The organism is Elusimicrobiota bacterium, from assembly GCA_016180815.1.
GTDB lineage: Bacteria > Elusimicrobiota > Elusimicrobia > JACQPE01 > JACQPE01 > JACPAN01.
Map to the genome: position 1 here is coordinate 1 of JACPAN010000015.1, position 115343 is coordinate 115343.

99 protein-coding genes, 5 tRNA genes, 1 other RNA gene, 1 pseudogene and 1 riboswitch (1 of these 107 running past the window's edge) are annotated in these 115343 nt (G+C 53.5%); of the genes and pseudogenes, 44 read left to right on the forward strand and 62 right to left on the reverse strand.

From position 1 onward, the window contains the following. The 13 genes from HYT79_07870 to HYT79_07930 form a co-directional block, all read left to right on the forward strand. Nucleotides 1-1896 (forward strand): hypothetical protein (locus tag HYT79_07870; GenBank protein ID MBI2070509.1); only part of this gene is annotated, 1896 nt, incomplete at its 5' end. Further along, nucleotides 1893-3398 carry a LysM peptidoglycan-binding domain-containing protein gene (locus tag HYT79_07875; protein MBI2070510.1) on the forward strand — a complete coding sequence of 502 codons (1506 nt, stop codon included), beginning with the start codon at nucleotides 1893-1895 and terminating at the stop codon, nucleotides 3396-3398. The genes HYT79_07870 and HYT79_07875, both read left to right, overlap by 4 nt. Next, nucleotides 3395-4258, forward strand: coding sequence for a hypothetical protein (locus HYT79_07880; GenBank protein ID MBI2070511.1), 864 nt, complete (start codon nucleotides 3395-3397; stop codon nucleotides 4256-4258). The genes HYT79_07875 and HYT79_07880 overlap by 4 nt, the downstream gene beginning before the upstream one ends. A gap of 16 nt (nucleotides 4259-4274) precedes the next feature. Next, entirely contained in the window at nucleotides 4275-5501 is a 1227-nt protein-coding gene (locus tag HYT79_07885; protein ID MBI2070512.1) for a response regulator, read from the forward strand. A gap of 33 nt (nucleotides 5502-5534) precedes the next feature. Continuing rightward, complete coding sequence (def, locus tag HYT79_07890; GenBank protein ID MBI2070513.1) at nucleotides 5535-6077, forward strand: peptide deformylase; 543 nt, start codon at nucleotides 5535-5537, stop codon at nucleotides 6075-6077. Next, on the forward strand, nucleotides 6074-7003 hold the full coding sequence (locus HYT79_07895; GenBank protein ID MBI2070514.1) for a methionyl-tRNA formyltransferase: 930 nt from the start codon (nucleotides 6074-6076) through the stop codon (nucleotides 7001-7003). Before def ends, HYT79_07895 begins: the two co-directional genes overlap by 4 nt. A 2-nt stretch (nucleotides 7004-7005) precedes the next feature. Then, nucleotides 7006-7911, forward strand: coding sequence for a zinc metalloprotease HtpX (locus HYT79_07900; protein MBI2070515.1), 906 nt, complete (start codon nucleotides 7006-7008; stop codon nucleotides 7909-7911). A 14-nt stretch (nucleotides 7912-7925) separates the two neighbouring features. Next, nucleotides 7926-8915 (forward strand): PASTA domain-containing protein, encoded by a 990-nt coding sequence (locus tag HYT79_07905; protein MBI2070516.1) that lies wholly within the window; start codon nucleotides 7926-7928, stop codon nucleotides 8913-8915. A 17-nt stretch (nucleotides 8916-8932) separates the two neighbouring features. Further along, nucleotides 8933-9646 (forward strand): ribulose-phosphate 3-epimerase, encoded by a 714-nt coding sequence (gene rpe / locus HYT79_07910; GenBank protein ID MBI2070517.1) that lies wholly within the window; start codon nucleotides 8933-8935, stop codon nucleotides 9644-9646. A 58-nt stretch (nucleotides 9647-9704) separates the two neighbouring features. Next, nucleotides 9705-9953, forward strand: coding sequence for a 30S ribosomal protein S16 (gene rpsP / locus HYT79_07915; protein MBI2070518.1), 249 nt, complete (start codon nucleotides 9705-9707; stop codon nucleotides 9951-9953). Between the two features lie 28 nt (nucleotides 9954-9981). After that, nucleotides 9982-10695, forward strand: a complete 714-nt coding sequence (gene trmD, locus HYT79_07920) for a tRNA (guanosine(37)-N1)-methyltransferase TrmD (protein ID MBI2070519.1) — start codon at nucleotides 9982-9984, stop codon at nucleotides 10693-10695. Between the two features lie 6 nt (nucleotides 10696-10701). Further along, on the forward strand, nucleotides 10702-11115 hold the full coding sequence (gene rplS, locus HYT79_07925; GenBank protein MBI2070520.1) for a 50S ribosomal protein L19: 414 nt from the start codon (nucleotides 10702-10704) through the stop codon (nucleotides 11113-11115). A gap of 27 nt (nucleotides 11116-11142) precedes the next feature. Then, on the forward strand, nucleotides 11143-11532 hold the full coding sequence (locus HYT79_07930) for a YraN family protein (protein ID MBI2070521.1): 390 nt from the start codon (nucleotides 11143-11145) through the stop codon (nucleotides 11530-11532). Here the strand turns inward: HYT79_07930 and HYT79_07935 are convergent. Further along, nucleotides 11510-14008 (reverse strand): fused MFS/spermidine synthase, encoded by a 2499-nt coding sequence (locus HYT79_07935; protein MBI2070522.1) that lies wholly within the window; start codon nucleotides 14006-14008, stop codon nucleotides 11510-11512. The genes HYT79_07930 and HYT79_07935 overlap by 23 nt on opposite strands. A gap of 194 nt (nucleotides 14009-14202) precedes the next feature. Here HYT79_07935 and HYT79_07940 point away from each other — a divergent pair, with 194 nt between their 5' ends. Genes HYT79_07940 through HYT79_07975 form a run of 8 tightly spaced genes read left to right on the forward strand, consistent with a single transcriptional unit; the run spans nucleotide 14203 to nucleotide 20421 of the window. Beyond that, nucleotides 14203-14748: an Rrf2 family transcriptional regulator gene (locus HYT79_07940; protein MBI2070523.1), complete on the forward strand. Its 546-nt coding sequence runs from the start codon at nucleotides 14203-14205 to the stop codon at nucleotides 14746-14748. Further along, complete coding sequence (sufC, locus tag HYT79_07945) at nucleotides 14735-15484, forward strand: Fe-S cluster assembly ATPase SufC (GenBank protein MBI2070524.1); 750 nt, start codon at nucleotides 14735-14737, stop codon at nucleotides 15482-15484. Before HYT79_07940 ends, sufC begins: the two co-directional genes overlap by 14 nt. Before the next feature lie 30 nt (nucleotides 15485-15514). Continuing rightward, nucleotides 15515-16930, forward strand: a complete 1416-nt coding sequence (gene sufB, locus HYT79_07950; protein MBI2070525.1) for a Fe-S cluster assembly protein SufB — start codon at nucleotides 15515-15517, stop codon at nucleotides 16928-16930. Further along, nucleotides 16930-18081, forward strand: a complete 1152-nt coding sequence (gene sufD / locus HYT79_07955; protein ID MBI2070526.1) for a Fe-S cluster assembly protein SufD — start codon at nucleotides 16930-16932, stop codon at nucleotides 18079-18081. The genes sufB and sufD overlap by 1 nt, the downstream gene beginning before the upstream one ends. Next, entirely contained in the window at nucleotides 18081-18410 is a 330-nt protein-coding gene (locus tag HYT79_07960) for a Rieske 2Fe-2S domain-containing protein (GenBank protein MBI2070527.1), read from the forward strand. Before sufD ends, HYT79_07960 begins: the two co-directional genes overlap by 1 nt. Nucleotides 18411-18420: 10 nt before the next feature. Further along, a complete protein-coding gene (locus tag HYT79_07965) occupies nucleotides 18421-19632 on the forward strand; it encodes a cysteine desulfurase (protein ID MBI2070528.1) in 1212 nt (403 codons plus the stop codon). Beyond that, nucleotides 19632-20114: an SUF system NifU family Fe-S cluster assembly protein gene (locus HYT79_07970; protein ID MBI2070529.1), complete on the forward strand. Its 483-nt coding sequence runs from the start codon at nucleotides 19632-19634 to the stop codon at nucleotides 20112-20114. Before HYT79_07965 ends, HYT79_07970 begins: the two co-directional genes overlap by 1 nt. Before the next feature lies 1 nt (nucleotide 20115). Next, the gene (locus tag HYT79_07975; GenBank protein ID MBI2070530.1) at nucleotides 20116-20421 is read left to right on the forward strand and encodes a metal-sulfur cluster assembly factor; all 306 of its coding nucleotides are present in this window, start codon (nucleotides 20116-20118) and stop codon (nucleotides 20419-20421) included. A gap of 12 nt (nucleotides 20422-20433) precedes the next feature. Here HYT79_07975 and smpB read toward each other — a convergent pair whose 3' ends face one another. Further along, on the reverse strand, nucleotides 20434-20898 hold the full coding sequence (gene smpB, locus HYT79_07980) for an SsrA-binding protein SmpB (GenBank protein ID MBI2070531.1): 465 nt from the start codon (nucleotides 20896-20898) through the stop codon (nucleotides 20434-20436). Between the two features lie 27 nt (nucleotides 20899-20925). Between smpB and HYT79_07985 the strand changes: the two genes are divergently transcribed. Both HYT79_07985 and HYT79_07990 read left to right on the forward strand, forming a co-directional pair. Continuing rightward, nucleotides 20926-21007 (forward strand) — tRNA-Leu (locus HYT79_07985). 125 nt (nucleotides 21008-21132) lie between these two features. Then, a complete protein-coding gene (locus tag HYT79_07990; protein MBI2070532.1) occupies nucleotides 21133-21909 on the forward strand; it encodes a hypothetical protein in 777 nt (258 codons plus the stop codon). Here HYT79_07990 and purB read toward each other — a convergent pair. From purB to rplU, 5 genes are all read right to left on the reverse strand, one after another. Next, nucleotides 21906-23216 (reverse strand): adenylosuccinate lyase, encoded by a 1311-nt coding sequence (gene purB, locus HYT79_07995; protein MBI2070533.1) that lies wholly within the window; start codon nucleotides 23214-23216, stop codon nucleotides 21906-21908. The genes HYT79_07990 and purB overlap by 4 nt on opposite strands. Nucleotides 23217-23223: 7 nt before the next feature. Then, the gene (locus HYT79_08000; protein MBI2070534.1) at nucleotides 23224-24414 is read right to left on the reverse strand and encodes an MFS transporter; all 1191 of its coding nucleotides are present in this window, start codon (nucleotides 24412-24414) and stop codon (nucleotides 23224-23226) included. A gap of 64 nt (nucleotides 24415-24478) precedes the next feature. Continuing rightward, entirely contained in the window at nucleotides 24479-25516 is a 1038-nt protein-coding gene (gene obgE / locus HYT79_08005; protein MBI2070535.1) for a GTPase ObgE, read from the reverse strand. Between the two features lie 42 nt (nucleotides 25517-25558). Then, nucleotides 25559-25822 (reverse strand): 50S ribosomal protein L27, encoded by a 264-nt coding sequence (gene rpmA / locus HYT79_08010; protein MBI2070536.1) that lies wholly within the window; start codon nucleotides 25820-25822, stop codon nucleotides 25559-25561. Continuing rightward, nucleotides 25815-26135: a 50S ribosomal protein L21 gene (gene rplU / locus HYT79_08015; GenBank protein ID MBI2070537.1), complete on the reverse strand. Its 321-nt coding sequence runs from the start codon at nucleotides 26133-26135 to the stop codon at nucleotides 25815-25817. The genes rpmA and rplU overlap by 8 nt, the downstream gene beginning before the upstream one ends. Nucleotides 26136-26241: 106 nt before the next feature. On the opposite strand from rplU, the gene HYT79_08020 reads away from it, so the two are divergent. The 8 genes from HYT79_08020 to HYT79_08055 all read left to right on the forward strand — a co-directional run bounded on the left by HYT79_08020 (nucleotide 26242) and on the right by HYT79_08055 (nucleotide 34667). Continuing rightward, nucleotides 26242-27180: a hypothetical protein gene (locus tag HYT79_08020; protein MBI2070538.1), complete on the forward strand. Its 939-nt coding sequence runs from the start codon at nucleotides 26242-26244 to the stop codon at nucleotides 27178-27180. Between the two features lie 2 nt (nucleotides 27181-27182). Then, complete coding sequence (yqeK, locus tag HYT79_08025; protein ID MBI2070539.1) at nucleotides 27183-28274, forward strand: bis(5'-nucleosyl)-tetraphosphatase (symmetrical) YqeK; 1092 nt, start codon at nucleotides 27183-27185, stop codon at nucleotides 28272-28274. Between the two features lie 5 nt (nucleotides 28275-28279). Further along, nucleotides 28280-29416 carry a hypothetical protein gene (locus HYT79_08030; protein MBI2070540.1) on the forward strand — a complete coding sequence of 379 codons (1137 nt, stop codon included), beginning with the start codon at nucleotides 28280-28282 and terminating at the stop codon, nucleotides 29414-29416. 17 nt (nucleotides 29417-29433) lie between these two features. After that, nucleotides 29434-30522 carry a type IV pilus twitching motility protein PilT gene (locus HYT79_08035; GenBank protein ID MBI2070541.1) on the forward strand — a complete coding sequence of 363 codons (1089 nt, stop codon included), beginning with the start codon at nucleotides 29434-29436 and terminating at the stop codon, nucleotides 30520-30522. An 11-nt stretch (nucleotides 30523-30533) separates the two neighbouring features. Then, nucleotides 30534-31190 carry a hypothetical protein gene (locus tag HYT79_08040; GenBank protein ID MBI2070542.1) on the forward strand — a complete coding sequence of 219 codons (657 nt, stop codon included), beginning with the start codon at nucleotides 30534-30536 and terminating at the stop codon, nucleotides 31188-31190. Between the two features lie 9 nt (nucleotides 31191-31199). Further along, nucleotides 31200-31616 (forward strand): ribosome silencing factor, encoded by a 417-nt coding sequence (gene rsfS / locus HYT79_08045; GenBank protein MBI2070543.1) that lies wholly within the window; start codon nucleotides 31200-31202, stop codon nucleotides 31614-31616. Nucleotides 31617-31621: 5 nt separating this feature from the next. After that, nucleotides 31622-33271 (forward strand): arginine--tRNA ligase, encoded by a 1650-nt coding sequence (locus HYT79_08050; GenBank protein MBI2070544.1) that lies wholly within the window; start codon nucleotides 31622-31624, stop codon nucleotides 33269-33271. Between the two features lie 130 nt (nucleotides 33272-33401). Then, nucleotides 33402-34667, forward strand: coding sequence for a hypothetical protein (locus tag HYT79_08055; protein MBI2070545.1), 1266 nt, complete (start codon nucleotides 33402-33404; stop codon nucleotides 34665-34667). Between the two features lie 2 nt (nucleotides 34668-34669). Here the strand turns inward: HYT79_08055 and HYT79_08060 are convergent, their stop codons facing one another. The 16 genes from HYT79_08060 to HYT79_08135 all read right to left on the reverse strand — a co-directional run bounded on the left by HYT79_08060 (nucleotide 34670) and on the right by HYT79_08135 (nucleotide 52042). After that, the gene (locus HYT79_08060) at nucleotides 34670-35887 is read right to left on the reverse strand and encodes a hypothetical protein (GenBank protein MBI2070546.1); all 1218 of its coding nucleotides are present in this window, start codon (nucleotides 35885-35887) and stop codon (nucleotides 34670-34672) included. Beyond that, nucleotides 35874-36701 (reverse strand): ABC transporter ATP-binding protein, encoded by an 828-nt coding sequence (locus tag HYT79_08065; protein MBI2070547.1) that lies wholly within the window; start codon nucleotides 36699-36701, stop codon nucleotides 35874-35876. Before HYT79_08065 ends, HYT79_08060 begins: the two co-directional genes overlap by 14 nt. 110 nt (nucleotides 36702-36811) lie before the next feature. Then, the gene (locus HYT79_08070; protein ID MBI2070548.1) at nucleotides 36812-38041 is read right to left on the reverse strand and encodes an ABC transporter permease; all 1230 of its coding nucleotides are present in this window, start codon (nucleotides 38039-38041) and stop codon (nucleotides 36812-36814) included. Beyond that, nucleotides 38042-38908 (reverse strand): outer membrane lipoprotein-sorting protein, encoded by an 867-nt coding sequence (locus tag HYT79_08075; GenBank protein ID MBI2070549.1) that lies wholly within the window; start codon nucleotides 38906-38908, stop codon nucleotides 38042-38044. A gap of 189 nt (nucleotides 38909-39097) precedes the next feature. Next, the gene (meaB, locus tag HYT79_08080; GenBank protein MBI2070550.1) at nucleotides 39098-40051 is read right to left on the reverse strand and encodes a methylmalonyl Co-A mutase-associated GTPase MeaB; all 954 of its coding nucleotides are present in this window, start codon (nucleotides 40049-40051) and stop codon (nucleotides 39098-39100) included. A 4-nt stretch (nucleotides 40052-40055) separates the two neighbouring features. After that, nucleotides 40056-40454: a cobalamin B12-binding domain-containing protein gene (locus HYT79_08085; protein ID MBI2070551.1), complete on the reverse strand. Its 399-nt coding sequence runs from the start codon at nucleotides 40452-40454 to the stop codon at nucleotides 40056-40058. Between the two features lie 92 nt (nucleotides 40455-40546). After that, a complete protein-coding gene (locus tag HYT79_08090) occupies nucleotides 40547-41629 on the reverse strand; it encodes a GAF domain-containing protein (GenBank protein ID MBI2070552.1) in 1083 nt (360 codons plus the stop codon). Further along, entirely contained in the window at nucleotides 41626-43620 is a 1995-nt protein-coding gene (gene tadA / locus HYT79_08095; GenBank protein MBI2070553.1) for a Flp pilus assembly complex ATPase component TadA, read from the reverse strand. The genes HYT79_08090 and tadA overlap by 4 nt, the downstream gene beginning before the upstream one ends. Before the next feature lie 51 nt (nucleotides 43621-43671). Beyond that, complete coding sequence (locus HYT79_08100; GenBank protein MBI2070554.1) at nucleotides 43672-45297, reverse strand: methylmalonyl-CoA mutase; 1626 nt, start codon at nucleotides 45295-45297, stop codon at nucleotides 43672-43674. After that, the gene (locus HYT79_08105; GenBank protein MBI2070555.1) at nucleotides 45281-45625 is read right to left on the reverse strand and encodes a DUF192 domain-containing protein; all 345 of its coding nucleotides are present in this window, start codon (nucleotides 45623-45625) and stop codon (nucleotides 45281-45283) included. Before HYT79_08105 ends, HYT79_08100 begins: the two co-directional genes overlap by 17 nt. A gap of 300 nt (nucleotides 45626-45925) precedes the next feature. Continuing rightward, nucleotides 45926-47551 carry a S8 family serine peptidase gene (locus HYT79_08110; GenBank protein MBI2070556.1) on the reverse strand — a complete coding sequence of 542 codons (1626 nt, stop codon included), beginning with the start codon at nucleotides 47549-47551 and terminating at the stop codon, nucleotides 45926-45928. A gap of 132 nt (nucleotides 47552-47683) precedes the next feature. Further along, a complete protein-coding gene (locus HYT79_08115; protein MBI2070557.1) occupies nucleotides 47684-48655 on the reverse strand; it encodes a hypothetical protein in 972 nt (323 codons plus the stop codon). 116 nt (nucleotides 48656-48771) lie between these two features. Continuing rightward, on the reverse strand, nucleotides 48772-50331 hold the full coding sequence (locus HYT79_08120) for an aldehyde dehydrogenase family protein (GenBank protein MBI2070558.1): 1560 nt from the start codon (nucleotides 50329-50331) through the stop codon (nucleotides 48772-48774). Then, a complete protein-coding gene (locus HYT79_08125; protein MBI2070559.1) occupies nucleotides 50292-51527 on the reverse strand; it encodes a saccharopine dehydrogenase NADP-binding domain-containing protein in 1236 nt (411 codons plus the stop codon). Before HYT79_08125 ends, HYT79_08120 begins: the two co-directional genes overlap by 40 nt. Beyond that, nucleotides 51511-51939: an NADPH-dependent 7-cyano-7-deazaguanine reductase QueF gene (gene queF, locus HYT79_08130; GenBank protein MBI2070560.1), complete on the reverse strand. Its 429-nt coding sequence runs from the start codon at nucleotides 51937-51939 to the stop codon at nucleotides 51511-51513. The genes HYT79_08125 and queF overlap by 17 nt, the downstream gene beginning before the upstream one ends. A gap of 31 nt (nucleotides 51940-51970) precedes the next feature. Further along, a tRNA-Arg gene (locus tag HYT79_08135) sits at nucleotides 51971-52042 on the reverse strand. A gap of 107 nt (nucleotides 52043-52149) precedes the next feature. Here HYT79_08135 and HYT79_08140 point away from each other — a divergent pair. Then, entirely contained in the window at nucleotides 52150-52638 is a 489-nt protein-coding gene (locus tag HYT79_08140) for an HNH endonuclease (GenBank protein MBI2070561.1), read from the forward strand. A 9-nt stretch (nucleotides 52639-52647) separates the two neighbouring features. On the opposite strand, the gene HYT79_08145 is transcribed toward HYT79_08140, so the two are convergent. After that, entirely contained in the window at nucleotides 52648-53769 is a 1122-nt protein-coding gene (locus tag HYT79_08145) for a peptidylprolyl isomerase (protein MBI2070562.1), read from the reverse strand. A 118-nt stretch (nucleotides 53770-53887) separates the two neighbouring features. On the opposite strand from HYT79_08145, the gene HYT79_08150 reads away from it, so the two are divergent. Next, on the forward strand, nucleotides 53888-54724 hold the full coding sequence (locus HYT79_08150) for a hypothetical protein (GenBank protein ID MBI2070563.1): 837 nt from the start codon (nucleotides 53888-53890) through the stop codon (nucleotides 54722-54724). Nucleotides 54725-55123: 399 nt separating this feature from the next. On the opposite strand, the gene HYT79_08155 is transcribed toward HYT79_08150, so the two are convergent. From HYT79_08155 to HYT79_08165, 3 genes are read right to left on the reverse strand one after another with little or no spacing between them, the layout of a single operon-like run. Beyond that, a complete protein-coding gene (locus HYT79_08155) occupies nucleotides 55124-55405 on the reverse strand; it encodes a hypothetical protein (GenBank protein ID MBI2070564.1) in 282 nt (93 codons plus the stop codon). Nucleotides 55406-55413: 8 nt separating this feature from the next. After that, nucleotides 55414-56742 (reverse strand): phosphopyruvate hydratase, encoded by a 1329-nt coding sequence (gene eno / locus HYT79_08160; protein ID MBI2070565.1) that lies wholly within the window; start codon nucleotides 56740-56742, stop codon nucleotides 55414-55416. Between the two features lie 40 nt (nucleotides 56743-56782). After that, nucleotides 56783-59077 (reverse strand): PBP1A family penicillin-binding protein, encoded by a 2295-nt coding sequence (locus HYT79_08165; protein MBI2070566.1) that lies wholly within the window; start codon nucleotides 59075-59077, stop codon nucleotides 56783-56785. Between the two features lie 69 nt (nucleotides 59078-59146). On the opposite strand from HYT79_08165, the gene HYT79_08170 reads away from it, so the two are divergent. Beyond that, nucleotides 59147-61042: an N-acetylmuramoyl-L-alanine amidase gene (locus tag HYT79_08170; protein ID MBI2070567.1), complete on the forward strand. Its 1896-nt coding sequence runs from the start codon at nucleotides 59147-59149 to the stop codon at nucleotides 61040-61042. A 43-nt stretch (nucleotides 61043-61085) separates the two neighbouring features. On the opposite strand, the gene HYT79_08175 is transcribed toward HYT79_08170, so the two are convergent. The 11 genes from HYT79_08175 to lhgO all read right to left on the reverse strand — a co-directional run bounded on the left by HYT79_08175 (nucleotide 61086) and on the right by lhgO (nucleotide 73960). Continuing rightward, nucleotides 61086-61457 (reverse strand): hypothetical protein, encoded by a 372-nt coding sequence (locus tag HYT79_08175; protein ID MBI2070568.1) that lies wholly within the window; start codon nucleotides 61455-61457, stop codon nucleotides 61086-61088. 122 nt (nucleotides 61458-61579) lie between these two features. Beyond that, complete coding sequence (locus HYT79_08180) at nucleotides 61580-62038, reverse strand: hypothetical protein (GenBank protein ID MBI2070569.1); 459 nt, start codon at nucleotides 62036-62038, stop codon at nucleotides 61580-61582. Continuing rightward, entirely contained in the window at nucleotides 62028-63749 is a 1722-nt protein-coding gene (locus HYT79_08185) for an AAA family ATPase (GenBank protein ID MBI2070570.1), read from the reverse strand. Before HYT79_08185 ends, HYT79_08180 begins: the two co-directional genes overlap by 11 nt. Nucleotides 63750-63754: 5 nt before the next feature. Next, complete coding sequence (locus tag HYT79_08190) at nucleotides 63755-64612, reverse strand: NAD(+)/NADH kinase (GenBank protein ID MBI2070571.1); 858 nt, start codon at nucleotides 64610-64612, stop codon at nucleotides 63755-63757. Nucleotides 64613-64627: 15 nt separating this feature from the next. Then, on the reverse strand, nucleotides 64628-66373 hold the full coding sequence (locus HYT79_08195) for a ComEC/Rec2 family competence protein (GenBank protein ID MBI2070572.1): 1746 nt from the start codon (nucleotides 66371-66373) through the stop codon (nucleotides 64628-64630). A gap of 26 nt (nucleotides 66374-66399) precedes the next feature. Then, the gene (locus tag HYT79_08200) at nucleotides 66400-67191 is read right to left on the reverse strand and encodes a hypothetical protein (protein MBI2070573.1); all 792 of its coding nucleotides are present in this window, start codon (nucleotides 67189-67191) and stop codon (nucleotides 66400-66402) included. A 105-nt stretch (nucleotides 67192-67296) separates the two neighbouring features. After that, a complete protein-coding gene (locus tag HYT79_08205) occupies nucleotides 67297-67809 on the reverse strand; it encodes a nucleoside-diphosphate kinase (GenBank protein MBI2070574.1) in 513 nt (170 codons plus the stop codon). A gap of 30 nt (nucleotides 67810-67839) precedes the next feature. Next, nucleotides 67840-69186, reverse strand: a complete 1347-nt coding sequence (locus HYT79_08210; GenBank protein ID MBI2070575.1) for a GGDEF domain-containing protein — start codon at nucleotides 69184-69186, stop codon at nucleotides 67840-67842. A 12-nt stretch (nucleotides 69187-69198) separates the two neighbouring features. Beyond that, entirely contained in the window at nucleotides 69199-70572 is a 1374-nt protein-coding gene (locus HYT79_08215; protein MBI2070576.1) for a sensor domain-containing diguanylate cyclase, read from the reverse strand. A gap of 65 nt (nucleotides 70573-70637) precedes the next feature. Continuing rightward, nucleotides 70638-72719 (reverse strand): LPS-assembly protein LptD, encoded by a 2082-nt coding sequence (locus HYT79_08220; protein MBI2070577.1) that lies wholly within the window; start codon nucleotides 72717-72719, stop codon nucleotides 70638-70640. Then, the gene (lhgO, locus tag HYT79_08225; GenBank protein ID MBI2070578.1) at nucleotides 72716-73960 is read right to left on the reverse strand and encodes an L-2-hydroxyglutarate oxidase; all 1245 of its coding nucleotides are present in this window, start codon (nucleotides 73958-73960) and stop codon (nucleotides 72716-72718) included. The genes HYT79_08220 and lhgO overlap by 4 nt, the downstream gene beginning before the upstream one ends. A 45-nt stretch (nucleotides 73961-74005) precedes the next feature. On the opposite strand from lhgO, the gene HYT79_08230 reads away from it, so the two are divergent. After that, on the forward strand, nucleotides 74006-74812 hold the full coding sequence (locus HYT79_08230; protein ID MBI2070579.1) for a hypothetical protein: 807 nt from the start codon (nucleotides 74006-74008) through the stop codon (nucleotides 74810-74812). An 8-nt stretch (nucleotides 74813-74820) separates the two neighbouring features. Here the strand turns inward: HYT79_08230 and HYT79_08235 are convergent. Further along, nucleotides 74821-74907: transfer RNA gene (locus HYT79_08235), tRNA-Ser, on the reverse strand. A 174-nt stretch (nucleotides 74908-75081) separates the two neighbouring features. Between HYT79_08235 and HYT79_08240 the strand changes: the two genes are divergently transcribed. The 3 genes from HYT79_08240 to HYT79_08250 all read left to right on the forward strand — a co-directional run bounded on the left by HYT79_08240 (nucleotide 75082) and on the right by HYT79_08250 (nucleotide 76791). Next, nucleotides 75082-75171: transfer RNA gene (locus tag HYT79_08240), tRNA-Ser, on the forward strand. Between the two features lie 28 nt (nucleotides 75172-75199). Then, nucleotides 75200-75622 carry a hypothetical protein gene (locus tag HYT79_08245; protein MBI2070580.1) on the forward strand — a complete coding sequence of 141 codons (423 nt, stop codon included), beginning with the start codon at nucleotides 75200-75202 and terminating at the stop codon, nucleotides 75620-75622. Further along, nucleotides 75622-76791, forward strand: a complete 1170-nt coding sequence (locus HYT79_08250; GenBank protein MBI2070581.1) for a hypothetical protein — start codon at nucleotides 75622-75624, stop codon at nucleotides 76789-76791. Before HYT79_08245 ends, HYT79_08250 begins: the two co-directional genes overlap by 1 nt. 2 nt (nucleotides 76792-76793) lie before the next feature. On the opposite strand, the gene ssrA is transcribed toward HYT79_08250, so the two are convergent. The 15 genes and pseudogenes from ssrA to metF all read right to left on the reverse strand — a co-directional run bounded on the left by ssrA (nucleotide 76794) and on the right by metF (nucleotide 100592). Then, nucleotides 76794-77153, reverse strand: a transfer-messenger RNA (tmRNA) gene (gene ssrA, locus HYT79_08255). 66 nt (nucleotides 77154-77219) lie between these two features. After that, nucleotides 77220-77306: transfer RNA gene (locus tag HYT79_08260), tRNA-Tyr, on the reverse strand. 171 nt (nucleotides 77307-77477) lie between these two features. After that, nucleotides 77478-78452: pseudogene (locus HYT79_08265) on the reverse strand (site-specific integrase). 9 nt (nucleotides 78453-78461) lie between these two features. After that, nucleotides 78462-78677, reverse strand: coding sequence for an excisionase family DNA-binding protein (locus HYT79_08270; GenBank protein MBI2070582.1), 216 nt, complete (start codon nucleotides 78675-78677; stop codon nucleotides 78462-78464). 9 nt (nucleotides 78678-78686) lie between these two features. Then, nucleotides 78687-80072 (reverse strand): hypothetical protein, encoded by a 1386-nt coding sequence (locus HYT79_08275; protein ID MBI2070583.1) that lies wholly within the window; start codon nucleotides 80070-80072, stop codon nucleotides 78687-78689. A gap of 450 nt (nucleotides 80073-80522) precedes the next feature. After that, entirely contained in the window at nucleotides 80523-81266 is a 744-nt protein-coding gene (locus HYT79_08280; GenBank protein MBI2070584.1) for a hypothetical protein, read from the reverse strand. 108 nt (nucleotides 81267-81374) lie between these two features. Further along, nucleotides 81375-82094: a helix-turn-helix domain-containing protein gene (locus tag HYT79_08285; GenBank protein MBI2070585.1), complete on the reverse strand. Its 720-nt coding sequence runs from the start codon at nucleotides 82092-82094 to the stop codon at nucleotides 81375-81377. Between the two features lie 166 nt (nucleotides 82095-82260). Next, nucleotides 82261-83571, reverse strand: a complete 1311-nt coding sequence (locus HYT79_08290) for an adenylate/guanylate cyclase domain-containing protein (protein ID MBI2070586.1) — start codon at nucleotides 83569-83571, stop codon at nucleotides 82261-82263. Nucleotides 83572-83717: 146 nt separating this feature from the next. Continuing rightward, nucleotides 83718-84626, reverse strand: a complete 909-nt coding sequence (locus HYT79_08295; GenBank protein ID MBI2070587.1) for a PorV/PorQ family protein — start codon at nucleotides 84624-84626, stop codon at nucleotides 83718-83720. A 73-nt stretch (nucleotides 84627-84699) separates the two neighbouring features. Next, nucleotides 84700-95469, reverse strand: coding sequence for a hypothetical protein (locus HYT79_08300; protein ID MBI2070588.1), 10770 nt, complete (start codon nucleotides 95467-95469; stop codon nucleotides 84700-84702). Nucleotides 95470-96033: 564 nt separating this feature from the next. After that, nucleotides 96034-97050: a hypothetical protein gene (locus HYT79_08305; protein ID MBI2070589.1), complete on the reverse strand. Its 1017-nt coding sequence runs from the start codon at nucleotides 97048-97050 to the stop codon at nucleotides 96034-96036. A 226-nt stretch (nucleotides 97051-97276) separates the two neighbouring features. Beyond that, nucleotides 97277-97365, reverse strand: a riboswitch (cyclic di-GMP riboswitch). Between the two features lie 235 nt (nucleotides 97366-97600). Beyond that, nucleotides 97601-98278, reverse strand: coding sequence for a helix-turn-helix domain-containing protein (locus HYT79_08310; protein MBI2070590.1), 678 nt, complete (start codon nucleotides 98276-98278; stop codon nucleotides 97601-97603). 361 nt (nucleotides 98279-98639) lie between these two features. Then, nucleotides 98640-99047, reverse strand: a complete 408-nt coding sequence (locus HYT79_08315; protein MBI2070591.1) for a hypothetical protein — start codon at nucleotides 99045-99047, stop codon at nucleotides 98640-98642. Beyond that, nucleotides 99044-99715, reverse strand: a complete 672-nt coding sequence (locus tag HYT79_08320; protein MBI2070592.1) for a thermonuclease family protein — start codon at nucleotides 99713-99715, stop codon at nucleotides 99044-99046. Before HYT79_08320 ends, HYT79_08315 begins: the two co-directional genes overlap by 4 nt. After that, nucleotides 99678-100592 carry a methylenetetrahydrofolate reductase [NAD(P)H] gene (metF, locus tag HYT79_08325; GenBank protein ID MBI2070593.1) on the reverse strand — a complete coding sequence of 305 codons (915 nt, stop codon included), beginning with the start codon at nucleotides 100590-100592 and terminating at the stop codon, nucleotides 99678-99680. The genes HYT79_08320 and metF overlap by 38 nt, the downstream gene beginning before the upstream one ends. Nucleotides 100593-100626: 34 nt before the next feature. On the opposite strand from metF, the gene HYT79_08330 reads away from it, so the two are divergent. Continuing rightward, nucleotides 100627-101781, forward strand: coding sequence for a DegT/DnrJ/EryC1/StrS family aminotransferase (locus HYT79_08330; protein ID MBI2070594.1), 1155 nt, complete (start codon nucleotides 100627-100629; stop codon nucleotides 101779-101781). Between the two features lie 25 nt (nucleotides 101782-101806). Here the strand turns inward: HYT79_08330 and gyrA are convergent, their stop codons facing one another. From gyrA to dnaA, 5 genes are all read right to left on the reverse strand, one after another. After that, nucleotides 101807-104326, reverse strand: a complete 2520-nt coding sequence (gyrA, locus tag HYT79_08335; protein ID MBI2070595.1) for a DNA gyrase subunit A — start codon at nucleotides 104324-104326, stop codon at nucleotides 101807-101809. A gap of 2 nt (nucleotides 104327-104328) precedes the next feature. Next, nucleotides 104329-106836, reverse strand: coding sequence for a DNA topoisomerase (ATP-hydrolyzing) subunit B (gyrB, locus tag HYT79_08340; GenBank protein ID MBI2070596.1), 2508 nt, complete (start codon nucleotides 106834-106836; stop codon nucleotides 104329-104331). A 9-nt stretch (nucleotides 106837-106845) separates the two neighbouring features. Then, complete coding sequence (locus HYT79_08345; GenBank protein ID MBI2070597.1) at nucleotides 106846-107106, reverse strand: hypothetical protein; 261 nt, start codon at nucleotides 107104-107106, stop codon at nucleotides 106846-106848. A gap of 33 nt (nucleotides 107107-107139) precedes the next feature. Then, the gene (gene dnaN / locus HYT79_08350) at nucleotides 107140-108285 is read right to left on the reverse strand and encodes a DNA polymerase III subunit beta (protein MBI2070598.1); all 1146 of its coding nucleotides are present in this window, start codon (nucleotides 108283-108285) and stop codon (nucleotides 107140-107142) included. 153 nt (nucleotides 108286-108438) lie between these two features. Next, entirely contained in the window at nucleotides 108439-109827 is a 1389-nt protein-coding gene (gene dnaA / locus HYT79_08355; GenBank protein ID MBI2070599.1) for a chromosomal replication initiator protein DnaA, read from the reverse strand. A 45-nt stretch (nucleotides 109828-109872) separates the two neighbouring features. Here dnaA and HYT79_08360 point away from each other — a divergent pair, with 45 nt between their 5' ends. Continuing rightward, nucleotides 109873-110580, forward strand: coding sequence for a Crp/Fnr family transcriptional regulator (locus HYT79_08360; protein ID MBI2070600.1), 708 nt, complete (start codon nucleotides 109873-109875; stop codon nucleotides 110578-110580). Between the two features lie 4 nt (nucleotides 110581-110584). Here the strand turns inward: HYT79_08360 and HYT79_08365 are convergent, their stop codons facing one another. Beyond that, complete coding sequence (locus tag HYT79_08365; protein ID MBI2070601.1) at nucleotides 110585-112018, reverse strand: FAD-dependent oxidoreductase; 1434 nt, start codon at nucleotides 112016-112018, stop codon at nucleotides 110585-110587. Between the two features lie 70 nt (nucleotides 112019-112088). Between HYT79_08365 and HYT79_08370 the strand changes: the two genes are divergently transcribed. Continuing rightward, complete coding sequence (locus HYT79_08370; protein MBI2070602.1) at nucleotides 112089-112277, forward strand: hypothetical protein; 189 nt, start codon at nucleotides 112089-112091, stop codon at nucleotides 112275-112277. Here HYT79_08370 and HYT79_08375 read toward each other — a convergent pair. After that, nucleotides 112253-112657, reverse strand: coding sequence for a (deoxy)nucleoside triphosphate pyrophosphohydrolase (locus tag HYT79_08375; protein MBI2070603.1), 405 nt, complete (start codon nucleotides 112655-112657; stop codon nucleotides 112253-112255). The genes HYT79_08370 and HYT79_08375 overlap by 25 nt on opposite strands. A 48-nt stretch (nucleotides 112658-112705) precedes the next feature. Between HYT79_08375 and HYT79_08380 the strand changes: the two genes are divergently transcribed. Together HYT79_08380 and HYT79_08385 are read left to right on the forward strand one after the other, a co-directional pair. Beyond that, complete coding sequence (locus tag HYT79_08380; protein MBI2070604.1) at nucleotides 112706-113317, forward strand: 2'-5' RNA ligase family protein; 612 nt, start codon at nucleotides 112706-112708, stop codon at nucleotides 113315-113317. A 57-nt stretch (nucleotides 113318-113374) separates the two neighbouring features. Next, on the forward strand, nucleotides 113375-114067 hold the full coding sequence (locus tag HYT79_08385; protein MBI2070605.1) for a response regulator transcription factor: 693 nt from the start codon (nucleotides 113375-113377) through the stop codon (nucleotides 114065-114067). A gap of 7 nt (nucleotides 114068-114074) precedes the next feature. On the opposite strand, the gene HYT79_08390 is transcribed toward HYT79_08385, so the two are convergent. Next, the gene (locus HYT79_08390) at nucleotides 114075-114218 is read right to left on the reverse strand and encodes a hypothetical protein (protein MBI2070606.1); all 144 of its coding nucleotides are present in this window, start codon (nucleotides 114216-114218) and stop codon (nucleotides 114075-114077) included. Between the two features lie 210 nt (nucleotides 114219-114428). Here HYT79_08390 and HYT79_08395 point away from each other — a divergent pair, with 210 nt between their 5' ends. Then, a protein-coding gene (locus HYT79_08395; GenBank protein MBI2070607.1) for a hypothetical protein crosses the window boundary here: on the forward strand, nucleotides 114429-115343 show its 5' portion. Its footprint extends 285 nt past the window's final position; the window shows 915 of its 1200 coding nt (coding positions 1-915); its start codon is at nucleotides 114429-114431; the stop codon falls past the right edge of the window.

Genomic DNA, 115343 nt, shown 5'->3' on the forward strand with positions numbered 1-115343 from the left:
CTGGGCTCCACCGCCACCTTGGCCAATCCTCCCATCACCGAAGTCTCCACCTTCAGCGCGGTCAACGTCTCCTCGCTCGCCTTCCAATGGCAGGCCAACAGCAATCCAACCGGCACTGTTTATATCGCAGAAATTTCAAACGCTGATACTTTTCCTGCGGCTCTGACGTTTTCTTCCGCCACCCTGCTCACTCAAGCCTCGTTTAGCGGCCTGGTATCCAACACCACCTACTTCGCCCGCGCCAAAGCAAAAAATCATCGTGATATTAAAACGATTTATGCCGCGCTGGGTTCAACCATCACCAAAGCCGGGCCGCCAGGCGCAAGCGCGTTCAGCGATGTCACCCCAACGGCGCTGCGCGCCAATTGGACGGCCAACGATAATCCGTCCGGAAACACGCTCTATATTACGGAGATCGATGATAACGCCGCCTTTGCGTCCATCGACCAAACCAAAACCACCACGGCTCTGCTAGCCGACTTCACCGGCTTGGCGGTCAATGCCACGTATTACAGCCGGGTTAAAGCGCGCAATTTAGACGGCACAGAAACCTCTTACACCGAACTCGGATCAACCTCTACCTTGGCCAATCCCCCGTCCACCGCCGTGACAACCATCCTGAGCGTTTTCAAAACTTCGATGACCGCAGCCTGGGACGCCAACGCCAACCCGCCCTGGACCGTCTACCGGGCTCAAATCAGCACGGATGCCGCGTTCGGAGCAATTTGGGACAGCCAAACAACCCTGTCCCATGCGGTCACGTTTTATAACCTGACCCCGCTTCTTTTCCACCATCTCCGCGTCAAAGCCGTCAACAATCGAAACATCAAAACCGCGTACACGGTGCTGCCCGGGACAAGCACGCTGGAAAATATCGCGCCCAGAGCGCCGGCGGGATTAAACGGTTCGTGGGGCAAACAATTCACATTATCCTGGAGCCCGGTCGTCAACAATGCCGACGGCTCAGCCACCGACGATTTAAGCGACTATTTCATCTATCGATCAACGTCCTCCGGCGGCCCTTTTGATTTTCAAATCCATGTGTCCTCTTGGATCAATTCTTGGACCGATCCCAATTCCATCGCTTATTCGGCCTATTACTATAAGGTCCAAGCCATCGATTTCAATCACAATACCAGCGAGCTTTCCAACGCCCTATTAAGCGCCCAAGACATCAAAACCGAAATCCTGGCCTCAGACGGGGGCATGACGCTTTTGATCCCCTCGCATCTGTTGACCAAAGAGGGCTCCCAACTCGGCGAAGACATCGCGGTCAGTTTGACGCGGCGCAATGATCAGGAAACCGGAAAAGCCCTGACCAGTTATGAGATCGTCGTGACGACTCCGGCCGGGCAAAAAATCGAACACTACCGTTTTGCGGGACCCGTGGAATGCGTTTTTAAAATACCGGTTCAAGGATCGGGTCTTTTTCAAGCCGCGGCCGAGATCAGCCCATCGGACATCAACAATACCGGGGTCTTTTATTTCAACGGCGCGGAGTGGATTCGTTTATCGAGCTCCATCAACGCGCAAGAGAAAACCGCGCAAACCCCGACTCAACGCACTGGCCTCTACGCCCTTCGCAGCACGCTGGGCGCCACGGAATTCACCATCCTTGGTCTTGAGCCCCGAAAAATTTTCACTCCGGCCGGAGCGCCCCCAAATAATCAACTCGCCATCCGTTTTGCCAACCCCAAAGACAGTCAGGTCAGCGAAGCCAGGATTTACAATTTGCGCGGCGCCTTGGTGGCGCAAATGAGCGTTTCCAGCGACGGCACGGCCTATGTTTGGGACGGCCGGGATTCAGAGGGGAATGCGGCCCCCGGCGGCGTTTATCTGTACCAACTCAAAGCCGAAGGAAAAATATTCAACGGCACGGTGGTGCTGGCCCGATGAAAACAAACTGGCGGCCGTCGTTGAAGATTCCGACGATGCTGCTTTTGTTTATGGCGTTTTCAACGCCTGAACTTTACCCCGCGTTCGAAGAAAATTTGCCCGGAGCGCGGCCCTCGGCCATGGGCGGCGCGTTCGCGGCCATTGCAGATGACGCGCACGCTCCGTTCGTCAATCCCGCGGGCTTGGGCTTCATCGAGCATCAAGAATTCGCCAGCGGGTATTCGCGGTTGTACCTGGGGCTTTGGGATTCCTCCAATCTGGGCACGGGCTTTTTAAGCTATACCCGGCCGCTGCACCGGCGCAGGAAACACATGGGCACCATCGGCGCAGGCTGGATGAATTTCAGCCTGGTGCAATTCTACAGCGAGGACACATTCGCCCTGGCTTACGGAAAAGAAATTTGGCCGTGGGGCCTGCCCAAACTCTATGGGGGCGCCACCCTAAAAATGCTGAAAACAACTTTCAAACTCGGCGCCGATCCGACGGCAGGGGCCAATCCTTTTTTCAAAACATACGGGACCCAGGCTTCGGCCCTAGGCTTGGATCTCGGCCTGTTGTACCGGGGCCTGCCCGGTTATTCTTTGGCTTATCGCAGCGCCAACATCAACAGCCCTGATATCGGCTTAAAAGACCCGGACCCGATCGCGCCCATCCATGAATTAGGCTTCGCCCATCACCGGCCCCAAGCCAATATCGCCATTCAACTGTTCCGGCAGTTGAACGAGCAAAGCCTAAAGGCCGGGGCCGAGCGCTGGGTATTTGACGGCCGCATCGCGGGCCGGGCCGGATTCATTTTCGGCAATCGAAGCGTGCGCCAAGTCACCGCGGGATTCGGATTGCGGGCTAAATCCTTCGCCTTGGATTATTCCATCAACCTGCCGCTTTCCGGCATCGAATCCACGAACGGCAGCCATCGGGTGTCCATCAGCGTTCCTTTCGGGGAGCGTCCTAAAAAATCATTGACGGCCCAAGCCGAAGCCTTGACGCCCGAGGAATCCGCTATTTTGACCGAAGAATTGAATAAAGCCAGAACCCAATTGAGGGAAAAGGAGGTCCGCTTGCGCCAGCTGGAATCCGCGCTCGAGCGCTTTGGGTATACATTCGAGGCCGGCATCCATGCGTCCACGGCCAGCGCCGCCTTTGGGGCTTCGGCCGCGGAACTCGAGGCTCTTAAAACCCAGCTCAAGGGCATTCAGGAGCTTTTGGAAACAACGCGCCAGGAAACAAAGGCCGCCAGGGAACGCGAGCGCGCGGCTTTAAAAGCCTTGGAAGAACGCCAAATAAAGGCCGAGGAACAACGGGTTCCGGCGGCTGACCGTATGCATTTGCATACGGTGAAAACCGGGGATACGCTCAAATCTCTGGCCCGCGAATATTACGACGATGAGTCGCAATGGACCAAAATTTACAAAGCCAACGAAGGCCGTTTGCGCCGCGGCGGTGAAACCACACCGGGGCAAATTTTAATCATCCCGGCTTTAAATGAGGAGGCCAACCCATGACCCTATCCGATACGCGCTCTTTAGCACAGCTTCATCAAGAGGTCGCGCAATTGACGCGCGAACGCGCGGCCCTGCTTCAAACCGTTTCCGAACGCGAACGGGAAACAGCCGCCCTCAAAGAACACCTCCGGCGCCTTGAAAAAAATGTAACCGGCGTGAAAAACGAATTGGAGCGCCAGCAATCAGACGGCAATGAATTCATCCATGAACTGGCCTTAAATATCGCGCATCAGGTTCGCAATCCTCTGGGCATTATCCAAGCCTCGGCCGAAGCCTCCTTGCAGAACAAATGGATTTCAAAAAAAGAAACGGCGCGACAGCGGGCTGTTCTGGCTTCAGTGGCTTCATTAGCCAAACGCCTGGAAGAAATCATGGATTTTTGCCGCCCGCTTCATCTCAACCGAGAGAGCTGGCCGGTCAAACGTTTGTTGAAAGAAATGTCTTTGCTCATCACCGGACATTGCCGGGCCCGAGGCATCGAATTAATTGAAAATCTTCCGGATGAAGGGCTTGTCGCTTCGGCCGACCGTAAACACGTCAAAATTGCGCTGCTGAATATTCTCTTTAACGCGATCGAGGCCATGCCCGGCGGCGGGCGCCTGGCCATTGGAGCGGCCCCTCGAAGCAGCGAACTGGCGGCTGTTATTATTCGAGACACGGGCGCCGGCATACGGCCGGAACACCGCCCCATGCTTGGGCACCCTTTTTTCACCACCAAGCCGGGCGGCGTAGGATTGGGCCTGGCCATTGCCAAACGCATTATCCGCGCCCATCAAGGCGAATTGCGCATTGAAAGCATACAAGGGCAAGGAACAGCGGTAGAATTAACGCTGCCGGCAGGCGTCGCGGAAAAAACGTAAGGGCAAGCCCTAAACGATGGCAAAAATTTTAATCATCGATGACGAAGCGGATATGCGCCTGGCCATGCGCCAACTTTTAGAGGAGCTCGGCCACAGCGTGCTTGAGGCGGGGGACGGCTCCTCGGCCCTGGGCGCCTTGGATCAAAACCCGGCTGATTTGGTGCTGCTGGATTTGCGCCTGCCGGGCATGGACGGCGTGGAAATTCTGGAAAAAATCAGGAAGCGCTCCGCGGACTTGCCGGTATTCATCATCACCGGTTACGGGCATGAAGAAGCCTTGCGTCAGGTCATGAGTCTCGGGGCCACGGATTGCTTCACCAAGCCGTTCCATAACCGCGATTTAGCCGCGGCCATCGAGCGCACGTTGTCCGAACGGCAATTAAAAACAAGCCAAAGCCTGTACGAACGGCGCCTGGCCGAAAAACTATCCCCGCCGCCCGAGCGCCCGACAACGGCCCCGCTCCCCCAAGGAACAGGCAAAAAATCATTTCAAAAAAATTTAATCCTTGCGGCGCTTGCCGGATTCATGCTGGCTGTTCTCACCATCGCAGCCCATCGCTTCATCAATCGCGACCCGATGAAATCCTACCCCTTGGCCTCGAAGCATCCTTCGGCCATGGTCTGGAGCAATGATCGGCTTTGGGTGGCCGACTGGCTTGACGAAGAAATTCATCGCTACCGCCTTGAAGGGAAAACCTTGGTCCTCGAAAAAACCTACCCGGTCAAAGGCATTCACCTTTCGGGCCTGGCCATTGCCGGAGAATTCGCATTTACCGCGGATTCCTGGAAAAAAGTGATTTATCAGCACCGAATCGAGCCCTCTTTTGAAATCATGGACATCTTCCCCTCGCCGGGTCCCTCCCCTTCCTGCCTGTATTTCGACGGCGAACGCTTGATCAGTGCGGACAGCCAGGAGCAAAAAATTTACTGGCATCATCAACCGCCCAAAACCATCGAGGCCGCCTTTCATTCACCGGCGGCTGCGCCGGTGGCCATCGGCAAAGACGGCAACAAACTCTTCCTCTTGGATGCGGAAACATCCACCATCATCAAAACCCAAATTTCTCAACGCTTGGACACCCTGGCGACGTTTAAGTTTCCTCTGCTCGATCAACGCAGCCCCGTGGGCGCGGGCGCCTTCGCCAACACATCGCTCTGGATCGGATGGGAAGGCTTGGACACCGTCCTGCGCATACCGAAAAATCAATGGAACGCGCCGACGGCTTGGGCCCATTCTCAATGAAGAATCCCCGACGCAAATACTAAAATACCACCCATGGCTGTTTTGCGCATCACCAAGTACCCTGAAAAGGTTTTAAAGACCAAGTCCAAAAAAGTGGAAGGCTGGTCGGATGAGTTGAGCAAACTGGTCGAAGACATGTTCGAGACCATGTACGCGGTCAGCGGCGTGGGCTTGGCCGCCAATCAAATTGGCATTCCGCTTCGTCTGGCGGTCATCGACGTTCGCCCGGGCGGGCAATCCAGACGCTTGGTCCTTATCAACCCAAAACTGACGGCTTTGGAAGGCAAACAAGAGGAGCCGGAGGGCTGCTTGTCCTTGCCCGGCATTTATAAACGCCTAGGCCGCGCGGCCAAGGCGCGGGTTTTGTGTTATGACCAAAAGGGCATGCCTTGGGAAATCCGGGGGACAGGGCTCTTGGCCCGCGCGCTCCAACATGAAATCGATCATCTCGACGGCAAACTTTTCGTGGACCGGCTCTCCATCATGCAAAAAGTCAACGTCCAGAAAGAAATCAAGCGCTATCAAACGATTTGGGAGCGGCAGGTCACGACCCGCCCGGCTCTCGTCGCGGATTGAAACTACTTTTTTTCGGAACACCCCAAACGGCGGCCCGGCATTTGGCCGCGCTTCATCAAGCCCGCCCCAACGACATTGCCGGCATTATCACGCGGGCCGACAAACCTAAAGGCCGCGGTCTGGAAAAAACGCCGTCTCCCGTCAAATCCCTGGCTCAGGAATTGAATTTGAGGCCGGTTTTTGAGCCTGAACAACTCGATGATCAACACGAAAAAGCGTGGCGAACCATGGCGCCGGATCTAGGCGTTGTCGTGGCTTATGGAAAAATTCTGCCCAAACGCATCCTTGAAATCCCAAAAAAAGGTTTTATCAATGTTCATTTCTCTCTGTTGCCCAAGCTGCGCGGAGCGGCCCCCGCAGAATACGCGATTCTGGAAGGTTTGGACGTAACCGGGGTCACGATTTTCTGGCTTGATGAAGGCATGGACACAGGCCCGATCTTAATCCAACGGGGAACGCCGGTCAAACCTGAAGAAACCGCGCCTGAACTTTTGGAGCGTTTAACGGATATCGGGACCGAACTTTTGCCTGAAGCATTGACGCTGATCGAACAAGGCAGGGCTTTGAAAACTCCTCAAAACGAGTCTTTGGCCACCTATGCGAAGCGTTTAAACAAAAATGACGGCCAACTCAATTGGTCGGAGCCCGCCCACGTCCTCGAACGAAAAATCCGAGCTTTTTCAGCCTGGCCCACTTGCCGGGCCACTATTGAAGGCCGTCCGGTTCAAATTTTAAAAGCCAAGGCCGGCGCTGACCAGCATCCCGGAGAGGGAGGCGCCGGCGAAATCACGCGCATTGAGCGCCCTCTTGGGTTTTTCATAAAATGTGGATCGGGCGAATTAATGATTCACGAGTTGCGGCCCGAAGGCGGCCGCGCCATGTCCGCCTGGGCCTTTCTCCAGGGGATCAAAGGGAGGCAACCTTAAATATGGCATTTAAATACTTTCGAACATTCTTGCTAATGCTGGCCTTAACCGGCCTGATGCTCTTGGTCGGCGAATTAGCGGGCGGACGCGGCGGCCTGATGATGGGTCTGGTTTTTGCCGTGGCCTCCAATCTGATCGCCTACTTTTTCTCGGATAAAATCGTCTTGGCCATGTACGGAGCCAAACCGGCCTCCAAAGAAAAATTCCCCGATCTTCACGATATGGTTGCTGAATTGGCCCAAAAAGCCAATATCCCCGTGCCCAGGGTCTATATCATCCCGGGGCCCATGGCCAATGCGTTTGCCACGGGAAGAAATCCGGCGAATGCGGTCGTGGCCGTGACCGAGGGCATTATGCGCGTGCTTTCCCCGCGCGAACTGCGCGGGGTTTTGGCCCATGAAATTTCCCATGTTCTGCACCGGGATATTTTAATTTCCACCATCGCCGCTATTTTGGCGGGCGTCGTCTACACATTGGCCCGCATCGCGCAATGGGGCATGTATTTCGGCGGCGGACGCAGAAACGATGAGCGCGGGGGACACCCCTTAGCCACTCTGGCTGTGGTCATTTTCGCTCCTCTGGCGGCCATGCTCATTCAAATGGCCGTTTCCCGAAGCCGGGAATATGAAGCGGATCGCGGCGGCGCGGACCTCTGCGATGATCCCCTGGCCCTGGCCGATGCCTTGGTCAAAATCCATCAGGCGGCGCGGGCCGTGCCCTGGCAGCCTAACCCGACTACGGCCCATCTCTTAATCGCCAATCCCTTAAGAGGAGAGAGTTTGATGTCGTTGTTCTCAACCCATCCTCCGGTCAACAAGCGCGTAGAACGTTTAAAAGTGATGGCCGAACGCCTGGGCCTTCAATCCCGCAAAACCGGGGGCCCGGAATTCCCCAAACTGATTTATTGATCGACGCTTGATTCATGGACATTATTAAACGGTTGCTGGGGTGGTGGCTTCTCTTCTTGCTTCAAACCGCCGTTGTCCTTGGCGCAGGTTACGGAGCCCTGGAATACCTGATGCGCTCCATTGTCCATGCCAGAAAAGAAGTCGAGGTTCCGGATTTAAGGAACAGGCCGCTGAATCAGGCCATCACCATCGTCTCGCGCCTGGGCTTAGCCATGGCCAAGGAAGCTGATGAATACGCCCCGGATTTACCGGCGGGCGCGATTTTAAAACAGCACCCCTTGCCCGGCGCCAAAGTCCGCGAAGGGAAAATCATCCGCGTGGCTGTTTCCTTGGGCAGCGAAAAAATAGCGGTTCCTGAATTAATCGGCATGCCGCTGAGAAAAGCGGAAATCGAAATCCGGACGGCCCAACTGGCGCTGGGGGAAACCGCTGAAATTTACTCGCTCAAGCAGCCCAAAAGCTATGTGGTTGATCAGGACCCAAAGCCGCTGGGCTTGGCGGAAAAGGGGGAATTAATCAATCTGACCATCAGCCTCGGCGAACCGCCGGCGGATAAACTGATTGTGCCGGATTTCACGAATAAAGACGCTGAAACGGCCATCGCCTGGGCGAACAATAACGGGCTGGGCTTTCGCGTGCACGAGGAATGGAACGCCGCAGGCGCGGCCGACCGCAATGTTCTCAAACAAAACTTAAAACCCGATGCTGTTTTAGACAAAAACTCAAACCTCACGCGGACCACCCTCGAGCTGACCGTGGCCCGCAACTTGTCGTCGTCTCCGGAGGGCCCGGTCATCGAATTCACGCTGCCGGCCAAGCCCCTGCGCGACCGGGAAGTCGTCTTCAAAATGCTCGGCAAGGGCGGCGAAAAACAAATCTTTCACGGACGCGCCGGGCCGGGTGAAAAAGTCCGCGCGCCGGTCGGCCAAATCGCGGCGAAAGAGCAGGCCCGCATCAGAATTTATCTGGACGGGGTTTTCACCGAAGAACGCACTCTAAAATAAACGGAGGAATCATGCCCATGGCCCTTGAACAAACATCGAAACAGCAAAACCCCAAACGTGAATCCAAAATCATCCTCGCCGCCAGCATTTTGGGCGCCGATCCTCTGAATTTGGAACGCGATTTAAAACGCGCCGAAGACACCAAAGCCGTGGAATGGGTTCAAGTCGACGTTATGGACGGACATTTCACGCCCAATTTGTCCTTCGGGCCCGACGTCGTCGCTCAAATCAAAAAGAAAAGCTCTTTGTTCGTGGACGTTCACTTGATGGTGAGCCGCCCCAAAAACCTTCTCCCCGTGTTCGCGGAAAAAGGCGCGGATTTGATCACCGTGCATTTTGAAGCCGACGATCCGGCCGAGGAATGCCTGCAATTGATACGCAAGCTCGGCAAAAAAACTGGTTTGGCCTTGCGGCCGGATACGCCGGTCGACCGGACCAAGGAATTGCTGCCCCTGATCGATCTTCTACTGGTCATGACCGTTAATCCCGGATTCGCAGGACAAAGCTTTATCGAAGAATGCGTCCCCAAGGTAGCCCAAGCCAGCGCGCTCCTGGGCGGCTCCGGCCCGCGCTGGCTCGAGGTGGACGGCGGCATCAGCGAAACGACCATCCCAAAAGTCGTTCAAGCCGGGGCCAATGTGCTGGTAGTCGGGTCGGCCTTGTACCGGGAAGACCCCAGCCGGACGGTCCCGCGCCTGGTTGAGGCTATTCAAAAAACTCTGGGAAGGTGAATCGAGCCCGCCGTGAAACGCGGTTTCATGATATAATGATTATCCCTAGGAGAAATTAATGGTTGCTATTCGTTTTCAGAGGATCGGTAAACCCAAAGCGGCTCATTTCCGGCTTGTGGCCGTTGAATCGACGCGCGGAACCAACACTCCTCCCCTTGAGGTTTTGGGCTCATACAACCCCAAAGCCAAAGACGGTGAGAAAGTCAAAAACTTCAAAAAAGAGCGTCTGGACACCTGGATTAAAAACGGCGCCCAGCTTTCACCCGCAGCCGGCCGTCTTCTGCGCAAAGAAAAAATCCTCAACTAATCAGCAAACGGCCCGGCGGCCGGTGCTGATGAGTCCAATCATGCGCTTTGAAATCCTTTCTCTTTTTCCGGAAGCTTTCAATTCTTTCCTAAAAACAAGCTTAATCGGCAAAGCCATCCAGAGCGGCCTGATTTCGATCCACGCTCATAATATCCGCGACTTCGCCCAGGGCCCGCACGCTCAGGCGGATGACCGGCCTTATGGCGGCGGTCCGGGCATGGTTTTAATGGCCGAACCCATTTACCAAAGCCTGACCTTCGTGAAAAAAAACTGCCTCGCCAAACTTCAAAAGAAACCGCTCGGCCTCATTCTTTCCCCTCGCGGAACGCGGCTGGGCCCGGAATCGGCCCGACGTTTAGCCGGACAACGAGCCCTTGTTCTGCTGGCCGGCCACTATGAAGGCGTGGATGAGCGGGTCAGGCCTTATTTCGACGGGGAACTTTCTATCGGCGATTTTGTGACCATGGGCGGCGAAGTGCCGGCCATGGCCGTCATCGAGGCTGTTGCCCGATTCGTCCCGGGGGTGATTAAGGAAGCCGAATCCCTGGTCGAAGAATCCTTCTCCATCCATGAGGGCAAAAATCAACTTTTGGAATGGCCGCAGTACACACGCCCTTTGCTGTGGCGAGGCCGCAAAACACCCCGGATTCTCCTAAGCGGACACCATGCTCAAATTAAAGCCTGGCGCAGGGCCAAGGCCCTTTCGCTGACCCATCAACGACGCAAGGATTTGCTAAAATAGCCCGTCATGAGACAGTTTAAAAACGCCAATGTCGGCGATACGATCCGCGTCCAATTCAAAATCATCGAAGAGGGCTCGGAACGCATTCAAACCTTTGAAGGCACGCTGATCAAAGTCCGGGGGTCCGGCGTCAGCCAGACCATGACCGTTCGAAAAATTTCCTTCGGCGTGGGCGTCGAACGCATTTTTCCAACGGCCAGCCCGCGTTTTGCGAGCATGACCGTCGTCCGCCGCGGCAAAGTCCGCCGCTCCAAGCTTTATTACATGCGTCAGCTATCCGGCAAAGCGCATACCGTGGCTTTCCAGGAAGACGATAAAACTCCGAAAGCCTCCAAAGAAGTCGCCGCCGGCGTTAAAACAACACCGGCGGAAACCCCCGCTAAAACGGAAGTTTCCCCCACAGCCACATCCGCTTCGTAAGGGTAACGCCCGCTTCCCAAAATTTTCATGTTTGAACGATTGTTCTCCCGCTCGTCTAAATCCAAAGGCCGGCAAGGAGAACGTTTGGCCGAATCCTACCTGACACAAAAAGCGGGCTTGACGATTTTAAATCGCAATTGGCGCTGCCGGTCCGGAGAATTGGATTTTGTGGCCCAAGCCAAAAACGGCACCGTGGTCTTCATCGAAGTCAAATCCAGAACGAGCGATCAAGAGGGCGCCTGGCAAGCCGTCAACAAAACCAAACAAGCGCGCTTGCAACGCCTGGCTCAGACTTATCTTCACTTTAGGGGCCGCTCCATGGAAACACCTTGCCGATTCGATGCCGTGGCCGTTGACTTGAGCAACGGAAGCGTGGAGCACTTGGAAAACGCTTTTATCGCCGAGAGCGATTTCTAGACCCTGCTTTTTTTCCTGGGGCCAACCGCGTAAAATTCTTGAAACCGTCCGGGTATCGCTGCATTTTCGCCGAAGCTAAATTCCTGTTGATTTTTCTCTGCTCACCGGTCATATAAAGACTCTTCGGCGCTGAAAATTCAAGAATCGGCCGGTCGTCGGTATTTAAATCGACGCGCCCTCCGATATAAGCGCGCAAATCATCGTTGGCCAGCATGAAATCCTCCATCAAAAAAGGATACGGCTGATTGAGCCCCAGGGGGGTTAAACTGGCGACCGCCGCCGGGGTTGCGGCCAGCGCCCGGCTGATACGTTCATAATCGATATCCCAATCGCCGTTGGCGCCCACGATCAAAAAATCCACATCCCGAATATTAAAAAGCTGGGCATTGGGAAAAACATTCAAAAACGTAGCCAGCACCATTTTGAAGTCTTTTTCGCTCATGGAATAGCTGTGGAACCACTGGCAGAAAATGCCCCCCGGCGCCAAGGCCCGCCTCGCCAATCCAAATGCTTCGATGCTGTAGAGATTTGCCACACCCGCGATCCAAGGATTCGACGGTTCCGAGACAATCACGTCGTAACGCTCTTCGGTGGAGGCCAGCCAATGCCGGGCGTCCGTCAAATGAAACCGCATTTTTGGATTGAGCAAAACATTATTGTTTTCTTTGCGAAAATACGGCGCCGCGGCCAACACGGCCGATTCAATCTCAATCTGATCAACGCGCTCCATCGCCGCCCCTTGAACCACCGCGCCGGCGCTGGTGCCGCTGCCGAAACCGATGACCAGCGCTTTCGCGGGATTGGGGTGGAGAAAAAGGGGCAAATAGCCGACCATGAGCTGGGTCTCCATGTCGCGGCGCGACGAAGCGTCGGTTTTGCCGTTGGTCCGCAAATACCGATTGCCCGACGGCTCCTCAAAAACAGCGATCGTCGCGGATATTCCATCCTTATAGAAGAGAAGCCGGTCCTCCTCTAGGGTATCGACAAGTTCGCGAAAGGAAATTTTATGGTCGTAATCTTCGGCATAAACAAACATGCCGGAACTCATGATCGTTTTATTCCATCGCGGCGCCACGGCAAACAACCCCGCCAGCAGCCCCAAGGCGCCGACCGGCGCCCATGTTCCGATCAGACGGCGCCTCGAGTAATGAAACGAAGCCGCCAAAAAAGCAAGGGCGTTGACGCCCAGCCCCAACAATAGCGTGCGCTCAACGCCGATTGAAGGAATCAGCAAAAATCCCGCCAACACGGAACCCAGAATCGATCCAATCGTGTTGGCTGCGTAAAGGCCGCCCAATCGGGACCCCTCGCGCCCGCTGGTCTCCACCACGGCCAAGGCCCAAGGCAAAGACAAACCCATTAAAAATGTGGGCATAATCATGACCAGGGCGCAACAAATGAAATGCCCGCCTTCCAAAAAATAAAAAGATTTGGACAAAATCGGATAAATATGCACGAAAAGATAAGGCAAATAACCCAACACAACGATCGAGGCCAAGGAAAAGCCGGCAATCCCATATTGAACCCAGCCTAAACCGGCTAAATTCACGAAACGCCGCTTGGACATCCACTGGAAAGCCGCGCTGCCCAAAGCCAACCCAAGAAGAAATGTAAACAGCATGATGGTAAAAGCATAGATCGACGACCCTAGAACCAAGGCCAAGGCCCGGGTCCAGCCCACCTCAAAAAGCAAGGCCGCAAAACCGGATAACCCGACAATCACGCAGACCCTGGCATAACCCGGCCGCGGAGCATTTTCCAAAACGTCCTCAGGAGCAGACGCGGAATCGTCCCCCTCCGCAGGCATGCTCTTCTCCATTTGATACGAACGCCAGGCAATGCCTGCAGCCAGCACATTAAGAAAAGCGGCGAAACGAAGCGACCAAGCAATGCCTAAATACGGCGGCAAAACCAAACCGGCTAATAATGTGCCCAAAGCAGCCCCCGCCGTATTGGCCCCGTAAAAAGAGGACATGTTTTCCGAAGCCCGGTGGGCCGTTTTTTTGGCCCAAACCACGACCAGGGGAAGGGTCACGCCCATTAAAAAAGTAGCCGGCAAAAGCAACGCGAACAAAACCACGAACCACCCCAGGCTTTGATACCAGAACATCCATTGCCCGATGCCCAAATAATTAAGCGCGGATTCCACCATGCGGATCATGGGCCCGGATAAAACGCCCAGAAACGCAAGCCCGATCTCGGTGATGGCATAGGCTTGCAGGAGAGACCGCCCGGACAAAAAACTTTTCGGCAAAAACCGCAAACGAAACGGTTGGTCCGCCCAGCGGCCGCCCCAAAAACTGCCCAACGCCAGACCGGCCATAAACGCGGCCAAAACTGTGGATACGGCAAAGGTGGTATGCCCGAAAATCAATGAAAAAAGCCGGACCCATAAAATCTCATACGTCAGCGCCGCCCAGCCGGAAAGGAAAGAGCACGCCAGCAAAAGCTCGCGAATATTCGATTTTTTCCTCATCGGTTCTGTAACTCTAACACACAAAAATGGCCGCCGCCAGAATCAAACACCGAATCCTGCTTTGCTTAAAATGCAATAACTTGATGAAAAAGTAGAGTTTTGATAAGCTGTCATTCAATCCCTCTTTTAGACATCTAACTAATCTTTACAAAATAGTAATGTTATGTTAAAATATCTCTGTAGGGATCATTAATATGAAAATCAGCTCCGCGCAAGAATACGGGTTGCGCTGTATCTTACAAGTCGCCGTGGCCAAGGGGCGCCCCGTGGACATCGGAGCCGTCGCTCAAGCAGAAGGGCTGTCAACGGCTTATGTCGGAAAACTGATGTTTTTACTACGCAAAGCCAAGTTGCTCAAAAGCTTGCGAGGTCCCAAAGGCGGCTACGTCTTATCCGCCGCTCCGAAAGAAATCACCATGTCCTTGGTCATGGCTGCTTTGGCGACCCATCCTAAAAACGATCTGGAGGTCTGCCGTCAATTCCCCGGAGAAAAAAAAGAATGCGTTCATATGAGCGGCGTCTGCAGCATCAGGAGCGTCTGGCATGCCATTTATCAGGAAATCTGGCGAGTTTTAAACAGCGTCACATTGGAAGATCTTTTAAATAAAACATCGATAACCATGAATACCGACGTCATGGCGGCTCTCAAGGCTTCGTCGGCCATGTCGCCGGGAAACGCCCCGGGCGCTGGGGATAATTCTAAACAAGAAGGAAAGGAGTTAAATCATGACCTTGCTTGAAGTTAAGGACTTGTGGGTCAATGTTGACGGAAAAGAAATTTTAAAAGGGTTGAATCTGACCGTTGAGGAAGGACAAATTCATGCGCTGATGGGCCCCAATGGTTCGGGGAAATCAACCCTGGCTTTTGTCGTTGCCGGACACCCTAAATACACGGTGACGCGCGGCCGAATCATTTTCAAAGGCGAAGATTTGCTGAACCTCAAACCAAATGAACGGGCGGCCAAAGGCGTTTTTCTCGCCTTTCAATACCCCGTAGCCGTGCCCGGGGTGACCGTGGCCAATTTTCTGCGCCACTCATTGAAGGCTCTGGGCCGGGAAGCCGAGCTTAAGGATTTTCGCAAAATCGTCAAAACCAGATTGGCCGATTTAAAAATCGAGGAAGCGTTCATGTCCCGGGCCGTCAACGACGGATTCTCGGGCGGTGAAAAAAAACGCCTTGAAGTGCTCCAACTGTCGATCTTGAAGCCCCGCTTGGCCCTACTGGATGAAACCGACTCGGGTTTGGATATCGACGCCTTGAAAGTTGTGGCCGGCGGCATCGAACAATTCGCCCGGGCCCCCGGCGTCGGCATGATTATGATCACCCACTACCAGCGCTTGCTGGATTTTGTGCGGCCGCATTTCGTGCATGTGCTCGTCGACGGCGCGGTGGCGGCCAGCGGCGGACCGGACTTGGTCGAAACGTTGGAGAGGGAAGGCTATGAAAAATTTCAAAAAACGCCGGTGAAGGCCTAGCCGGCGAATAAACAAAAAAGGGTAATGGAAATGGCAAAAAAAGCGAGCATCGATATCGGGAGCGAATACCTGGAAAAATACGGATTTTCCGTTCCCGAAAAGCACACCTTCCAATCAAAAAAAGGACTTTCGAAAACAATCGTTGAAGAGATCTCTCACATTAAAGAAGAGCCGGAGTGGATGAAGAAAATCCGGCTTGAAGCCTTGGATATTTTCTTTAAAAAACCGATGCCTGCTTGGACCGACAGCGAAGCCTTGTCGAGAATTAATTTTGACGATATCTACTACTACCTGCGAAGCTCCGACAAAACGGCGGAATCCTGGGATGACGTGCCCCAAGACGTTAAAAAAACTTTCGACCGCTTAGGCATACCCGAGGCGGAAAAAAAATTCCTGGCCGGCGTCACCAGCCAATTTGACAGCGAAGCGGTGTATCACTCAATTCAAGAAACCCTGACCAAGAAAGGGGTTATTTTCCTTGACATGGACTCGGGCTTAAAACAATACCCCGATATCGTTAAACAATATTTCGGCTCCGTCATCCCTTCAGCCGACAACAAATTTGCGGCTTTAAATACCGCCGTTTGGTCGGGCGGCTCTTTCATCTACGTACCCAGAGGGGTCAAAGTAGATCTGCCCTTGCAGGCGTACTTTAGAATTAACGCTAAAAACGCCGGGCAATTCGAGCGTACGCTTATTATCGCGGATGAGGGTTCCGACATTCACTATATCGAAGGTTGCACGGCGCCCTCTTATACCACCAACTCTCTACACTCGGCTGTTGTGGAGCTGATCGCCTTGCCTGGCTCGACCATCCGCTACACCACGATTCAAAATTGGTCCAAGAATGTTTTTAACTTGGTCACCAAACGCGCTGTCGCTCATGAGGGTGCGACTGTGCGCTGGATTGACGCTAATTTGGGCAGCGGCTTAACGATTAAATTCCCCTGCGTTTACTTGGTCGGCCCCAAAGCCCACGGTGAAATCCTGTCGGTGGCCTTTGCCGGCTCCGGCCAACACCAAGATACGGGCGGAAAAATCTATCACGCAGCGCCCGATACGACATCCACCATCACTTCAAAATCGGTCTCCAAAGACGGCGGCCGCAGTTCTTACCGCGGGCTTTTGAAAGTTCACAAGGGAGCCAAAAACGCCAAGTCAGCGGTGCGCTGCGATGCTCTATTAATGGATCCTGAGAGCCGTTCGGATACTTACCCTACGATGGAAGTCGAAGAACGCTCCGCTTCTATCGCTCACGAAGCCACCGTCGCCAAAATCGGCGAAGAGCAGCTTTTTTACCTGATGAGCCGGGGGCTTGATGAGAAAGCGGCCATGACCATGATCGTTAACGGGTTCATGGAGCCTTTTATTAAAACCTTGCCGCTTGAATACGCGGTTGAAATGAACCGGCTCATCGAACTTGAAATGGAAGGAGCGGTTGGCTGATGCCGCCGGTCATGGCCAATACGATCACGCCCCTAAAAAAAATAAGCGAAGAAGCCGGGGATTTGTTCGCCCGATTGTCATGGCCGGCGCCCAATAACGAACTCTACAAACGAACGGACCTTTCCCTGTTGAGGAATGGGTTTACCCCCGAGGCTAAAAATTGCCTGACCGAGCGTTCCGAACATTTGACCGGTCTTCATGAATTCGCCGAGGACCATCCGGGGCTCATCGAAGAAAAACTGGGCCGGCTGATCCCTGCCGCGCGCGGCAAATTGGAAGCCATGAACATGGCCCAAGCCCAAGACGGGATTGTTTTGCATTTGCCGGAGGGCCGGACGCTCGATACCCCCATTTTCGCGCGCTTCCATTGCTCCGGCAAAACAAACGCGGCTTTTTTCACGAGAAATCTTATTTTGCTTGGCCGCGGGTCCCGGGCGACGTTAATCGAAGACTGGAGCGGTGAATCTTCGACAACGGCGTTGACCGTCGGAGCGACTGAAATTTATCTTGAGGAAGATGCCGAATTAAATTATGTCGTCATTCAAAACTTAGGCGATTCGTTTCACAGCTTCGCTTACGAGGCGGCCCATGTCGCCGCCGGCGCGCGCCTTCATCTTTTTCACCTGGAAACGGGCGGAGCCGCCCGGCGCCTGGATATTGCCGCCGACGCTGCCGGGCCGAACGCCCAAAGCCGCATCACCGGCGCCGTGCTCGGGCACGGCCGCCAAAATTTCGACACCGTCATCATCCAACGCCATCAAGCCCCGCATACGGCCAGCGATATGCTGTGGAAGTCCGCGCTCTGGGGCCGCTCGCGCTCGAGTTTTTACGGGCTCATTAAAATCGAGCAAGGGGCCAACGGCACCGAGGCCTATCAAACGGCTAACAATCTGCTCTTATCTCAAGACGCCCAAGCCATTCCGGATCCGAGGCTCGAAATTTTGGCCGATGATGTCCGGGCCAAACACGCGGCCACGGTCGGCCATTTGGACGAAGAACAAAAGTTTTACCTGATGAGCCGGGGCTTGAACGAACGCGATGCCGAGCATATTTTAACGGCCGGCTTTATGCATGACACCGCCGGACGCCTGCCCGAGAATCAGGCTCGATGGACGGTCGCGGCGCAACTTGAGAAAATGCTGGTACCCTGATGCCCAAAATTAAAATCGCTCAAGCCGCCCAGATTCAGAACGAGCGAACTCATATTTTTACGCTGGCCGACGGCAAACGCGTCGCGCTTCGCCAAATGAATGAAACAATTTACGCCTTTGAGGACCGATGCAGTCATGACGACGGAGAAGTCGCCACCGGGCCGATTAATGAGCAGGCCGTCGTGGAATGCCCGAGGCATGGGGCCCGGTTTGATTTAAAAACAGGCAAAGCCGTGCGCATGCCGGCGATTATGCCGATCGAAGTTTATCCCGTGGAGGTCAAAAACGGTGAAATCTGGATTACAATCCCCGAAAGCGCCGCATCTTAACGGACGCACCATCGACGATATCCGCCGCGATTTCCCTTTAATCACCCAAGGCAAAGTCGTTTATTTAGACAATGCCGCGACCACGCAAAAACCCCGAGCCGTCATCGACGCGTTGGTGGAGTATTACGAAAACTACAATGCCAATGTTCATCGCGGCGTTTATGAAATTTCAGAGAAAGCTACCGATGCCTATGAAGCGGCCCGCAAAAAAATCGCTGATTTTATCGGCGCGAAAGAGACCGCCTCGATTATCTTCACCAGAAACGCCACCGAAGCGGTCAACCTGGCGGCTTATGCCTGGGGCGACGCCAATGTCAACGAAGGCGATGAAATCCTTTTGACGGAAATGGAGCATCATTCCAACATCGTGCCCTGGCAGCTTCTGGCCCAACGAAAAAAAGCCGTGATCCGTTTTGTCCCCTATGCTCCGGAAACCGGCAAGCCAAAATGGGAAGACTTGCCTTCATTGTCCTCGTCCAAAACCCGCCTCATCGCGTTCACCCATGTGTCCAATTCGCTGGGCACTATCAACCCTGTGCCGGAGCTGATCGCTCAAATCAGGCGCCTGGCGCCCGGCGCCAAAATCTTAATCGACGGGGCTCAGGGCGTGCCTCATTTGCCGGTTAATGTTGCGGCCTGGGATTGCGATTTTCTGGTTTTCTCCGCCCACAAAATGCTGGGGCCGACAGGCATCGGCGTCTTTTACGCAAAAAAAGACGTGCTGGAGGGCATGGGGCCGTTCCTGGGCGGCGGGGATATGATCAAGGAAGTACGCTTAGACGGCGCCAAATGGAATGATTTGCCCTGGAAATTCGAGGCCGGCACGCCCAATATCGCGGATGCCATCGCTTTCGGCGCGGCCCTGGATTACCTCAATGCCATCGGCTTGAAAGCCATTCATGAACATGAGGTGGCGTTAACCACCCATGCGTTGCAACGGCTAAGGGCCATTGAGGGCGTCACCTGTTACGGCACAAAAACCGCCCCGGAACGCTGCGGCGTGGTTTCCTTTAATCTTAAAGGCATGCACCCGCATGACACCGGCACGCTCTTGGCCAGGGAGGGTGTGGCCGTGCGCGTCGGGCATCATTGCAATATGCCCTTGATGCGCCGCTTGGGCATTATGGGCACGACACGGGCGAGCTTTTATCTCTACAACACCATCGAGGAAATCGATGCCCTGGCCGCGGCGATCCCCAAAATTCAGAAGGTGTTCATGTAATGGGCGCTTTTGAAGAAGACCTTTACCGCGACGTTATTCTGGATCATTTTAAAAATCCCAGGAATAAAGGCGTCGTCAATTCCCCTGATATCGAATTAACGGGAGCCAACCCTTTTTGCGGGGACGAAATTCAAATAACCGCCAAGCTCGCTGGAGAAAAAATTCAAGATTTGCGCATCAACCCCAATGGCTGCGCCATCTCCCAAGCCTCGGCCTCTATGATGGCCGAAGCGCTGGAGGGTCAATCCATCAACGAAATTAAATCCCGTATTCAGCTGTTCCGCAACAAAATGCTTTCCAATGGGACCGACTCCTGGCCCGAAGCCATGGAAGACATGGAATCATTGGAAGGCGTCAAAAAATACCCGGTGCGCGTCAAATGCGCGGTTTTGGCCTGGAATACCTTAAGCGAAGGCTTAGCCGAGTATGCGATCAAGGGAGCCGGGAACAAAGTGGCGTTGCGCCATGTTGAAGGAGAATAAAATGCCGGCCACAAAAGACATCGCCAAGGCGCTGGAACCAGTCATCGACCCGGAAATCCACTTGAGCATCGTTGATTTGGGCTTGATTTACGGGATCGATGTTGATGGCGGCAAAGTCGACGTTTTCATGACCTTGACCACGCCCATGTGCCCTTACGGGCCCATGCTCCAGGAAGCGACCAAACGCGCCGTGGAAACCGTGCCCGGCGTCACTCAAGCCGAGGTCAAGCTGATTTGGGAACCGGCTTGGGATCCGCATCAAATGTGCACCGAGGATGCAAAAATCAACCTGGGGATTATGTGGTAACTACGCTCTGCCCTATTTAATTTTGTACTTTCCCGCCATTTCCCGATCGATATCTCTACGTTTAATATCATCCCTGCGGTCAATGCCTGTTTTGCCCTTGCACAGAGCCAGGCTCAGCTTAACCCGGCCCTTCTCATTGACGTAGACCTCAAGCGGCACGGCGGTCAATCCTTTGGCTTGAATCTTGCCCATCACCCGCTCGATTTCGACTTTTTTGAGTAGGAGCTTACGCGTGCGCGCGGGTTCGGCCGAGCGCGAAGTGTCATAGGCATACGGCGCGATATGACAATTCAACAGCCAGGCCTCGCCGTTTTTAAGCACGGCGTAACTGTCCACCAACGCCACGTGTCCGCCTTTGGCGGATTTGGTTTCAGCGCCGGTCAAGACAATCCCCGCCTCCAGGGTCTCCAAAATATGGAAACGGTGATAGGCTTTGCGGTTGCTGGCTAAAATCTTCTTTTTTTCTGACTTAGACATCTCTGATAGAATAGCAGATAGAATTTCGGGCGGGTGGCGGAATTGGCAGACGCGTACGGCTCAGGACCGTATGGGGCAACCCGTGGGGGTTCAACTCCCCCCTCGCCCATGTCTTATCTAGCTGCCGCCAAACCGCAAATTGACCCTTGCGCAGCCAATAAATTCCAAATAAACTATCCCAGGTTTGGATAAATCTGGAATTTAAAATTTGAGATTCTAAGAGAGGGGGGTTGCATGTCACTAATAAAAATCGGGGAGTTGTTCAGCCGCAGCATCGCGATCGTTATTTCGCGCATCGTTCCGGTCGGCATTGTGCGGGCCATTCACGTGGCCATTGCCATGGGCGTCAGCGCCTGGGGCACCCGGGGCCTGATGAACGCCTTAAAAGACGCCACGCCGGAAGGCACCGTTGCCAACCCTCAAAACATCCAAGAAATTCTGGGCGCTCTGCCCCAGGAACAAGTGATGGATTTGGTCTTCGCTCCTCAAATGTGGATCGCGGTCGTGGTTAATATCATTATTTTTCTTTGGGCCCAAGGCGCGGCTTACCTGGCCTTATACCCGCATCCTAAAAACCCCGGCGCCGGGGAACCCAGGGCCCTGCCAGGGATTCTTTTAGGCGCGGTCGGGCTGATGTTCCCCTTGATCATCGTCAATATCTGTTATGCGGCCTTGACCATGGTGGGCCTGGCCCTTTTGCTGGTGCCCGGCGTCTGGCTGGCGGTCAAATATTCTTTTGCGCCGCTTCTGTTGGTTACCGAAGGCCAATCCGCGTTCGCTTCGTTCAGCCGCTCCAGCGAACTCGTCAGCGGTTCATGGATGGGGTTATTCGGCCGGCTTCTTGTCTGCGGCGTGGTCGCGATTGTCGGCAATATGCTTTTGAGTTTTATCCCGGTTGTCGGACCCATTGCCGCGCAACTCCTGTTTCCGCCCTTTGTTATGGCGTGGCAAATCGTCCTTTTCGAAAATTTAAAGGAAATGAAAGGGTCCTCCGTGGAAACGGCGGCCTAACTGGGTTTCTTTTTAAAGGCTCGCGCGTACAGGGCGTTCATCTGGCATAAAAAATCTTCCGGCGTCAATCGTTTTAATTTTAAGCCTTTGGGCAGATGCGCGTCATTGACCAACTCTTCGAACAAACTCCCTCCGTTATTCAGCGCGCGCAAGCTGGCCGCCTGAATCAAAGAATAGGCGCTCTTGCGCGGCACGCCCGAAGCGATTAAAACATTCAAATACGCTTGAGAATGGGTCAAATCCCCCAACAGGGCAAGATTCTTTTCGATTTGCCGTTCATTGACCACGAGTCCGCTTAACGTCTCATTCAAACGCTTCATCATAAAAGCGGCCGCATGAAACGCGTCGGGGATCATCACCCGCTCGGCCGAAGAATGGCTGATATCGCGCTCATGCCAAAGAGCCATGTTTTCCAAGGCGGCCGCCGCGTACCCTCTTAAGAGCCGGGCCAAACCGCAAAGATTTTCAGTTAAAATCGGATTTTTTTTATGCGGCATGGAGGAAGAGCCATGCTGGCCTTTGGCGAACGGTTCGGATAATTCGGCGACTTCGGTTCTCTGCCCATGACGAATTTCCACCGCGATTCTCTCGACCCAGCCGCCGACAATCGCAAGCCGGGCCAACACAACCGCATGCCGGTCCCTGGCCACCACTTGGGTCGCGGCAGGCTCGGCGCTCAAGCCCAATTTTGCCAACAGCCGCTCCTCAGTAGCCGGGTCGATCGCACTGGAGGCAAAATTGCCGACGCTTCCGGATAATTTGCCGCAGGCGATTTCCCGATGGGCCGCCTCAAACCGAGCGCAGGTTCGCCGGCCTTCGCTTAGGAACGAGAGAAATTTAAAGCCCAGCGAAGTCACCTCGGCGTGAATGCCGTGCGTTCTGGCGATGACCGGAAGGTTCCGATAGCGCAGAGCGAGCTTCTCGAGCGTCCGTAAATTTCGATCCAGGCCGTCGAGAACGACGTCCGCGGCCTCTTTCATTTGAACGGCCAGGGCCGTGTCCATCAAATCATTTGAGGTGAGCCCAAAGTGCAGGTAATTGGCGACGCCCTGAGCTCCCGGCATTTTGGCAAACACCCAATTGAGAAAGGCCGTAATTTCGTGCCGGGTTCTGGCTTCCTGTTCGCGGATGGCCGCGACATCGATAGATTTTTCGAGACGTTTCAGGCGCGCGATTTCAACGGGTTTGATGGGAAGGGAGCGGGCCAACTCCTCCAACAGCAAAACTTCGATGCGGAGGAACAAACGGAAACGATTCTCATCGCTGAAAATCCGGGTGATTTCAGGATGCTGGTAGCGTTCAATCACGCTAGGATTATTTCAAAATGGCAAGGCGCGCGGGCACCGGCATTCTTAACCCCAAAACTTCCCGGGAAGTAATCAGGCGGCTCAAGAGATGATAACCCAACGCCGCTGCCATAGCTACTGCGGCGGCCACAAACCACGGCAACGAAGAATTCATCCGCCCGACATGATCAAGCAGATAACCGCCGGAAACGCTGGCCGCCAAGGAACCCAAGGTTGCGGTGAATTGAGCCAAACCCACATAAAGACCCTGACGATTGTCGCCCCCGTAATTGCTGGCCATATTAGCGGTCAAAGCGGTTAATGCGGGGGAATGAATAACTTCCCCCATCGTAACGATGGTCACCGCCGCAAAAAAACCGAGCCAAGCCGAGGCGCCGGCGATCAACAGATAGCCCGCCGCATAAATCGCCAGGCCCAAGGCATTCATGGCCGTCAACGCCCAATTTCGAAACAATCGGGTCACCCACAACTGAGTCGCCACCACCAAAACGCCATTCCAGCCGAATAACAGCCCGATCGCGGCTTCCCCCTGCCCTTGGAAACGAGAACAATAAAGGCTGAGCAAGGTAAAAATTTGACTGTAGGCAATGGCCGCCAAAAAATTGACGGCCAGAAAAGACCGCCAAACCGAATTTTTCAGCGAGATCAGCCATACGCTGAAAGGCGGTCGGCTGGGAATATCCGGAGCGTCGCTCTTAACCGGGTCAAACGGCAACCGTTGATCCAACAGACGCGTATTCATCAGCGTCAGAAGGGCTGTCAACAAAAACAACGCTCCATAACCCAGCGCATGAGCCAGCAACCCGCCGATCGCAGGACCCAGGGCCCAGCCTGCATTAACCCCGACGCGCATGAGCGAAAAGGCGCTGTTTCGATCGCTGTAGGAAAAACGCGAAGCAATATAAACATCACAGGCCGGTTGAAAGGCATGCCCCACAAAGGTCACACCAAAAACAATAGCTGCGATCAAAGGCGCCGGGGCATGGGATAGAATACCGGCGCATAAACAAACAGTCGCTCCCGTGCGCCATCTGAGCGACAAAATCATGGTTTTTCTGGCTCCCAAATCATCGGTCAAACGGCCGCCGATCAGCGTGCCCAGGGCATGGGCCACCAAATTGCCGGCCAAGATAAGCCCGATGGTGCCCAAGGCCAACCCCCGCTTTTCAAAATAAATGGGGATGAAAGGAAAAGACAACCCAAAAGCGAACGCTAAGAGAAGCCGGGTCCAAAAAAGACTCCTAAGCTCCGCCGGAAGACTTCTAAACGGCAAGGGCCACCCGGGCTAAAGCATCCAACATTTCGGTCACGCCCTGACCCGTCTGAGTGGAGATAAGAAAAAGCGCGGCTTTCGGCCGGCGACGGCGGATTTCCCGATACGAACGCTGGGCTAAATCGCCTAAATCTGCCTTGGAAACAACCATCAAACGCGGCTTTTTCAACAAACCCTTCTCCCAAGCGCCCATCTCGCGCTCCACGGTTCTGATGTCCTCCATCACCCCTTTTTCCTTGGGCTCAATCAAATGAATAAGGGCGCGTGTGCGCTCAATATGGCGCAAAAATTCGTGGCCCAGGCCGCGGCCTTGATGCGCCCCTTCGATCAACCCAGGAATATCCGCAATCAACAAGCGCCGGTCCCTCCATAAACAAAGCCCCAGTACGGGATGCGTGGTCGTAAACGGATAAGCCGCTATTTTAGGCCGCGCCGCAGTTAAGCGCGCCAAAAGGCTGGATTTCCCGGCATTAGGCAAACCCGCAATGCCCACGTCCGCCAATATTTTTAATTCCAGAAGCAAGGTTTTTTCCTCTCCGGGGAAACCTTTTTCCGCCTCGCGCGGAGCCCGATTGAAATTCGATTTAAAAGCCGTGTTGCCCCGGCCGCCGCGCCCGCCTTTGGCCACCAGCAATCGCTCGCCGGGTTTAAGTAATTCGCCCAACAAAACACCTTTTAGCCGGGCTTCGTCTTGCTCTTGCTGAGACGGGATGATTGACGCAGGAATGGTCAGGTCGTAGACGATGGTTCCTTCCGGCACCGCAACGATCACATCCTTGCCCGATCGGCCATATTGATCTTTGCCCAGACCATGCTCGCCGCGATCGGCTTTAATATGAGGATTAAGGCTTAGCCGGTAAAGAGTGTTGACGTGGCTTGAGGCTTCGAAATAAATATCCCCGCCTTTGCCGCCGTCGCCGCCGTTGGGCCCGCCGCGGGGAACGAACTTTTCCCGGCGAAAGCTGGCGCAACCATCGCCGCCGGCTCCCCCGGAGACAAAAAGTTTTGCGCGATCAAGAAAAATCATATGGCTGGCACAGATGAAAAAAACAGGCCAACAGGAAGAAGCTTAGGCCGAAGCGGCCGGAAGAATGGTGACCACGCGGCGGCCGCCGCGTCCGTAGCCGAAACGAACCACGCCGTCGGCCAAAGCGAACAAGGTATGATCACGGCCCATGCCGACGTTTTGCCCTTGAAAAAATTGAGTGCCGCGTTGACGCACCAGCACGGCGCCTTTTTTGACCACGACGCCGCCCGGCACTTTGACGCCGAGCTTTTGACCGGGTGAATCACGGCCGTTGGCCGGACAACCGGCTGATCTGCTCCTAGCCATAATTAATCCCCATCACTTCCAATTCCGTCAAATCCGAACGATGCCCGCGCCGTTTGCGCCAAGCCTTTTTGGAGCGTTTTTTGAAAACAATGACTTTTTTATCGCGCAAATGCCGCACCACACGAAATTTGACTTTCGCCCCCTGAACAAAAGGTTTGCCGGCGATGGTCGCCGCATCCCCGTTCATCACGAGCAGCACTTTGTCCCAATCAAACTCCTCGCCCACGGATCGCTCCAACCTCAAAACCTGAATATGCGCCCCGGGCAAAACGGCGTATTGGTGAGAACCAAATGAAACGACGGCTTTCGACATACGGGACCATTATAGCACGGCAGCTCCCCCTTCCGTCGATGATGGGTCAGGGCTTGGAAATGTACATATTATTCCTTTCCAAGCCCTTAGTTTGTAAAAGAAGGCAATGGCCTCGCCTCAACGATGGACAAAAACGAACCTCGGCCTAGCCGCGCTGGCGCTGGCCGCGTTCGAATCAGCCCTGATCGCCTGGCTTTGGCTGGGGCATCCGCCTGAATGGTTCCGCGTATTTTTCTACAACATCGTCTGGTGGCCGCATTTGGCGCTGGTTGAGACCGCGGCCCAATTACTGACAGGCCGCTCCCTGCTGTATCAAAATCCCCGGGGGTTTGTTTGGCTGTGCCTGGCCTCCACGCCGTTTTGGACCAGTTTTGAAATCCTGAACGCGGTCATTCATAACTGGATTTACGTCGGTATCCCGCAAAATCAATTCGTGCGCTGGGCCGGCTACGCGATTTCCTATGCCAGCGTACTGCCCGCCATCCGGGTTTATATGGACCTGCTCAACGCCGTTGAACCTTCGCCTAAAAACCAAGCGTCGAAACCTCAACGCCCGCGCTTTTTAACGCCGTTTAGTTTTGCCGTCGGCGTGATCCAATTCACCCTCTGCGTCGCGCATCCGGGTCTTTTTTACCCTCTGGCTTGGTCATTCCCGTTCTTTTTAACCGAGCCCCTGGTCATCGCCTACGCCCCCGAACGATCCTATCTGTTGAGCTGGTTGAACGGACGGCTGAATCTGACGCTCAAAACCCTGGTTGCAGGATTCTTAGCCGGTATCACCTGGGAATTTTTGAACTGGAAATCAGCGGCCAAATGGATTTACACAATCCCTTCCGAGGCCGTGATTTTTAAAATTTTCGAAATGCCCGTGTTGGGTTATATCGGTTTCGCCGCCTTCGCCTTATGTGCGGAATCCTTTTCCAATCTGGTGCTCTCTCCGGAATTTGCCCGGCGGCCGGGCGTGCGCCGTCTAAGCTTTGCGGCCGGCGCCATCGCCTCCGCTCTTGGTTTTGCGCTAATCGATCTTTATATCTGGAAACGATAACAATGACACGAAAACCGAGCCGCTCCGTGCTGCTCTTCGGCGGCGCTTTCGATCCCGTTCATAACGGGCATATCCGCCTGCTCTCGGCCGCACGGCAACGAATCAACCCCGACGTGACGCTCGTTGTGCCCACTTGCGATGAACCCGCGCACAAACCGCCGACCCTGTTCCCGGCCGAACAACGATTGGCGTTGCTTAAGGCCGCCTTAAAAAAAACGGAGATCGCTTTCTGGGATTTCGAAATCCGCAAACAGCGTCCGGCCTATACTTGGGAAACCCTAGCGGCGGCCAAACGGCGCTGGCCGGGAAGCCGGTTCTATCTTTTGATCGGTTCGGACAATGTCAAGGACATCCCTCGTTGGCGGCATCCGCAAAAAATCTTAAACGATGCTCTACTGACCTTGGTCATCGGGCGCCGGCCTGGGATCCCGGTCAAGAGCCTGCCCGGCCGAGCCATCGTTCTGCGGGGAATATTTCCCGCAGTCTCATCGCGCCTCATCAGAAAACTTTTGCTTGAACCCGGAAAACGCAGCCGGGCCGCAGCCATGATCCCGAAAGCCGTCCGCCCCTTGTTGGACGATTGGCCCGGCCGCAAAGCGTTGGTTAACGCCTACATCAAAGAGCGCCTCCCGGAATCAAGGTACCGCCACAGCTTAGCGGTGGCCAAATTGGCCGTAGAACTGTCGGCCATTCACGGGATTAATCCTGACAAGGCGGAATTGGCCGCTCTTGGCCATGATGCGAGCCGCGTCCATGAACGCTTTCGAAATCTTCATGAGGCCGTTGCTCACGGGCGGCGCTCCGCGGCGTTAATCCGGCGCTTGCTGGCCCTTAAGGACAAGGACGTGCTTGAAGCCATCTGCGGCCATACCGTGGGCATCCCGGGCATGGGACGCCTGGCCCAACTGATTTATGTCGCGGATTTAGCCGGTTATGACCGGGCCTTTTCGCAAGCAGAACACGTTCGCCGAATCGCCCGGAAGGATCTCCGGGAAGCCTGCCGTGAAGCGGTCGCCGTCAAATTTCGCTATTTGATCGATGATCGGCAAAAAATTTATCCCGGCTCCACACTTTTCTGGAACAGCTTGATTTAAATCCGATGCGCCTGAAAACGCTGATTCTCCCGTTTGTTTTAGCGGCCGCAGTCGCGGCCGTCGCCTGGATCGAATGGAAAAGTCCGGTCATCCGAGACCTTGTCCAAGGCGCCCCCGTTGAGTTGGTTCTTCTAGGGTTGGACGATGACAACGGCGCGCGCCGTGCGGACGCCATTTTTCTCGTGCGCCTGGACAGCCGGATTCCGGCCGTCAAAATCATGCAAATCCCTCGCGATTTGGCCACGCTTAAAAAACCTGAAAAAATCAATGCGTTATTGGCGCGCCACATTCCCGAAGCCGGACGCCTGATCAAAAAAACACTCGCCGAAGCCATGGGCCAATCCCCTTTAGATTGGGCTCAAGAGCCCGTCCGATATCTAAGCGTCGATGCGCTGTCCTTCATGCGTCTCGCAGGAGCCTTTGGGCTTGTCGCCTGGCCTGGGGAATCCCTGAACCCTGAAGAAGCCCTGGGCGTTGTCCGAGAACGCGATGAGCGCGGGGACTGGGGCCGGATGGCGCAACATAAAGCGTTCCTTTCCTTCGTGGCTAGGCAACTTTTACGCGAACCCTGGCGAATCCCCCTTCTTGTCATTCGATGGAATTCCTGGAAGCGTTCCGTCGAAACTAATTTTAACGCTCCGGAGTTGGCGGCTCTGGCGGTGAGACTCCGGGCTTGGATGAGCCCGGCTCATTGCTATTTTTTTCAGCTGCCCACGGTCACGGACGCCCGCGGCCGGTTGCGCCTCGATGCTGAGGCGTTCGGGGAAATGCTCCCTTTTTGGACGCACGACGGACCGGCCGCCGCGCGTCCCGCTCTTTCCGTTGAAATCCTCAACGCCTCCATGGAGCCGGGGCTCGCCCTTCGATTTACACGGCACCTGCGCCGTCAAGACCCTCAAATCGACGTGCTTCATTTCGGCAATGCTCCGGTTCCTTCGGCGTCGAGCTTTCTGATCCTGCGCCAAAGCCAGCTTCGTCTTGCCAAGGAACTCCTCATTCGCTTAAATAGAAAAACCGGGTTGGAGGCCAATCATCTGATCGCGCCCGCCAAGCGCCGCGGGGTTCAATTCTCGGTGCTTCTTGGCGAGGACGCCAATGGTCTGCCTCATTTAAAACCAACGGGTCCGCTTGAACACCTGTAACAATAAGGGGGGATGCCATGGAACTTGCCGAAATTCTGAAAACCGCCTGCTCCCAAGGGGCTTCGGATATTCATTTCGTGGTCGGCATGGCGCCCATGGCCCGGGTCCGGGGAGAAATCGTTCCGGTCGGCGGCTTTAATCCTCTCTCGCATGAAGAACTCAAAAGCCTGATCTATTCCGGCCTTTTGGAAGAACACCGCGCCAAATTCGAAGAAGAATGGGAGCTCGACACCTCGATTCAAATCGAAGGGCTGGCCCGCTTCAGGGTCAACGTGCTGAGAGAAAAAGACGGCATCGAGGCCGTTATGCGCGTCATTTCCTATAAAATACCGACGGTCGAAGAACTCCAACTGACGCCGGAAATGATCAAACTGGCTGATCTGCCCAGGGGCTTGGTGCTGGTCACGGGACCCACCGGCTCGGGTAAATCCACCACCCTGGCCTGCTTGCTCAACCTGGTCAACGAGAAATACAAAAAGACGGTGGTTACCGTTGAGGACCCGATCGAATTCGTTTACGAAAATAAAAAATCCATTTTTCGCCAACGCGAAGTCGGCCAACACACCAAAAGTTTCACCGAAGCCCTAAGGCGCAGTTTGCGCCAGGACCCGGACGTTATCCTCGTGGGCGAAATGCGCGATTTGGAAACGATTTCCTTGGCCATCACAGCCGCGGAAACAGGGCATTTATGTTTCGGGACGCTGCACACCATGGACGCTCCTCAAACCGTAGACCGCATTATCGACGTTTTCCCGGCCCATCAACAACAACAAATCCGGGTTCAACTCTCAACAGTTTTAGCCGCGGTCATTTCCCAAACGCTCTTGCCTGCCAAGGACGGAAAAAGCCGGGTGGCGGCGCGCGAATTCATGCTGACGACGCCGGCTATCGCCAACCTGATCCGGGAAGGTAAAACGCATATGATTTACCAAGCCGTAGACACCAGCGCCAAACTCGGCATGTTCCCTCTGGATAGGAACCTGGCCGAGCTGGTCAAAAAAGGCGCCGTGGCTTTAACCGAAGCCATGGCTCATGCCAAAAATCCCCAACTGCTTCAAACGTTGACGGGATCGGGCGCTCCGCGCGCGGCCACGGCGGTCGGCTAGAAGGAATCCCTGTGAGCAAAAAAAAGGCTCCCTCAAAAAAACCGTCCCCCGCCAAAACGCCGTCCGCAGACTCGAAGCGTCTGGTCGGACGCTTGGCGCAAATCGGCCTGTTTTTAGTCGTCATCGAAGGCAACCGGCTGCTGAAATGGGTCGGCGCCAAACCACGCTTAGCTTTGACGATCGGCATGAACGTCGTGCGCACCATGTCCGAACGCCTGCGGCAGACGACTCAAGAGTTGACGCGCTTTCATTCGTTGGTGGAATCTTTTCTTGCGGCGAAAACCAAAGAAGAGGTCGTTGAAGGCCTGGCTCAAGAACTGCAACGCATCGTCACCCCCGAGGTGGCCTCAGGCGCGATGGTTTATGCCTATAATCCCTTCATCGAAGAGTTTGCCTCCCTGAAACATTGGGGGCAAGTCCCCGGCGATCTTTTAATGAGCCGAAAAGAGTTGCCCCATGACTCGCCGCAATGCCGCCGTTTTCCTTTGGGATTAAGCGAAAAAGACGGGTGCCTTGTATTGATCGATCCCCGAGAGCGCCACCTCTTGAAAAAAATACCGGTCATCCAAACGTTTGCCTGGATCGCTTATCAAACCTTAAAAAACGTGGAAGCCCGCCTCGAAGAGGAGCTCAAATCCCGGATGAAATCAACAAGCATCTCCTCCTGAGCGTTCGATTTGGGACACATTTTTTCACCTCGACAGCGCACGATCTACGCGAAAAAAATTTGCCGTCTGCTTGACGACAAAATGGCCCAAAACGTGCACTTGCTCAAAATGCCGCAAATGGAATCTCTTTGCGATTACGTGATCATCGCCACCGCCACCTCGGGGCCGCACCTGGACGCCCTGGAACGCTACCTGCGCCGGGAGCTTAAAGGCCTGGGCTTGGTTTTGGGAAAACCCGTAGAGGGCCGGTCTTCCGGATCATGGCGCATTGTGGACGCGGGATTTGCGGTGATCCACATGATGGATGAAGCTTCGCGCAAACGCTACAATCTCGAACACATTTGGTCGGAAACGGAAATTGTTCCGTTCCTTCAAAGAAAAAAATCCTCCAAACGCCGCGCCAAAAAAGCCGCCGGCAGCTATTAAAAACCATGCATCCCCTTGTTGAAATTCGCCAAGCCATCGGCCAAGCCGTCCAAAATAAATTATCTTTAAAAGATATCCCTCTTGATCCGGCGCCGGATTTTCTTCGTGATCGTTTTGATTTGGCCGCGCCCATCGGATTTGTCTTGGCTCCCAAAGGCTCCGGGCTTAAGCCGCTGCCATTGACCCAAGAAGCCCATCAAGCATTGCCTGCGACCGGCGCCGTTGAAACGGCTTCGGTGCATCCTCCTTGCTATATCAACTTCCGTCTGCATCCGGACGTCTTGGGGAGCCTGTGCGCTCAAGCCGCCGAAGGTCGTTACCCGGGTGACTTTCCTTGGCAGGCGTTGGGCGCGCCGTCAAGCGTTCTGCTTGAATTCTGCAGCGCCAACCCCACCGGCCCCCTTCATTTCGGCCACGGACGAGGGGCCCTCCTGGGCGATACCTTGGCGCGAATTTTCAAATTCACGGGCGCGCGCGTTCATACGGAATACTACATCAATGATGTCGGCACCCAAATCGAACGCCTGGGAGCATCTCTTGAGGCGCGTTATCACCAAGAAATCCTCGGCCAAAAAGACCGCGCCCTTCCGGAGGAAGGGTACTCCGGGGAATACTTGAGGATACTGGCGCAGCGCCTGCCGAAGAATCTCGAACTCGACGCCCTTGGCTTTTCCAATATCGCCAAAAAAGAATTGCTTCAGGTCATCAGCAATGACCTGGCTGCCCTAGGCGTCAACTTCGACCGTTGGTTCGCGGAATCAGAGCTGCATGCCAATAATGTGGTCAATGCAACCATTGAGCGGCTTAAGACAGGCGGTTATATCGAAGAAAAAGACGGGGCTCTTTGGTTTCAGTCCAAAAACTCCGCCGAAGAGGACAAAGAGCGCGTGCTGCGCCGAAGAGACGGGCGCACTACCTATTTTGCCAGCGATTTAGCCTACCATGAAGATAAGCTCAAGAGGGGGCATGATCTTTGCATCAATATCTGGGGCGCGGATCATCATGGCTATATCCCCAGGGTGCGCTTGGGCTTGCAAGCCTTGGGCCTTGACCCCGATCGTCTTGAAATCATCCTGATTCAAATGGTCCGACTTCTCAGGAACGGCCAGCCGGTAACTTTGTCCAAACGCAGCGGCGACTACATCACCCTTCGAGAAATCGCCCAGGAGGTCGGGCCGGAAGCCTTGCGGTTTTTTCTGAATTCCAGGGGCCCCAGCGCTCAACTTGACTTTGACTTGGAAATAGCCAAAAAACAGGCTCCGGAAAACCCTGTTTATTTAATTCAATACGCCCATGCCCGGATTGCCTCTATTAAGAGAGAAAAAGCGGCTAGAAACGTCTCCTGGCCCCAAGAAAAAGACGCTAACATACGGCTTGTTTTGGAGCAAGATCAAAAAACAAGGGACTTGGCTTTGTCCATCGTGCTTTTTCCCGAAGCGATTCTCTCCTGCGCGCTAAGGCGCTCAGGGCATTATCTAGCCAACTATCTCATTGAATTAGCCCGGATCTTTAACGGATATTATGAAACCCATCCTATGTTATCTGAACCTAACCCTGAGCTAGCTTGGTCTCGGTTTACTCTTTGCCGGGCGGTTCAAAATGTTTTGGCCACGGGACTCGGGCTTTTAGGAATTTCCGCGCCGGAAAAAATGTAATTTAGGGGTTTGCCCCCATAAATTTATATAGGACTAAAGTCCTATTCTTATATAGGACCTTAGTCCTTTTATAGCCTAGGACTTAAGACTCACTTTCTCGGCCCGCAAAGCATACTAGACTTCAAGGGCCATGAGAAAACTAAACGGAGCCCTCCTCATTTTTCTCACCCTCGGCCCATCCCTGGGCTGGGCAGGGCATAGCGACGGGGGCAATGAACCGGACGCGCCTCATGAGCACTGGGATTTTACGGCCAATGACGGCACAAACTGCCGCTTTGTTGACGGCGGTTTGGAATGCGAAGACGCCGGTGGCGCGGGGTACAGCACCACCTGCGAACTGCGCCCTGATCTTTGCGCATCCGGCTCCAATACAAATTCTCGTTCGACGAACCTCGCTCCCTCCACTCAAGGAACTTCTCCCGGCCGCGAACCGGGAGAACGCTTTTTAAACGAACGCGGGCAAGCCTGCAAAACGCTCGAGACAGGAACGCAAATCTGCTGGAACGCCGACGGCACGGCCGACATCGTGTCCACCGGCGACTTCTCTCCCGGCCAGAACGGCTCGGATCCGCTCGATATCTTTCGAACGGAAGACGGGTTCATCTGCGAAATGTCCGGCGGGTTCCTGACCTGCGAACAGCGCGATGCCAACGGCGAATTGGTTAACGGTTTCAGCACATCCTGCGAATTGCGGCCTGATATCTGCCCTCAAAACCAATCCGCCCTGGCCGGCAATAATACCGGCGCCAAAACCGATGCGCCTCCGGGCGTACCGGGCGGCATCAATCCGGGCGTGGCCCCGGCCTTAAACCCGATTCAAGGGCCGCCGCCTTTGCCGGCATCAAATAATACGGCGCCTTTTGCGAGCCATCTACCGGTTCCCGGCAGCACGCCGCCCCCGTCAACGCTGCCGTCCGGGCAAACGCCCCAAGAAGGAGACGGAACGATCGGGGGTGATTTCCAAGCGCCTCTTTCCGATGATTATTGGATGGGTCTTCCGGAAAACGACTTGCGTGACGCGAATACGCGCTTGGATGAAATCATTCAAGCCGCCAGAACAGGGGCCGATGAAGCCATGAACCGGCCCCTGGCCATGATGGGGCGGGTCCGAACGCGCATTTGGCATGCCATCGCGCATCGCGTCAGCCGCGATCAGGTTTTACGACGCCTGCCGCAAAAATATTACGCTACGACAGGAATTTTCGAGATTCCGGAGCCGATCATTGAAGAACTGACGCTCATCGCCGAGCCTATGCTTCCGGCGCTGTTGCGTGATGTCAGTCTGGGTGAGGAATGCTTGGGCATGGCCCCGGGGGCCCGCGCCGTTCGCCATGTGGATATGATCAAGCAGTGCGTGGATTTGCCCTTCGGCGAACGCCGAAAGTTCAAAATTTAATATTAAAAATACCAGGAAACCAGCAACTGCAGGCGATCCGGCAAACGGCGGAATTCCCCGCTTTGCGGCCCGGCATAACCCGAAAACCTGAGCTTGGCCTCAATCGAGGAATCCGCGGATAGCCGGCGCAGTTCAGGGTACCAGGCGAATGATCCGTCCTTGGCATTAGCCAAACCCTCAAGCGTCCATGCCCAGGTTGCAGAAACCGTATGCGATAAAACCGCGCCGATATAATCCCTGCCCAAATATAAGTCATCCCCGAGCAACAAGCGCAACACATCGTAATTCTCCGAACGGCTCTCCCCCGAACCGTTATGAAGATACTCGGCCGCAAAAACCCAGTCCCCCGCGTAAGCGCGTTCCCAATGAACAAGATGCCGCTTGAAGACGCGAGTGACCGTTTCAATCTTAAGCACCGGCATAAAGTTCACGATTTCCAAACTGAACTTTTCTTCCTTTTTTTCGTTATATGTCCCCTCCCAACGCAATTGCCCCTCGAAAACGTTCAAGCCCAGGCCCGCGCCCATGCCGCGCGTACGCGGCGCTAATTGCCCGGCCATCAAACCGGCCTCAAGCCCTTCCCTGAGCAAGCCTTGGCCTTGAATAAAACTGCGATAGAGCCGGTTGCGTTGATCCCATAAATAAGCGCCTTGGAACCGCCAGCCGCCGGGGCCCGAAACTTTCAATTTAGCCGTGTCCGAACCCGGCCTTTCCAACGGTTCCGATACCGGGGTCGGCAAACCGTCGAAACGATCGAGCGGGGAAAGGAAAATCCGGGTATTGCCGAAGGCATTGCGCATGCGGCCCAGGGAAAATTCAAACGGCCCGCCGTCAACGGCACCGTAAAGGCGATAAGCCCGGCCGCGAATATCCAAATCATTGGCGCTTAGAAAAAGCTTGCTCCATTCAACGGCCGGCCGGCCCTCCAGCAAAGGCAAAACTAAAGTCCGCCATTCGTCAGTGGATAGATAATCCCCGCCGAAAGCCAAAATTTCCAAGTCCGCTTCCACCCGCCAAAAATCCCCGCGAATGCCGGAAGGCTTCAACGAGAGAGCAAACCGGGACAACAGATATTCCTCCCGGGAAGCAAAGGTCTTCGAAGCAACGCCGGTTTCCCGAAACGTGGGGTCAAGGCTCAACGAGAGCGGGTGAACAGCGGGGGATAGAAAAGAAAAAATAAAAACAAAAGCGGGAACAAACTTATTTTTAGTGGCTCGCAAGTTCGGCTTGCTGCGCCTGATTGGAACGGTCGTCGGTTTTAATAATGGCGCCGTCGCGCAAGTGAACGACTCGACGGGCGCGCGATAAAACCAGCGGATCATGGCTTGAAAAAATAAACGTCGTGCCTTTTTCACGATTAATCTGGCCCATCAAATCCAAAATTTGGGTCGCTGTTTTGGAATCCAAGTTGGCGGTGGGTTCATCCGCCAAAATCAGCTTGGGGTGAACGGCCAACGCCCTGGCGATGGCGACGCGCTGCTGCTGGCCGCCGGAGAGCTTATTGGGACGCCGGTGGCTGCAATCCGACAACCCCACGAACGCCAACGCCTCTTTGGCCCGGGCGCGGCGTTCTTCGCGGGGGATGCGTTTTAAGATCAGGGCGTACTCGATATTCTCAAAAGCGGAAAGAACGGGAATCAAATTAAACGCCTGGAAGACGAACCCGAGGTTTTGCAGGCGAAACTCGGCCCGGTCGTCTTCGGATAAATCTTCCAAATCCCGGCCTTGAAAAACGATTTTGCCGAAGGTCGGCTGCTCCAACGTGGCGACGATGTTGAGCAGCGTGGATTTGCCCGATCCCGAAGGGCCGGCCACGGCCGAAAATTCTCCGGACTCAAAACTCAGATTAATGTCCACAAGCGCCGTGACCGCGAATTCGTCTTCCCGATAAATCAACTCGCGCAAATATTTCGCCCGCTCCGCGATCGAATCCTTATGCTTTAACTCTTCCCGGGCATGCTCCACCGTTCCTCTAATTTCCCTGTAAACGTGCAGCAGATTCTTGGTGGAAAAAATTTCGCGCAAATTATCCATGCCCCTGGTTTTTTCAAACAGATCCCCCAGGCTCGGCAACAAGGCGTGTTCGCTGGTTTTATAGGCCTTGGTGACTTTTTCAAGAACCAACAAAGGAATCTGCGGCTGCGTCATACGTGCCTCAAGGCTTCGGCTGCGCGCAGACGCCGCACGCGCAAAGCCGGCACGATGCCGGCCACGCAGCTGACCAGCACGACGCAAACGATGGCCAACAAATGGCTGGACCAGGCAAACCGCAAAAACAGCGTTTTTTCAAAGGGCAAAAAATAACTCAAGGCTTCCCCCAGCGGAAGCGGCAACCCGACAAAATGAAAGAAAATAATGATGGACATCCCCCAAGCCGCGCCCCAAGACATGCCCACAACGCCCAAATAAGCCGACTCGGTCAACAACAAAACCGCCACGTCCCGCCGCTTGGCGCCTAACGCCATCATCAAACCGAACTCGCGAATGCGCTCGAAAAGGCTCATGAGCATGGTGTTGAGAATGCCCAAAGCCACGATGGCGAAAACCACGGTCAACACCAACAAAAGAACGGAGTCTTGAAAACCTTGGATATGAATAATTTCCGCGCTCACGTCTTTCCAAGAGAGCACCTTAAGCCCTTTTTGAGACGCTCCCAGGGCCCCGGCCAGGCGCTGCTGCACGGCATGAAGCTTCGATGCGTCCTTGATCTTGACGGCGATCGTATTAACCTCGTCCCCCCAGGCCAATAAATCCTGCGCGTCCTGGCGCATCATATACACCATCGAGGCATCCCAGGTGTAGCTGCCTGTTTCAAAAATGCCCACGACCCGCAAAGCCCTGCCCTCGAAAGCGCCTTCACGGCTTTGGGCCATGATCACGACTTTTTCCCCGATCCGAACGTCTAAATTTTTAGCGATTTTAGAGCCGACGATGATCTCGCGCCCTGCCTCCAAAAAACGGCCGTCCCTGACATAGCTTGAAATCGTGGACAGCTTGGATTCATCCTGCGGGTCGATGGAAAAAACGCCCACGCCCATGGAATTCACCGCGGACGCGACAAGGCCGGTGAATAAAATGCGCTTGGAAACAGCCGTGATCTCAGGATCGGCCTTGAGCGCGGCGTCGATCTCGGCAACGCCGCCGAACGAGGCTTCGGGAATTTTTGGATCGTCCGAAGCCTTGGACTGAACCTGGAGGTGCGCGTTAAAAACCCCGATCGCGCGATCCACCATGTCCGCCTGAAGGCTCTTGATCAAGCTTTGGATGAAAAAGAGGGCGGCCACGCCGATGATCACCGAGGCCAAGGTCAAACCGGAACGCCGACGATTTCTTAAAACATTGCGGACGGCCAGTTTACAGAGAGCGAGCAACATTTACTTTAAACCCTTTTCCAGCGTTTCCTTGGTAAAAATTTTCGGATCAATGGATTTGTCGAATGAAATATCCAAATACTCAATGACCGTTTTTTGCCCGCTTTTTTTAAGCGGCACGCAGGTCATTTTAACGGGGATGCGCTTGCCGCCCATCATCTTGATATCTTCCAGCGCAATTTCCCGGATCAACTCGCCGCGCTCGCTGTAATCCTGCTCGGCGACCGGAATAATTTCTTTGCCGTCGGCTGAAACGGCGGCGCTCCAAATCACCTTGCCCCAAACAACCGGGGCTTCCGGCTTGGGCCTGAGCTCGATCGTCACTAAAAAATCGCCGCGCTTTTGAGGATCGGCGGTTTTTCCAACGACATGATGCGTGTAATCCGTAACAAAAGAATCGAGCTTGGTCATATCTTCATAAGTAAAATCAGATCCCATCCAAGAGGTATGCATCATGGAAAAAGGAATTTTCACCGCCTGCTCGATATTCCTGGTATACGTCCAGATATCCTGTTTGACGCGCAGGGTGCGGTTGCCTTTTTCCTTGGGCGGCTTATGAATAACGATGAAGGACTTGTCCCGGCCTTGATGAAAGCTTTCCACCTCCATTTCCCTGGTAAATTTAGGCCGGATCAAGCGCATGGAAACCCTGGCGTGGGAACTTTTGATGCCCCTCAACCACTCCTGCCCCCTGTCCACAATGTCTTTGGCCGTGAGACCAGCCACGATCTCTTGAGCCGCAACCGCGCCCTTAGCCTGCGTCGATTCAACGGCCGGTTGACCGACGGCCTGAGGCGATGCGGATGGAGCCGCTGATTTAGCCTCAGCCCGCAACATCAAGAAAGAAAATAATAGCGCTAACAAAATCATCACTTCTAAGTCTAGCGAATTAGTGGACGCAGCGGGAAACGGCGCCTACTTCTGGAACAAACCGGATTTAAGAAACCCCGGGTGTTGTCTGCGGGGATAAAAAGCTGCGGCCATTAAAAAGAAAATACCGGCGGCCGACCAAAATCGACGTTGGTGTTTTTTCCGTCCTCTCATTGCCGGTCAAACCCCCTAACGCCGTTTCTTTTTCTTCAACGCCTTTTCAACATAGACGATGGGATCCGATTTGCGCTCCAAAAGATTGCCGATTTCATCTTCCGTCATCCGCGCTTCGGTTTCCTGCCAAAGCTTCTCCATCAGCAGCATCCGGACTTCCGTGCGTATAGATTCTTTCTTGCGGCGTTCCCATTCACCGGAGTCCTTCATGTGGCGCTCATGCCCGTCGATCATGGAAAGAAGATTGTCCACGCCTTCACCCGTCAACGAGTTGACCGAAAGAACCGGCGTGCGCCAAGCGCCGGATTTGCGCACGTCCATGGAAAAGATGTTCTTCCACCAGGCCACGGCCCGGTCCGTCCCCTCATTATCGGCCTTGTTGATGACCACCATGTCGGACATTTCAATGATCCCGGCTTTCATGGCCTGGATCTCGTCGCCGAGCGATGGCACAGTGACATACACAGTGGTTTGAGCGACCTTGGCGATGAGGCTGTCGTCCTGGCCGCTGCCCATGGTCTCGATGAAAATAAAATGTTTGCCGCTGGCTTCCAGCACGTGCACCAAGGAAAAAATTTTCTTGGATAAGGAATCGACGCTGTCCGTTCCGCCTGGGATGGACCGGATAAAAACGCCGGGGTCCAGGGTCAAATCCTGCATGCGCACGCGATCCCCAAGGAACGACCCTTTGCTGACGGGACTGGAAGGGTCGATCGATAAGATGCCGACCGTGGCTCCCTTTTTCCGCAGCGCCTTAGCCGCCTGAAAAACAAGCGAGCTTTTCCCCACGCCCGTGGAGCCGGTAATGCCCACGATGCGGGTATTGCCGCCGTAAGGGTAAATTTTTTGAAGCAGCTTGGTGGCCGCCACATCGGAATTTCTCTCAACCAAAGACAGCGCGCGGGACAACGCTTTGGCTTCCCCGGAAATAACGCCTAAAATAAGTTCTTTTAGTTCAAAAGGCAACATAATTTTATTTCCTCAGTTTCTTGATAAGCTTTTCTTTCAAATAACGGACAATTTCCTGGGTCGGGGTGCCGGGGCCAAAAATCTTATCCACGCCTTTCTTCTTGAGTTTAGGAACGTCTTCATCTGGGATAATGCCTCCGCCGAAGAGCAATACTTCCCTTAAACCCTTTTCCTCAAACAATTCGATGATCCGCGGAAACAGGGTCATGTGGCTGCCGGACAAAAGAGACAATCCTACGCAATCCACGTCTTCCTGCATCGCGGCTTCGGCGATCATTTCCGGAGTTTGGCGGATGCCGGTGTAAATCACGTCAAAACCCGCGTCACGAAGAGCGCGGACAACCACTTTAGCCCCACGGTCATGACCGTCGAGGCCGGGTTTGGCGATCAAAATTTTAGCCATGCTTGATATACCCCCGAATATTTGGAACGTTGGCGGTGAACAGGCCGGCCCCACGCCGGACAAGCCGCTGAAGCTCTATTTTATTAAATTGATCAGACGATTTCTTCTTCCTCGATCATCGCCAAAAATGCTTCGGCGACCCGAGGATCGAGGCGGGTTGATCTGAGGTTTGAAATCTCGATTTTAAGCTGGGTCTTTAACTGCTGGGCGGGGGCATTTTTCAGTTGAAAACGCACTTCTTCAACGGCGTCGACAAGAGCAATAATGCGCGCTCCCAAGGGGACGGCTTCGCCTTTTAAACGATCGGGGTGGCCCGTGCCGTCATAATTTTCATGATGATGGCGGATCATGGGCAGGGCCCCGCGAAAAAGCTCGACGCCCGATAAAATCTGCTCTCCCAACACGGCATGGACGCCCTCCGCTTTGCCGTTGGCTGAAATTTTTGGCATCGTCAGGCCGGCCATCTCAAGATAACGCGAATTGTTTTGAGCCAGCAGCCCGATATCGTAAAGAAGGCTGGCGTGCGCCAAGCTGGCGAGCTCTTTGGGGTCCATGCCTAAGCGCCGGCCGATATAAGACGCCAACCGCTGAGAGCGCCACGGACGGCCGACATAGCGCGGCCCCAACGACTCCACAGCCAACGCCAGCACCTCCAGGATATGAGCGAAAAAATTCCTTTGAGTCTCAACCAAGCGGGCGTTGGAGATCGCGATGGCGGCCAATCCCGCCAAATGCGTCAACAGGGCCTTATCCTTATCGTTAAAGAGCCCCTCTTTTTTATTGAGAACTTCGACGATACCCAGCGGTTCGCCCTTGGCGAACATGGGCACGCAAATCAGCGACTTGGTCACAAAACCGCTGGACTTGTCGAATTGTCCCGTAAAACGCGGATCCTTGGACGTGTCTTCAATGATCACGGGGCTCAAGTTCTGCCCGACCCAACCGGCCACCCCCACGCCGACGGGAACCACGAATTTTTGGATGGCCTTGCCTTTCTCGCCGGTCGCCACTTTAAAATAAAGATTCTTGCGGCCATCGTCAAAAAGCATGATAGAGCTGGCTTCGCAATTTAAAAGTTTTTTGGCCACAAGGCCGATTTTCTGAAGCACAGTATCCAAATCCGTCGATGAGGTAATCTCTTCGGCGACTTCAAAAAGACTGGTGGCGTCGATCACTTTTTCTCCTCTTCCTTTTTCTCTTCTTCTTTTTTCTTGGCATCGGTTTTCGGTTCGTCTTCTTCTTTTTGCTCGGCGCCGCCCAATACTTCTTTCACCGTGGTCATACCCTGAATCACTTTCATCAAGCCGTCCTGGATCAACGTGCGCATGCCCGAAGCTACGGCCGCCTTTCTTAAGGGATCGGCGGCGACCTCCTTTAAACACAACGTGCGAATATTGTCATCCATGACCAAAAGCTCATGAATACCGCAACGCCCCTTGAAACCGCCGCCTTTGCAGGCGTCGCAACCTTTGCCGCGATAAAACTTTGTGCCTTTGGGGATCGGGACATCGTGCTCTTTAAACACGGCGATTTCGTCGGGCTTCGGGTCCGACTCGACTTTGCATTCGGAGCAAAGACGCCGGGCCAGGCGTTGAGCCAAAATGGCCTTGGTGGTGCTGGCCACCAAGTAAGCAGGAATTTTCATCTCCGTGATGCGCGCGATGGTGCTGGGCGCGTCGTTGGTATGAAGCGTCGAAAAAACCAAGTGGCCGGTCATGGCCGCTTCCATGGCAATATGAGCCGTTTCCTTATCACGGATTTCGCCCACCATGATCACATCCGGATCCAGGCGTAAAAATGAACGCAAGGCCGCGGAAAAATCAAATACCTTATCGCCTGAAAGCTTCAAATCAGGATTGACCGGCACCTGGATAATCCCATCGAGATTGTATTCAACCGGATTTTCGGCGGTTAAAATTTTGATATCCGGACGGTTGATATGGTTTAAACAGCCGTACAGCGTCGTTGATTTACCGGAACCCGTGGGCCCGCAAACCAAAACCAAACCAAAATTTTTCTTGCCGCCGATGCCCTTTAAAAGCCCCAGCAATTTCTCCAACGTGTCGGGCAAAAAACCCATACTGTTGATATCCACCTGAACCGAACGGCGGTCCAATACGCGCATCACGCAAGATTCTCCATAAGCCGTGGGCACGACCTCGCAACGAAATTCCACCGGGTTGCCTTTAGCCATAACCTGAATGCGGCCCGACTGCGGAATGCGCCGCTCGGTAATGTTCATGGATTTAGTCATGATCTTGATCTTGGCGATGATGGCGTTTCTAAAAGGCCAGGGAATTTTGATGTATTTGGCGTCCCTAAGCATGCCGTCCACGCGCAAACGCACGATGACTTTGCTGCGTTTGCCCTTAGGATCTTCGAAAGGCTCGATGTGGATGTCCGAAGCCTTCTCGCGCATAGCCGCCAAAATAATGATATTGATGATTTTCTCGACTTCAGGGGCGGCGGTGTCCACTTCAGTGATGTCGGCTTTTTCATCGCCTTTGGCGACCTCAATGCCTTCGCCCAAAGCGCCCATGTCCTGATCCCGGACCGCTTCCAGGGCTTTCTCAAGCGCTTCGCTGGCGACCTCGGACTGGCTGGCCGTGTCCTCAGCCTCAATCTCTTCTTCGTCTTCAAATTCTTCGGCGGCCAACTCAATGGCCGACGGCCCCCGGCCCAAGCCGCTTCCGGAGCTTTCCCTCTCTTCCTTCGCGCCTTTTTCATCGCCGCCGGTCGCGCGCCGGGCCGCAGCCAAAATATCGTCCGGAAAAGCGAAATAACTCTTGACTTGAAAACCTGTGCGCAACTGAATATCGTCCGCCACAAAAAGATCCCTCGGGTCCGGCATGGCCACCAACAAGATTCCTTCTTCCTTCATGAACGGCAAAAGCGTGTGGCGTTTTTGCAGCGCCTCCGGGACAAGCTTCAGCACGTCGGGATCGATGCTGATTTGAGACAAATCCACGGCCTTGGCGTTCCAGCCCTTAAGAACGATTTCCAGAAGTTTTTGGCGCTCGATCACGTTCTTTTTCAACACGAACATTAACAGCTGCGCCACGTTGCCCTTAGATTTGGCCGCAAAAATTTCCAACTTTTTTGGATCGACCAAGCCGGATTCCAATAAAAGTTCTTTGAGCTGTTTTTTGCGAATCAGTCCTTCCATAAATAATCAGTCGGACGCAAAGGAGAAGAAGCGATCAGGGATCGCGCGGCGTCAGCCGTTGCGATGGGTGCCGAACACGCCGCGCAGGGCGTGAGCGATCTCGCCCAGCGTCGCGTTCGCCTCGACGGCTTCAATCGTTGCGGCCACGATGTTTTCGTCCCCGGCCGCGGCGCGGGCCAAGCGATCCAACGCCCGGCGGGCTTGGCTTTGATTGCGTTTTTTACGTTGTCGTTGAACTTCACGAATGCTCTCCCTCTCCAGAAGGGGACGGACCCGGAAAATTTTATCCGGGACTCGTTGCTCCCCTCTTAATATATTTACCCCCACCACGAGCGCTTTTCCAGACTCAATTTCCACCTGCCGGCGATAACTGGATTCGGCGATCGCCTGCTCGACAAACCCCGTTTCAACGGCTTTCAGCATGTCTCCTAAACGCTCGATTTCCGCCAAGCGCCCCTCAACGGACCGGACGATCTCGCCGGTCATGCGTTCGACGGCGTAAGACCCGCCGACCGGGTCGACGGTGTCCACGACCCCGGTTTCGGATGATAAGATTTGCTGGGTTCTTAAGGCCAAAAGCTGGGCCTCCGGCGTCGGGATGGCCAACGCCTCATCATAGGAGTTGGTATGCAAACTCTGGCAGCCGCCCAAGACCGCGGCCATGGCTTGCAAAGCGACGCGGACCGCATTGTTGACCGGTTCCTGGCGAACCAAGGTTGATCCGCAGGTCTGCGCATGAAAACGCAAATGCCCCAGTTTGTCGTCTTCGATTCCATAACGGGCGCGCAGCAAATCGGCCCAAATGCGCCGGGCCGCCCGAAACTTGGCGATTTCTTCCAAGAAATGATTGTGCACCCCGAAGAAAAAACTGATGCGAGGCAGGACGGCCTTCAAATCCGCGCCGCGCGCCTTCATCGCGTCAAGGTAAACCAAGGCGTTGCCCAAGGTAAACGCAACCTCATCAACCGCCGTCGCGCCCGCTTCGCGAATGTGATAGCCGGAGACGGAAATCGGATAGAACAACGGCGTCTGTTCGATCGAATAAGCGATCAAATCCGAAGTGATCCGAAGGCTCGGGCCCGATGGGTAAATATAGGTGCCCCTGGCAATATATTCCTTGAGCAAATCGTTTTGCACCGTGCCGCGCAAACGCCTTACGTCAACGCCGCGTTTTCTGGCCAACGCCAAATAAAGGGAATAAAGAATAAAAGCCGTGGCGTTGATGGTCATGGATAAAGACACGTTCTCCAGGTCGATGTTTTTAAAAAGCCGCTCAAAATCCCAAAGCCCGGAAATGCTCACGCCCACTTTTCCCACTTCCCCCCTGCTTTTAGGATCGTCGGGGTCGTAGCCGATCTGCGTCGGCAAATCAAACGCCAAGGAAAGCCCGGTTTCTCCGTGTTTAATCAGGTAATGAAAACGCTTGTTGGTCTCGGCCGCAGTGCCGTAACCGCAATACATGCGCATGGTCCAAAGCTTTTTTCGATAGCCTTCCGGATAAAGGCCTCTGGTAAAAGGACGCTCGCCGGGCAACGGCAGGATTTCTCCGGTGGTGTCCTGAGGCGCATAAACACGCTTAATCTCGGCGCCGCTTGAGGTTTTAAACTCTCGGATCGACGCCGGATCAACGTTCTGCGTCTCAACCGTCGGCTGTTGTCCGCTAATGTTCAAATTCAAGCTTGTCTCCCATGGCCGTTTGACTGCGCCGCAACGCGCCTTGAGTCAATTCCACAACGCGGTCGGCGCGCGGATAAACGCCGGAAAACCGCCACGGAACCAACGTCTCCACGCCCACGACCCTGTTATCCCGGTTTAAAAATACGCAATCAATGGCATACCTCATAAAAAACGTGTGCACCTGGGGGCAAACCGAGGGGATGACCAAGGCCTCTTCCGAGCCGAGCGGCGGACCGGCCAACAGACCGGCGATTCTTTTAAAAAAAGTATCAGCCGAACGCACGCGCCGGGCCACCACGGTCCCCCTGGTTAAATTGACCAAGGCCACTCTTGAATTATAGTAGTACGAAAGGTTTAGTGCTGCGACCGGATAATAATTCATGATTTGGAGGCCCGGATTTGAGCCGCATGCTAGGCGCACCGCAAGGAGCGTGCCTGAAAGGCACGTGACTGAGGATGCAACGACGCAGGTGGCCAAAGATGGGCCTCCCCGAAGGGCCAGGGCATTTTTGGGCTGCGACTTTGCCAAATTTTTCTTACGTACCTTTCAGGTACGCTGTGAAAAATTTGGCTTTGTCTCGCCTCAAAACTGCCCTGGCAAATCATGAATTATTATCCGGTCGCAGCACTAGAGGCGATTGATCAACGGAATCAGCAGGCGGGGGGAAGGGGACCGCCGCCATAAACCCCTGGCCGAATCAGGCACGGCGCGCTCCATGAGGCGCCGGGCGCGCAATTCATTGATTTTTTCGAACGCGGCATCGGGATTCAAGCGGCCGCGACCTTGATCGGCAACGTAGACATTGGGAATGGGCGATGCCGTTTCCTTTAAAATCGGCGCCAATTCGGAACCTGTCATCGATAACAAGCCGCCGGCTCTGGCCTGAGACAACAGCAACGCCGAAACCCCGGCCGTTACCGCGTTGGCGAACGACGTTCCCTGCGCCGTGCCGCAAGAAACATTATCCTGCCGGCAGACAAACAAGGCATGGGGGGCCAAGATATCCGGTTTGTAAAAAAATTCCATCTCCCCGTTTTGCGAAGGAAAAATGATCGGGCCGCGCGTGCCTGTTCTGGCCGGACGGCCGTTGGGTTCCAGAGCTCCGACGCTTAAAGCGAACTTAAAAATATTGGGGAGGGGCTGGCCGGAAGAAAAATACTCCTGCTCATCCGCCGGTTCATTGCCGTTGGCGGTCAACAACAACGTCCCATTGGCCGCCAGCCGGGCTAAGGCGGGCACGATGTTTTCAAACATGGACAATCGCAAAGGCCCGGTAAAACTCATCAACAAAATATCAACGCGGTCCTCGGCCGCCCGCTCCAACGCCGCAAGGATGGCTTCGTCCGCTTGAGCCGCGGTTGAAGCCGGGTTAAACATGGCCTGGGCGTCGTAAAGGCGCAACTCGGCTCCAGGCGCGAAAGCGCGCACCGTGCGCGCCATTTGATTGCCGTGATCGCCGGCGTGCGCATTCCAAACGCCGCTCGAACCGTGAAGAACCGCGCCGCTGATTTCCTCGTCTTCCATCGAAAAATTGGAATCGATAATGCCGACTTTAATGCCCCGGCCCTGGATGCCGCGCGACCAAAAAATCTCAGGGGCGCGCAATTCCAACAAGGTCTCGCCGAATGGATAATGAAGCATCAAATTGCGCCGGATTTCATCAACGTCAACGGCCAAGCCGCCGAAACGGCCGAATGCGCGAGGGACGGCCGACCACAGCTCCGGCAATCCGCGAACCGTCACGCCTTTTTCGGGCGCCGTGATCGTGCGCAAAGCCATGCGGGCTTGGCGATGCTCGGCTTGATCGGAGCCCTCGAAAAGAGCGCCCAGGCGGCGCGCTACCGCGTCGATGCGCTGCTCGGCAGGCACCCGGCCGGCGGCAAACTCGATCCTTTGTTGGCCGCTGTCGCCGCGACGCTTGAGGGCATCTAAAATTTGATCGCCCGTCGATGATAAATTCTCCGCATCGACCAAATCCCGCACAATGCCGGACTGCAGGCTCCATAAAAGCTCCTCTAAATCCAATTCCCCGATGGATAAGCGTCCGTGACGCTTGAGGTAATCATGAAGATAGCGCCCCATGGGAAAAACCGTCCCGCCGGAACGGTAGAGAGGAACACCGCGATAAGTCGGCGGCACGCCCATCGATTCCAAATCATGGGCGGCATTCTGAGCCAAAACAAGGCCGGTGAAGCCGGGCGCCAATGATAGAGTCGCCGCTAAAACAATGCCCCTGAACAACATACGCCTCATCCCCATCCCCCCTGTGGCCGCGTCAACGGCCATACGCCCAAGCGTAGTCCTAATGGAGAAAAAAAGGCGAGGGTCCTAAGGCCTAATGAAAAAGAGGACTAAAGATAAAGCAGAAGGCGACGATCGTTCAGCCTACCACCAAAAATCAACGCCGAAAGACGCCACCAGTCCTGAGAAGTTCCACGGCCCCAGCTCCTTATTAACGGCTGTGCTGGTGTTTCGTTCCGAAGACACGGTCCCTCCGGAAGCCAAAGCCGCCTGATAACCAAGGTCAAGGCGCACCACATTGTGATGCCCCGTGGTCCACTCAAGCCCGAACAAAATGCGTCCGGCCGGCACGGTGCGGCTGCGCGTCACCGAGAGAATCGACGTGTTCGTCGACGAATACCTGGTATCAACGCCACCGCCGTCGATATCAACATCCGTATCCACGGTTAAAATATAATCGCGCTCCACCTTGGTGCTGATGGCGCCCAACCCCACGGAAAGGTACGGCTTTAGCGCCATGGATTGCTTCGAATCCATCTGAACAAAGAAAAACAACGGCAATTGGCGCATTTTTTCCAGCACTTCAAGCCGGGCGAAGGAAGTCATAGAATCCGTCTGGCCCGCATTGTCCACGTTCAACCCGCTGACCGTCTGGACATTATGCCCCACCATCCGATTGCTGACCGTTCCGTAACCGGCGGAAACGCCGACGGCCAACCCATGCGTATAGTAATAGCGGAAAACAACTTCAGGTAAAAATCCCTGGGGGGACCAGTCCAAACCGTTGAAGCTGTAGACAAAGCCGCGCGTCCGGTCCACGGCCGCAGCCGCGGTCTGAGTCGTGACCACCGTATGAAAAACCTCGACCGGATAACCGTTGCCCGGGCGGCCGCTGAAAAGCGCCGGCTGGGAAAAAAATCCGAGGCGAAGGCCCAGAGTGCTGGCTCCGTCTAAATTCCATTCCGAATGATGCCGGCCATGGCCGTGGGAGCCGTACCCACGCCCCTCATACTCGTGCTCATGAATAGAAGGAATATCGCCGGGCGTGTCCGGCAATTGGGCGAATAAACCGGCGGGCAATAACAGCAGGGCTGCGGCAAACGTTGTAGTATTCACGAATCTCCCTCCTTCAGTCTCGCTTATCCGGAATTAACCGGGAATTGTTCCCCGTGCTCATGGAAAGTAAAATCATACATACAATAATCCCGTCCTTCAAGATGGCGGATGGCGGCTTATCCCTCGGTATCGATTTGCGCCCGCTGCAGGCGGCCGGAATAATCGACGTACACGGCTTTCCAGTCGGTGAACACTTCCAACGCCGCCCAAGAAACTTCGCGATGGCCATTGCCGGTTTGCTTAACGCCGCCGAACGGCATATGCGCCTCGGCGCCGATCGTGGGGGCATTAATATAAGTAATGCCGGTTTCCATGTCGCGGATGGCGCGCATGACACGGTTGACGTCTTGAGTGTAAACCGATCCCGAAAGGCCGTATTTCGTCGCATTTAAAACCTTCAGGCCCTCGTCAAAATTTTTCACCTTAAGAACGGTCAACACCGGGCCAAAAATTTCCTCCTCAGCGATCCGCATCCCTGGCGTGCCCTCAAAAATCGTGGGCTCGTGAAAATAGCCCTTGGCCAAATCGCCTTTGGCGGCGCGCCGGCCGCCGGACAACAGTTTCGCCTTGTCTTCTTTTAATCCGACGGCGACATAGTGTTCCACGGTCTTCAATTGATCGGCGTTGACCAAGGGTCCGACGTCCGTGGACTCATTTAAACCGTCCCCCAGCCTAAGATTGGCGGCGCGCTCCAGCAAACGATCAAGAAATTTTTTATAAATCCCCTCCTGAACAATCAGACGGCTGGTCGCGGTGCAGCGCTGCCCGGTGGTGCCGAAAGCTCCCCAAAGGGCGCCGTCGACGGCCAAGTCCAAATTCGCGTCATCAAGCACCAATTGGGCGTTTTTCCCGCCCATTTCCAAACACACTTTTTTGAATGTTTTGGCGCAGCCTTCAGCCACGCGGCTGCCCACGTCGGAGGAGCCGGTGAACGATATCAGGCGCACATCCTCATGCTCCACAAGCCAGCGGCCCACCCCGGAACCCGAGCCGTGGATCAAATTAACCACGCCGGGAGGCAGGCCCGCTTCCTCTAATATTTCCACGAACAATGTCGCGGTCGCCGGCGTATCCGTGGCCGGCTTAAAAACAACGGTATTGCCGCATAAAAGCGCGGGGATGATTTTCCAGGCGGGGATGGCCATGGGAAAATTCCAGGGCGAAATAACGCCGCAGACGCCGACCGGAATGCGCACGGCCATGGCGAATTTATTTTCCAATTCGCTGGTCGACGTATGGCCGAATAAACGGCGCCCTTCGCTCGCGAAATACAGCGCCACGTCGACGGCTTCCTGGACATCGCCCTTGGTTTCCTTAAGAACCTTGCCCATTTCCTGAGTCATGACCCGGGCTAAAACGTCTTTGCGCTCTAAAAAAAGATTATGCACGCGCAGTAAATATTCGCCGCGCTTGGGCGCAGGGACCAAACGCCAAGACTCGAACGCTTTTTTAGCGGCGGCGACGGCGGCATCGAGCTCATTCTTCGTGGAAACCGGCCAATGACCCAACACCGCGCCCGTGGCGGGGTTAATGTTGGCGACGGTTTCGCCGCTCTTGGATCCTTGCCAACGGCCGTTAATAAAATTAAAGGCCGAAGGATCGCGGCGCGCTTTGGACGCTCCCTCCAAAACGTTTTTTAAGCCGACAGAGTCTTTTCTGGCTGCGGTTGCGGGCATGGCATGGACCTCCTCGTGATCGCGATATTTCTTTTTTTAAGCTCTTCAATGAACGCCTCGGCATCCAACGCCTCTTCCAGCAATAAGAAGCCGGAGGGCTTTTTCCTTAACAACATCAGCATGGAAGCCGCGGCCGGGAATCCGGTGGTCCGCTCCATGGCCGAGAACCCCAGGCGATCGTCCGCATGCTCGATCATCTCAAAAACGGTTTTTTCGTAACGGTCGCTGTTGTTTAATCGGCCCTCCGCCGTCACTCTTAACGCCACCAAATCGCGGGTTTCGGGGAACGCCAAGCGTTCGTAAAACAAGCGGCCCAATAACTGCCGGGGCGAAACGCGGACATCGCCGACGGAGATCACTTTGTCGTCGGTTAAACCCAGATCAGCTAAAAATTTCATCTTATCCGTGTAACCCGGGTAACGCAGCGTTTTATACACATAACGATGAACACGGTTTCGAAGCGTCCAGGGCGCCGTGGCCAAGGCGCCTCCGGTGATAAAGGCTTCCAAACGGCCCAAGACGCCGAAATCGATTTCCTCAACATCGCCGAGCGCTTGAACTTCCTTCGGACGCCCGCCTTCTAAAATCACAGTCTGGCCGAAATGCGTCCCCCACAAGCCTTCAACGGCAAAAACGATTTTATAGCCCAACGGGCCGACGGGTTTTTCCGGAAGCCCGCCGCAATAAATCGACAAGCGTAAATCCCGATCCATATGCGCCAAGCCCCAGCCGGCCAGCACATTGGCCAACCCCGGAGCCAGCCCAAGATCAGGCGCTAAAAAAATCCCTTTTTTCCTGGCCGCGGCATCAAGTTTTTGAATGGCCAGCGATGATTCCAAATAACCGCCCAAATCGCCGAAGGGCACGCCGGCCCCCACTGCGGCGCGGGCGATCACGGGATTGAGCGAATAATGCGAAGAGCTGATCACGGCCTTGGCGCCTCTGATCAATGAATTTAATTGCGCGGCATTTTTCGCATCAATGCGCTTGGCCGTGATTTTGGGCAATGGCAAATGATCTTTGACCAGGGCGCGGCGAACGCGCCCGGTCAACGTGCGGATTTGCTTCGGATCCCGGTCGGCCAACACCAACGTATCCGCGATATCGCGCCCATACCGGGCCAAGTCATAAACAATAGCCGCAGCCTGACGGCCGCAGCCGATCACGACAATAAAACGGTTACTTGGATTTCCCATTTAAACTTAAAACCCCCACCGATGGTTCTTTGCCGTAACGAGCCAGAATTTTTGTCGTTAAACCGCCCCGCGCCGCAAAATCTCCGGCAACCTCGCAAAAAACGGGCTTTACGGCGGCGGTAAAATCCCGCAAAATTCGATTGATCGTATTTTCTTGAAAAATGCCCATATTGCGGTAACCATTAACATAAAGCTTCAAGGCTTTCAGCTCCGCAACCCATTGGTCCGGCACATAACGGATAACGACCGTGCCGAAATCAGGCAACCCTGTCCTGGGGCAAATCGAGGTGAACTCGGAAATTTCAACTTTAATCTCGTAATTAGGGTATTGGTTTTCAAAAACCTCGATCACCGGCAGGTTTTGGTTTAAACCGGCCCGGGCATGTTTTGAGGTATAGGCCGCGCTTTTCACTTTGTTTAAATTCTCACTTCGATAATCAATTTGCGCCCAGGTGGAGTCGAACCACCATCCCAGCCTTCGCAGGGCTATACACTATCCTTTGTGCTATGGGCGCATTGGGATTTAGATTTTAGCTAAAGATAGGTGATGATTATCGGATTAATTAGGTAAACGCATTGAAAAATATTTGTAAATGCGTCTTCTATATTTTAAACTTTCACCATGCCGCCAAGAAAATGGGATCTCGCCAAGCTCCAATCTACAGTAGAAAACTCAACCAGCGTTGCCCAGGTAATTAAAAAATTGGGTCTCCTCCCGGCTGGAGGAAATTACGTCCAACTAAAAAAATATATTCGTGTTTTTCGCCTTAATATTTCTCATTTTAAAGGCCATGCCTGGAACAAAGGCATGCGCGGCACAGGCAGGCCTCATTCGCCGCTGGAAGCAATTCTTGTAAAAGGCAATTCCTATCAAAGCTTTAAACTCAAGAAACGCCTACTCGCCGCCGGACTAAAACCCGCACATTGTGAACAATGCGGCTGGGCACAAAAAAATGCTGAGGGTTATTTACCGCTAGAGCTTGATCACATCAACGGCGACCGATTCGACAACCGTCTTCAAAATCTTAGAGTTCTATGCCCCAATTGTCACAGCTTGCAGTCAACCCATCGCGGAAGAAATATTCGAAAACGGCTTAGAATGCTGTCCTAAATTACAAACTTAATTTCTTCTAGAGCCTTTAGGATACTTTATGATTACCTTATTTATGTAAATAGGGGCCACTGGTCTATCATAGGAATTGCGCTCTACCTGCGATATCTTTTCAACAATATCTTGCCCTTTAACGACTTGTCCAAAAATTGTGTGCTTGCCATCAAGCCAAGACGTTCCGTTTACAGTGATAAAAAACTGACTGCCGTTTGTATTTGGCCCTGCATTAGCCATTGCTAGACGGCCAGGACGATCAAAAGTTAGAGATTTATCAATTTCATCTTCAAACCGATACCCAGGACCGCCGGTACCTTTGCCATCAGGGTCTCCTCCTTGAATCATAAATTCAGGTATTACACGATGAAATTTAAGGCCATCATAAAATTTTCTTCCTTCCGTACCTTCTGACCTAGGATTTGGTCTCCCTTCGGCTAAGGTGATAAAGTTTGCCACTGTCTTTGGAGCTTTATCTTCAAAAAGTATGCAGGTAATTTCGCCTAAAGTTGTTTCAACAATTGCATATGTTCCTGGAAATAATTTATCTATCTTTTCCTTCCCACTTTTAATCTTTTGGCCAAAGGTTGCAGCTTCACCAATTTCAGAGCTATCTTCCATTTGAAGCAGGTTTCGCACAGAATTATCAACCTTTATCTTCACTCGGCCTGCTCCGATTACAACGCCCGTTTCAGTTTTAATTAGACGAGCGTTGAGTTCAATAGTTTTGCCCATGTTTGTATATGTCCCCGTACCTATTAAATCAGCTCCCAAAATTTTACCGAGTTTTTTCACGGTGTTATCTTCTAAAAGGCCTGTAGCCCCGAGCTTCATTTCACTCATAATTTGATCAATATGCGCACGAGTTACAATTTGTAATTTTTTTAATTCATACAACTCCGTCAATAGCTGTTCTGCTATATGTTTGCCGAAATGAGAAGCTTCCCCATCAAGAGTTACGAATGGCAATATGGCAACAACATCTTTTGTATCAGATTTCTTGGGCGCAATTTTTCGAGCAAGAGATTCAATACCGTTCTCCAATAACACAGCAGCTGATATTTCAGAACCGGTCAATATCATTCCCACTAGCATAAATGCCTGGATTAGACGGGAAAAGTAAAACTTTATTTTCACCAGGGTTTTTATACAATTTTTCAGTTGTTTGAATTAAAAATGTAGTTCAAATTCAGAGTACATAGTGATAAACGTGCATTTTTACAGAGTGAATCCCTTTGTTTTAAAGAATTGCGCTTTGGAAGTTGAGAGAAAATTCAAGGCTGCCCAAATCACCATAAGACCTCAAAGCGAGTTGGAGAGAATAATTTCTCAAGGAAAAGCGTTAATTGACTTTTTGCAACAGCAAAGAGCTGGCGTGCTAACTGATTTAATCTCAGGAGCTCTCTCTTGTTATCGTTTATTTTCAACTATTCAGAATCTTGATCCAGCCACGCCAAAGCATCGGCGCAAACTGTATGAATTATCTAGAAAAAATTTAATGTTTTGGACTACTGGCCAATCCTCTGCCAGAGACACTGAATGGGAAATATCTGCCTGGAACACTCTGTCTAGATGTAAATTATCACCCTCTTTCTCCGAGCCTCCTGATATCTGGATTCATCTTGATGGACAAATTTTTGCCGTTGCATGCAAAAATATTTACTCATTATCAAACGTTGATAAGCAGGTTAAAGATGGCGTAGCGCAAATAAAAAAATCAAATTTTCCGGGGTTACTTTTTCTTTCGTTAGATAGTCCCTTGCAATTAAAATTTGCTCCTAGTCTTCGGCTTCCAGAAGGAAAACTTGAAACCCTTAATAATTCTATTGAACAGGACCTACTCTCTTTTAGGGATACAAAACAACAAAAATGGCATAAAGACTATCTGGAAGAAATCAAAACAGGAAAGTTGGCTGGAATACTTATTTCTGGAACTATTTCTAATCTAAGTGACCAATTTCAACCAGTCTTGCTTCAGAAAGTGCTTCTCTGGGCCCCTGGCTCTCAACCAGGGGATGCTCGAATAAAGATGAAATCGTTGCTCTCAATCATTCAACATACTTTTACTCAGTCACCACTTAATTTTCAATAAAAATTCCAAATTAAAACGGGTCTATTACAGTCGTTATTAAAATTGTGCTGTGGGCGGAGAGGGAGTCGAACCCTCACGGCCTTGCGGCCAACGGATTTTACACTTGACCCTCGTGTTTCCACGAGGAGTGGACTATACCTTTCCCCTGCCGTTGCATTGCTTTGCAAGAAGGGGATCCCCCGTCTAGTCTCTACACCTTCCTCCCAGATTATGCCTGAGAGGCTTGGCTCGGGATTGGCATGTCTTTTAGAAGACTACAGCGTTCCCCGAATTTGAGGGAATTATTACCCTGCGGTTACCCGCAGGGAGACCCAATTTGAGTCCGTCGCGTATACCATTCCGCCATCCGCCCAACTGACCTTTGATTTTAGTTTTTGGTTTATGAAATAGAAAGGTAAGTTATTTAAATCGGTACTCGGTTTCGCCCGGCAACAATGCGTGCAGTTCCCGCCGGTAGACATCTTTCCATGCTCCCGGATCGCCTTTTTCAAGAAGCTCAAATTCCAGGGCAAGTCGGTCCTTGGCCGCCCGGCGATCTTCAATGTTGCGCTCCAGCCTGCGAATTGCGCGCCAATTGCCGATTAAATGAACAATGTCCCGCGCCGACCACAAAACCGCAAGGGCCAAAGGAGCGGCCCAAATTAAATACGGTTTTATCGAGCGCGGCCATTTGAGCGCCATCAGCGCCGCTACACCCGCGAAGCGCGCCCCGCGCCGAGAGCGGCCAGACCGCGATAAGCCCCTGCCCCTAATTCCTCTTCGATACGCAGCAGCTCATTGTATTTGGCCAGACGCTCGCTGCGGGAAACCGAGCCGGACTTAATGCCGGCGGCGCCCAGACCAACGGCAATATGCGCCAACGCCGGGTCTTCCGTTTCTCCGGAACGATGCGAAGCCACGGTCGCATACCCATGCTCATGGGCCAGACGGATCACCTCAGCCGTTTCAGAGAGCGTTCCGATCTGATTGGGCTTGATCAAAATCGCCGTGCCCACAGAACCGGAAACGCCCCGGCGAAGCCGCTCCGGATTCGTCACAAAAAGATCGTCGCCGATCAGCAACGGCGGACGACCCTGTTTGAATTCTCCGCCTGATAAATCGGCCATATGGGCGGTCAGCTTCGCCCATCCGGCCCAGTCATCCTCCGCCAGAGGGTCTTCAAAACTGACGATGGGGTAGAGCCGGGACCATTCGGCCAAATCATCAATCATCTCATCAACCGAAAGAGGAGGGCGCTCCGGGTACAAACGGTAAGCGCCCTCTTCAAAAAATTCACTGGAAGCCAAATCAAGCGCCAGATAAATCTTCTCCGCATGGCCTGCCGCAGCCGCGGCTTCAAGCAAAAGAGCCATGGCTTCCATCGGCCCATCCAAATCCCTGGGAGCGAATCCCCCTTCATCACCGACAGCGGTCGAATCCTTTCGGCCGGCCAGCATGGATTTCAAAGCCCTGAACGTTTCCGCGGCCGCGCGCAGAGCCTCTTTGAAACTCTGCGCCGCCGAAGGAATAATCATGAATTCCTGAATCGCCAAATTATTATCCGCATGGCGGCCGCCGTTGATCACGTTAAACATCGGCGTCGGCAGAAACGCTTGGCGCGTGCCGTAAAGATCCATCAAATGTCGATACAGCGGCTTTTGCCGCAATTGAGCCCCTGCTTTCGCCGCCGCCAAGCTCACGGCCAGCATGGCATTGGCTCCCAGCACCGACTTATTGGCCGTGGCGTCCAATTCCCTTAACACACGATCAACTTCAAGCAAATCAACCGGGTCGGTCCCGGCCAAAGCCGGAACGATTTTTTCGCGCACCATGGCGCAGGCGCGCAAAACGCCCAAGCCGCCGTAGCGCCCCTGATCGCCGTCTCTAAGTTCAAGGGCCTCGTGTGCGCCTTTAGAAGCGCCCGAAGGAACGGCCGCGCGAACAGAGCGTCCGTCGCCAAGAACAATTTCAACTTCGACCGTAGGGTTCCCCCGGGAATCCAAAATTTCACGCGCTTCAACGGCTGAAATATTTTTCATCATTCGCCTCCTGCCCTATTCTTTTCCTTTATATATAACTTCACTCCTGCTCCCCGGCTTCCTCCTGAAGCTCCTCCTCAACATCCTCTTCGACAGCGCCGGAAGCCGGCTCTTCATCGCCGGGAGTCGTTTCCTCCGGAGATTCCTCTTGAGCGCCCTCCTCGGGCGCCACGATCGTCTCCTGAGGGCTTTCCGTAGTCGCCGTGCTGGGCAAAACCAAATCTCTAGGCCGCGTCAAAACTTCCCGCTCATGGCTGTCAAGTTCGCAAAATACGGATGGCTGGGCCTCGCGCAGAAAAACCTCAAGCCTGGTTTTCGGACAACTGGAGCGCGCCAAGTACCCGCTCACCGTGCATATTTTTTGAAAAACAACGCCGTCGGGAGGCGGCCCGAACTCATGGGGCGGATAGGATTCCATAATCGGACGGCTCACCTCGATCCACCAGGGGACGATGGTCGATCCGCCGGTGACGTCTTTTTTGCCCAACGCATCGGGAGTGTCATAGCCCATCCAGCCGCCGGCGACGACATCGGGAGTAAAGCCCACGAACCAGAGATCGCGATTATCCTGAGCCGTCCCGGTTTTGCCGGCCAACGCCCGCTTGATGGCCGCCCCGGCGCGTCGCGCCGTTCCTTCCGACACTACGCTTTTCATCATATCCACGGTCAAAAACGTCTCCGCCGAAGGAAGAGCCTCGGCCAGCAACGGCCTGTTTTCCTCAAGCATCGCCCCTGTTTGGCTGTTTTTAATACGGCGAATGGCGTAAGGTTTAGCGTGGATACCCAAGTTGGCCAAGGTCTGATACGCGCCCGCCAATTCAAGCAACGTCACCTCGGCCGTGCCCAAGCCCAATGACAAAACCGGGTCGAGCCGGCTTTCGATGCCGGCACGATGAGCGACTTGCACAACCCGCCTAGGCGTGGCTTGATCAACGAGCCGGATGGAAATCACATTGCGCGAAAGCGCCAAGCCGCGCCTTAGGGTAATTGGCCCCAGGTACTTGCCGTCAAAATTGCCCGGCACCCAGGCCATTTCAGGAGGCAGCGTGGCTGTCGTCTGTAAAATCGTATAGAAATCCGTGGAACCCTCCACGAGGCGCCAATTTTTTCCGTCGTATGTATAGGCCAACGGTAAATCATCATAAATGGCGGCCGGCGCGGCGCCGTTTAATACGGCGGCCAACCAGACAAACGGCTTGAAAGCGCTGCCGGGCTGACGGCGGGATTGGTACACGCGGTTGTACTGAGAAACGCGAAAATCACGCCCACCCAGCCAGATTAGAATTCCCCCCGTCTTTGCTTCGAGGGCCAAATACGCTCCCTCGACCTTCAGCGTCGACGTAGCGAACGCCACGTTGCCCCGGTTTAACTCCCATTCGGCGCGGGCTTTGTCGAAATTCTCCAAAGCGCCGACAAAAACCTCATACGCTTTCTCCTGAACCTGCGCGTCCAGAGTCGTTTCGATTTCCAGGCCGCCTTTCCAAAGAAGCTCCGGCGAATAACGCTCTTCCACGTCTTGACGGATATATTCGATAAAGTGCGCAAAGGCCGGCGGCAAGGCTGAAACGCTTTTGCTGGTGATCAGCACGCCCTCTTTCAGGGCTTGATCATAGGCCGCCGGAGAAACGAAACCCAGGTCTTCCATCCTTTTTAAAACCACTCGAGAACGGGTATTGGCCGCTTCCGGAGCGCGCCACGGAGAATAATTGGCCGGCGCCTTAACCAAACCGGCCAGCATGGCCGACTCCGCGATCGTAATTTCCCCCACATCCTTCCCAAAAAACGTCCGGGCTCCTTCGCTGGCGCCGTAAACCCCGTGCCCCAGGTAAACTTGATTCAGATACATTTCCAAAATTTCTTCCTTGGACAGATGCCTCTCGATGTAAATCGCCAAGAGCAACTCCCTCAATTTCCGGCGCACGCTGCGCTCTCTGGTTAAAAACAAATTCTTGGCGATTTGCTGAGTGATGGTGCTTCCGCCCTGCACCACGCGCCCGTGAATAAAATTAGCCCACACGGCGCGGGCAATGGCTCTGGGATCGATCCCCCAATGATCGAAAAAACGCTCGTCTTCAATGGCGACAAAAGCGTCTTGCAATGACCTGGGGATATGCTTCAGGGGCATGTAATCTCTTTTTTCAACGGCGTATTCAAAAATCACCCGGCCCGTGCGATCCATCAGCTTGGAACCCATGGCCGGTTCCCAAAATTTCACCTGAGGCAATTGCGGCAGTTCCATCATTTCGCGGCGAAGAAAAAAAGAACCGGCCACCACGGCTAAAACGCCCAAAACGCCCCATCGTAAACGCCAACAAACGGCAAAAAGAACGGACATGGCCTCATTATTCCAGATTCTTCGGTCGGATCGCTGGATTGGCCCGAATGAAAACACCATAATAACGCCGTGCGTATTCCGGCTGCCTTGCTATTCCTTGCGTTCGCGGTCGCGCGGCCTTCGCCTGCGTTGAGCCAGGAAATCGTTCTCGTCCGCCCCAGAGAAGCCGAAACATTGCCAAGTCACGCGAAGGGGGTGATTGTCGCCGGGAACGTCAAGGGTTCGCCTCTATCCGAAATTTTGATCAATGACGCCCCAACGCCCGTTTTTCGTACGGGCGCTTTTGTCGCCTATCTCCCCATCCCAAAAAACTCCGGGGACAATTTTTTGATTATGGCGACAACCAGGACCGGCGGACCGGCATTAGCCCGAAAAACCGTCGCTATCGAAACAAATAAACCGTTGGGCCCGAAAGAACAAATCCTATCAAGCCTCGAGCCGAAAACCGGGCTCTGCGAAATTCTTCCCGGCGAAGCCGTCGGCATCTCCTTTCAGGCTCCCGCCGGAGGACAAGCGCGCTATCGCATCGCCGGCCTGACGGGCAAAACATCAATGATGGAAACACGGCCCGGGCTTTATGAAACTCGATTCGTCTTAGCTCCAAACGAAGTTTTTGACGCCTCCAAAGAAGGTCCGTTGCAAATTTTTTTCGAAACACCGGGCGGCGACGATATCAAGGTGGAAACCAAACGAAAAATTCGCGTGGCCAAGACAGGCCGCTGGCCGAAAGCCGCGCGCGTCATTGCCGCCAACGCCAAAGTGCTGGCCAACATTGAAAATGGAAGCTATTGGTTCAGCGTCTCATCAGGGACCATATTGACGACGGACGGCCTGTTCGGCCAACTTTACCGCCTGCGCCTGGCCGGGGCTCTTTCCGGTTGGATCGCAACCTCGGACGTGATCCTGGAAAATTTTCTTCCCAAATCCCCCATCTTGAGCGCGATCGAAGTTCAAGAAAACCATGAAGCCGCGACGGAAACGCTGCTGCGCATTAATTGGCAAGAAAATCTTCAGCTTCCTTTCTTAATCGAACGCCGGGGCGACGACGATATTAAAATCAGGCTCTTTAACGCGCGCATTCATCTGAATTGGATCCCCTATAAAACCGGCGGGCAATCGTCCCTGATTCGCAGCGTTTCCTGGACCATCCCTCAAGAAGACGAGGTCGACATTCTCGTGCAATTGAACCGGCCTCTGTATTGGGGCTATTGGGCTGAGGCTCAAAAAGGCGGCCTTGCCTTGCGCCTGCGCCGTGGGCGCGCCGAAACCGGCGCGGAATCTCGGTCGACACCGGGAGCCCGCCAAAGCATCGATCCGGATTCCACCCAAATCCGGCCGAGTCCCTACCGACGCGAACTATCCGGCTTGACCGTCATGCTTGATGCCGGACACGGAGGCCGGGAAACAGGAGCGCCGGGGCCCTCAGGAACTTTGGAACAGCATCTTAATCTTCGCTTGACTAAAGAAGTGGCCAAACGGCTTGACGCCCTGGGCGCTCAAACGATTTTAACGCGCTCAGCCACGGATCAAACCGTTGCGCTGGAAGAGCGCGTCGCCCTAGCCAAACGCGTGAACCCCGACCTATTTATTTCCATTCACATCAACGATTTCCCTTCTTGGGTGGATCCTTTTGCGCGAGGCCCCTGGGGTTCATCCGTGTACTATTACCACAATCAGTCTTTGGGTCTGGCGCAGCGCGCCGGCAAAGAACTGGGAGCGGCCAATTTAAAAATACCCTCGAACGGAGTGCTTTGGAGCGATTTATACGTGACCAGGGAAATCACGATACCGGCGATTTTGATCGAGTCTGGATATGTGCTTTTCCCCTGGCAGGAAGAGTTACTGGCTTGGGATTCTGAATTTGCCCGCCTCTTCGCGGCGGCTGTCGGACGCGCCGTTCATCGCTATGCTCAAGAAGCGGCGGCTGTCGGAAGGAAAAAAAGAAATTTGGCGGCCTCGCCTTAGAGCCGGGGCCGGCGGGAGATGATGAAAAGGGGCGGGCCGGTTTTTAAGAGCGCTCGCCGAGTTCGACGACCAACGGCTGTTCGCCCTCTCCGTCCTGCGGCAAAAGCCAAAAATAAGTCACTTGAGCTTTGGCGACGCCTAAAAGCCTCTGACGAGTGATCAGCTTGGCTGTTTTAAGATCATAGACGGAGGCGTTGGCCACGGTCAGAATCCCGGTGCCGCCGCGATCGGCATACCAGAGGACGTCGGAGAGCCTTTTGCAGTAATTCTGAGCCTCAACGGGAATCTTGATAAAACCTTCGACGCGCTCAGTAGATGTGCGGACTTCGACACGGACATCCTTGGTCTGAGATGCAAAAGCGCCTGTTGCGTCCGCGTTCACGTTTTCGCACGGCTGATTATCAGGGGTACTCATTTTTATTTGACCACCTCCAGCGTTGATGCAATTTAATCAACTTGTTCGGAATATGTCAATACCCTAAAAGTCCAAAGTCCCATTTTTTGAATGGGACCGCTGTTTTTATTAAAAACCGGCGATTAAAAAGAAAAAACCGCTCCTGCCGTAAAACTCAGGTTATAACCAACAGACGGCGCCATCCGGATTAATGGAATCAAACGGACAAAAAAAGAAAACGGGGAATCTTGAATAACAAGTTCCTGCGCCAACACAGGACCGACTCCGAAAACCGTTTTTTTGTCGAAACGAAAATGGACGGCGGCGCCCAAATGGCTGGCCAAAGAAACACGCTGGTCTTTAAGGGTCGCTAGTCCGGGGAAACGATGCTGCCACCCGGCATTGACGCTTAGATCATCGGACCAAGCTCCCGCGTCGACAAAAATACGATTAGCCCGGTCCGCATGAAAATCAATGGTCATACCGGTGGGCGCCCCCAAAATAACGCCGAAATGCCCGGCCTCGCGCAACGCGCGGGCCTGGGCCGATGCCGTAGCCGTCTGAACGAACACGCAAGCGGCAAAAACAACGCTAAGACGCAATATGTTGCGGTAATTCAAGCAATTGATTGACATAAGCCTCCAATACCCCCCTTTCTTTTGCGGACACAGCGCCCAAAAGCCTCATCATTTCGGTTTTGATGTCTCCGGCACCCTCAAGCCGGCGCAAATCCGCCGTCGTTCGGCCGCCCGCCGTGCGCTTGCCCACGCGAAAAAGCGTTTTAGCGCGTCCGGCCAGCATGGGCGAATGCGTTACGGCAATGATTTGATGCTCGGCGGCCAGCGACTGAAGCCGCTGGGCGACCAAAGCCGCGACCTGGCTCGATAGCCCCTGTTCCACTTCATCGAGCAAGAGAACCCAGGGGACCTCGGCCCGGCGGCCTTTATTCATATTTAAACTTTTAAGAGCCAGCGCCACGCGGGACGACTCCCCTCCCGAAGCGATCCGGCGAAGCTCTTTTTTACCTTCCCCCGGATTGGGCGAAAAATGGCAAACAATATGATCCGCGCCTTGAGAACCCAGCGTTTCCACGGGCACGCTCTCAAATTCGATTGTCGCCTGTTCCAAACCCAGCAGGCGGACTTCTTTGGTCGCTTTTTGGCTGAGATCCTTGGCTGCTGCCGATCTCTGCAGCGAAAGAGCCTCCGCCTCCTTGCGGGCAGCGCGCTCCAAGCGAGCGGCTTCCTCGGCTAAACGGGCTTCCTCGGCCGCGGCATTGGCCAGCCGCTGCCGGTCCTGGGCGAATTTTATTTTCAACGAAGACAACTCTTCCGTCCGACTTAAACGATGTTTGGCTAAAAGCCTATCGATTTTCGCTTTCAACCCCAACAATTCATCCAGACGCGCCGGATCAAACTCCAATGAATGCCGTATTTGTTCGGCAAAACGGAGCGCCTCACCGGCAGCTTCGCGGGCCTGAGCCAAACGCTCGGCCAGCAAAACGACGTCGTTACGCTCGCCCAATCGGGACCTCAAACGCTCGGCCAGCAAAGCGGCCCGGGACAACGCTTGAACGGCGTCGGCGTCGGGATTCTCAAGGCTGTCCATCAGGCCGGCCATCTGCTCGGCGACCTCGCCCTTGGCAACCCATAAAGGGAGATCGTCCGTCAGCGCAGCCAACGTTTTGGGGTCAAAATCGATCTCCTGCAGCTCCTTCAAATGATGCTCGATCAGCTCCAGACCGGGCAAATTCCGGCCGACGAAATCCCGATGTTGTTCGAGTTCGCCCAGCGCTTCCCGCCAGGCATCAAAGGCCTCCGCGTAAGCGGACAAAAATTTGTCGTAACGCCCCCAATGATCCAAAAAGGCTTGGGCGAACGAGGGGTCATAAAGAGACGCGCTTTCACCTTGCCCATGAACTTCCAGAATGGCTTGACCCAAACGCTTAAGGCTCGACAAAGCCGCCGGCATATCCTGCAGAAACGCCCGGCTTCTTCCGGAATCCGCCTCAAAAACCCGCTTAATGGTCAATACGCCGTCTTCGACGTCAACGCCTTTTTCGGCAAGCTCGGCCGCAAGGCGCGGCGAACTCCGCCGGTTCACAAGGCAGCGCGCCGCAACTTCAAGGCAACGCTCGCCCCGCCGGACGAGATCAGCGGGCGCCGGGCCGTCGCCGAAAAGAAAACGGATCGATTTCAATAAAAGGGATTTCCCGGCCCCGGTTTCGCCCGTGATGACGTTCAAACCGGAAGTCAATTCGATGGAAAGCGTGTCGATAATGCCCAGGTTTTTAATCGTCAGTTCTTCAATCATGAATGTTAAGCGGCCCAGTGCAGTTTTTCACGCAAAAAATCAAAATACGTGTGTTTACGGCTTCGAAGCAAAATAAACGAAGCGTGGTGCCGGCGTAAAATGACCCAATCGCCGTCCGCCATTTCCTGGGAAAGCTGGCCGTCCAAGACCACCGCCGCTCGGGATGCTTCCCCCCGATAAGGGCAAAGTTTGACGGTCAACGCCTGCGCGGAATCAATCAACAGGGGGCGCTGGGTCAGGCTGTGCGAAGCCAAAGGAACCACCAAAAAAGCGGGCACCTGGGGATCAACGAGCGGGCCGCCGGCGGCCAACGCATAGGCCGAGGAGCCCGTGGGCGTGGCGCCGATTAAGCCGTCGCCGTGAACCCGGGCCAAATAGCCGTGGCGATCAGAAGAAATTTCCATCTCCAGCATGCGGGGGTTGCGACCGGAACGAATAACGCAATCGTTGATGGCAATGCGGTGAAACTGCCGGCGGCCAAGGTTCAATTCAACGTCAAGAACCATCCGTTCTTCTTTGGGCAGGCGCTCCTCAAGGGCCAGCTCCAAGTTTTCTCTCCAATCCGTATGATCGGCGGCGGACAAAAAACCCAATCCGCCCAGATTGATGCCCATCATCGGGATACGCCCGGGGAACACTTCGCGAGCGGCGGCCAAAAGCGTGCCGTCGCCGCCTAAAGAGATCGCCAGTTGAGCCGGCGCCCGCGACGAAACGCGCTTGCCGCCGCTCGCGGCTTGAATCGGTTTCAACTCTCGGGATTCGATTAGCCGCGTGGCGCGGCGCCTTTTCTCCAGGAACGATTGTAGCTCCGGGAGCACCTTGCGAACAAGCGGTTTTCTGTGGTTATAAAAAATCAGGATCAACCGGACAAACCTCCGTCAAATTGCTTTTTGCACCAGGCGTCCGCCCCGGCATTCGATTAATCGCGCCGGACGGTCATCGGGAATTATAGGATACGGGCTCAAGGGAAAGGCCAAAAATTCCCGGCCGCAGGAAATCGCCATCTGCCGGTTCACGCCCGAAAAAGCTCCCGAAGGAACAAAATTTCCGCCGCCTGTCGATCCGGACAAACACGCATCCCCTGAGCCTGAATGCCCGCGCGATTTTAAAAAAGCGCGCCAAGACGCGGACAACAAAGCGGGGTCGCCGCTGATTTGCGAATCCGCCAGGCAAAAACCGCCCCCATACGCCTTCTCCAGATAAGCGGCCGCGAATCCCTCGCCGTTTGAAAATAAATACAAGCGCGGCGATGCCCATAAACGACAAAGGCCGTCGAAGCCCAACAACGCCAGGGCCGCGGCCACAACGGCCGCGTTCCAGCGCAAATTCCTACGCAAGAAAAAAACCAACGACCAGGCTGCCATCGCGGTCCAGCCCCAGGAACGCGCGGCGAACGAGGCCGCCGGCCAGGAACCGAAAAAATGCGCCAAATCAATAAACCGTTGCGCTGCGAACGTCGTCGCCCAGCGGGCCGCCTCGCGGCCGAAAGGCGACCATTCCATCAGACCCAAATCCGCGGCGCCCAACCCCAAAAGCAGGCTGGAGAAAGGAACCAAAACGGCATTGCTCAACGGGGCAATCAAAGAAATTTCATGAAAAAACGCGGCGGACAGAGGCAGAATGCTGTACCAAGCAAACAATGTCGCGGCCGCGGCCGCGACAAACGGACGCGCCCAACGATTTTTAAAACGCTGTTCCAGGGAGCGTCCCCAAATCTGCCACCCATAAATAAGCCCGAATGTGCTGAACGCGGACAATAAAAAACCCGCGTCGCGGAAAAGACCGGGATCCCAGGCCAGCAAAAGAAAAACGGCCAAGAACAACCGGGCCAGCGGGGTCGTCTCGCGCTTAAAAAAAGGGCCCGTCCATAAAAAACTGGCCATTAACGCCGCGCGCAGCACCGGAGGACTCGCACCCAGAAAAAAAGCGAACGCCCAGGTTCCCGCAACAACCATGGCCGCCGCGACTAAACGGGGCAGCCCCCATAGTTTCCTTGCCAGAAAAAATAAAAATCCGGAACAAAGCGCCACATGCAGGCCGCTGGCCACCAATAAATGCATGACGCCGGCAGCGGCGAATTTTTTCTCCAGCGAAGCCTCCAGCAGCCGTTTTTCCCCCAGCACAAGGCCGCCGATCAAGCCGCGCACGGAAGCATCAGGAAAGGCCTCTTTCAAGCGAACAGCCAGGCGCAATCGAAGGGATTCCAGCCGGGAACCCGCGCCCCGGGCGCCGCGGATTATTTTAAGATCGCGCGCGTCGTCAACGTTGAAGCTGCCGGAGGCGCCCAGGCGCTGTAGATAATGATTCCACCCGTCGGCGCCGGGCAAGGCTTCGGCAGAAGGCGCAGCGATGCGCCCCCAAGCCAAAAACTGTGCGCCGGCAACCAAATTCACAAGATCGGGATGCACCGGATCCGAAAAACGGCAATACAAACGCCTGACCAGGGGCTGTTCGTCAATGGCCGCGGTTTCGATAAACCACCCCCGTCCCAAGGTCTCAAGAACGCGGGCCTCAATAAAAGCATGCCGTCCGTCCGAAACAATCGTCGGCGGCTGTTTCCCGTCAAACCATCTCGGCTCAAACAATAAAAGAGCAATAAACAACGGCGTCCGAAAAGCGCTCACCAGGAAATTTTACTTAAGGAAGGATTCTAAAACTCAACGCTCATGCCCAGGCCGGCCTGCTTTTGATAATGACGCGCGGGTTCGTCGGTATCTTTGATGGCGTTGGCCTCAAGCATGATATGCGTATTTTTGTGACGGCCGACGTTGAAGCTCACGCCGGCCCCATAACCCTGCAGCGTATCGTTAATGGCTTCGGCGGCCGTCGGCACCCCGTAAACCCAGGTGCGATTGAAGGTTAGGCGTCGATACAGCTTATACGCGCCGTATGGCGTCAACCAAGAAAAAACATCTTTGGACACGTTCACGAAAAAAACTTGATCCCGTATTTCCGTCCATCGGCGAAACGTCTCCGCGTTTGTTTTAAAGTCGGTCCGGCTTTCGGTCATGGAGCCGACATAATAACCTGATCCAACGGCTACAGACAGCGGAAACCCCCATCGTTCCTGAGCCATAGCCAGCCGGACCGAGCCCCCGCCGGAAGCTTTCCCGCCCTTTAAAAACTTAGCCAGATCGTCGGATTCGTTGTCCGCCTTCATGGGCGTAGCCGCGGCCATTTTAACCTGGAAATCCAAAAAATCAAAAAGGCCGTAACCCGCAAAGACTTCGGCCATTCCATAACCTAATTCCAATGGAAATCCGACCATGTGGGACTTGGTTCTGAATAATCCGGCCGCCGTCCCCATGCCGAAAGAAAATTTCCCCTTGGGAACGGTTTTGCCTGTTTGGTAAGTAGAAATAGTGCCGCATCCGGGAAGGAGAAAACCCGCCGCGCATAAAGCGAGCTTAAACCATCCCCGGATTTTTGTCCAGGGTCGCATGTACAAGACAGTTTAGGAATTGATCCGCGCTTGGGCGTGAGTCTTAGGTCCCTATAAAAGGTGGGCCGAAAGTCCCAAAAAAATAAAAGGCGCTCTGGTTTAAGTTTAAGCCCAGGCGCGGCCGGAGTGGCCGTTATTGACGGCGTTTTTGGTCGGGTACAGGTCCATCGCCAAATCTTCCGGTTTGAACCAAAGCTTGATTTCCCTCTCCGCGTCTTTGGAGTCCGAGGAGGCATGAATAACGTTTTCAAAAATACCCGAAGTCAAAATGCGGCCGTAAGCGCCGCGGATGCTGGTGGGTTCGGCTTCTTCGGGGTTTGTGGCCCCGACGATTTTTCTCACCTTTTCGATCGCATTGTCCCCGACATAAACAAAGGCCAGCACGCGGTCGTAAGGATGGCCGTGCACTTTGCCCTGAATGTAACTAATGATTTCTCCAAAAAACGGCTTGTCTTTTAAATGACGGTAATGGTCCTCGGCCAGTTCGCGGCTCGGGCGCACGACTTTGGCTGCGGCGATGATTAATTTAGCCTCGGAAAGCTTGGTCAGGATATTCCCGGTCAACGATTTTTTAAGCCCGTCCGGCTTAATTAAAACCAGCGTCGCCTCTTGTGTCATCAACGTTATTTTAACAATTGAACAAGGCCCTTAGGAAGACATGTGCGAGCGGGACGTGACGCGGTTTCGGCCCATTTGCTTGGAATAATACAAGGCTTCATCCGCGGCGCGCAGCAGACCCGCGCCGTCCTGGGCGTCCCTGGGAAAAAACGCCACCCCAATGGAAATGGTCGCGCGAATATCCATTTTTTTATCCTCGTTATAAAACGATTCTTCTTCAAGACGGCGCCTGATTTGCTCGGCCTTGCGAGCGGCCCCGTCCTCGTTGGCGCGGGGCAACAAAATAGCGAATTCCTCGCCGCCGTAGCGCGCGACAAAATCAGTTTCATAAACTCCCTCTTTGATGATATGGGCCACTTTGCGCAGCACGATGTCGCCGAAGGGATGCCCCCATTTGTCGTTAAAGCTTTTAAAATGATCGACGTCTAAAATCATCAACCCCAAATTCGTCTTGAACGTCTTTGCCCGCAAGAACTCCTCCTCCAGCGTCAAATCGAACACGCCTCTGCGAAACAGCCCGGTCAAACCGTCGGTGCGTGAAAGCTCCTCGACCTTGGAAAAGCTCATCGCTTTGAGCATGCCGAATTTAAGCTCCTCGGCCAACGTGCTCATGTAATCCTGAATCTCCTGACGCTCGGCCCCGTGCACGGCGCCGGCTTCAAGCGCGCCCACAAAAAATCCCAACAAATTTTTGCCTACGCTGATCGGAGAAACGACCAAGTCCCGCCCGGCGTCGTCTTGATCAAAAAAAGTATTGGCGTCGGCTTTAGCCCGCCCCAGCAGCGCGCGAGAGGCCCATTCGGGATTGAGCCAGAGCCGGTGCTGAATCTGAGGCTCCAGGCGGCGGGCTTTTTCCTGATAAACGAAAATGGCGAAGCCGATGAGGCGCGGCATCGTCTGTCGAAGATCGCGCTCCAAAACCTTTTTCATGTGCTCAAAATCCACGCATTCGGCCAGCTCGCGCACCGTCGCATAAAACTTGAAGCTTTCATTCAAGCGCGACTCGCCGGACTGAAGCTTATTTTTCAACCGCCCGATTTCCTCGCGCGATCCGGCTAATTGCGCCTGAATCGCATGCAATTCGTCCTGACGACTGATCATCTCGGCCACGGTTGCGCCTGAAAAAAACCGGCGGTGATATAAGGACTCAAACAAAGCCAGGCAGGCGGCCGCGCCCAGCCAGATTTTGGGGTTGATTCCTTCGCCGCCGGCGGAGCGGCCGACAAACCAAAAAGCCACGGCCAGCGCCCCAAAGCCTCCCCAAAGAAAAACAAGCCATAAAAAAAACGATTGGCTGCGCCTAGGCAGCGCGTACAGCCCCAAAGGGGCCAAGGTTAAAAATCCCAATTGCGCGGCGGCCAATAAAAAAATGCCCATATTCCTAGCGCACTAGTAGCTGACCACCCGGTTGCGGCCGACCCCTTTGGCCATATAGAGACGCTCGTCCGCGGCGCGCAATAACTGATGAGGACTGGTCGTTTCCTCGGGGAAGCCGGCCACGCCTACGGAAATTGTGGCCTTTAAAACGGAGGATCCGTTGGGCCTGAATTCCTGAGCTTCGACTTTTTGGCGGATCATATCCATGGTTTGCGCCGCCTGTTCTTTGCCGGTCTCCGGAAAAAGCACGACGAATTCCTCGCCGCCGTAGCGCGCCACGAAATCCACGTCGCGAACCAAAGTCTTCAACAGTCCGCTGATCAACACCAGCAGCTGATCCCCGGCTTGGTGCCCGTAACGATCGTTGACCGATTTAAAATGATCGATATCCACCAAGGCCATGGTCAAGGATAAATTGTACCGGCTGGCTTGCGCGCATTCCTGAAGAAGCCGTTCATCAAACACCTTGCGCGTATAAACCCCGGTCAAGGTGTCTTTAACCGCCAATTCTTCGATTTTTTGAACGAGCGAGGCGTTTTCCAGACCCAAATTAACCAACAGCGCGTACAAATCCAAGACGCGCACGTCCTCTTGACTCAACGCCCCGGGCTGGCGCGATTGAAGCTTCAACACCCCGGTGCGGCCGCCGGACGCGTGCTCCTTGATGGGCACCATGGCCAAGGACCGGTAATCATAAAGAAACCCGCGCTCAAAATAAGCGCGAAAGCGCTCGTCCTTTCTTGTGTCCGTCACCAATAAAAACCGGTTATGATCGCGCATCCAAAGCTCAAACGGGTCCATGCCGGCCTCGCTCGACGGGTGAAACCAAGCGACTTCAACGTCCATGCCCGAATAATTCAGCTTGACCGCCTCCTTGAGGCCCTGTTGAATTTCAGCCGGATTCAAACTTCGCCCGATCATGGCCACCCCTTGGGCGAGACGGCGGCGAAGCTCGGTCTGCGCCTCCACGTGGGCGATGCGGGCCTTATAAGAAGCGGTCTCCCGGTGCAGCTCCGCCAAGGCGCGCTGCGCCTTGTCCGTTTCCATGGCCGCGGCTAACAGCGCCTTGTGATCCCGCTTAGAGAAACGGGCGCATAGCATGATTAAAATCCACGCCGCCACGATTTCGCCCCCGACCCATATGGCCGCGGCTTTTTTGGCCAGCCCCAGAACCACTCCCGCGCCCGCGATGGTGGACAAGGCCACGAACAAATACCCGATCTCAATGCCAACGGCGGTGGCCACGGCCAAGCATAAGGGCAGCTGCCACAAATGAATGCTGGGCACGTCAATAATATGCCGGAACGCCGAATACGTCACGGCAAAATAACCGGCCACCCCGGCAATGATAAAAGGCGCCATCCAGCGGCGATTTTTATGTTTCATGAAGTCGGGCCTACTACTAAGGTACCTGGATAACGGCGAACGCGCAACCGGAACTTTCGATCAGGCTACTCGGTGGGCGGACGCCAGGGGAAAAACTCCTGCTCATTAAGCTGTTTCAAAAGTTTCTGCTCGGTCTGTTGGGCCAGCCTGAGCCTGATGGTGAAGAAAAATTCCCGGACATCCTTGCGGTGGCGGAAAACGAGGGTGAGAAAAAAATCGTGAAACCCGGGAACAATGACGAACTCTTTCTCGAACGTTTTGAGCGTTTCCCGTCTGGCGGAAAGCCCGGATACGATTTTAGACACGTAGATGCCCCTCCAGGTCACCTTAAAAATATGAAATAACGGCAATGATAGATTCGCGGTGACGGCCGGCATCACAATCCTGGGATCCGAATTGGCCCATTGAAAATTCCCCGTCACCATTTGACGGCCGGCGGCCTGGGTCAAGGTGACCGTGTGCGTGTATTTTCTGTTGAACACTTCGTAAGTCGTGCCTAGGTTCCAGCTCGAACCGATCAACGGCGACAGCGACAATGTCCCCCACACAGGATCAAGGTTCTGGGTCCAATGGATCAATTTTGTTCCCGGGATCGTGGGAAAGTTATAGCCGGTTCGCGCGTAAATATTGGCGTTCCAAAAAGGCAGGCGGCTCATTTGCTGGGCGTCAAGTTTTTTCTGAGCCACGCCCCGGTCGGCGGCCTGGGTATCCTGTCTTAGGCTGTCTTTTTCCGAACGCAGCCGGTGCGTGTACGTAAACGAAAGGTCGAGGATGTCATGCGGAGCCATGCGCAAGCTGGCATTGCCGCCGTAGCCGCTTTGCTTGGTCGAACGCAAATCAGTGAGCGAAAGCGCGCTCTGATAACTGTGATCGAAAAACGCGCCGATGGTTCCGTTGATGAACGAAACAAACGGCATCCCCCAGGGACGAAAAACGCTGGCCGAGCCCGTATCCTGCCAACGATCAAAAGGCAGTTCTTCAAAACTGCTTCGCGAACGCATGCGCGCCAGCGTTGTATTGCCCTGAATAAAAAGAAGCCCGCCGGCCAAAGGCTGCGGATGTAAAACTCCCTCCAACCCGGGCAAAGTCTGCGTCGTGCTGCGGAAACGCCCTTCCTTTTGATCAAACCCCCAGATATCGCTGTAGAAAGAACGAATTTGAAAATTTCTTCGGCTCCAGCTCACGGCCATTGAGGAATTCAGCGCGGGCATGACGCGCTCGGGGTTGTCCTTGTTATAAAGATTATTGAAGGCCGGATCCCGCTGATACCGAAACGTGCCTTGCGTAGACAAGCCGGGCACGATTTCATAATAACCGTCGCCGCGCGCATCCCATTGACGCAAGCCGCTGGGCTCCCTAATCGTGTAAAGGTACAGGGAGCCTTTTCTGCTCTCCGACTCACGAAAAAGAAACTCCGGACCGCCGCCGATGCCCAATTTGCCGAAATAATCGACATGAGTCCGCAGATAAAGCTTGTCCCCGGCCAGCGGGAACGCGATCACGGAACGCAGAAATTGCCCGTCGCGGCCGTTTTGCCCGGGGTTTAAATACAGCGTGGGCCGCGCTTTCTGGGTCAAGGACTTCGTGTAATACGGCCAATACCAAAAAGGCACCGGGCCGATGTGAAAAACCGCATGTTGAAATGCGGCTTTGCGCCCGGGCCGGATCGTCCCTTTCCAGGCCCAGATATGATAGTCAGGATCGAGTTTGTCGCACGAGGTGAATCGGACGCGGCGCACATAATACTTTTCTGTGGTTCCCCGAAGGTCCTTGGCCTGGAAGCGCCAAGGTGATTGCTTAAAAACGCCGCGCACGCCGGAGGGCCAATGGGCTGTTTCCGAAGAAATATAGGCCTCCAAGTATTCCCCCCTTAACACGATGTTTGGATCGTCAAAAACAACGGAGCCCGTGGCCACGGCAACGCCCGAATTAGCGTCATAAACCAACGATTGGCCGCTGACGCTCTGCGACCCGCGGGATAAATTAAACCCGTCCCAAAAATAGACGCGACCCTGTTTCTCATCATGAACCAAAACGCCGGCTTCAAAAGGCACGGCTGATGTGGAAAGAACGACCTCCGAAGCTGCTGCGACGCCGGGGCCCAACAAGAGGCCGGCCGCTATCCGGACAAATGCCGAGCGCCTCACGCTGCAAAAGCCGCTGCGGTCCGAGCGATATGCTCGGCAAAAGGAAGCGATGACGTCATCCCCGGAGAAACCGCGTTTAAAATATGCACGGACGCGCCCCGGGTTTCCACGACAATATCGTCCACCAATTCGCCCTGGCGATTAACGAGTTGGGCCCGGTTTCCGGCGGAACCCGGAATCAAATCATCCATCCGGCAACCCTTCACCAGCCTGGCCGCTTCTTGAAAAAAACGCCGCCGTGACAACGAAACGGCCATTTGCCTGCGGGCGGCCTGCCGGAACTCGGGGTTGCCCAACATGCGCCAAAAAGGCGCGGTTGCCACCATGGCCAATGTTTCGCCGACATGAATATCCGTCGCGCGGTAGGATTCACGGCCGAACGCCAGCACGGCGTTGGGGCCGACGGCCAAGCCGCCGTCTATTTTTTTTGTCCAATGAACGCCGAGAAAAGGATAGCGCGTATCCGGCGCCGGGTAAATCATGGAACGGACGCAACCCGCTTTTTCCGGCCGAATCTTATAGTACTCTCCTCGAAACGGAATAATGGCGTAACCCGCGCCCACGCCCAACTGGCGGGCGATGACATCCGCGTACAACCCGGCCGCATTGATAAGAATTTTTGAACGCACGCGGGTCGCGCCCGATGGAGAATACACTGCGGCTTCATAACCTTTTCCGGTTTCTTCAAGACTCGTGATTTTATGCTCATAAAAAAACCGCACGCCCGCCTCGGTTGCCTCGGCTGCCAACCGCCGAACCAACGCGCCGCTGTCCACAATGCCTCCGGTGGGCGCATGAAGGGCGGCGATGCCCAATGCGTTGGGTTCCAGCGCGCGCAATTCGGACCCGCTTAGCAGCCGAAGCCCCTCCACCCCGTTGTCCTGTCCCCGTTTCAAGAGCTCTTCAAGAACGGCGATCTCCCGTTGCTCCGCGGCCACCACCAACGTTCCTAAGACCTGCAAAGGAACTTTCCCCTGGGCGCCCAGCGCGCGCAAGCGGCGATTCCCCTCCACGCATAGCTTGGCTTTGAATGTTCCGGGCTTTTGATTGAACCCGGCATGCACCACACCCGAATTTCGGCCGCTGGTGTGGCGCGCCGGTCCGGGCTCTTTTTCAAGAACGGCAACGGCCCATTTCGGGCGCTGAAGCGCCAATTCTCTGGCGATCGCCGTGCCGATAACGCCGGCGCCCACAACGACGACGTCAAACATCCTATTGCCGTTCATGTAAAAATGGGTCACGGTATGTGTATGCCTATCAGGTATAGGATTTTATAAGTTAGGGATATGAAATTGGTCCGGCCGTATTTTCTCGCAGCGGCGGCTTTTTTTCTGGCGACGCCGGCTTTTGCGCAAACGCAAACCCTCCAAACCCAATGGCGGCAATCGGAAACGCCTCATTTCAAATTCTTCTATGAAGGCCGGGCCCTGCCGTCGGGACTAAGCATTGGATTCGAACGCCTTCATGGAAAACTCCGCCTGCACCTGGGGCTTTTGGCTCCCTGGATCGGCAAAGAAAAAATTAATGTTTACCTGTATCAAACCGAAGCGAGTTATAAGGCCGGTGAATTCAAGCCGCCGTCCTGGTCCAAAGGCGTTTCCCGCTATCAAACCAGAACCGTCGTGCTTTACGAAGACAAAGATCAAGAAGTCTTTTTTCAAACGGCGGTCCATGAAATGACCCACCTGCTGTTCACCGGGTTTTTCCGGGAAAAAAATTCGGATGCCCCGCGCTGGTTGGAAGAAGGCATTGCCATGCTCATGGAAGATTTGGCTGGCGCGGATGAAAAAAACGCGCCCTGGCTGTCCTATATGAAAAGAAAAAATTCTTGGACCCCCCAGGCGCTGGGAGCGTTCATGGGTTCCGAGCCCAAAGAAAGCGCCTCCAGCAAAGAGGCCGGGGACTGGTACGTTCAGGCTTATTCCATCGGCCGCTTCCTATTCAACCGGGGAAAGCTCCCTTTTAAAGTGTTCTGCGACAAATTACGCTCGGGTGAATCGGAAACAAAAGCCTTCTGGTCGGCCTATCGGTACAAGGATGCGCAAGCCCTGCAAACGGCTTGGCTGGACTGGCTCAAACAACAACAAAAATAACTGCGATTCGGAAGGGGTGGGATTCGAACCCACGAGGGCTGTTACACCCTACCGGTTTTCAAGACCGGCGCCATCAACCGCTCGGCCACCCTTCCACTAAAACCTAACGCCGCGCTTGCGCCCGGACACGGGGACGCCGGCGCAAGACGACAATAAAAATACCCGCAGCGCCGTCGCTCATGTTTTTTTCCGTCTAAAAAATACGCGCATCGAATTTTCCCCGCTTTGACGTCAAATAGGTAGAATTGATACTAAATTCTAGCTGATCTGGAGAGGTGGCCGAGCGGTTGATGGCGGCGGCTTGCTAAGCCGTTATACGTCGTAAAGGCGTATCGAGGGTTCGAATCCCTCCCTCTCCGAAGCAGATCGGCCGACGAGGGGAAATTTATGGAACTTGATTTCGCTTTTCTCGCGGATTCGGCGGAAGTGACGGGCGGCAAGCTTTATGTTTTAGGCGGCGCTTTCGATACCATCTGGGTCAAAGAGTCCCCGGTCACCTTACCGCGCATGACGCTGGTCATGCGTTTTCTGATGACCCCGGCTGAAACCGGCCGGGAACATCGCCTTGAAATCATGATTATCGATGAAGACGGCCGGAAAATCGTCAATCTCTCCAGCGGCATCAATGTGGAACGCGCGCCGAATCTGGGCCCGGGCGTTAAACAATCCGTACCCATTGCCTTGAACTTTTTCAACACTCGCTTTGAAAAAATCGGCGCCCATGCCATTGAAATTTTAGTCAACGGCACGAGCTTAAAAAGCATCCCGCTTAAAATCCAACAACAGCCCCTTTCCAGGGCCAATGCCTGATGCGACCCATCGGGCTTTTATTCGTCGCCCTAGTTTTCATCGCCCGCCCATCGACGGCCACTGAAATCAATCTCCTGGGCGAAACCGGGCGCTCCAGCCTAGCCGCTGTTCTTAACGAAGAGGAAGACGGCGACGAATTTTCGTTCTGGAGAAACCGCTTCAGTTTTGCTCAAGGCGACGATAAAGCCAAACTCCGCTTAACGGCCGAACGTAGACAACGGGAGTATGTGTCGCGAACAAACGATTTCGTCGCCGGCCGGTTGGAACTGGATGCTTGGCGTAAATCCGCTTGGGCCGGACGAACGCTGAAATGGGGAACCGGCGTCGCCTTCAGCCAAAAATTATTCCGCGCGGCGGCCGCCCGCAATTGGCGGGAAGGCGGCGGCCGATTTTTCGTCGAAGACATGAACGGCTGGGAAGGCGCTGTTGCCGTCAAACGCTACGATTTCTCCAACGACCGCGACGAAAGCAAATTGGGCCTGACATTGGGGCGGTCTCTTGAACACGGGCCGTTCAACTTTTCCGGGCGCGTTTTATCCGAGCGCCATTGGGCCGGAGAACGCCTAAAGTTCAAGCAAGAAGGGCGCGCTTCGGCCGGATGGAAGCCCGGCTTCGCTCATTGGAACAACTCTCATGTTTTAATCAGCGGCGGCCAGCGCGACACAAAGCAACTGGCTGAAGACCGGGACGACAATATCGATTTTTCCTTCTGGGAATTAGAGTGGCGCAACAGCCACTTCATTCGCCCGGACCACAAAGTTTCCTGGGCGCTGAGCTGGAAAGAAAAAGACGATAAGGACGGTTTCTTTTCTCATCGCGGCAACAGTTTCCGGGCGGCCTGGGACTGGCATCCGGAACAACGCCTTATTTCCCGGATCACTCCGCGAGTCGAATGGAAAAAAATGACGTTCCAGGAACGCCCTCTCTTCAGCTACAGTAAAACAACGGCCGGGCTTGGGCTTGCGGCGCCTCTTCCCGACGGCTGGCGGGCCGCCGGCCATGCCGCTTTGGATTTTTATGAATTTCCGGATCAACAGGCCCGCCGCCGAATCCCTTCCGGCGAACTGATCTTGGAGCGGCCGTTGGGCGACAACGCCGACGTTTCCCTGGGCACCCGCATCAGGCATTCCCTGGCCTCATTTACGGCCAATATCGGTTTTTCGTTTTAAAACAGTGGAGGTGGCCGGAATCGAACCGGCGTCCGAAAGCCTCACCCCGCAACATTTACAGGTTTAGTCCCCAGTTATACTTCGCGACCCCCCTGGGAACGGGGTTGACCGCGAAGGCGCCTTATGTTGTCGGAAGCGGCCGGAGGCTGCTTGACTCACCGATTCCCTAGCCTTCTAAATGACGCTCTGACCGGGCTAGAAGGCGTTACCCGGGGAGCGCAGGCTGAACCGCGGTTTAAGCGGCAGCCCAAGCGTACCCGACGTTATCGGCAGGTACAGTTTTGGCCGATTTTTACCTAGCCTCGGCCAACTAGGACCTGAAGTTGCGTAGGATCCGCTCCCGTCGAACCCTGTGCACCCCCGCGCTCATCCCGAAAAAGAAGGAGGGCGGGAATTCACAATCATTCTTATTTTAACAAGGAAAAGGGTGGTGGCCAGGAGAGGATTCGAACCTCCGTAGGGCATGGCCCGCCGGTTTTACAGACCGGTGCATTTAGCCGCTCTGCCACCTGGCCGAAACTGCTAAACCCCCTGATTTCCAGGGGATTTTCTAAATCTTTTCCGCTCCCGTCACTAGCGCTTTTTGCTCCAGGTGGCATTAGGGTGTCTTTTTGAGAAGTAATTTCAACATTCCCTAAGCCTCCCAGGCTGTCTAAAACCCGAACGGCGCGCGCCTTATGCTCCGGCGAAAGATGCGCGTAACGCTGAGTCATTCGAAAACCGCTTTTGTGTCCCAGAAGCTCCCCGATCGTGGAAAGATCGATACCGCGCATCACGAGTTGCGATGCGAACGTATGCCTTAAATCGTGAAATCGAAAATCCCGGATGCCGGAGAGCTTGAGGGCCTTCTCAAACTGCGTCCTAATCCTACCAAAACGGCTCTCTTTTTTTCCCTTGCCGCTGACAAACACATAGGGTGAGTCCGGTTGTTTTACAACCGCCCGCAGAATTCGCATGAGCGGAAGGCTCATGGGAATAACCCTGGCCCCCTTGTTTTTGCTGTCCCGCACGAAAATGAGCCCATTTTTAAAATCCACGTCGTCCCAGGCCAGATTCAATATCTCTCCCAATCTCATGCCCGAATGAATCGCGCAGATAACAATGGGGCGCAACCACTCGCAGGAGCACGAAACCAAAGAGGCAATGTCCCCTGCTTCCAAAAATCTGGTTCGCATATTGTTTTCCTTAAAAAACGGAACCGCCCTGACCGGATTTTCCTTGGCCTTGCCCCAAACCACAGCCCTCGAATACATAGTTTTTAAAACGGAAAGTTCGCGGTTGACACGTGCGCCGGAAACCTCCGTGCGCCGGACGGCTTTGTACCCCTCGATTTTAAGCGGCGTTATTTCGTCAAGAAAGCAGTTTCCAAAATGCCCCATGAGCTTATTCAAGATAATCTCATCATCGCGCCACGAACGCTTGTTGGGCTTGGCATGATTTTCTATATATAAAGCGATCATTTCCGCTAACGGAATACGCGCCTCTTTGACCTTGCCCAAAAACCGGCCCTCCGCTATCTCAACAATGCGCTTTTTCAAAATTTTCTGGGCCACAGTTTTATTGGGTCCGGCTTTTTCGCGAATTCTCCTGCCGTTAAAAACGTAATCAATGTAAAAATCCCAACAACCGCCGGTCTTATTCCACTTTCTGTAAACCGCCATAGCTAGATTTTACCTCCTGCGAGAGCTTTCATAATCAAATGGTTCAACGCTCTGCTCCTTAATCCAGCAGTCGATTCTTTCCAAATCAAAACGCACGGCGCGGCCAACCTTGACGAAGGGAATGGTCCGTTCATGAATATGCTGATAAATGGAGCCCTTGGTCATGCCCAGATAAGAAGCCGCCTCATCAACCGTTAAAAGCCGCTTCGTTGTCCTATCTTCCATATTGCGCTTTTATTGACGACAATTATCCCGTTGCTGGGCCACTAAACGAATAGCGGTTTTTTGGCCGGCGCAATCAATAACAGCGCCCCACCAAACAGCCTTGGCCGTGGCTTCATCGCGGCGGAGCAAGTAATAATGATGGGCTGATCGCACGCTTTGATAAATAACCCCGCTTTTAAATCCAACGATCCCCAAAGCCCATGTAGCGATCACCGCCATACACGCTTGACCCCAGAGAAACCAAAGAAATACATGAAGGCCGTTTTCCATGTAGGGCCGCCGAGCTTGTTCAAAGAAAGTACGGGGCTTTTGAGTTAGGTCAGGAACGCTCAGCCGGGCCTGTTTTTCTTGATATTTTTTCATCACCCTATCTACAAAAACCCGGTAGTCCTCTTCTTCGTCTTTTTTAATCTGCGATTGGAGCGCCGCTGTTTTTTGCGTTAAATCAGCAGCGGCCGGTTCTTCATGAGCGCTGTGGCCGCTGCCGATTTCTTCTCCGGCCCGTGGCTCTTGCGGGGAATTCTCTTTCCCCGGCTCCGGCCCTACTGCCTCCGGCGACCAAGTTCTGTTCTGCGAGCCAAAACAATAGCTCCCCCCTTGAGCATCCCAAAGCAACCATTTACCGTTTTCAATAAGGTCCAAGGTCGTGAAATAAAAAAAGGGCACATCTGGGAAAGGGCCTTCAAGTCCATCCATTAAGAAGCCCCTCAAAGAATTAACCAGGTTCTGATCCTTGCAGATATACCAGGCAGCCTTGACCCCGCGCCAATGCGTGAGTTCTCTAAAGGCTTCTTTGAGTTTTTCTTTGTTCTTTAAGGTTAATTCGACTTCAATGGCTACCTGAAAACCCTCATCTTCCTTGGAACGCTTGAATCGGATCAATCCGTCAGGGACTTTCTTGTCCTTGGGGAATTGTTCCCAAATCATGCTTTCCGGCATATAGTCCGTAATCAATGAATTTTTGGACAGTATTAAGCGGACCCTCGAACAGGAAATGCTGTGATTAAAGACGACGGATTTGTATTGGCTTGGGTCAAAGCGGGAACGGACCCTTAGTTTTCCATGGCCTTCCAAAAGCTTGTATCCGGCCGGCGTAAAACAATACGCTTGTTTGGGCTTGCCGTAACTGTCGAAGGCGCGGAGAATGCCCTCGTCTTTAAGCTGGGCCAAAACCTTATAGGCATGGCTTTCATTGGAATAAATCAGCTTGGCTTCATGAATGGTTAAAAAGTCATGTTCCGCCATCACCCCCATTAAATCCAGCATCTTGGGGGTTATGGTTAATCGTTCCTTTTCCTTGCCCAGCTTTAAATCGTTGTTTTCTTTTAATCCGCCGTCCTCCTGAATCCCATTTCCTGAAGATTCCCTTTCTTTTGCTTTTCCCATTTCAATCATCTCTTCCTCAACCCCCATTCCTTAAACCTCAAAAACCCTGCCCCGCCCCCTGCCATGTTGGGCTTTTCGCCGATAGCACCAGGTCACAACACCATTGCACAGACCTGGTGGGTGGAGGGTGGTCAGTCTTCGCGCCAGCGAAGACTGACCACCCTCCACCGCGAAAAGACCGGCTTTAGATGGCAGGGGGCGGGGCAATAACACAATAAAACGAACAATTTGAATGACGCCAATGGTGTAAACCGCAGCAAGGGGGTACCGAGCAGTCTGCTGCCCTGGTTTGCAGGTTCTACGCCAATAGGATAAGTGGTACAAACCAGTGGTGGAAAAAACCGGACCTAATTCTAAGGTGGTCCTCTTGTTATAAAATGAAATGCGCTTGTGTTGATGCTTCGACATAAGTGTATAGTCGCCGGTTGCCGCCGGCGATTTTTTATTTAATTTGAATGCTCAGCCCGCCCCCTTATTTTTTGCAATTTTGTCTCCCATGCCTTCTTGGGCAATATTAAGAATCAGCGGGCTGTCGGCGGGGTCGCCCGTCTCATCAATGATATCTTGACTTTTGGTTCTTGGCGGTTTCTGAGCGATCTTGTCTAACCCCGCTGACGCGACCCACTGGGCAAGCTCTTTGACCTTGCTGGATAGATGCCGGCGCAACAGCTTTTCCGCGGCTTTTGAACCCTTCTTATCCAATCTTTTTTCCGCTTGCCACAAGACATCCCCTTCCAGACGCAACAAATAATCAATTATTTTTTTAAACAAATAATCCTTCAGTGTGTGGCCATCATTAAAAAAAACCGGAAATTCCCACACGTCCTTAGCCTCAAAGGTTCCATTTAAAATCAAGCGGTAGTATTCAGGAGGAAAGTTCTGCAGGATCGTGGCTATATTTCTAAAGGGAACGCGGTTTTTTTCATGCAACGTCAAAACGACGGCCAGGCGCTCCGTATGTTCGGGGTGCAGGTAATAAGACTTGTGTCCGCCTTTATGAACCGGCGGCGGAAGAAGCCTGTAGCCAGGCGAGCTGTAGAGCTGCAATGCGCGACGAGTGATCTTAAAGGGATAACGCCGGCGAAAAAGATGGATGAACTCATGATATTCCAAGAGGGCCTTGATGGGCTTTCCTGCGCTTGCCGACAAAATAGACCGGGCTGTTTTTATTGGTCGCGCAGAAAGATCGCCTTCAATGTGCATATGCTTAGCATTATGCAAATAGGTTGCATAAAAATCAACTCAACCTCTCATTAAGACCTCTGAACCAGTCACAAGCTGTGACCGGTTCAAAATGAAGCCTACAAATCCCTAGTTCAATAACGCGCTTTCTTTATCTAATGAGTCCAAGCTCTCCCTTGAGACGCGGGGTATGCCGTAAAAAGTGAATCTTCGGGGCTGCCGATCTACTTCAATGCAAAAGCGTGCCCGGCCAAGCAGTTTTCTTAGCTTATGAACTGTTCGCGAAACGGCTTGGTCGCTAATATCAGATTTATGCGCCCAGAGCTTGGCCTTAAGATCAGCCATGGAAAACTCGACTCCTTCATGCTCCATAAAAAACTTAAGAATCTCAAAGAGAGTGTTGCTTAACCGGCCTCGTAGAACGCCACGAACGAAAAAAATCTGGCTTTTTAGATCAAGGCATATAATTCCCGTCTCTAATTGATCAGGATCGGCATTATTATTTTTTAGTTTAGGAAGAATCTTTTTAAAGGACTCGTTTGCTTCTACATAGAACACAAGATAATCAATAATGGGTTTTTGGCGTGCATTTTTTTCTTTTGTTCCGGCCCATCGCCCCTCTTCTATATTGGCCAATCTTAAAAGAACTGCAACCAGCCGGACCCAACGCGTGAATGTTTCGAAGTTTATAAGCGTTCCGGCATCTCTCGTTTCAAAAAAAAGCATTGCTGCTGCTAGATAGACCAAGGGGGCTCTACAGTAAAGATGATGGGCCGTAAACAAAAATTCTCGCTCGCCCGGCGTTAATCCCTCAATAAGATCGTGAGATGAGTGGGCCTTCTTCATCATGCGGAATATCTTTCGGACCAGCAGAATATCTCCAGGTAGTCCAGGGGAGTGATATTGCCATAAATTCTTGAGCAACGAACCCAGGATGAATGGTTGTCTCTTCATATATTTAAACCGTATGGCGATTACAGCCGATGGCAATGAAGTACGACTGGCGCCCACTCCTCTATAACCGCGTGTGTGCTTTCCAGCCCCATTTTTTCACATCTAGATTGGACTGTTCAATAATCTGATCATATAGAGTGCTGACGGCGTTTTCAGATACCAAATTTTTGGGGTCGGTCCTCACTGTTGCACAAATATCTTTATCATAAACAAAGGGGCTTGGCGGCAGAGTTCTTCCGGGGGCCAGCTTTCGTTTGTAACCCGCGACATTGACTACCCATAGCATCACATTAATATCAACGGGTTCTGCTACCCGTAGGCATTCATCAAAATATCTTTTTGCGAAGTCCATGGCTTGAAGGAGAGGCCTTCTTGTGGCTTCAGGGTAGAATGCACCCTGCCAATCTGGCATGTTCCTCCAACTTGCATCAGCAAAAGCGAAGCCACCATGAGAGTAGAATTTTAAAAATTGAACTTTTTGAGACTCACGTTTTTCCGCGACAAAGAGGGTGAGTCGCTTACAACGGAAATCTTCGTCCTTAAAGACCTTGCTGCCAATAGGCAATGTAAGAAAATTTTCCATAATCCATGACTTGTGTTCACGGAGTCTAAACAAGTCTCCCAGTGGCATCGGGTGGGCGACAAAAGCAACGTGCATCCCCGATTCCTCGGCAAATGGCCACACAGGATCGAATTGTGTAAAGAAGGTGCGCCGCGGCCGCTCTGTTAGTGGAGGATTGACCGATTCCACAAGTCTCTTGAGAATTGTCCCGCCTGGTGTTGGAGATAGAGGAGAAACAAAGCTACCGTCTCTATCGGGAATATAAAGGTATATTTCTTGCGTTTCTAAAAGCCTCCCTACGTGCCTATACTGATCCCGCGCCTCTTTGGCAAGCGCCGAATATACGTCGCCAGGAAGGAGAAGGGCCGAGCCCGTCGAATGGTTCCGCGCCTCTTCTTCTAATCTGGCAGCCAAAACTGCTCCTGGATTACTAAATTGATCTACGTGCTGTGAAAAAAATCTTACCGGGGAGGATGCGGCACCGATGCGGAAGTGCTTATCGGGGATCTCCTTGCGAAGCCGATTCAGAATCATCCTGGACATTTCTTCACCGGATTGAATGAGGTGATCTTCGTCACCCTGCGTGCCGAGAAAGGCCATGGCTCCATCCCCTTGCCATGATCCCAAAATTCCACTCCTGGCGACAACTTCTTCATTGACGATTTTTGCGTATTTGCTTTGAAGGCTACGCATAGCCGCTGGGCTCGTATTTCTCAAAGTATGTTCACTGTTGAGCATGTCAATTCGCATGCAAAATATCTGCCCGTATTGGCCGTCAGGAATTCCAAAATCTGACTTGGTGGGATTCATCGCAAACCACATCCCCGTAACATCCCAACTATCACCTGATAGATGCCCTGCGCTTGGTCTTCACTATAACCTAGGTCCGTAATAGTCAATAATAGTCTAAACGGTATTGAAAAATTTTTAAGTCGAAATTCACGTCGCACGATACATCACCATCGCGCTGCCAGGCTCACCCGATGCGTATCCCCCAAGAGTCCAAAGGGTTTGAAAGCATAGTCAATTTGAGCCCCCATCAAACGGAAACCGACGCCTCCTGAGATTCCGTCGAGTCCGCTGTTGCGGGCCAACGGAGCCTGTTTGCCGAGGGCCGCAATATAGCCGCCGCGCAGGCTTAAGATCGGCAGGGCCTGATACTCGGTGCCGATATTAACACTGGTTTTATGGTTGATGAGTTGTTGTTTGACGTCCAAGGCTAAGGCGATGCCCATGGGGAGCCGGTAGCTTAAGCCTCCGGAAAGCGCGAGCGGCAACGGATCGCGCTGCTCGATAAATCGAATCCCTGGGCCTATGTTCTGCAGGGCTAGACCCAGGGATATGGGGGAATGGGAACGCGCGGAAATCATCAATCCCAGATCAAAAGCAAAGGTATCGGCTCTATAGCCTGCAATCTCGCTTTGAATAAGCTTGGTATTTAATCCCGCCTGGATAAAGCCTATTTTTCTGCCATAGCCCAAGGATAAGGATTGATCCTGGGCTTTGATCGATCCTGTTTTTTCTCTGTTTTGTCCCCTTGCCTCGGAAGCACCTTGAGACAGAACGCTGATAGAGCCCGCGAATGTCCCTATTTTCCCCGGATACCCGAACCCCAGGAAATTGTATTGACTGTCTAAAAGCCACTGAGAATACATAGCCCCTATCTCAGGCTGATTCATTAAAGCCAATCCCGCCGGGTTCCAGTGCAAAGAGGAAATGTCATTAGCTAAAGCCGTGTAGGCCCCGCCCATGCCCACGGGCCTGGCTCCCACCGGGATATTCAAAAACTCGGCCCCTGTTTTTTGAGTTGTTTGAGCAAAAAGGGATAAAGCCATGGTCAAAATCCAGGCTAAAGCAGCCAGCACAGCCCCCAGCCAAACCTTGCTCCTTCGCGCCGGCCGCTCCGGCGGATAAACATGTTTAGTTATAAGAGGACACTCACCTGACCACATAAATTTTTCCTTTGGCTCTCAGAACTTCCGAGCCTTTTTTGGCTTCAACCAGATAGATGATTTGAGGCAGGCCGCTTAGGCTTTCCTCTTTGACAAGCTCCCCGGATATCGAATAAATCAGGATGCGCGCGGAATCAGCCAGGCCGGTTTCAATGTGAAGGGTGGGTTTGGCTCCGCCTATAGCGGGATTGGGATAGGCATAAATTTCTCCCAATTGGAATTTTGGATCAGGTCCCAAGGCTTGCGGAGTGTCAAGAGCGGCCGCTGTTTTAGCGCCGCCTTTTTGTTTCTCGCCGTCTTGTGTTTGCGCGGGGATTTGACCGGATAAACCGTCGGCTTGAACAAAGAGCGAAGCCCCTTGAATCACGATGTCTTTAGCAAAAAGATTGCCGGTAATCGAGCTGTTGCCCGTGGCTTTCACCGAGGAGTTCGGCGCATAAAGAATAACCGCGGCCCGCGATCCTCCCGCAAATTCGTGGGTTCGGTCGAAATCCGAGAACACGACCAAGTCTGCGGCCCGTCCCGAGGCGTTCATCGATCCTGCGCCGGTGATGACCAGAGGCCCTGTCAGAAAAATGCGCACGGGACCGCTGGAAATTAAAGCCGCTTGGGAATCGATGCTCATCCCGGAGAAAAGATAGCTGCCTGCGTCCAACGTCAAGATCGCGCCCTTGCTGACAACAAGCGCCCCATCCGGGCTCAGGAATTGGCTTGGGATTAAGCCGTTGTCGTTGGTTTGGGCCAAATCAGCTTTGATGGAAGCTAAATCAATGGGAGAGGCATGAACGGAATCCGAAGCGATGGTTTGCGTGCCGATAATAACGCTGTTTCCTTTAAGCTCGATGGCCGGGGCCATCACGCTTCCCGTGAGGCGGACATTGCCCGAAGCGTTGTAGGCGCCGTTGGAGACGATTTTACCCACAATATCCGCCGTTCCCGAGGCGGTGATGGTAGCCGTCCCTGCCGCGATCATGGCCGTCTCCCTTAAAGGCGTCACGGACAAAGCGAGTGTCCTCGCAGTCTCAAGATTCCCCAGATTATCCCGGCTTCTGTATTTGACGGCATGCTCCCCCTGGGCAGGCAAAGTAAACGCCGCAGAATAGACCTGAAAAGCGTCGTCATCAACGGCAAATTCCGTTTGCGATACATCGGAGCTCACCCCGTTAACCTTGGGATCGACCGCAGAAAGAGTAATGAGGGTATTGGGTGTAATCACGGTCCGGCCAAAAGCGCTGAAGGCGCCCTCCCCCAAACTCAACTCAGTGGTGGGCGGGGTGTTATCCACCGCGATTTGGACGGTCTTTATCGTTTCTTGATTTCCCACCACATCCACGGAAAAGAATTTCACTTCATGAAACCCTTCAGCAGAAATAGCGAATGTGGCGCTAAATACGGCAAACGATGATTGATCGACGCTGAACTCGGTCCGGGCCACGCCCAAACCGATGCCGTCGCCCACCTCGACTAAATCATCAATAGCGGAAAACCCAAGCGATGTGTCCTTGGTGACAAAAACAGGGTTGTCCCCGAATTTGGGCTCTCCGGCAACCAGGCTTGTCCTGGGCGCCAAAAGATCATGAATCACTTCAAAAACTCCGGACACGGTAATTGTTGAGTTATTTACCCAGTCCTTGGCCTCAACCTCCAAAACCCAAAGACCATCGTCAATAGAAAGAGGGTCGATCACTTGTCCTTGATGGACGATAAGTCTGGTTGGACCTCTGGTTGTTCCGGTGTTCTGACGTTGCACCAATTCCAGGCGCAGAATGTCGGGAGCGGGATCGAAATTGTCGGAAACAGAAGCGTTGATTGTGATCGAGCCTTGGGAAGCGACAAAGCGTTCCCCTCCTGCCGGGGAAGAAACGGTCACAACAGGAGGGGTCCGGTCAATCAAAATCTTTTCGGTTTGATCCTCGCCTTGGTTTCTGGATAAATCCTTGCCGGAAATGACGATGGTTTGCTCGCCTTCCAGGGCGTCTTGAGCGGCCGAGAGTTTAAACGTCCAAGAAAAAGACGGCGGCTCGTTTTTGTCAAAAGCCTGCGAGTTTCCGGCTTTAACCACCGGCTCGCCTAAAAGCCGTTCAGAAGCGATGAAGCGTATCGTGGCCGTGGACAAGGGACCGGCGACAGATGGTGAAGAAACATCAACAATGCGGATTAAATCAAGCGACAAAAATTCCAGCACTGGGCTTGCCTGTTCGGTCGTGGCCCGCGAGAGCGTGCTCCTAAACTTGATTTGGCGATGGGTTATATCGGCTGACGATAAAAGATCGATAGGAAAGAAATTTTGTCCGTCCGAGGTGAACTCGTGTTGAATGGAGCCTTGCGCCAAATTCTGCGTGACCTGGAAATGATTGATTTTGGACAGCTCAGGCAAGCTGATAAAGGGCGTTTCCACCGTGCCCAGCAATGTGCCCTCTTGGGAGCCGCCGCCTCCGTTGCCTGAAGGGCCGGAGAGTATTCTAAAGCTCCGGACATCCAAACCGATGGGCACAGGCTCAAAGGAGCGGGCTTCCAAGCCGAAGCCCGCTCCGCGAAGATCGGGGTCCCCAAACGTCAGTTGCCCCGTAAGAATTTCATTGCCGTTGACGGACAACCGGACATTGCCCTGGCTAACCGTGACAAGATAATCGAGGAAATCGAACGTTTGCGCCGGAGGCAGGTCGATATCCCTTCTGCCCAACACCTGTTCCCTGGAATTGTTGAACAAACGCGCCAGCCCGGCGGCTGTGTCGATTTCCAAAACGCCTCCAAATTGATCATCCTGCATAAAAATCAACAGCCTGGAATCCGATGTTTTGAGCGCGGCGCGCAGCTCCAAGCGATATTCCTGCGAGGCGCTTAATTCCTGCATAAACAAATAGTTAATATCCCCGTCATCCGGGGAGGAAAGCTTTAAGAACGATTGCATGGTCGCGCCTTCAGTCACTATTTGTTCGCTGGGAGGCTGGGTAAAGAATCGATTGATTCTTTTTTGAACGAAGGGGCCGAATTGTTCGGGCAGCACAGTCGCCTGATAATCCACCAAGACCCCGCCCGGACCTCCGCCGTTGCCCGGGGAGCCTCCTGTCGGCGGCTCGGGCCCTCCCGTGAAATACCGGAAGAATTCAAACTCCGCGTCCAGGGTTCCGTCGGGAACCAGGGTCTTGGCTCCATAGGCCACCTGGGGTAGGGCGTCGAAGGCAAAGGGCGAAGTAGGAAGAGCAGCCTCAAGGCGTAGAACGCCGTCTTCAAAAACGCGCACTAATTGTTCCGCGAGCGAGTTGGGATCAGGCCCCACGCTCAATAGGTAAGTCCTGGTTTCTCCGGTACCCGCTCCGATTGGAAACTCGCCGATCGTTGCCGTCTCAGGAGATAATAAATCGCCGTTTGTAAAACGCAGCGTGCCCTGGCCGGGCTCGATCAATAGCTCCAGGGCCGTGTCTTGATCGCTGATAACCGTCATGCTTAAGGCTGTCTGTTCATTCATGGCCCGGCCCCGCATCTCCGTGACATAGCCCTGATCAATGTTCAACTCAAAATTTTCCTGGGTATAAAAGGCATGGGCGAAGCCGAAGGTCGTCAATCTTAAACTCCCCGGCGTCAATTCCTGGGATACGTTTAAAATAGGAATCGAGGCCAAGAATTGGAAAGGCGGAGCAAAGCCGGTGGGAAGCTCGGCAGTTCCCGCGGCCTGATACTCTACCGTCCATTGCCCGGTTCCCGGATCGGGACCCGGCCCCGGACCCCCGCCATCAATCAATTTCACCCCGCCGTTGAAGGCCGTCAGCCCGTTAAACACGTTGACCGGGTCATTGGCCTGGATGAATAAGGGGGCTGTTCCCGAGAACGTGGGCGGCGTGTTGTCCACCACGATCACCACGCTTTGGGCGGAGGAATGATTGTCCAGGTTATCCGTGGCGTCAAAAGTCAAAACAAAACGGCCCTCTTCGGAAAAATTCATGGGGAGCATGACAGGCTCGGAGTTACCTTGATCAGCGGGGCATTCATCTGTGACTGGGTCAGGCTCAGGACAGGGCTCCTGAGCGTTGCCGTTTAACCGCTCCAGCCTGAATACGGTTTCCCTGACCCCTGAGCCTGCGTCCGTGGACCTAAAATCAATCATGTCCGCGCTGTTTACATAAATCGTCCCGTTTTCCCGGAACACTCCAGAGGGTAGAATAAGTTCCGTGGCAGGCGGGGTATTGTCTAGGGCGATTTTTATTGTTTGGGTTGACTCTGAGTTGCCCTCGGTATCCTGCGCGTAAAATCTCAAGTCATAGGTCCTGTCTTCAACGCCCAGAAGATTAAGGGCCTTGGAAAAAACAGGGGACGTGGATTGGGGATTGAGCACGGCTTCATCAAAAATGGAATCTAAGCCCAAGTTCAAGCGTTCCACCCCGATGCCCTGGCTGTCCCCTAATTCATTGGCATCGTCTTTGACATCAAAGTTAAGCGTTGTATTAGCCGTTATAAAAACAGGCTCCTGCCCTAATCGCGGCAGTCCGATGAATAGCGTTGTCCTTGGCGGTAGAATATCCTTGTGCACGATTTCAAAAGGACCGGAAACAACCGAAGTCGAGTTAAAAACAGAATCCTGCGCTTGCGCGCTCAGCGTCCAAATCCCGTCATCCAGGCTTAGAAGATCAAGCTCCTGGCCATTAGCCACGGGAGCAAAAGCCGGTCCCGTTGTTTCTCCTTTGTCCTGCGTTTGAATCAAAGTAGCCGAAGAAATTGGGGCGGGATCAAAATTGTCTTGAACCAGAACGTCGATTTTGGCCTTGTCTCTGGGATGAATGAGCTTGATATTGGATACGGGGGATTTTACGGTGATTCTTGGCGGCGTCACATCCACCAGAACAAGAGCGGTTTCATCTTGTCCTTCATTGCCGGACAAGTCCCTTCCCTTAATAACGACCGGGATCAATCCTTCCTGGATGCCGTTATCGATTAAGAAATTAAAATTCCAGGACAAAGACGCAGGCACATTGCCGTCAACGGCGTTTAAGTCGCCGATTGTGACCGAAGGCTTGCCCACAAGTCTTTCCGAAGCCAAAAATTCGATGTTTAACGGCTGTCTTTTACTGATGGCTGAGGCGGACAATTGGACCTTGCTGTCAAATTCCAGACGCAAAGCCGTTAAAACAGGGCTTTTCTTTCCTTTATCATCCCGGCTTAACGTGCTTTTGAATTTGATTTGCCCTGCCGATATTGCCGTCTGGGAAAGCTCGCTAACGGGAAAGAAATTCGTTCCATCATTGGTGAATTCATGAATAATTTGCCCCTCGTTCACAAATTGAATGGGGGTAAAGCCGGAAAACAAAGCCGATGTCGAAACATTGATGAACGGCGTCTCCAATGTCCCGGCCAAAGCCCCTTCCTGAACGGTTTTAGCGATGCGGAAATAATCGATTTCCATTTGTGGAAGGCCCTGCGCGACGAAGGGCTCGACAGCCGCCACGCCGAAGAACCCGCCCGGATGCAAAGAAGCGGATTTAGGCGGCAATTGCGCCTCAAAAAGCGTTTGATTATCGGCAAAAACTTTGGCTTTCCCGCTATTGACCTCGATTGCATAGGCATGGAAGCTCAACGCATCAGGCATGGGCGCCGAGGCGATGGGCGCGCCCAGCATATCCGCCTGAATCCTTGCGCCTCCCGCCTGATCGATTAAAAGAATTCCGGCAAAACTTTCGTCCTCAAAGCCGAGGGCTAAGAGGGAATTCGGGCTCGCTGGCCGTCCTCGTAGTTGCAGTTGATAAGACTCGTTTGAGTTTAACGCGAGGGGAAATTGATACGCAATGCCACCTAAGTCCGTTTGGACTTGGAGAATATCCTCGCGTATTTTTTCTTCGGTTTCTTCAAGCGTGGGCAAATTCGCGCCTTCCTTGATGCGCGCGAGTCCAACCTCATTCGGCAACCGGGCCGCGTCATAAGAGAAAACGGTTTCCTGCCCTGTTGCGCCCCTGGCCGCCCGGAAAAAATCGATTTCCGCGATGCCTTGACCGATGGGCGCCAGGCTCTCCACACCGAAACCGGCAAAAGTCAAAGCAGCAGGGTCCGGGGGCAAGGGCGGGTTTGTCCTAAAAGCAAAACCAATGGGCTCGTTATTAATAAAAAATGTCATCTCTTCTCCGGTCGCGCCGCCGTTATTTAGGCCATAGGAATTGAATTCCTGAGGATCAAAGCCCCGCTCGCGGATATTCATCATTTGCATTTCGACCTGCACATCCTGCGTTCTTTGAATGGAGACATTGCCGTCATGATCGACTCTCAATTGGAAGGAGTTCCTCTCATCGTTGAATTGCATCAGCAAAGCCGCCCTGTCGACGACGCGCCCCCGCATCTCAATGCCGTAAGGCTCGTCTGAATTAAATCCGGTGTTGACGAAAAGATAAGAGACAAAACCTAAGGCGCCTTCCACGCCCACGCGCAATGCGCCGGCCATGATTTCCTCAATCACCGGTTGCGCGTTGGAAAGCACGGTTTGCAAAGGCGGATTATTGTGCTGGGGCAAAACATTGCCTTCATAAACCAGCAATCCCTCCGGGTCTTTGCGGATAACGAAGGATTCAACCTCAAGCCCCACGTTTTTAATATCCGCCGCAATCGCGTTCCTTGCGCCGAACCCGGTCAAAGTGTCAGCCAAACTTCCTTCAAAAGGCGGCAGAAAGCCGGTAAAAAGAATTTGCCCGTCTATGGAAAGCTTTAAATCGCCTCCCTGTACGCTTACGCCCCAGGTGTGGAAATTACCCACATCGATTCCTTGGGCCGCATAAAGAATCTGCCCGCCGGACACCAAAGCCAAATGCCCCGTCTTATCCAAAAACAGCCTGCCCTGGAATTGCCCGTCGAAGAAATTTAATGTCATGACCGACTCCAAATCTCCGATGGGCCGGGCTTTCAATTCCAAGGTGTATTGTTGGGAGCTGTTGATATTGGGATTTAAGCTGTAGAAAAACCCGCCCTGAGTCCGGGCCGCGGCCCTTAAAAATCGCTGATCGATGACTTGTTGGGAAACAATTCCTCCAATAGTGTCTTGGCGAAGAGGCATGGTTCTGACGATGGGGCTGAAGTCTTGAGGAATCACCCCGGCTTCGTAGCTGATCATGGGTTTGACCGGAGTCTGTTGAGGCAATTGGGGACCGTCCGTAAAATAACGGAAGTAGTCGATTTCCACATTGCTGGAATTCGCCCCTGCGCCGAAAGGATCGCCCGCCCCAAATTCCGCGAAGGGCATGAAGGGCAACTCATGGGCCGGGATATGAGGCGGCAGAAACTCGCGCACATCCTGCTCAACAATCGTTGTTTCATCCGCCAGAACCTTGACCAGAAAATCCTTGACCGCAATGCGGTAATCATGGAATTCCATGGGCTCGTTAATATCGAACTCCTGCTGGAACCATCCGCTGCCGAAGGCAAGCTCCTCAGGGTTGTCCCCGACAGTCAATCGCCCTTGCCCGGCGCCGCTAATCGTCAAAAGAATCCCGTAGCGGTTGTTGAATCCGCCCATTCTTAGAGCCGAGTCCTCGTCAACGGGCCTGGCCCTCATCTCAAGGACATAGCCCTTATCCGAAGAAATCCTCAAATTGGGCTGCTCGTAAATCAAAGCCTCCCCTTGAAATGCGCTAATTTTGAGCAAACCCTCTTCGACGCTTCGCTCAAAAGCAGGGGCAAAGAGAGGAGAAATCCTAAACCTTGGCGTGTTTTCTTCAGGCAGAACGTCCCCCGTATATTCCACGCTCCAGGGGGAAAGCAAAGAAGGGTCAACCTCTCCTTGCCCCGCCAATCTTACCGAGGCGTGGGCGATTTCCAAATCCGTCAGCGTGTTCAAGGGGTCGGCGGCCCGGACATAAAGCGTGTCCGAGAATGAAGGAGGGGTGTTGTCGATGATTATGGTCGCCGCATGGCCTGCCTCCGCGTTATCGACATGGTCCACGGATTTAAAAACAAGAATGAATTCGCCTTCGGAGGGGAAAATCAACGGCTCTTGAGGATTGAAAACCTGGAATTCCCCGCCGTTGACGCTGTACAGAGTATGTTTAACGCCGGCCAAATTGTCTTGGGTTTCAAAACTAAAGGAATCGTTGCTCGTTGCGTAATAAACGTTGTTTTCTTTGAAGAGTTCTCTTGATGCTTTGAGTGTTGTTTGCGGAGGGGTTTGATCTAAGGCGAGGATTGCCGTCTGCTGTTCTTCCTGGTTGCCGGAGAAGTCTGTGGCAGAGTAGCCGATGGTATGAGGACCATCCCCGGCCCCTAAAAGGGTCACCGTGGTGATGAAGGGCTTATCTGGCGGGTCTTTGTTGGAAAAGATATGAGTAAAAAGTCCGTCAATGGTTACAGTTAGACTGGCCACGCCCACGCCTAAACCGTCCCCCGGAGAAAGAAGCCCGTCGTTTGAAGTCAATTCCAAAGGCGTGTCCGGGCCGATGATTAAAGGCTCGGCAATGATCTGAGGCGTGCCCACCCGCAGTACGGTCCTGGGCGGCACCCGATCCTCCCCCCGTTTAATGGCCACGATAAAGGTGCCCAAGGAGGATGTAGTGCCGATCACCACGTTTAACGATGTATCTAATTGGGTGGTGATGTCGATCAATGAGCCGATTTGATATAGACGAACGTTTGCCTCATCTTCCGGATTCAACCCCGCATCGTCATAGGGTATACGCAATGCCACATTACCCTGCGTATTGGCCAAAGAAATGACTCCAAATTGAGGAACAACCGTCTGCACCGCCTCCTCCGGCGGCAGAACGTCTTCGCTTTCTAAGAAAGCATAGATGTGTCCTGGATGAGAAACTTGGTCAAAGGCAAGCTCGGCGTTGTTAATTCCAAGTTGAACAGAAATGTTATTGCCTCGGCGCAAAACTTGAGTTCCGGGTATCTCGTTCTCCAGAACCATCGCCCGAAGGATTCCTTGCGGACGAGTTGGGTCAAAAGCAACGGGAAAAACCCCAGCCGAACTATAAACATAAGCTGGTTCTCCGGTATCTGTCTCCAACCAACAAAGCCCCAAAGACCTCGGAGTGGAAAATTGATTGTGATCAATAAACCTGTACGAAAGGGTTGGGGAGCCATCTAAAGGTATCGAATTGCCTTGAGGGACAATATTGATGGTTTCAATTCTATCGGCGCAGGGAACAAGAAAAGGATCTGGAAATTCGGGAATGTTGGCCTGAGGAAAGACCGGACTTATTTTAGGCTCAAGACTTTCATTTTGATTCGATTGAAAAGCGGGATGACAGATCAAATTGTTGGAATCCGAACCTAGGCAGAATTCCCGTGTTTGGGAAAAGACAGTGCCGGCTACCGTAAGATCATTAAAGCAGGGGCTTGTACTGGGGTTGCAAATATGAGGTGAAATAGTACGGCTGAAAATACCCGCAGGGACGACAACACGATGCGGGCTGCCGCTTAGAATCCGTCTATTCCAATTAATTTTTAGTTCCAATGGGACTATGGTTTCGCCGAGAAGACCCAACATTCCTGAAAAATTTAATTCAGCGACTTCACTGATAGTTTTGACAACCACACCTCCTTCGACCACTTCAGATTCAGTGCCGGGGATATGAGGAGCTTCAATCGGAAATTCTTCAATGCGCCAACGAAGCTGAGCTTGCTCCGGTGAAAGCAACCCTCTGTGAACCAGCCGGGAAACTCCCCGACTCCAAATTTTAAAATTAGCCAAATTGATCTGAAACTCGCTGGGTGACGAATCCGAGCCATCTTGGGTCGAAGAATTGCCCGCTCGGTCAATGGCGACGATACTATAGCTGCCATCCGGCAAAGACCCGATGTTAAAAGGCGCATTGACTAAATTTTCTCCAGAAAAACTTATTTCATTGATGACGTTCTCTGATGAATCTTGTAGTTTAACCGACGCTATGCCGCTGCCTTCATCCGTTGCTTCAACGGCCAATGAAGGATCGTCAAAAGTGGCCGCCAACTTTGGGCCCGAGATGTCCAATATGAATGAAAAATTTTTGATATTTCCCGATTTATCTTTAGCCTCTACGCGATAGGTCCCATCCGGCAGACCGGACAAAGAGAACTCCGTGCTTTGAGGAGTGGTTTCTCCGCCAAGGAATCTTGACTGAGAAATTTCCGAACCGTCAGGACCGAACAGTTTGATTGACTCCAAACCGCTTTTAGGGTCCTCGGCCTGAGCCAAAAGCTTGGACGTATTGGTAAATTGGCCTTCAGGCAAGGATATTTCGGTGTCGGCAACGATAAGGTCTAAAGTCGGCGGGGTCCCATCAATCTCAAATCTGGTCTCTTGGCAGTTGGTTTGGTTGCGGATGTTCGTCCAACAGGCGATGAGCCGGTGTTCGCCGTCATGAAGACCCTCCGGCATCCAGTCGGTAAAAACAAAGTCTTCGCGGCCGACTCCCCTCGGTAGCACTCCATTGCTGCTGCCGTCTGCATAAACCGGCGGGTCTCGGTCCCGGCAGCCCGGAAGATCATCCGGGCATCCGCTGGTTTCGATATCGGTATGTAATGGGTCATGGAAGCTGGTTAATCCTCCATAAGCCCAGGTTCGAACATGCCCGGTGATTGAAATGTTATCCACGAAAATATCCAACGAGTCTAAGTTGGTCCCGATTTGAGAATCCAGCCGGACTTTTAAAAATGTGCTTGCAGAATTATGGACATTGACTAGAAAACCGTTGGTCCGGACGCGTCCCAATTGGTCGATAAATTGAACGGTGAAATTGCTGGCGGTATGATTGATATGGGTTAGAGGATTTTCGCTGACGCCGAGCCCAAGATCAATGTGCATGTGCGCGGGAAAGCCACCGGATGTGCCGGCGGGGCCGACGGGGGAACGCGCACGACTTGTGGTGCGCAAATTTTCCCCTTGTGCATTTAGAACAGGGGTTCCATTTATTAAAACGAGCTGGTTATCTGCGTTTTCCGCAGACAATGCATAATCTGCCACCGTCCGATTTGTACCTTGCAGCCAGCGCACGATACACAAATTTTCCTCATCGGTTCTTGTCAGGGTAAATTCTCCTGAGTCTATAGGTAGGGAAGCATTGTTGAACATATGAAGATAGCGAAAAAAATGGTTGTTATCGGTGAGTAAGCTTAAGATAAGAATACCATCGTTGGCGTAATTCAGTGAGGTTATCCGTCCTGCTTCTAAGAGTGGAAGTGATACGCCCTCTGCCGTTCCGTAATCAATACCTTTATGGAAATCCGGAGATGGTAATAGTCGCGGCCCAAAATCCGAAGTAACGGTGAAGCCGGGATCCACGGCTGTAATATGAGCATGGGCTATATTGGTGACAGTAAAAAAGCATCCCGCCAAAATAGCTTCGAGCGCAGCATACTTCAACATCACTTATTCCTCTTTCTCTTCGTTTGTTTCTTTAAGTACATGTTGGCCAGGTCTCCATATATATTTTCTAAACCGATCGCGATGCACTTCCCTCTCTTCTCCCTTGAAGAAGCGTACGCGATGTTTGGTCTTGCCTTGGCCCATCAATTTCCATCCCACTATAACGCCATCATCGTCAATCTCGCGAAGAGACGCGGTTTTTTCCCCCCAATCAATTCCGTAGACTTCGCCTCTGATTAGGTGTATAGCTTTAAGCCAATCTTTCCAAACATCTTTCTCAATAATAGGAGGACCAGGTTGCTGAAAAACTAGCCATTTTCCAGTAGGGGAAATCAGAAGGGTGCCACCCCACGATCCCTTCGACGATGTGGTTGAGAACATAATCTCGCAGCGATCGTTCAATACATAAAGATAACTGTCGGTCAGAGAATGATCATTTTCAAGTTGATCTAGGGACTTGAGTTTTGGGACGTCGTGATACACCTCAAAGGAAACTGGGTCAAAACCTCCGTCTTGTGCCACCAACGCTTTCCCATTCGCAGATAAGCGAATAGGGACCACCCTCGTTTGAAGTTCGCATGATAAAGTTCCATCGGCTCTATACCAAGATAGATGTACGGCGCTGGAGAAACGAATTTTATACGGATTACGTTCATCTTGATCCCGGAGCCATTCGTAAATGACCACATGGGATTGATCTTTACTCACGAGCGCATGGACCAATTTATGCACACGGTGCTCTTCCTCAATGAATTCCCCAGGACCAAAAGAGAGCCGTTTTAATTCATTGCCTTTGGAACTTCGGAAGACCACCCCGCTGATTTGTTTCTCACCGCGTGGATGAAAGAACTGTTTTTTCGCAAAAATGACCTCTATTGGGGGCCGTTCTGCTGTTTGCTGCGTCGTGTCGGTGCTTACTGCGAAGGCCGCGATAGGTGCGGTTGCCAAAAAACAGGCAATTAAAATAAACGAATCTATCAAGTTTGATTTTTCCCGAACCTTAAAATTTTTGATGTTCATTGACACCTTTCCTCCATACGATATTTCAGATTTATGCTGATATTAGCAGTCCAATGGAGATAGGTGGTAGGAATGAAACAAATCGGTACTAAATGCGAACGTCTAATCTTCCAACACATATGCACTCTTCCCCTCTCTTTTTACGCACTCAAAAGCAAAAGCCGGGCTGCCTGAAAATAAAGACAACGGCGCGTTCCCAAAAAACGCGCGTTCATCTTTATTGTCTTTCGGCAGCCCGGCCCTCTCCGCTTAAAGCAGAGAACCTTTACGTCGGCTTTGCGCCCCCTGATCGCTCAGGGTTTGCCGTTTCGTTTGCAAAAAATTAACAATCCTTCAAAGAACGATCCAGCTTTTAACCTGGCTTAAGCGTAAGGGGCGATCTTAACGGTTGTCAAGACCAGCGGGCGTGTAACAAAATGGTTACACCTCATGATTGAGGACTTAAAGGCTGGGCGGAGAATTTACCGTCGAGGAAATAAATTAAAAGGGAAAACTACTTTTGGGGAGTAAAAATAAAAATGAGGCGCGTAACAAAATTGTTACGTTCGATTTAGCTGATTATTATGCGAAAGCCCTGGCCGGGTACCCGGTCAACATAAACCGCATTCCTTAAATGAGCGGGGATCGCCTGGCGAACGCGGCTAAGCAACATTCTTAAGCCCGTGGAAGGAATCCCCAGGTGTCTTTGGACCTCCTGATCGGAAACAACCTCGTTCATATGGGCGGCCAATAAATAAAGAAACCTGGAAATCTCGGGGGTGAGATACTTGGATTTTCTCATTCCATGATCCGCCCACAGGGCGTCGGCCTGGGGATCCAGGGCAATGCTTCCTGCCTTTAAGGCTGATCTTTTACGGTACAGCGAGATTTTTCCTTTGATGAAGAAAAGAATTGAAGCGGTGTCCAATCCAGGCCCCAGGCAATCGATCCCAAGCCCCAGGGCCGCTTTTCTGTGTTCGATGCTGCCTTCGCGGCAAAGACAAAAAAGAGGAATAAAGGACAGACGAGACGTTTTATCGAGTTTTTCGGCCAATGCCTTGACCTCGCCCGTTTGACTTTCCGGCTCTCCCACAAGCAATATGGCGTCCGGGAAATGCTTCATGGCTTGAGGATAAACCTGGGCGGCTGTCGCGGCGCGCACGAGAGATACTTTTTCCTTCTGGAAGAATTTTTTCATTCGTTCGTAAGAGCGAGAAGCTTTCGCCATGACGACGATTTTCATCTGCATCAGAGGGATCCTCCCGGCCTATGTTTTTATAGATTTTAATGAATCATTGCGAATGATTTAATGGACGGAATTTCTTTTAGCATAAAGCGGGCCGCTGGTTTTTGCAAGGGGTAAATTTTCGACAGCGTAGGGATAAATAAATTTCAGCGCAACCAAATGAAATGGAGGGTATTCCCCAGGTGGCATTAGGGTGTCATTTTGGGAAGCAAAACGGCTCAAAACGGGTAAAGTTGGGTAAAGAAAAACCCCTGAAAATCAGGTTTTTTCATCATTCTCCGACGGGGGTTCTTGACATTTACAGACCGGTGCATTTAGCCGCTCTGCCACCTGGCCGCTCGGCTTAGATTATATGATTGCCGGGTTAAGGCAGGCGCAGTCCTCGGCGAATTTTTTTAAGGTCTTTTTTTGAAACCCTGATCGTTACCTCGGCAAAACCGTCGTCCCTCCACTCAGTTTTAACGATTTCAGCGCGCGACAGCGTGCCTTTTACCTTAAGATCGAATTTTTTGTCTGATTTCATCATCTCGCCCAACGTCGTTTTGCCGGCCTGCAGGGCTTCGACATACATCAATAAATGCGCTTGTGCCGAAACAATCGCCGCGTCCCTGGCTAAAGATTTTTTTTGGGTTTCGCTGGTCGCGCTTCCCGGCGGACGGCCGCCGCCCTTGGCGATGATGTGGGTTTTTGTTACCTCGATGTCCAGAGCCGGAACATCCTCCTGAGCGCAGACGGCGGCGGCCAAAAACGCGGCCAGCACAAGGCCGTTCACGGGCTTTCCGGGGCCGACGCCGACATGCTCTCTTCAGGGCAAGCCGACCAAAGGCCCTTGCCTTGACGCTTGGCCTCGGCTTCAACGGCCACAAATTCTTCGCTGTGGCCGTAAGGAAAACGGGTATAAGCAAAACCATACCCTTGAGCGATTAATTCCCTGTTGTGGAATGTGCCGTCCGCCAGAAAAAGATAGGCCAGCAAGCGTCCGTATTTATCCCGGTGGCGCACGGAGTCATTGGCCGGATCAAAAACCAAGCGGGCGCGGAAACCCTCGGCCCTGGCCTTGGTGTATTCCCAGGCTTCTTTGGCATAACAGCCGACGGGTTTCCTCGGATGATGCAGTTCCGGGGTGTCCACGCCGATCAAACGCACACGATCGCCGTCGGACAATTCCACGGTGTCTCCGTCAATCGCTCTGATCACGTCAACCACGCGCGGTTCGGGCGTGGCCGGTTGGGCGCTGTCGGCGGCCGAAGGGTTCTCTTGAGAAAGGAGAAGGGGGGTCGGGGCATGAATTTTTTGTTGAGAGAGCCAGACCCCCCGCGCCTCCCCCCACGACAAGGCATCGGGCAAACGAAACTGTTGGCCGGCGGATAAACCGGCTGCGGCGATGAGCGCAAGAAGCGCGCTAACGGCGAATATCGGACGACGTTTTGTCGGCGGCATGTTTGATCCTCCTTAGGATTTCCTGGGTGGCTTGGGATTTGTTAAGGGTGTAGAAGTGAATGCCCGGAGCCCCGCCCTTTAAAAGCTCCAGGCACTGCCGGGTTGCATGCTCAACACCAATGGAAGCAACAGCCTGAGGATCATTCTGCACGGGAGAAAGCCGTTCAATCAGCGCGGGAGGGATTTTAGCCCCGCACATCGAAGCGAATTTTCGAATCTGCTCGAAATTGGCGATAGGCATAATGCCGGGCACGATGGGCAGATGGATGCCGGCGGCGCGCGCCCGACGGACAAAATCAAAATAATCGCGATTGTCGAAAAAAAGCTGGGTCACCACATAATCGGCTCCGGCCTCCACCTTTTCCTTTAAATGCCGCAGGTCCTCTTCTTTAGAAGGGCATTCCGGATGGCCCTCGGGGTAACCGGCGACCCCGATGCACCAATCGTTTTGACGCCTGAGGTGCTCCACCAAATCGCGCGCGTATTTAAAATCCCTTTGGCCCACGGCAATGGCGCTGCCGTCCTTGGGCAAATCCCCGCGCAGGGCCATGATGCTGCCGATCCCCAGCCTGCGCGCTTCCTGAAGAATCTGGTCGATCTCAATGCGCGTATGCGCGATACATGTCAAATGCATGACCGTTTCAAAGCCGAAACGGTTTTTTAGGACCCCCGCCATTTCAACCGTAGCTTCCCGCGCGGAGCCCCCGGCGCCATAAGTCAGGGTGACAAAATGCGGCTTGAGGCCTTGCACTTGCTCCAGCATGGTCCGGAAGGCCTCTTTGGTTTGAGGGGTCTTGGGGAGAAAAAACTCAAAAGAAAAAACGGGCTCGTTCCGACGATAAAATTCAATAACCCTCACACATGACCCCGATATCATTTTATCTTAAGAGGAAGTGGTAAAATTTTTATTGATGGTCATTACAGCCAAAAAATCAAGCCGCCGGGCCGATATTCCGCTCCTTGACCTAAACCGGGAACACCGCTCTTTAAAGGCTTCTTTGGGGCGCTCCCTGGCCCGAATCGTGGCCAACAATCAATTTATCCGAGGGCCGGCCTACAAAGAATTTTGCCGTTCCTTCGCGAATTTTTGCCAAACCGCGCACTGCATCGGAGTCGCCAACGGCACGGATGCCCTTTACCTGGCCATCAAAGCCCTTGGGCTGGGCCCCGGCGACGAAATCATCACCTCCCCCCTGACCTTCATCGCTCCGGCTGAAGCCGCGTCCAACGCCGGCGCCACGGTTGTTTTCTCGGATGTTGAAGAACAAAGTTTTTGCCTTAATCCCGCGCTGATTGAGGCCAAAATCAGCTCCAAGACAAAAGCCGTCATCCCTGTTCATATTTTCGGTCAACCGGCCGACATGGACCCCATTCTGAAGCTGGCCGCGTCTAAACGCCTTCGTGTAATCGAAGACGCCTGCCAAGCGCACGGAGCCCGCTATCGCGGCCGGCGCGCCGGATCGTTGGGCGATCTGGGCTGTTTCAGTTTTTACCCGACCAAAAACCTGGGGGCCATGGGTGACGCCGGCGCCGTCACCGGCAATAATCCGGATTTAGCCGGACGCGTGGCGAGCCTGGCTGATCATGGTTCGCGCCAAAAATACATTCATGAAGAGCCGGGCATCAATAGCCGGCTGGATGATTTCCAAGCGGCCGTTCTACTGGTCAAGCTGCCGCGCTTGGAAAAAAATAACGCCAAACGGCGGCAATGGGCCGCTCTTTACGGAAAACTCTTGGAAGGCGCGGGCGATATTATTTGCCCCGAACCGGCCCCCGGCACCGAACCGGTTTTCCATTTATACGTCGTCAGAAGCGCCCGGCGCGACGCGCTTAAAGACTTCCTAAACGCCCGGGGAATCGGCGCCCAAGTTTATTACCCAGTGCCGCTTCATCTGCAATCGCCTTATCAAAAACTGGGGTATCACAACGGCGACTTTCCTGTGGCGGAACGCCTCTGCCGGGAAATGCTGGCGCTTCCCATGTTCCCGGATCTCAAAGAAAAAGAAGTCCGCCGGGTCGCTGCCGCCGTCCGATCATTTTTTGACACCAAAGCTTGGCGGGGCTAAACAACGGAACCGAAACGCTTAAGGATTACTCTTTGGCAAGCCCTTCGGCCTGGTGAACGCCGTTGGGCGTCGAATCTTGGGCGATGGGCTCCACGCAAGCCACGCGGTCGCCTTCCTCCAAACGAACCAAGCGGACGCCCTGGGTATTCCTTGAAATCACTTTAATGTCCTTGGCGCGCAAACGCACGCCCATGCCTTTTTCCGTCAACACCATCAGATCGCTGCCGTCATCCACCAGCTTGATGCCGACCACGGCGCCGTTTCGCTCCGTAGCTTTGATGGTAATAATGCCTGAACCGCCCCTGGACTGGTCCCGGTATTCATCCAAGGCCGTGCGCTTGCCGAAGCCGTTTTCACAAACCGTCAGAATGGTCCGCTGCTCGTCTTTGTTGGCGACTTCCATGCCGACGACCTCGTCGCCTTTTTCCAAACGAATGCCTCTGACGCCGTAAGCCACGCGTCCCATGGAACGAATGTCGGTTTCCGCAAAACGGATGATTTTTCCGTTTTTCGTGGCCAACAAAACTTCCTTGGTCCCGTCCGTCTTATGAACGCCGACCAAAACGTCGCCTTCTCTTAAATTGACCGCGGTGACGCCGGTTTTGCGGATATTTTCGAAATATTTGATATCGCAACGCTTGACCACGCCTTTCTTGGTCGCCATGACCAAAAATCCGGCTTTATTGGCTTCAAACGTCCGTATGGTGACCACGCCCGTCACCTTTTCTTCTTTGTTCGAAGAAATGCCGATTAATTGAATGGCGGGCTTGCCGCGGGAAATGCGCGAAGCCTCGGGGGTTTCAAAAACGCGGTTTTGATAAACGCGCCCGCGATTGGTGAAAAACAGCATGGTGGCATGCGTGTCCGTGACAATGGCTTCTTCGATAAAATCCTCGCCGCCTTTGTTGTCCATGGCCGTGACGCCTTTGCCGCCGCGCGCCTGAGCCCGATAAACGTCCACCGGCATGCGCTTGACGTAGCCCTGGCTGGAAATAGTCACGACAACCTCTTCTCTCTTGATTAAATCTTCTATGTTGGTTTCTTTGACTTCCAAAACGATTTCGGAGCGGCGCTTGGAAGCGTAGTCTTTGCTTAATTTGCCCAGTTCGTCTTTGATCAACTCCAAAATTTTCCTGGGCGAGCCAAGAATCAGGCGCAGCTGCTCGATCGTTTTGAGCAGGTCCCGATACTCATCCTCAAGCTTTTTGCGCTCAAGCCCGGTCAACTGCGCCAACCGCATGTCCAGAATAGCCTGGGCCTGCCTCAACGAAAGGCCGAGCTCCTCCATTAAAGTTTTTCTGGCGGTTTCCGTGTCCTTGGACTCCCGGATAATTTTGATCACCCGGCTGATGGCATCAATCGCAATGCGCAAGCCTTCGACGATATGCGCCCGCTCCTCGGCTTTGGCCAAATCAAAAGCGGTCCGGCGGCGAACGGTCTCGCGGCGATGTTCGACGTAGGAAACGATGACTTCTTTAAGAGAAAGAACTTTGGGCTGACCATCGACCAACGCCAGCATAATCACCCCGAACGCCACTTCCATCTGCGTGTGCTTATACAGCTGGTTTAAAACGACGTGCGGGTTGCCGTCTCTTTTGAGCTCAATAGAGACGCGGATTCCATCCCTGTCCGACTCGTCGCGCAAATCCGAAATGTCCGTGATTTTTTTGTCCCGGACCAGCTGGGCGATGGTCTCCAACAGCGTCGATTTATTCACTTGATACGGAATTTCTTTGATGATGATGGCGGTTTTTCCGCTTTTCGTCTCTTCGAATTCCGTTTTGGCCCGAATCGTGACCGAGCCGCGGCCTGAAACAAAATATTCCTTGATGCCGGATGTTCCCACCAGCAATCCGCCGGTCGGAAAGTCGGGCCCTTTAACATGCTCCATCATCTCATCGATGGAAATATTCGGGTTGTCGATATAAGCGGCGGTCGCTTCGCAGATTTCACCTAAATTATGCGGCGGAATATTCGTCGCCATGCCCACGGCAATGCCGGATGATCCATTGACCAGAAGATTGGGCAGTTTCGCCGGAAGAACGCGTGGTTCCGTCGTCGAGCCGTCAAAATTGGGGATAAAATCTACCGTGTTTTTTTCGATATCCGCGAGCATTTCACCGGAAACGCGGGAGAGGCGGGCCTCGGTATAACGGTAAGCGGCGGCCGGATCGCCGTCAATAGAACCGAAGTTTCCCTGGCCTTCGACCAAAGGCTCGCGCATGGAAAATTCCTGCGCCATGCGCACCAGCGCCTCGTAGACGGCCGAATCCCCATGGGGATGAAATTTGCCGAGCACGTCGCCGACCACGCGAGCGCATTTTTTAAACGGCTTGTTATGGGCCAGCCCCATCTGGTCCATGGTGTATAAAATCCGGCGATGAACGGGCTTTAAGCCGTCTCTGGCATCAGGCAGAGCGCGCCCCACGATCACGCTCATGGCGTAATCAATATAAGAGGATTTCATTTCCTCTTCGATCGGACGAACGGCCACCCGGCCGCCGATCTGATCCAAAGGCAGTTGTGGATCGTTTTTTTCAGCCATTATTAAACGTCCAGATTTTTGACTTCAAGGGCATGCTCTTCGATAAAGCGCTTGCGCGGCTCCACTTTTTCGCCCATGAGCGTCGTGAAAATTTGATCGGCATAAACAGAGTCCTGAAGCTCCACGCGCAACAGCTTTCTCTTGGCCGGATCCATGGTTGTTTCCCACAGCTGAGTCGGGTTCATTTCGCCCAAGCCTTTATAGCGTTGAATACCGGCATGTTTATAAACCAGATCGCCGGCTTTTTCAAACGCCCCCAACGGATCAATAAAATCGTCGCCGACAACCGCGCCGCTCGAGGCGTCTTTAAAGCGCAAGGCGGTTTCACTCGCATCGGCGCCGTCTTTTTTGGATTCTTCCGCAGACTTGCCGATGGCGCCGACGCCTTGTTCGTCCAGTTTTTTAAGCAGCGCGTCCACGTCCTGAAGCTCGGCCAAATCCTTAAATTCCTGCCCTAATTCTTCGGCGCCTTCGCCGAGTTCTTGGCCCTCCTCTTTAAGCTTTGTGCGTCGCGCCTCAAGGTACCCGGGTTTGGCTTTGAGCCAATCGCGCTCGCTGTAGAAGAAGACGCGTTCGCCGCTACCGAGCTCAAGCATGTACAGAGGAATTTTTTTATTAATGACAAAACCTTGGATATCGGCCCATGGTATTTTCTTTTTTTCCAGACGTTTGCTTAACACATTCAATTGACGGATCAAATCCAAAAGGTCGGACAGTTTCGAGCCTTTAAAAGCGGCCGTTTCTTTGCCTTTTTTAACCACGCACAACTCATAGGCGCGAACAGCCTCTTCACGCACCCATTCATCGAGCATCTCCTGGGTTTCCAGATAAAATTCTTTTTTTCCTTTGGTTAGTTTATACAACGGCGGAACCGCGATATACATATGTCCTTTTTCGATTAAAGGACGCATCTGCCGATAAAAAAACGTCAACAGCAGGGTCCGTATATGCTGCCCGTCCACGTCCGCGTCAGCCATGATGATGACTTTACCGTAACGCAATTTCGTGAAATCAAATCCTCCGCTTTCGCCGGTTTCTCCGTTTGTAACGCCGCCGATGCCGGCGCCGATCGCCGTAATCAAGGTGCGGATTTCCTCGTTGGAGAGAACTTTCATCAGCCGGGCCTTTTCCACGTTGATAATTTTGCCTCGAATCGGAAGAATCGCCTGAAAACGTCTGTCCCTGCCCATCTTGGCCGATCCTCCGGCCGAATCGCCCTCGACGATGAACAGTTCGCAGCGAGCGGGGTCTTTTTCCTGGCAGTCGGCCAGCTTTCCCGGCAAAGAAGAAATCTCAAGAAGGCCTTTGCGCCGGGTTAAATCCCTGGCTTTCCTGGCCGCTTCGCGCGCTTCCGCTGCGCCGATGGCCTTTGCAATCACGGCCTTGGCCGTTTGAGGGTGTTCCTCAAAATACGTGGTCAACGTGTCGCCAACCGTAGACTTAATGACGCCTTCCACCTCGGAATTGCCCAGTTTTGTTTTTGTCTGGCCTTCAAACTGGGGATTTAAAACCTTGATCGACAAAACCGCGGCCAACCCCTCCCGGGCGTCTTCTCCGGTGATGGCCAATTCTTTATTCTTCAACAACTCATAACGTTTCACATAGTCGTTGACAACCCGGGTTAATGCCGAACGAAAGCCGGCCATATGCGTGCCGCCTTCCGTGGTGTGGATATTATTGACGAAAGAATAAACGTTTTCGTCGAAACCGTCGTTATACTGAAGCGCCATCTCCACTTCCACGTCGTCTTTTTCTTTTTTGATGTGGATGGGCTCGTTGTGAACCAATGTTTTATTGGAATTTAAAAATTTAACGAACTCGACCAGGCCGCCTTCGTAAAGAAAAATATGCTTTTTGTCTTCCCGCTCGTCGATCATCGTGATGCGCGTTCCGGCGTTTAAAAAAGCCAGCTCGCGAAGGCGTTTGGAAAGTGTTTCAAAAGAAAATTCCGTTTCCCTGAAAATTTCTTTGTCCGGGAAAAAAATAACCTTTGTCCCGCGGTCGTCGGATTTACCGACGGCTTCCACTTCGGTCTGCGGCTTGCCCCGGGCATAGCGCTGTTGGTAAACCTTGCCTCCGCGATAAACTTCCACCAGCAGCCATTCGGAAAGGGCGTTAACCACGGAAACGCCGACGCCGTGAAGTCCCCCGGAAACACGGTACGCTTTCTTTTCAAATTTTCCGCCGGCATGCAGAACGGTCATGACGATTTCCAAGGCGCTTTTTCCCCGGATTTTAGGGTCCTTGACTTCCGTCATCGGATCCACCGGAATGCCGCGGCCGTCATCAAGAACGGAAACGCTTCCATCGCGATGAATAGTGATGTCGATGTTTTTGGCGAACCCGGCTAAAACCTCGTCGATGGAATTATCCACCACTTCATAAACCAAATGGTGAAGGCCAGCCGGCCCCGTGGTGCCGATATACATGGCGGGACGGCGCCGGACGGCTTCCAGCCCTTCAATAACTTGAATTTCTTTAGATGTGTACGCTTCTTCGCCTTTTACCAAAGAATTTCCCTATTTCGTTTCATTTTGAACGCGTATGTCTTTAATTCCATGCGCCTTTAAATGCTCGATTATTTCTCGTTTGCGCAAACGAATCTCCCAATGAAGAGCAGGATGATCGCCGACCGCAATCAATGTTCCTTCGCGAATCTTAAACGCTTTAATCGACCCCCAAAGTTTACCAAAAGCGAAGCGTAAATCTTTGGAAAAAACAGGGGTTAAATAGGGGCCGGCCGGGAGTCCTTTTAATAGAACAAAGCCGATTTTTTTCAATTGACCAACGAATGGGAAAACGTTTGACGATTGTTAATTTTGAACCCGCGTCGGCATAACGACGTAGGTATAACCGGGGGCTTCCGGGGTTGAAAATAGAGCCGGGTTAACGGCTGTCGTCATTGAAACTTCGAACACGTCGCCGTCGACGCTTTTCAAAAAGTCAATCACATGATGAGGGTTGAAGGAAATCTCGAATCCCTCTTCTCCTTGGAAAGAAAGCACCGGGATATCCTCCTCAAACTCGTAATGGCCCAGGGTTTTAGATGTCACCTGACACGCCGCTTTCGTAAAGCGATACCGGCAAGTCCCCACCCTGTCGGTAATGCACAACGAAGCCCTTTTCGTCACCGCCGCAAACGCTTCTCGATTGATACGGGCGACAATGCTCGAACGCCTGGGGATAACCTGCTCCCATCCGGGGAAATTACCGTCGATCAAACGGGAAAACAGCGTTGTTTCCCCGAATTTAAACCCCGCCTTATTCTCCGAAATTTCAACAAAAACTTTTTCATCGGGAGGGAGCTCTTCCTGAAGATGGGCGATAATGCGCCCGACTTCGGAAAGAGCCTTCGCCGGAACGATCGCTTTAAATTCAACTCCGGCAGGCAACCCCTCGGCTCCGGCGGCGGCCAAACGCCGTCCATCCGTGGCCACTAAATTAATCTTGCCTTTGGCCAAGATAAAAAGAACGCCGTTTAAGACGTACCTGGTTTCATCGGTGCTGGCCGCAAAGACCGTCTTTTTAATCATATCCATTAAAATCTTAGGTGGAAAAGCGACCGCTTTTTTTTCGTCAAAATCCGGCAATGCCGGATAATCGTCCCTTGGGATTCCGGCGATCTGAAAGCGGGAATGCGAACCCAAAACTTGAACCCTATTATTCTCTTTCAGCTCAAAAACAACGTCTATCTGAGACCCGTTCATGGGAAGCTCGTGCAGGATTTCCCCAAGTTTTTTGGCGGGTAAAGTAATTGACCCTTCTTCCTCGATAACCGCGTTCAGCGAGCTGCGGACGCTCATTTCTAAATCCGTCGATGTAATCCAGAGCTTTTTAGCCTTTAATTCCGTTTCTAAAAGGTAATTGGAAAGAATGGGCAAAGACGATCGTCTCGAAATGGTGTTTTGAACAATTTGCAGACGGTTTATGAGATCTTTTTTATCTATTTTAACTTTCATCGTTATCATCAAACCGTGGAAACCTGTTAGTAAGGCTGTTTCCCCTTAGAGTTCTTATGTGGATAAATTGTTGACAACCATTCACAGTATTCCATATTTGTCCACAGAAAAGTCAAATAATGGGATTGATCAGAAGAAATTAACATTGGATTGTTAAACATCCATGGATTTACGGATATCCTCTTCAAGCTTGTTGATAAACTGAGCTTTATACGGATCGGTGCGAATCATCCCTTCGATTTTACTGTGGGCGTAGATGATGGTGGAATGGTCTTTGCCGCCGAACGATCGGCCGATTTCTTCAAGCGATCTGGTGGTCAGGGTTCGGGCCAGGTACATGGCGACCTGCCTGGGTAAAACCTTGCTGGCGGAGCGCCCTTTATCTTTTAAGTCCGACACGTCGACGTGGTAGTGGCGGGCGACGACTTCTTGAATTTTGGCGATGGACGGCGTCAAGCTTTGATCCCGGGAAACCTCTTCGCGCATTTGCTTTAGGATCTGGTCCGCGGTCTCAATGGTGGCGGGGCTGCCGGTCAGGCAGCAATAGGCGATGAGGCTGTTTAAACATCCTTCAAGAGCGCGGATATTGGAGCGGATATTTTGAGCCAAACGCTGAAGGATGTCGTCGGCGATGACGATGGATTCCAACTCACACTTTTTCCTTAAGATGGCGAGGCGGGTTTCAAAATCAGGAGCTTTCACGTCGGCCACCACGCCCCATTCGAAACGGGAGATCAGCCGGGATTCCAACGGCTGAAGGTCTTTGGGCGCGCGATCGCTGGATAAAACGATTTGGCGGCTTTGGTCGAACAGGGAGTTAAAGGTGTGAAAAAATTCCTGCTCAGAATGCTCCTTGCCGACTAGAAATTGGATATCGGCGATCAGCAGGCAGTCTACTTTTCGGCAGCGTTCGCGGTAGGCATCAACCCCTTTGTTTTTTAAAGCGTTGACGTATTCGTTGACAAAGGTTTCCGAGTTGATATAAAGAACGGATAGTTTTGGGTGCTGCTTTAAGAGCGCGTGGCCGATGGCATGCAGAAGATGCGTCTTTCCCAAGCCGGTGTGGCCGTAAATAAACAGAGGATTGAATTGCTTCCCCGGGCTTTGCGCGACTGCAACGGCAGACGCATGAGCGAAGCGGTTGGTTGGGCCGACGACGAAACGATCAAACGTATATTTGGCGCTGAAGCAAGTCGTCTGCTGGACGGCCGCGGCGGGCGCCGCGGGATCGGGGCGCAAGGCCGGAGGCAGGCCGCTTTCTTTCGGCAGGGAAGTTTCGTTCCAGGAGAAATCAATTTCGGTGACGCCCTCGGCTTCCGGCGCCATGATGGTTAAGACGCGGCGCTTGACGTTTTTTTCGAGCCATTCGGCGTGGAAGCGATTGGGGACCTCCAGCATCAAAAGGCCGTTTTCCACGCCCTTGGGTTTTAAGGGGGCGATCCACAACTCATATTCCTGCGGGGACAGGGAGGCTTTTAAATAATCTTGCGCTTTTTTCCAGACATCGGTAATCATTTTTAATTTTCCAGGGAGGTGATTCATTTTAGATGAGTGGGGAAAGGAAGTCAAATTTGAGAAAATGCTCGGATGCAGCCAACGACGCCGCCGAACTGCCGTATTTGTCCTTATCGGAACAATTGCCTTTTTTCGTCGTTGGACGGGTCCTCTAAGAAGGAGTGGATACACCTGCGTCGCGCGCGCATTTATCCGCAAGGGTCCGCTGTTTTTTTAGAGGGGGACGAGCCGCGCGGCGTGTTTATTGTTTGCGAGGGCAAAGTCAAAATATTCAAGTCGACGAGAACGGGCAAGTCGTTGACGACGAAGGTTTTGCCGCCGGGCAGCATGTTCGGGCATCGTTCGTTGTTGGCCGGAGAGAATTATTCGGCCGGCACGGAAGCGTTTTCAGACGCGGTGATCAGCCGCATTGAAGAAAGAAGCCTATTGGGGTTTCTCCATCGCCATTGGCCCGCTGTTTTGCTTTTAATGAGGCAGCTGGCCCGCGCCGTGCGCGAAGGAGAGGACAAGGCCAGGGAAATCGCCTTTTCTTCGGCCCGGGCGCGGCTGGCCCAGGCGCTGTGCTCTTCGGCCAAGAAAATCGAAAACCGCTGGATTGTGCGCACGGCGCGCAAAGAACTGGCCCAAATCGCCGGAATCGCCCAAGAAACGTGCGTGCGCCTTGTGCAGAAGCTTGAGGCCGAAAAAATGGTCAAGCGCGACGGGCGGAAAGCGCTTTTTATCCTTGATCCCGATGCGTTGGGACGCGCCGCCGGCGGCGCGTTGGCGGGCAGCCAATAAACCGCTAAGCGGAAAAAGCGGGGCCTTTTTTGGCTGCTTCCAGAGCGGAGAGCATTTCGTCGACTACCGTAAACTTATCCCGAATTTTTCCTTTACGCGCGCCGCTTTCGATCTCGAGGCGATCAAGCGCTTTCCAGTCTTCAAATGTGACGAAGCGCAGGTTTTTTGTTCGCAGCAGGTCGACGACGGCCTGCGAAGATTTTTTTGGGGCGTTCCCGGACGCGGGCCGAACCGCGTCCTCCAGCATCGCCTGAACCGTAGCGACGGAATCGGCTCTGTTGGTGCCGATTAAGCCGCTGGGACCGCGTTTGGCCCACCCGACGACATAGGCTCCGGGCACGATTTTTTTTGTTTGCGCATCGATGACGCGGCCGTTTTCATTGGGGATATGGCCGGATTTGGCATCGAAGGGAACCCCGGGCAGGGCGATGCCGTGATAGCCGACCGAACGCAGCACCATGCCGACGGGCAGGGTCTCGAACCGGCCCGCGCCTTTGGCCTTGATGTTGCCGCGGTCGTCTTTAATCAGCGTGTTTTTTTCGATTTTAATCGCGGCGACCCGGCCTCGTTCGCCGATAATTTCAACCGGGGAAACGCAAAAACGCAGGCGGACCTTCTTGTTTTTGGTTCCTTCGCCGAGGCGAGCGCGCTCCTGAACGTACCCCACGTTTTTTTTATCGTTGGGTTCCAGCGTCAAGGAGGCCGATGCGTCGTCAAGAGCCGCTTCTTCCGGAAGCACGACAAGGTCGGCGGAGTGCAACTCGCCGATTTCTTTGATTTCGGTCGGGGAAAAAGCGGCTTGAGCCGGACCGCGGCGGCCCAGGAGAAACACCTCCCGCACGCGGCTTTTTCGTAAGGCATCCAGCGCGTAATCCGCGATATCCGTTTTGGCCAAATGGTCCGGGTCCTGGGCTAGGATGCGCGTAACGTCCATGGCCACGTTGCCGATGCCCACAACCGCGACTTTGTCGCAAGAGAGATCGAATTGATGATGGTGATGGTCCGGATGCCCGTTGTACCAGCCCACGAACTCCGTGGCCGACCGGCTGCCGGTCAAATCTTCGCCGGGGATGCCCAGGCGCCGGTCCGTTTCGTTGCCGACGGCAAAAACAACCTGGTCGTAATGAAGGGAAAGTTCCTCGGTGGAGAGGTCCTTGCCGATATGAATATTGCCGAAAAAGCGGAAACCCGTTTTAGCCGCGACTTTCTCATAGACGAGAATAACCGATTTTATTTTTTGATGATCCGGCGCCACGCCGCCTCTGACTAAGCCGTAAGGCGTGGGCAAGCGGTCGAACATGTCAACTTCGACGGCCAAGCCCGGAGCGTTTAAAAGAGCCTCCGCAGCGTAAAAACCTGATGGGCCGGAGCCGACGACGGCCACTCTTAACAAGCGTTTTCCAAGGGCCGGAGCCTGGACGGCATGGTTTAAATTCATGGAAAAGTCATTTTACACCTTTGTTGTGGCGCGGGGGTTGGCCGGCTGTTAAGTTTAAACCATGGGCACCATGAAAACGATCGGACTTGTGTTGATGGCGCTGGGCGCGTTTGATGCGTTCGCTGTTGGTCCGCTGATTATCGGACCAAGGATACAGGATGAGAAAGAGCGCCGGGTGATAATCAAGGCGTTGATGGCCGCCGGCGTTTTGATGATGTTCCTGGGCGCGGCGATTTATTTGGGATTTTTTGGCGGCTGAAGGTTACGGAGGATTTGAGGGAGCAGGGCGAGGTTGCCCGGCAGCATGGGGTAATCGGTCAGTTTTTCGGGAGCCACCCAGCGAAGGTCGGCATGCTCTTTTTTTTCAATGGCGCCGCTTGTCTGGCGCGCGTGAAAAAGAAGAATGCGCACGGGACCGGTTGGGTAAACGAAGGTGTTCTCCGCGGCCAACAAACCGACGTTGACGCCGATGCCGAGCTCTTCCATGAGCTCGCGCGCCACGCAAGCCTCCGGCGTTTCATTTTGTTCGATTTTTCCGCCGGGGAATTCCCAGCAATCCGCGTAAGATTTTCCGGACGGACGCTTGCCGATCAACACGGAGTTTTCCCGCCAAAGAAGCGCCGCAGCCACAAGGGTCATACCCCATTATATTGGACCCGGCGCTTGAAGGGTTTTACAATAGACGCCATGGCCGTGCCCAAGGAGCGCCTGCTGGCGGTTGACGCCGCATTGATTCCTCCGCTCTCGATTTGCCGGTTGGCCGGAGAGATCAACGAGACGCTGCTGGCCGAGGAGCCGGATGGTTTTCGTTTTGACCAAACGCATATCCCCCACATCACTCTTTTACAGCAGTTTATCCGCGCTTCCTGCCTGCCCGACGCGACCCGGGCCCTTGATCAAAGCATCGGCGGGTTTCGCGCCATGGCCCTGGAGATTCGCCGCTCGGAAAGAATATCCACGACGGCCCATTTGGTTGTTGAGCCTAATGCCGATTTACGCCGCCTTCACGAGTCCGTTGTCGAAGCGTTGGCTCCTTGGGCCGAGACTGCGGGCGGCGAAGAGGCTTTTTTGACCGACGGCGACGAACGGCCTCGAGCGGCGGATGTTCAGTGGGTGACTCATTTTCGCGAGCAGAGCAGCTCCCGGCATTTTCAGCCGCATATCACGTTGGGCGTGGGCGCGGCTCCGGTTTTGCAGGAAGCGGTTTCGTTTACGGCGGATCGCATGGCCTTGTGCCATTTAGGGCGCTATTGCACGTGCCGAGGTATTTTCTGGGAGGGGCGGCTGAGGGGTTTTTAATTCAGGAGGACAAAACGGCGAGCGCTTTTTTGTTTCTAAAATGTCGGAAGGAGAAGCATGATGAGCCACGGAACGATTTTGGCGGTCGACGACAACAGGGGCACGATCCGTATCTTGCAGGCTATTTTTGAGAAAGAGAGCTATCGTTTTTTTTCCGCCGACGCAGGAGCGGCCGCGCTGGCGATGCTGCACCGGCACAAGCCGGACGTCGTGCTGTTGGACGTCGTGCTGTCGGAAACGGACGGCTTCGATTTAGCGGCCTCGATTCGCCGGGAATCTTCGGTGCCGATTATCTTTTTGACGGCGCGTTCCAAAGAGATGGATCGCATCGTCGGTTTGAAAATCGGAGGAGACGATTATATTACCAAGCCGTTCTCCGCCGAAGAGCTGGTGGCCCGGGTGGCGGCGATTTTGCGCCGGACCAAGGGAGCGGCCGCGCCGCCTCAGGCCGGCCAACTCTCCGCCGGAACGATGACCATTGATTTCGACCGGCATCAGGTTTGGTTGAACGGGCAAGGCAAGGCCTTGGGGCCCAAGGAATTCGAGTTGCTGCGCCACCTGATTCAATCCAAGGGGAAGGTCCTTTCCCGAGAGGATCTTTTGGAGCGGGTTTGGGGCTATGAAAAAGGGCTGGCGATCAGCACCCGCACGGTGGATCAGCACATCGCCCGGTTGCGCCGAAAATTAGGCAAGGAAGGCGCGCGGATTTTAACGGTTTCCGGTTTCGGTTATCGCATGGAACTGGCCTAAGCAAGTTTTATATTCTCCTTGCGTGGGAAGGAGGCGGGCGCGCTTTGGGTTTTTTCTTGCGGCGTTCGCGCTGGCGGTCCTTGTTTTTCACATCAGGGAGAACGAAGAGGCCTGCCACGATCAAGGCCGGACCCACTGTTGTCTTTGTCATTCGGTTTCCATTGACCAATCCGCGCCTGTTTTGGTTTGGGCGCCGGCAACGTCTGTTTTCCTGACGGATCCGGTTTTTGTCCGTTTTGTTTTCGATAACAACGATCCGAGCGCGCCTTGTCCCCGAGGGCCTCCTTTAATATAAACCCTTAAAACCGGATTGCGGCTTGAAATCAGCCGCCGAATCATTTACATACAAAGAGGGGGATTTATGAATTTTGTTTTGCGTATTTTTTTGCTTGCCCTGTTGGTATTGACGCGGGCGCCTTTGGGAGCCGAAGATTTTCAGGGCGCTTGGCTGAGAACGAAAAAACTCTCGACTGCGTTGAATCCCGACATCAGCTTGATCGGAGAGTTCCTGGGACAAACCTCCGGGAACAAAGGCTCGGGATTTGCTCTGCGGGAGGCGGAGCTGGGGATTCAGTCCATTATCGATCCGTATAGCCGGGCGGACTTTTTTATCTCCACGCATGACGGGGAGCCGGTGGAATTAGAGGAAGGGTTTATCACCCTTCTTTCTCTGCCCCTGGGTCTTCAGGCCAGAGGCGGAAAATTCTTGGCGAATTTCGGGCGATTGAATATGGTGCACAGCCACGAGCAGTCCCAAGCGGATGTCCCCGTTGTTCTTCAAGAGTTTTTGGGAGAAGAGGGGCTCAACAGCGCAGGCGTTGAATTGAGCAGAATCGTCGCTCCGTTCGGAATTTTCGGCGAGATCACCTATGCGTTCTTGAACGATTTGGGCGGGGCCCATGCTCACGATAAGGAAGTGACGACGACAACGGTCACGAATACGGACCTTATTGATGTTGACGTGGCCGTTCACAAAGAAGACGAGTCCGCGCCCACCAAGCTTAAAAATTTCGCCCATGTGTCCAGGCTGAGGCTTTACAAAGACTTGAGCCATTCGGCAAACCTGGAGGTGGGATTCTCGGGCGCCTTATATCAGCCGCAAGGTCATGCCAAAAATAAAACCGGCGGCATTGACCTGACGTTTCGTTGGCGCCCGCTTCAGGAAGGGATGTATAGGTCTTTTACATGGAGAACCGAGGGCTTGTTCACGGATCGCGATCTTGAAGAAGAGCGCGACCCGCTCGATGACACGGTGGTCGAAGCGCCGGCGCGCCGG

Coding starts and splice junctions, on each gene's coding strand:
- HYT79_07875 (MBI2070510.1), top strand. CDS start 1,893: ATGAAAACAAACTGGCGGCCGTCGTTGAAGATTCCGACGATGCTGCTT.
- HYT79_07880 (MBI2070511.1), top strand. CDS start 3,395: ATGACCCTATCCGATACGCGCTCTTTAGCACAGCTTCATCAAGAGGTC.
- HYT79_07885 (MBI2070512.1), top strand. CDS start 4,275: ATGGCAAAAATTTTAATCATCGATGACGAAGCGGATATGCGCCTGGCC.
- def (MBI2070513.1), top strand. CDS start 5,535: ATGGCTGTTTTGCGCATCACCAAGTACCCTGAAAAGGTTTTAAAGACC.
- HYT79_07900 (MBI2070515.1), top strand. CDS start 7,006: ATGGCATTTAAATACTTTCGAACATTCTTGCTAATGCTGGCCTTAACC.
- HYT79_07905 (MBI2070516.1), top strand. CDS start 7,926: ATGGACATTATTAAACGGTTGCTGGGGTGGTGGCTTCTCTTCTTGCTT.
- rpe (MBI2070517.1), top strand. CDS start 8,933: ATGGCCCTTGAACAAACATCGAAACAGCAAAACCCCAAACGTGAATCC.
- rpsP (MBI2070518.1), top strand. CDS start 9,705: ATGGTTGCTATTCGTTTTCAGAGGATCGGTAAACCCAAAGCGGCTCAT.
- trmD (MBI2070519.1), top strand. CDS start 9,982: ATGAGTCCAATCATGCGCTTTGAAATCCTTTCTCTTTTTCCGGAAGCT.
- rplS (MBI2070520.1), top strand. CDS start 10,702: ATGAGACAGTTTAAAAACGCCAATGTCGGCGATACGATCCGCGTCCAA.
- HYT79_07930 (MBI2070521.1), top strand. CDS start 11,143: ATGTTTGAACGATTGTTCTCCCGCTCGTCTAAATCCAAAGGCCGGCAA.
- HYT79_07935 (MBI2070522.1), bottom strand. CDS start 14,008: ATGAGGAAAAAATCGAATATTCGCGAGCTTTTGCTGGCGTGCTCTTTC.
- HYT79_07940 (MBI2070523.1), top strand. CDS start 14,203: ATGAAAATCAGCTCCGCGCAAGAATACGGGTTGCGCTGTATCTTACAA.
- sufC (MBI2070524.1), top strand. CDS start 14,735: ATGACCTTGCTTGAAGTTAAGGACTTGTGGGTCAATGTTGACGGAAAA.
- sufB (MBI2070525.1), top strand. CDS start 15,515: ATGGCAAAAAAAGCGAGCATCGATATCGGGAGCGAATACCTGGAAAAA.
- sufD (MBI2070526.1), top strand. CDS start 16,930: ATGCCGCCGGTCATGGCCAATACGATCACGCCCCTAAAAAAAATAAGC.
- HYT79_07960 (MBI2070527.1), top strand. CDS start 18,081: ATGCCCAAAATTAAAATCGCTCAAGCCGCCCAGATTCAGAACGAGCGA.
- HYT79_07970 (MBI2070529.1), top strand. CDS start 19,632: ATGGGCGCTTTTGAAGAAGACCTTTACCGCGACGTTATTCTGGATCAT.
- HYT79_07975 (MBI2070530.1), top strand. CDS start 20,116: ATGCCGGCCACAAAAGACATCGCCAAGGCGCTGGAACCAGTCATCGAC.
- smpB (MBI2070531.1), bottom strand. CDS start 20,898: ATGTCTAAGTCAGAAAAAAAGAAGATTTTAGCCAGCAACCGCAAAGCC.
- HYT79_07990 (MBI2070532.1), top strand. CDS start 21,133: ATGTCACTAATAAAAATCGGGGAGTTGTTCAGCCGCAGCATCGCGATC.
- obgE (MBI2070535.1), bottom strand. CDS start 25,516: ATGATTTTTCTTGATCGCGCAAAACTTTTTGTCTCCGGGGGAGCCGGC.
- rpmA (MBI2070536.1), bottom strand. CDS start 25,822: ATGGCTAGGAGCAGATCAGCCGGTTGTCCGGCCAACGGCCGTGATTCA.
- rplU (MBI2070537.1), bottom strand. CDS start 26,135: ATGTCGAAAGCCGTCGTTTCATTTGGTTCTCACCAATACGCCGTTTTG.
- HYT79_08020 (MBI2070538.1), top strand. CDS start 26,242: ATGGCCTCGCCTCAACGATGGACAAAAACGAACCTCGGCCTAGCCGCG.
- yqeK (MBI2070539.1), top strand. CDS start 27,183: ATGACACGAAAACCGAGCCGCTCCGTGCTGCTCTTCGGCGGCGCTTTC.
- HYT79_08030 (MBI2070540.1), top strand. CDS start 28,280: ATGCGCCTGAAAACGCTGATTCTCCCGTTTGTTTTAGCGGCCGCAGTC.
- HYT79_08035 (MBI2070541.1), top strand. CDS start 29,434: ATGGAACTTGCCGAAATTCTGAAAACCGCCTGCTCCCAAGGGGCTTCG.
- HYT79_08050 (MBI2070544.1), top strand. CDS start 31,622: ATGCATCCCCTTGTTGAAATTCGCCAAGCCATCGGCCAAGCCGTCCAA.
- HYT79_08055 (MBI2070545.1), top strand. CDS start 33,402: ATGAGAAAACTAAACGGAGCCCTCCTCATTTTTCTCACCCTCGGCCCA.
- HYT79_08065 (MBI2070547.1), bottom strand. CDS start 36,701: ATGGATAATTTGCGCGAAATTTTTTCCACCAAGAATCTGCTGCACGTT.
- HYT79_08070 (MBI2070548.1), bottom strand. CDS start 38,041: ATGTTGCTCGCTCTCTGTAAACTGGCCGTCCGCAATGTTTTAAGAAAT.
- HYT79_08075 (MBI2070549.1), bottom strand. CDS start 38,908: ATGATTTTGTTAGCGCTATTATTTTCTTTCTTGATGTTGCGGGCTGAG.
- meaB (MBI2070550.1), bottom strand. CDS start 40,051: ATGTTGCCTTTTGAACTAAAAGAACTTATTTTAGGCGTTATTTCCGGG.
- HYT79_08085 (MBI2070551.1), bottom strand. CDS start 40,454: ATGGCTAAAATTTTGATCGCCAAACCCGGCCTCGACGGTCATGACCGT.
- tadA (MBI2070553.1), bottom strand. CDS start 43,620: ATGGAAGGACTGATTCGCAAAAAACAGCTCAAAGAACTTTTATTGGAA.
- HYT79_08110 (MBI2070556.1), bottom strand. CDS start 47,551: ATGAGGCGTATGTTGTTCAGGGGCATTGTTTTAGCGGCGACTCTATCA.
- HYT79_08120 (MBI2070558.1), bottom strand. CDS start 50,331: ATGCCCGCAACCGCAGCCAGAAAAGACTCTGTCGGCTTAAAAAACGTT.
- HYT79_08125 (MBI2070559.1), bottom strand. CDS start 51,527: ATGGGAAATCCAAGTAACCGTTTTATTGTCGTGATCGGCTGCGGCCGT.
- HYT79_08140 (MBI2070561.1), top strand. CDS start 52,150: ATGCCGCCAAGAAAATGGGATCTCGCCAAGCTCCAATCTACAGTAGAA.
- HYT79_08155 (MBI2070564.1), bottom strand. CDS start 55,405: ATGGCGCTCAAATGGCCGCGCTCGATAAAACCGTATTTAATTTGGGCC.
- eno (MBI2070565.1), bottom strand. CDS start 56,742: ATGAAAAATATTTCAGCCGTTGAAGCGCGTGAAATTTTGGATTCCCGG.
- HYT79_08165 (MBI2070566.1), bottom strand. CDS start 59,077: ATGTCCGTTCTTTTTGCCGTTTGTTGGCGTTTACGATGGGGCGTTTTG.
- HYT79_08175 (MBI2070568.1), bottom strand. CDS start 61,457: ATGAGTACCCCTGATAATCAGCCGTGCGAAAACGTGAACGCGGACGCA.
- HYT79_08185 (MBI2070570.1), bottom strand. CDS start 63,749: ATGATTGAAGAACTGACGATTAAAAACCTGGGCATTATCGACACGCTT.
- HYT79_08200 (MBI2070573.1), bottom strand. CDS start 67,191: ATGCGACCCTGGACAAAAATCCGGGGATGGTTTAAGCTCGCTTTATGC.
- HYT79_08205 (MBI2070574.1), bottom strand. CDS start 67,809: ATGACACAAGAGGCGACGCTGGTTTTAATTAAGCCGGACGGGCTTAAA.
- HYT79_08210 (MBI2070575.1), bottom strand. CDS start 69,186: ATGGGCATTTTTTTATTGGCCGCCGCGCAATTGGGATTTTTAACCTTG.
- HYT79_08215 (MBI2070576.1), bottom strand. CDS start 70,572: ATGAAACATAAAAATCGCCGCTGGATGGCGCCTTTTATCATTGCCGGG.
- HYT79_08230 (MBI2070579.1), top strand. CDS start 74,006: ATGAAATTGGTCCGGCCGTATTTTCTCGCAGCGGCGGCTTTTTTTCTG.
- HYT79_08245 (MBI2070580.1), top strand. CDS start 75,200: ATGGAACTTGATTTCGCTTTTCTCGCGGATTCGGCGGAAGTGACGGGC.
- HYT79_08250 (MBI2070581.1), top strand. CDS start 75,622: ATGCGACCCATCGGGCTTTTATTCGTCGCCCTAGTTTTCATCGCCCGC.
- HYT79_08270 (MBI2070582.1), bottom strand. CDS start 78,677: ATGGAAGATAGGACAACGAAGCGGCTTTTAACGGTTGATGAGGCGGCT.
- HYT79_08275 (MBI2070583.1), bottom strand. CDS start 80,072: ATGATTGAAATGGGAAAAGCAAAAGAAAGGGAATCTTCAGGAAATGGG.
- HYT79_08280 (MBI2070584.1), bottom strand. CDS start 81,266: ATGCACATTGAAGGCGATCTTTCTGCGCGACCAATAAAAACAGCCCGG.
- HYT79_08285 (MBI2070585.1), bottom strand. CDS start 82,094: ATGATGAAGAAGGCCCACTCATCTCACGATCTTATTGAGGGATTAACG.
- HYT79_08290 (MBI2070586.1), bottom strand. CDS start 83,571: ATGAATCCCACCAAGTCAGATTTTGGAATTCCTGACGGCCAATACGGG.
- HYT79_08300 (MBI2070588.1), bottom strand. CDS start 95,469: ATGCACATTGATCTTGGGCTCGGCGTCAGCGAAAATCCTCTAACCCAT.
- HYT79_08305 (MBI2070589.1), bottom strand. CDS start 97,050: ATGAACATCAAAAATTTTAAGGTTCGGGAAAAATCAAACTTGATAGAT.
- HYT79_08310 (MBI2070590.1), bottom strand. CDS start 98,278: ATGCAGATGAAAATCGTCGTCATGGCGAAAGCTTCTCGCTCTTACGAA.
- HYT79_08320 (MBI2070592.1), bottom strand. CDS start 99,715: ATGCCGCCGACAAAACGTCGTCCGATATTCGCCGTTAGCGCGCTTCTT.
- metF (MBI2070593.1), bottom strand. CDS start 100,592: ATGATATCGGGGTCATGTGTGAGGGTTATTGAATTTTATCGTCGGAAC.
- HYT79_08330 (MBI2070594.1), top strand. CDS start 100,627: ATGGTCATTACAGCCAAAAAATCAAGCCGCCGGGCCGATATTCCGCTC.
- gyrA (MBI2070595.1), bottom strand. CDS start 104,326: ATGGCTGAAAAAAACGATCCACAACTGCCTTTGGATCAGATCGGCGGC.
- dnaN (MBI2070598.1), bottom strand. CDS start 108,285: ATGAAAGTTAAAATAGATAAAAAAGATCTCATAAACCGTCTGCAAATT.
- dnaA (MBI2070599.1), bottom strand. CDS start 109,827: ATGAATCACCTCCCTGGAAAATTAAAAATGATTACCGATGTCTGGAAA.
- HYT79_08360 (MBI2070600.1), top strand. CDS start 109,873: ATGCAGCCAACGACGCCGCCGAACTGCCGTATTTGTCCTTATCGGAAC.
- HYT79_08365 (MBI2070601.1), bottom strand. CDS start 112,018: ATGAATTTAAACCATGCCGTCCAGGCTCCGGCCCTTGGAAAACGCTTG.
- HYT79_08370 (MBI2070602.1), top strand. CDS start 112,089: ATGAAAACGATCGGACTTGTGTTGATGGCGCTGGGCGCGTTTGATGCG.
- HYT79_08375 (MBI2070603.1), bottom strand. CDS start 112,657: ATGACCCTTGTGGCTGCGGCGCTTCTTTGGCGGGAAAACTCCGTGTTG.
- HYT79_08380 (MBI2070604.1), top strand. CDS start 112,706: ATGGCCGTGCCCAAGGAGCGCCTGCTGGCGGTTGACGCCGCATTGATT.
- HYT79_08385 (MBI2070605.1), top strand. CDS start 113,375: ATGATGAGCCACGGAACGATTTTGGCGGTCGACGACAACAGGGGCACG.
- HYT79_08390 (MBI2070606.1), bottom strand. CDS start 114,218: ATGACAAAGACAACAGTGGGTCCGGCCTTGATCGTGGCAGGCCTCTTC.